General features: G+C 51.8%; 80 protein-coding genes, 2 pseudogenes and 1 riboswitch. Of the genes and pseudogenes, 39 read left to right on the top strand and 43 right to left on the bottom strand.

Annotation, left to right across the window (positions count from 1 at the left end; genetic code table 11):
• Window positions 1-374: 374 nt before the first annotated feature.
• From fdhE to fdnG, 4 genes are read right to left on the bottom strand one after another with little or no spacing between them, the layout of a single operon-like run.
• Entirely contained in the window at window positions 375-1,304 is a 930-nt protein-coding gene (gene fdhE / locus ACJHX7_RS20435; protein WP_000027708.1) for a formate dehydrogenase accessory protein FdhE, read from the bottom strand.
• Window positions 1,301-1,936, bottom strand: coding sequence for a formate dehydrogenase cytochrome b556 subunit (fdoI, locus tag ACJHX7_RS20430; RefSeq protein WP_000829013.1), 636 nt, complete (start codon window positions 1,934-1,936; stop codon window positions 1,301-1,303). The genes fdhE and fdoI overlap by 4 nt, the downstream gene beginning before the upstream one ends.
• The gene (gene fdoH / locus ACJHX7_RS20425) at window positions 1,933-2,835 is read right to left on the bottom strand and encodes a formate dehydrogenase O subunit beta (protein WP_000331377.1); all 903 of its coding nucleotides are present in this window, start codon (window positions 2,833-2,835) and stop codon (window positions 1,933-1,935) included. Before fdoH ends, fdoI begins: the two co-directional genes overlap by 4 nt.
• A 12-nt stretch (window positions 2,836-2,847) precedes the next feature.
• A complete protein-coding gene (gene fdnG / locus ACJHX7_RS20420) occupies window positions 2,848-5,898 on the bottom strand; it encodes a formate dehydrogenase-N subunit alpha (RefSeq protein ID WP_012602895.1) in 3,051 nt (1,016 codons plus the stop codon).
• A gap of 193 nt (window positions 5,899-6,091) precedes the next feature.
• Between fdnG and fdhD the strand changes: the two genes are divergently transcribed.
• On the top strand, window positions 6,092-6,925 hold the full coding sequence (gene fdhD, locus ACJHX7_RS20415; RefSeq protein WP_001540282.1) for a formate dehydrogenase accessory sulfurtransferase FdhD: 834 nt from the start codon (window positions 6,092-6,094) through the stop codon (window positions 6,923-6,925).
• An 88-nt stretch (window positions 6,926-7,013) separates the two neighbouring features.
• A pseudogene (locus ACJHX7_RS20410) lies at window positions 7,014-7,655 on the top strand (YiiG family protein); the annotation flags it as partial.
• A 49-nt stretch (window positions 7,656-7,704) separates the two neighbouring features.
• Here ACJHX7_RS20410 and ACJHX7_RS20405 read toward each other — a convergent pair.
• From ACJHX7_RS20405 to ACJHX7_RS20390, 4 genes are read right to left on the bottom strand one after another with little or no spacing between them, the layout of a single operon-like run.
• On the bottom strand, window positions 7,705-9,453 hold the full coding sequence (locus tag ACJHX7_RS20405) for a putative frv operon regulatory protein (protein WP_094030224.1): 1,749 nt from the start codon (window positions 9,451-9,453) through the stop codon (window positions 7,705-7,707).
• Window positions 9,453-10,523: an aminopeptidase gene (locus ACJHX7_RS20400; protein WP_022646368.1), complete on the bottom strand. Its 1,071-nt coding sequence runs from the start codon at window positions 10,521-10,523 to the stop codon at window positions 9,453-9,455. The genes ACJHX7_RS20405 and ACJHX7_RS20400 overlap by 1 nt, the downstream gene beginning before the upstream one ends.
• Complete coding sequence (locus ACJHX7_RS20395; RefSeq protein ID WP_000446000.1) at window positions 10,513-11,964, bottom strand: PTS fructose-like transporter subunit IIBC; 1,452 nt, start codon at window positions 11,962-11,964, stop codon at window positions 10,513-10,515. Before ACJHX7_RS20395 ends, ACJHX7_RS20400 begins: the two co-directional genes overlap by 11 nt.
• Before the next feature lie 10 nt (window positions 11,965-11,974).
• Complete coding sequence (locus ACJHX7_RS20390; protein ID WP_094030223.1) at window positions 11,975-12,421, bottom strand: PTS fructose transporter subunit IIA; 447 nt, start codon at window positions 12,419-12,421, stop codon at window positions 11,975-11,977.
• A gap of 476 nt (window positions 12,422-12,897) precedes the next feature.
• On the opposite strand from ACJHX7_RS20390, the gene ACJHX7_RS20385 reads away from it, so the two are divergent.
• Entirely contained in the window at window positions 12,898-14,292 is a 1,395-nt protein-coding gene (locus tag ACJHX7_RS20385) for a carbohydrate porin (RefSeq protein ID WP_000749944.1), read from the top strand.
• 40 nt (window positions 14,293-14,332) lie between these two features.
• Here the strand turns inward: ACJHX7_RS20385 and rhaM are convergent, their stop codons facing one another.
• From rhaM to rhaB, 4 genes are all read right to left on the bottom strand, one after another.
• Window positions 14,333-14,647: an L-rhamnose mutarotase gene (gene rhaM, locus ACJHX7_RS20380; protein WP_000619503.1), complete on the bottom strand. Its 315-nt coding sequence runs from the start codon at window positions 14,645-14,647 to the stop codon at window positions 14,333-14,335.
• Between the two features lie 9 nt (window positions 14,648-14,656).
• On the bottom strand, window positions 14,657-15,481 hold the full coding sequence (gene rhaD, locus ACJHX7_RS20375; protein WP_001179733.1) for a rhamnulose-1-phosphate aldolase: 825 nt from the start codon (window positions 15,479-15,481) through the stop codon (window positions 14,657-14,659).
• A gap of 82 nt (window positions 15,482-15,563) precedes the next feature.
• Window positions 15,564-16,823 carry an L-rhamnose isomerase gene (gene rhaA, locus ACJHX7_RS20370; protein WP_000211494.1) on the bottom strand — a complete coding sequence of 420 codons (1,260 nt, stop codon included), beginning with the start codon at window positions 16,821-16,823 and terminating at the stop codon, window positions 15,564-15,566.
• Window positions 16,820-18,289 carry a rhamnulokinase gene (gene rhaB, locus ACJHX7_RS20365; protein ID WP_094030222.1) on the bottom strand — a complete coding sequence of 490 codons (1,470 nt, stop codon included), beginning with the start codon at window positions 18,287-18,289 and terminating at the stop codon, window positions 16,820-16,822. The genes rhaA and rhaB overlap by 4 nt, the downstream gene beginning before the upstream one ends.
• A 287-nt stretch (window positions 18,290-18,576) precedes the next feature.
• Here rhaB and rhaS point away from each other — a divergent pair, with 287 nt between their 5' ends.
• Together rhaS and rhaR are read left to right on the top strand one after the other, a co-directional pair.
• Entirely contained in the window at window positions 18,577-19,413 is an 837-nt protein-coding gene (rhaS, locus tag ACJHX7_RS20360) for an HTH-type transcriptional activator RhaS (RefSeq protein WP_000217156.1), read from the top strand.
• A gap of 73 nt (window positions 19,414-19,486) precedes the next feature.
• Window positions 19,487-20,335, top strand: a complete 849-nt coding sequence (gene rhaR / locus ACJHX7_RS20355) for an HTH-type transcriptional activator RhaR (RefSeq protein WP_024175827.1) — start codon at window positions 19,487-19,489, stop codon at window positions 20,333-20,335.
• Here the strand turns inward: rhaR and rhaT are convergent.
• Window positions 20,332-21,366 (bottom strand): L-rhamnose/proton symporter RhaT, encoded by a 1,035-nt coding sequence (gene rhaT / locus ACJHX7_RS20350; RefSeq protein ID WP_094030221.1) that lies wholly within the window; start codon window positions 21,364-21,366, stop codon window positions 20,332-20,334. The two genes, rhaR and rhaT, sit on opposite strands and share 4 nt — an antisense overlap.
• A 284-nt stretch (window positions 21,367-21,650) precedes the next feature.
• Between rhaT and sodA the strand changes: the two genes are divergently transcribed.
• The 3 genes from sodA to yiiM all read left to right on the top strand — a co-directional run bounded on the left by sodA (window position 21,651) and on the right by yiiM (window position 24,337).
• Window positions 21,651-22,271, top strand: coding sequence for a superoxide dismutase [Mn] (gene sodA / locus ACJHX7_RS20345; RefSeq protein ID WP_094030220.1), 621 nt, complete (start codon window positions 21,651-21,653; stop codon window positions 22,269-22,271).
• Between the two features lie 259 nt (window positions 22,272-22,530).
• Entirely contained in the window at window positions 22,531-23,514 is a 984-nt protein-coding gene (gene kdgT, locus ACJHX7_RS20340) for a 2-keto-3-deoxygluconate transporter (RefSeq protein WP_001166043.1), read from the top strand.
• A gap of 148 nt (window positions 23,515-23,662) precedes the next feature.
• On the top strand, window positions 23,663-24,337 hold the full coding sequence (gene yiiM / locus ACJHX7_RS20335) for a 6-hydroxyaminopurine reductase (RefSeq protein ID WP_001270277.1): 675 nt from the start codon (window positions 23,663-23,665) through the stop codon (window positions 24,335-24,337).
• Between the two features lie 104 nt (window positions 24,338-24,441).
• Here the strand turns inward: yiiM and cpxA are convergent, their stop codons facing one another.
• Both cpxA and cpxR read right to left on the bottom strand, forming a co-directional pair.
• Window positions 24,442-25,815, bottom strand: a complete 1,374-nt coding sequence (gene cpxA, locus ACJHX7_RS20330; protein ID WP_000580427.1) for an envelope stress sensor histidine kinase CpxA — start codon at window positions 25,813-25,815, stop codon at window positions 24,442-24,444.
• Entirely contained in the window at window positions 25,812-26,510 is a 699-nt protein-coding gene (gene cpxR / locus ACJHX7_RS20325) for an envelope stress response regulator transcription factor CpxR (RefSeq protein WP_001033722.1), read from the bottom strand. Before cpxR ends, cpxA begins: the two co-directional genes overlap by 4 nt.
• Before the next feature lie 149 nt (window positions 26,511-26,659).
• Between cpxR and cpxP the strand changes: the two genes are divergently transcribed.
• The 5 genes from cpxP to cdh all read left to right on the top strand — a co-directional run bounded on the left by cpxP (window position 26,660) and on the right by cdh (window position 31,525).
• Window positions 26,660-27,160, top strand: a complete 501-nt coding sequence (gene cpxP / locus ACJHX7_RS20320; RefSeq protein WP_001223800.1) for a cell-envelope stress modulator CpxP — start codon at window positions 26,660-26,662, stop codon at window positions 27,158-27,160.
• Between the two features lie 148 nt (window positions 27,161-27,308).
• Window positions 27,309-28,211 (top strand): CDF family cation-efflux transporter FieF, encoded by a 903-nt coding sequence (fieF, locus tag ACJHX7_RS20315; RefSeq protein WP_001076748.1) that lies wholly within the window; start codon window positions 27,309-27,311, stop codon window positions 28,209-28,211.
• 180 nt (window positions 28,212-28,391) lie between these two features.
• Complete coding sequence (gene pfkA / locus ACJHX7_RS20310) at window positions 28,392-29,354, top strand: 6-phosphofructokinase (protein WP_000591795.1); 963 nt, start codon at window positions 28,392-28,394, stop codon at window positions 29,352-29,354.
• 319 nt (window positions 29,355-29,673) lie between these two features.
• A complete protein-coding gene (gene sbp / locus ACJHX7_RS20305) occupies window positions 29,674-30,663 on the top strand; it encodes a sulfate/thiosulfate ABC transporter substrate-binding protein Sbp (protein ID WP_032172118.1) in 990 nt (329 codons plus the stop codon).
• 106 nt (window positions 30,664-30,769) lie between these two features.
• Window positions 30,770-31,525 carry a CDP-diacylglycerol diphosphatase gene (gene cdh / locus ACJHX7_RS20300; RefSeq protein ID WP_000708998.1) on the top strand — a complete coding sequence of 252 codons (756 nt, stop codon included), beginning with the start codon at window positions 30,770-30,772 and terminating at the stop codon, window positions 31,523-31,525.
• A gap of 54 nt (window positions 31,526-31,579) precedes the next feature.
• Here the strand turns inward: cdh and tpiA are convergent, their stop codons facing one another.
• On the bottom strand, window positions 31,580-32,347 hold the full coding sequence (gene tpiA / locus ACJHX7_RS20295) for a triose-phosphate isomerase (RefSeq protein WP_001216325.1): 768 nt from the start codon (window positions 32,345-32,347) through the stop codon (window positions 31,580-31,582).
• Between the two features lie 107 nt (window positions 32,348-32,454).
• Window positions 32,455-33,054 carry a YiiQ family protein gene (locus ACJHX7_RS20290; RefSeq protein WP_000802226.1) on the bottom strand — a complete coding sequence of 200 codons (600 nt, stop codon included), beginning with the start codon at window positions 33,052-33,054 and terminating at the stop codon, window positions 32,455-32,457.
• 100 nt (window positions 33,055-33,154) lie between these two features.
• Here ACJHX7_RS20290 and ACJHX7_RS20285 point away from each other — a divergent pair, with 100 nt between their 5' ends.
• From ACJHX7_RS20285 to uspD, 3 genes are all read left to right on the top strand, one after another.
• Window positions 33,155-33,595, top strand: a complete 441-nt coding sequence (locus ACJHX7_RS20285; protein WP_000155257.1) for a DUF805 domain-containing protein — start codon at window positions 33,155-33,157, stop codon at window positions 33,593-33,595.
• A 211-nt stretch (window positions 33,596-33,806) separates the two neighbouring features.
• The gene (locus ACJHX7_RS20280; protein WP_000655986.1) at window positions 33,807-34,106 is read left to right on the top strand and encodes a DUF406 domain-containing protein; all 300 of its coding nucleotides are present in this window, start codon (window positions 33,807-33,809) and stop codon (window positions 34,104-34,106) included.
• A 26-nt stretch (window positions 34,107-34,132) separates the two neighbouring features.
• Entirely contained in the window at window positions 34,133-34,561 is a 429-nt protein-coding gene (gene uspD / locus ACJHX7_RS20275; RefSeq protein WP_000323555.1) for a universal stress protein UspD, read from the top strand.
• 4 nt (window positions 34,562-34,565) lie between these two features.
• Here the strand turns inward: uspD and fpr are convergent, their stop codons facing one another.
• The 4 genes from fpr to glpF all read right to left on the bottom strand — a co-directional run bounded on the left by fpr (window position 34,566) and on the right by glpF (window position 38,930).
• The gene (fpr, locus tag ACJHX7_RS20270; RefSeq protein WP_000796322.1) at window positions 34,566-35,312 is read right to left on the bottom strand and encodes a ferredoxin--NADP(+) reductase; all 747 of its coding nucleotides are present in this window, start codon (window positions 35,310-35,312) and stop codon (window positions 34,566-34,568) included.
• Between the two features lie 96 nt (window positions 35,313-35,408).
• Window positions 35,409-36,419 carry a class II fructose-bisphosphatase gene (glpX, locus tag ACJHX7_RS20265; RefSeq protein ID WP_001250644.1) on the bottom strand — a complete coding sequence of 337 codons (1,011 nt, stop codon included), beginning with the start codon at window positions 36,417-36,419 and terminating at the stop codon, window positions 35,409-35,411.
• Window positions 36,420-36,553: 134 nt separating this feature from the next.
• Window positions 36,554-38,062: a glycerol kinase GlpK gene (gene glpK, locus ACJHX7_RS20260; protein WP_000136788.1), complete on the bottom strand. Its 1,509-nt coding sequence runs from the start codon at window positions 38,060-38,062 to the stop codon at window positions 36,554-36,556.
• 22 nt (window positions 38,063-38,084) lie between these two features.
• Window positions 38,085-38,930, bottom strand: a complete 846-nt coding sequence (gene glpF / locus ACJHX7_RS20255; RefSeq protein WP_000084268.1) for a glycerol uptake facilitator protein GlpF — start codon at window positions 38,928-38,930, stop codon at window positions 38,085-38,087.
• Between the two features lie 424 nt (window positions 38,931-39,354).
• Here glpF and zapB point away from each other — a divergent pair, with 424 nt between their 5' ends.
• Window positions 39,355-39,600 carry a septal ring assembly protein ZapB gene (zapB, locus tag ACJHX7_RS20250; protein ID WP_001296623.1) on the top strand — a complete coding sequence of 82 codons (246 nt, stop codon included), beginning with the start codon at window positions 39,355-39,357 and terminating at the stop codon, window positions 39,598-39,600.
• A gap of 38 nt (window positions 39,601-39,638) precedes the next feature.
• On the opposite strand, the gene ACJHX7_RS20245 is transcribed toward zapB, so the two are convergent.
• The 9 genes and pseudogenes from ACJHX7_RS20245 to priA all read right to left on the bottom strand — a co-directional run bounded on the left by ACJHX7_RS20245 (window position 39,639) and on the right by priA (window position 49,083).
• Window positions 39,639-40,265, bottom strand: a complete 627-nt coding sequence (locus ACJHX7_RS20245; RefSeq protein WP_000232684.1) for a hypothetical protein — start codon at window positions 40,263-40,265, stop codon at window positions 39,639-39,641.
• Between the two features lie 122 nt (window positions 40,266-40,387).
• Window positions 40,388-41,058 (bottom strand): annotated as a pseudogene (locus tag ACJHX7_RS20240) (hypothetical protein).
• A 59-nt stretch (window positions 41,059-41,117) separates the two neighbouring features.
• Window positions 41,118-41,603, bottom strand: coding sequence for a ribonuclease E activity regulator RraA (rraA, locus tag ACJHX7_RS20235; protein ID WP_000872908.1), 486 nt, complete (start codon window positions 41,601-41,603; stop codon window positions 41,118-41,120).
• 92 nt (window positions 41,604-41,695) lie between these two features.
• On the bottom strand, window positions 41,696-42,622 hold the full coding sequence (gene menA / locus ACJHX7_RS20230; RefSeq protein WP_000139496.1) for a 1,4-dihydroxy-2-naphthoate polyprenyltransferase: 927 nt from the start codon (window positions 42,620-42,622) through the stop codon (window positions 41,696-41,698).
• A 66-nt stretch (window positions 42,623-42,688) separates the two neighbouring features.
• On the bottom strand, window positions 42,689-44,020 hold the full coding sequence (gene hslU, locus ACJHX7_RS20225) for an HslU--HslV peptidase ATPase subunit (RefSeq protein ID WP_001293344.1): 1,332 nt from the start codon (window positions 44,018-44,020) through the stop codon (window positions 42,689-42,691).
• Between the two features lie 9 nt (window positions 44,021-44,029).
• Window positions 44,030-44,560, bottom strand: coding sequence for an ATP-dependent protease subunit HslV (gene hslV / locus ACJHX7_RS20220; protein WP_000208242.1), 531 nt, complete (start codon window positions 44,558-44,560; stop codon window positions 44,030-44,032).
• A 92-nt stretch (window positions 44,561-44,652) separates the two neighbouring features.
• Window positions 44,653-45,612, bottom strand: a complete 960-nt coding sequence (gene ftsN, locus ACJHX7_RS20215; RefSeq protein ID WP_000068834.1) for a cell division protein FtsN — start codon at window positions 45,610-45,612, stop codon at window positions 44,653-44,655.
• A gap of 91 nt (window positions 45,613-45,703) precedes the next feature.
• The gene (gene cytR / locus ACJHX7_RS20210) at window positions 45,704-46,729 is read right to left on the bottom strand and encodes a DNA-binding transcriptional regulator CytR (protein ID WP_000644904.1); all 1,026 of its coding nucleotides are present in this window, start codon (window positions 46,727-46,729) and stop codon (window positions 45,704-45,706) included.
• Window positions 46,730-46,884: 155 nt separating this feature from the next.
• Entirely contained in the window at window positions 46,885-49,083 is a 2,199-nt protein-coding gene (priA, locus tag ACJHX7_RS20205; RefSeq protein ID WP_087602927.1) for a primosomal protein N', read from the bottom strand.
• Window positions 49,084-49,285: 202 nt separating this feature from the next.
• Between priA and rpmE the strand changes: the two genes are divergently transcribed.
• Window positions 49,286-49,498, top strand: coding sequence for a 50S ribosomal protein L31 (rpmE, locus tag ACJHX7_RS20200; RefSeq protein ID WP_000710769.1), 213 nt, complete (start codon window positions 49,286-49,288; stop codon window positions 49,496-49,498).
• 60 nt (window positions 49,499-49,558) lie between these two features.
• On the opposite strand, the gene ACJHX7_RS20195 is transcribed toward rpmE, so the two are convergent.
• Together ACJHX7_RS20195 and metJ are read right to left on the bottom strand one after the other, a co-directional pair.
• On the bottom strand, window positions 49,559-50,167 hold the full coding sequence (locus ACJHX7_RS20195) for a YiiX family permuted papain-like enzyme (protein ID WP_000702319.1): 609 nt from the start codon (window positions 50,165-50,167) through the stop codon (window positions 49,559-49,561).
• 59 nt (window positions 50,168-50,226) lie between these two features.
• Entirely contained in the window at window positions 50,227-50,544 is a 318-nt protein-coding gene (gene metJ, locus ACJHX7_RS20190; protein ID WP_000852812.1) for a met regulon transcriptional regulator MetJ, read from the bottom strand.
• 276 nt (window positions 50,545-50,820) lie between these two features.
• Here metJ and metB point away from each other — a divergent pair, with 276 nt between their 5' ends.
• Together metB and metL are read left to right on the top strand one after the other, a co-directional pair.
• On the top strand, window positions 50,821-51,981 hold the full coding sequence (gene metB, locus ACJHX7_RS20185) for a cystathionine gamma-synthase (protein WP_000197201.1): 1,161 nt from the start codon (window positions 50,821-50,823) through the stop codon (window positions 51,979-51,981).
• 2 nt (window positions 51,982-51,983) lie between these two features.
• Window positions 51,984-54,416, top strand: coding sequence for a bifunctional aspartate kinase/homoserine dehydrogenase II (gene metL / locus ACJHX7_RS20180; RefSeq protein WP_094030219.1), 2,433 nt, complete (start codon window positions 51,984-51,986; stop codon window positions 54,414-54,416).
• Here the strand turns inward: metL and ACJHX7_RS20175 are convergent.
• Window positions 54,380-55,510, bottom strand: a complete 1,131-nt coding sequence (locus tag ACJHX7_RS20175) for a hypothetical protein (protein ID WP_000105527.1) — start codon at window positions 55,508-55,510, stop codon at window positions 54,380-54,382. The genes metL and ACJHX7_RS20175 overlap by 37 nt on opposite strands.
• Before the next feature lie 132 nt (window positions 55,511-55,642).
• On the opposite strand from ACJHX7_RS20175, the gene ACJHX7_RS20170 reads away from it, so the two are divergent.
• From ACJHX7_RS20170 to yijE, 4 genes are all read left to right on the top strand, one after another.
• On the top strand, window positions 55,643-57,196 hold the full coding sequence (locus tag ACJHX7_RS20170) for a bifunctional metallophosphatase/5'-nucleotidase (RefSeq protein WP_094030218.1): 1,554 nt from the start codon (window positions 55,643-55,645) through the stop codon (window positions 57,194-57,196).
• A 381-nt stretch (window positions 57,197-57,577) separates the two neighbouring features.
• A complete protein-coding gene (gene metF / locus ACJHX7_RS20165; protein ID WP_000007512.1) occupies window positions 57,578-58,468 on the top strand; it encodes a methylenetetrahydrofolate reductase in 891 nt (296 codons plus the stop codon).
• Between the two features lie 328 nt (window positions 58,469-58,796).
• Window positions 58,797-60,977, top strand: coding sequence for a catalase/peroxidase HPI (gene katG / locus ACJHX7_RS20160; protein ID WP_001296626.1), 2,181 nt, complete (start codon window positions 58,797-58,799; stop codon window positions 60,975-60,977).
• Window positions 60,978-61,070: 93 nt separating this feature from the next.
• Complete coding sequence (gene yijE, locus ACJHX7_RS20155; protein ID WP_094030217.1) at window positions 61,071-61,976, top strand: cystine transporter YijE; 906 nt, start codon at window positions 61,071-61,073, stop codon at window positions 61,974-61,976.
• Between the two features lie 26 nt (window positions 61,977-62,002).
• Here yijE and ACJHX7_RS20150 read toward each other — a convergent pair whose 3' ends face one another.
• From ACJHX7_RS20150 to ptsP, 4 genes are all read right to left on the bottom strand, one after another.
• Window positions 62,003-62,620 carry a DUF1287 domain-containing protein gene (locus ACJHX7_RS20150; RefSeq protein ID WP_094030216.1) on the bottom strand — a complete coding sequence of 206 codons (618 nt, stop codon included), beginning with the start codon at window positions 62,618-62,620 and terminating at the stop codon, window positions 62,003-62,005.
• A gap of 274 nt (window positions 62,621-62,894) precedes the next feature.
• Window positions 62,895-63,998 (bottom strand): bifunctional L-1,2-propanediol dehydrogenase/glycerol dehydrogenase, encoded by a 1,104-nt coding sequence (gldA, locus tag ACJHX7_RS20145; RefSeq protein ID WP_000374017.1) that lies wholly within the window; start codon window positions 63,996-63,998, stop codon window positions 62,895-62,897.
• Window positions 63,999-64,008: 10 nt separating this feature from the next.
• Window positions 64,009-64,671 carry a fructose-6-phosphate aldolase gene (gene fsa, locus ACJHX7_RS20140; RefSeq protein WP_000424845.1) on the bottom strand — a complete coding sequence of 221 codons (663 nt, stop codon included), beginning with the start codon at window positions 64,669-64,671 and terminating at the stop codon, window positions 64,009-64,011.
• Window positions 64,672-64,682: 11 nt separating this feature from the next.
• Window positions 64,683-67,184: a phosphoenolpyruvate--protein phosphotransferase gene (ptsP, locus tag ACJHX7_RS20135; protein ID WP_094030215.1), complete on the bottom strand. Its 2,502-nt coding sequence runs from the start codon at window positions 67,182-67,184 to the stop codon at window positions 64,683-64,685.
• A gap of 308 nt (window positions 67,185-67,492) precedes the next feature.
• On the opposite strand from ptsP, the gene ACJHX7_RS20130 reads away from it, so the two are divergent.
• Genes ACJHX7_RS20130 through ACJHX7_RS20110 form a run of 5 tightly spaced genes read left to right on the top strand, consistent with a single transcriptional unit; the run spans window position 67,493 to window position 72,442 of the window.
• Complete coding sequence (locus ACJHX7_RS20130) at window positions 67,493-68,572, top strand: PTS fructose transporter subunit EIIC (protein ID WP_001004467.1); 1,080 nt, start codon at window positions 67,493-67,495, stop codon at window positions 68,570-68,572.
• A gap of 14 nt (window positions 68,573-68,586) precedes the next feature.
• Window positions 68,587-68,907, top strand: coding sequence for a PTS fructose-like transporter subunit IIB (locus tag ACJHX7_RS20125; protein WP_000161265.1), 321 nt, complete (start codon window positions 68,587-68,589; stop codon window positions 68,905-68,907).
• A gap of 50 nt (window positions 68,908-68,957) precedes the next feature.
• On the top strand, window positions 68,958-71,255 hold the full coding sequence (locus tag ACJHX7_RS20120) for a formate C-acetyltransferase (RefSeq protein WP_000184837.1): 2,298 nt from the start codon (window positions 68,958-68,960) through the stop codon (window positions 71,253-71,255).
• A complete protein-coding gene (locus ACJHX7_RS20115; RefSeq protein WP_094030214.1) occupies window positions 71,221-72,099 on the top strand; it encodes a [formate-C-acetyltransferase]-activating enzyme in 879 nt (292 codons plus the stop codon). Before ACJHX7_RS20120 ends, ACJHX7_RS20115 begins: the two co-directional genes overlap by 35 nt.
• 1 nt (window position 72,100) lies before the next feature.
• The gene (locus ACJHX7_RS20110; protein WP_000323846.1) at window positions 72,101-72,442 is read left to right on the top strand and encodes a PTS fructose-like transporter subunit IIB; all 342 of its coding nucleotides are present in this window, start codon (window positions 72,101-72,103) and stop codon (window positions 72,440-72,442) included.
• Here ACJHX7_RS20110 and ACJHX7_RS20105 read toward each other — a convergent pair.
• The 4 genes from ACJHX7_RS20105 to argE form a co-directional block, all read right to left on the bottom strand.
• Window positions 72,429-73,280 carry an AraC family transcriptional regulator gene (locus tag ACJHX7_RS20105; protein ID WP_000274624.1) on the bottom strand — a complete coding sequence of 284 codons (852 nt, stop codon included), beginning with the start codon at window positions 73,278-73,280 and terminating at the stop codon, window positions 72,429-72,431. The two genes, ACJHX7_RS20110 and ACJHX7_RS20105, sit on opposite strands and share 14 nt — an antisense overlap.
• A 148-nt stretch (window positions 73,281-73,428) precedes the next feature.
• On the bottom strand, window positions 73,429-75,162 hold the full coding sequence (locus ACJHX7_RS20100) for a phosphoethanolamine transferase CptA (RefSeq protein ID WP_094030213.1): 1,734 nt from the start codon (window positions 75,160-75,162) through the stop codon (window positions 73,429-73,431).
• 182 nt (window positions 75,163-75,344) lie between these two features.
• Complete coding sequence (ppc, locus tag ACJHX7_RS20095; RefSeq protein ID WP_094030212.1) at window positions 75,345-77,996, bottom strand: phosphoenolpyruvate carboxylase; 2,652 nt, start codon at window positions 77,994-77,996, stop codon at window positions 75,345-75,347.
• Between the two features lie 301 nt (window positions 77,997-78,297).
• Window positions 78,298-79,449, bottom strand: a complete 1,152-nt coding sequence (gene argE, locus ACJHX7_RS20090) for an acetylornithine deacetylase (protein WP_094030210.1) — start codon at window positions 79,447-79,449, stop codon at window positions 78,298-78,300.
• 153 nt (window positions 79,450-79,602) lie between these two features.
• On the opposite strand from argE, the gene argC reads away from it, so the two are divergent.
• The 6 genes from argC (at window position 79,603) to oxyR (ending at window position 87,044) form a co-directional block, all read left to right on the top strand.
• A complete protein-coding gene (gene argC / locus ACJHX7_RS20085) occupies window positions 79,603-80,607 on the top strand; it encodes an N-acetyl-gamma-glutamyl-phosphate reductase (RefSeq protein ID WP_000935362.1) in 1,005 nt (334 codons plus the stop codon).
• A 7-nt stretch (window positions 80,608-80,614) separates the two neighbouring features.
• Complete coding sequence (gene argB, locus ACJHX7_RS20080; RefSeq protein ID WP_077884455.1) at window positions 80,615-81,391, top strand: acetylglutamate kinase; 777 nt, start codon at window positions 80,615-80,617, stop codon at window positions 81,389-81,391.
• Between the two features lie 60 nt (window positions 81,392-81,451).
• Window positions 81,452-82,825: an argininosuccinate lyase gene (gene argH, locus ACJHX7_RS20075; RefSeq protein ID WP_094030209.1), complete on the top strand. Its 1,374-nt coding sequence runs from the start codon at window positions 81,452-81,454 to the stop codon at window positions 82,823-82,825.
• A 485-nt stretch (window positions 82,826-83,310) separates the two neighbouring features.
• Window positions 83,311-84,525, top strand: coding sequence for a D-mannonate dehydratase ManD (manD, locus tag ACJHX7_RS20070; RefSeq protein WP_000690928.1), 1,215 nt, complete (start codon window positions 83,311-83,313; stop codon window positions 84,523-84,525).
• Window positions 84,526-84,591: 66 nt separating this feature from the next.
• A complete protein-coding gene (locus ACJHX7_RS20065) occupies window positions 84,592-85,875 on the top strand; it encodes an MFS transporter (RefSeq protein ID WP_097465955.1) in 1,284 nt (427 codons plus the stop codon).
• Window positions 85,876-86,126: 251 nt separating this feature from the next.
• Entirely contained in the window at window positions 86,127-87,044 is a 918-nt protein-coding gene (gene oxyR, locus ACJHX7_RS20060) for a DNA-binding transcriptional regulator OxyR (protein ID WP_001025939.1), read from the top strand.
• Here oxyR and sthA read toward each other — a convergent pair.
• Window positions 87,027-88,427 (bottom strand): Si-specific NAD(P)(+) transhydrogenase, encoded by a 1,401-nt coding sequence (sthA, locus tag ACJHX7_RS20055; RefSeq protein ID WP_001120806.1) that lies wholly within the window; start codon window positions 88,425-88,427, stop codon window positions 87,027-87,029. The two genes, oxyR and sthA, sit on opposite strands and share 18 nt — an antisense overlap.
• Before the next feature lie 331 nt (window positions 88,428-88,758).
• Here sthA and fabR point away from each other — a divergent pair, with 331 nt between their 5' ends.
• Window positions 88,759-89,409, top strand: coding sequence for an HTH-type transcriptional repressor FabR (fabR, locus tag ACJHX7_RS20050; RefSeq protein WP_001309117.1), 651 nt, complete (start codon window positions 88,759-88,761; stop codon window positions 89,407-89,409).
• Window positions 89,409-89,768: a YijD family membrane protein gene (locus tag ACJHX7_RS20045; RefSeq protein WP_000806411.1), complete on the top strand. Its 360-nt coding sequence runs from the start codon at window positions 89,409-89,411 to the stop codon at window positions 89,766-89,768. Before fabR ends, ACJHX7_RS20045 begins: the two co-directional genes overlap by 1 nt.
• Before the next feature lie 39 nt (window positions 89,769-89,807).
• On the opposite strand, the gene trmA is transcribed toward ACJHX7_RS20045, so the two are convergent.
• Window positions 89,808-90,908 (bottom strand): tRNA (uridine(54)-C5)-methyltransferase TrmA, encoded by a 1,101-nt coding sequence (trmA, locus tag ACJHX7_RS20040; protein WP_000187018.1) that lies wholly within the window; start codon window positions 90,906-90,908, stop codon window positions 89,808-89,810.
• Window positions 90,909-91,021: 113 nt separating this feature from the next.
• A riboswitch (cobalamin riboswitch) is annotated at window positions 91,022-91,212 on the top strand.
• Window positions 91,213-91,276: 64 nt separating this feature from the next.
• Here trmA and btuB point away from each other — a divergent pair.
• Both btuB and murI read left to right on the top strand, forming a co-directional pair.
• On the top strand, window positions 91,277-93,121 hold the full coding sequence (btuB, locus tag ACJHX7_RS20035; RefSeq protein WP_094030207.1) for a TonB-dependent vitamin B12 receptor BtuB: 1,845 nt from the start codon (window positions 91,277-91,279) through the stop codon (window positions 93,119-93,121).
• A complete protein-coding gene (gene murI, locus ACJHX7_RS20030) occupies window positions 93,066-93,923 on the top strand; it encodes a glutamate racemase (protein WP_000201825.1) in 858 nt (285 codons plus the stop codon). The genes btuB and murI overlap by 56 nt, the downstream gene beginning before the upstream one ends.
• Window positions 93,924-94,260 lie beyond the last annotated feature (337 nt).

Genomic DNA, 94,260 nt, shown 5'->3' with positions numbered 1-94,260 from the left:
CATGACCAGCCAGGTAATGATTTACAGCGGCAAGTTTTACTTCAAATGAATGTTTCATAAACTGCACCTTCAGATGTCAGATTATGTCCAACATTTGGGGTGCAGTTCAGAACGCCTTATCCGGCCTACAAAGTCATGCAAATTCAATATATTGAAGTTTATTGGTAGGCCTGATAAGCGCAGCGCATCAGGCAATCATACGCTTGTCATCAGTGACATACCCATAACCTTATCGATGTGTTGGAGGGAAGAACGAGGCAAACAGACAATTGCGGCATGATCTTGAATGGGTAACGCGGAATACGAGAGATAGTGTCGTCACACCCTATGAGCTGTAATCCGGGCGACCTGCGCCACCCGGAAAACGTCAGAGATTACTCCCCTTCACCCGGGAACAGGAACGGGTTGATGGAACTACGGGCATAGCCTTCTTGCTCCATTCGCGCGTCCAGTACCAGAGAGGCGAGGTCATCTGCCACGGCTTCAACTTTCGGTTCTTTTTCCTGATAAAGAATCTTCAGGTAAGTGCCGCAGTCATCGCAGCTTTCGGCTTTAATCGCGGCCTGTTCGTCATCCAGCGACCAGTAATGCAGTTTGCCGCTCTGCTCGCAGTTGCTGCATTTTACGCGCACTACGTGCCATTCGGTTTCACACAGGTTGCAGTGCAGGTAACGCAGCCCCTGAGTGGTGCCAATTTGCACCATGCTGGACACCGGCATAGAGCCACATACCGGGCAATATTGACGTTGTTCGCCGTATTCAGCGCGGGCTTTGCCGGGGATCAGATTAGCCATCTGCGCCCAGTAGAGCGACAGCGCAGCCCAGATAAACGGCGCTTTATCACTGCTGACGGACGAGAAATCAGAGGCAAACAGTGCGCTGGCCATATCTTCCAGCTCCTGGGTCGATGCCTTCTCCAGATTCTCAATCACTGCCAGCGCCGGGCCGCTCATTTCAGGTTTCAGCTCAGCAATCAGCGCCATCAGCAGCTTTTGCCAGTGCTTATCACGCGGCAGAACGTGAATATCCAGCGGGGGCTTGCCCTGTGCGCTGGCTTCTTTAATGCGTGCAGTCAGATCCATCTCCAGCGGATGGTCGTACAGCACCACTTCCTGGGCGTGGGCGATAAGCGCAGCAAAGCGCAGATAATCACCCAGCGGATTATTTTCTGCCAGCTCGCGCAGACGTTCAGCGCGGCGGTTGTATAAATTTTTGAGCCGAGGGAACAATAACGGCGGAATCATATCCGCCGTACGTTTCTCGCTCGAACCCAGCTCATCTTGCGGGATTATGCGAATACTCATTCAGCTTTCTTTTCCGTTGTCTTGCGGACCTCACGGTACCAGCGCGGGTGATGTTTCTTCGCCCAGGCGCTGGTAACCCATCCTTCCACCATGGCGGTAATCGTGCCTTTCACCCAAAGGGCGGCGTAGATATGCACCATGATAACCACAATTAACGCCACTGCGGCAAATGAATGCAGCATTAACGCGAATCGGATCACCGGGATTGAGAAAGCAGGCGCAAAATAAGGACGCCAGATAATCACGCCGCTCACCAGCAACAGAACCAGGAAAATAATCGCCGCCCAGAAAACGCATTTCTGACCGAAGTTATAACGCCCGGTGTCACCTACTTCCTCGTTGACGACGATCTTACGAATATTCTTCGCCCAAAAGATATCATCCCGATTGATTAGGTTGTGATGCCAGTAACGGAAAAACATGATGATGAACGAGGCAAACATAACCACGCCGACAAACGGGTGCAGAATGCGCGCCAGCTGCGGTGTGCCCATGATTTGCATCAACCAGTTGAAGGACGGGAACAAAAAGCCCAGCCCGCTCACCGCCGCCAGGATGAAGCAGAAGGCGGTGATCCAGTGGTTGATACGTTCCGGCGCGGTGTAGCGCACGATGGTGTCACGTCGTTTCATTTGCGCTCCTCGTCTTTCTCTTCGTGCAGATTATTCTCTTCCTCATCCGCACGGTTCGGACCGACACCCACGTAGTGGAAGATACTGGCTGCGAAGGTAGCCGCAAAGCCAACAGCTGCGAGCGGTTTCCAGATGCCTTTCCAGAATTTCACGGTTTCGCTGATTTCCGGGTTCTCCGGCAAGCCATGATACAGATTTGGCTTGTCAGCATGGTGCAGCACGTACATAACATGTGTACCACCGACGCCTGCCGGGTCGTACAAACCCGCATTGTCGTAACCACGGGTTTTCAGCTCCGCCACGCGCTCGCTCGCCAGCGTTTTCATCGACTCTTTCGTACCGAAGTGAATCGCGCCCGTTGGGCAGGTCTTCACGCAGGCCGGTTCTTGCCCAACCACCACGCGGTCAACGCACAACGTACATTTGTAGACGCGGTTGTCTTCCGGGTTGAGGCGCGGAATGTCGAACGGACAGCCCGCAATGCAATAACCGCAGCCGATGCACTGCTCGGACTGGAAGTCGACGATACCGTTGGCATACTGAATAATTGCCCCTTCCGCCGGGCACGCTTTCAGGCAGCCTGGATCGGAACAGTGCATACAGCCGTCTTTGCGGATCAGCCATTCCAGTTTGTCGTTCTGCTCCACTTCCGAGAATCGCATCACCGTCCACGATTTGGCACTTAAATCATTGGGGTTGTCGTACACCCCAATGTTATTGCCGACGGTATCGCGAATGTCGTTCCACTCTGAACACGCCACCTGACAGGCTTTACAGCCGATACAGGTGGTGACGTCGATGAGTTTCGCCACTTCTTCCTGGAAGTCCCGCGCCTGAGGCGCGGGGGTCAGACCGTTAGTCGCGGAACGACGAATGATATCTTGCGATTGATAAGCCATATGTCGTCTCCGTTACACCTTTTCCACATTCACAAGGAAGGACTTAAACTCCGGCGTCTGCGTGTTCGCATCACCGACGAATGGCGTCAACGTATTGGCAATAAAGCCTTTTTTCGCAACACCTTCATAGCCCCAGTGAATCGGAATACCGATGGTATCGATATCTTTGCCGTTTGCTTTCAGCGTGCGAATACGTTTGGTCACTACCGCTTTGGCTTTGATATAGCCACGGTTGGAGGAGACTTTCACAGTATCGCCCTGGGCAATGCCAAGTTTATTCGCCAGCGACTCCCCGATTTCCACAAACTGCTCTGGTTGCAAAATCGCGTTCAACAGCGCGTGTTTGGTCCAGTAGTGGAAGTGCTCGGTCAGACGATAGGTGGTTCCGACATACGGGAACTTATCGGCTTTACCCAATGCTTCGGCGTCGTCTTTAAAGATTCGCGCAGCCGGGTTCGAGATAACGTTTGGATGCAGCGGGTTAGTTCCCAGCGGCGTTTCAAACGGCTCGTAGTGTTCCGGGAACGGACCTTCCGCCATCTTATCGAGGGCAAACAGACGTCCCATGCCTTCCTGCTGCATGATAAACGGCCCTACGCCGCTGCCCGGAGGCGCTGCGCTGTAATCCGGAATATCCCAGCCGGTCCATTTGGTGCCGTCCCATTTCAGCAACTGACGCTTCGGATCCCATGGGTTACCCTGCGGATCTGCGGAGGCGCGGTTATACAGAATGCGGCGGTTAAGCGGCCATGCCCATGCCCAGCCCAGCGTGTTACCGAGGCCAGACGGATCGGCGTTATCACGACGCGCCATCTGGTTGCCTTCCGGCGTCCAGCTACCGGCGAAAATCCAGCAGCCACAGGAGGTTGTACCGTCATCGCGCAGTTGGGCGAACGAGCTAAGTTGTTGGCCTTTCTTGACGATAACCGCACCGGTTGCCGGGTCGGTAATATCGGCCAGCGCTTTGCCGTTGCTCTCCATTGCCACTTCTTCTGAAGATGGCTCATGCGGAATGGCGTAGTTCCAGGTCATGTTCAGCACCTGGTCCGGGTTCGCGCCACCCTGTTCGGCATACATCTTGCGCAAGCGCAGGAAGATACCGGAGAGGATCTCGCCATCAGTCAGCGCAATCCCCGGGGCGTCCGCACCTTTCCAGTGCCACTGCAACCAGCGACCAGAGTTGACGATTGAACCGTTCTCTTCCGCGAAGCAGGTCGATGGCAGACGGAACACTTCGGTCTGGATCTTCGACGAGTCAACTTCGTTCAGTTCACCGTGGTTCTGCCAGAAGTTAGAGGTTTCAGTGTTCAGCGGGTCGATAGTCACGAGGAATTTCAGCTTCGACAGACAGCCGATCACTTTGTTTTTGTTCGGGAATGAGGCAACAGGGTTAAAGCCCTGGCAGATATAGCCATTGACCTTGCCCTCTTTCATCATCTCGAAGTATTGCAGGACGTCGTAGCCTTTATCCCACTTCGGCAACCAGTCAAAGCCCCAGCTATTTTCCGCCGTCGCTTTATCACCAAAGAAGGCCTTCATCATAGAGACGAAGAATTTCGGGTAGTTGCCCCAGTAGTTGACCTGGCCTTCCAGCAGTGGTTTTGGCGTGTTGGCAGCGAGGTAAGTTTGCAGATCGGTCTGCTTCTCGCTTGGCAACGTCATGTAACCTGGCAGACTCTGCGACAGTAGCCCCAGGTCGGTCAGCCCCTGAATATTGGAGTGACCGCGCAGGGCGTTAACGCCGCCGCCTGCCATCCCCATGTTGCCGAGCAGCAGCTGGATCATCGCCATCGTACGAATGTTTTGCGCACCAATGGAGTGTTGCGTCCAGCCGAGCGCGTAAAGGAACGAGGCAGTTTTATCGTGAGCACTGGTTTCGGCGATGTATTCGCAGACTTTCAGGAACGCGTCTTTTGGCGTACCGCAGATGTTTTCAACCACATCTGGCGTATAACGGGAAACGTGCTGTTTCAGCAAGTTCCACACGCAGCGCGGATGTTGCAGCGTGGTATCGCGTTTGGCGAAGCCGTTTTCGTCCAGCTCGTAGGTCCAGCTGGATTTATCGTACTTGCGTTTTTCCGCGTCGTAGCCGGTGAACAGGCCATCTTCAAAGCCGTAATCCTCACGCACGATCAGGCTGGCGTTGGTATAGGCTTCGGTGTATTCGCGGTTGAATTTTTCATTGTTCAGCAGGTACAGCAATACGCCTGACAGGAAAGCAATGTCAGTACCGGAACGAATAGGGGCATAGTAGTCAGCCACCGCCGCCGTACGTGTAAAGCGAGGATCGATCACAATCAGCTTCGCGCCGTTGTGAATTTTGGCTTCCATCGCCCAGCGGAACCCGACCGGGTGAGCTTCAGCGGCGTTACCGCCCATCACCACGACGAGGTTGGCGTTCTTGATGTCGACCCAGTGGTTGGTCATCGCACCGCGACCAAATGTTGGAGCAAGACTTGCTACCGTTGGTCCGTGTCAGACACGCGCCTGGTTGTCGACCGCGAGCATACCCAGCGCGCGGGAGAATTTTTGCGTTAAATAGCCGGTTTCGTTACTCGACGCGGAAGCACACAGCATCCCGGTGGAGAGCCAGCGGTTAACAGTCACGCCTTCGGCGTTTTGCGCAATGTAGTTAGCATCGCGGTCTTCTTTCATCAGTTTGGCAATGCGATCAAACGCCTCTTCCCAACTGATTTGCTGCCATTTATCAGAACCTGGCGCACGGTATTCCGGAAACTTCAGACGGCTTTCGGAGTGGATGAAATCCACCAGGCCAGCGCCTTTCGGACAAAGTGCACCGCGGTTGACCGGGTGATCCGGGTCACCTTCGATATGGAAGATAGATGCTTTGGCGTTTTTTGCTCCGTCACCGAGGCTGTACATCAACAGCCCACAGCCTACGGAACAATAGGTGCAGGTATTACGGGTTTCGCGGGTGCGCAGCAGTTTATACTGCCGGGTTTCCGCGAGTGCTACGCTGGGTGCAAAACCCAGTGCCGCTGCCGTGGTGCCTGCCATACCGCCAGCGCAGATCTTAAAGAACTGCCTTCTGCTGACCTGCATGGATTGCTCCTTGTTTCGACATTGTCACGTCCCATTTACATTCGCTTGCTGCGTGTGCAGGGAGTGGGAGTTATTTTTCTTTGCGGAAGGGGCCGCAAAGGTCCAGAATTGGCTCAATTTCCCTCCATCCAGGAAGGGTTTGTAACAGAATACCATAATGTTGGTGTGTGTGTTCTTATCTGGTTAAGAGAAAGTGAAAAAAACACAGCAAAAAGAAATCGAAAATGTGACAAGTGTCACAGGTGTTCGTCAAATTGAGTTATGGCGGCGTGATGATTTACAACACCCACGGTTAGATGAGGTGGCGGAAGAGGTTCCCGTTGCGCTGGTCTACAACGGCATTTCGCATGTAGTGATGATGGCGTCACCCAAAGACCTTGAGTACTTTGCGCTCGGTTTTTCGCTTTCCGAGGGGATTATCGAAAGTCCGCGCGATATCTTCGGTATGGATGTCGTTCCTTCCTGTAATGGTCTTGAAGTTCAAATTGAGCTTTCCAGCCGCCGCTTTATGGGGTTGAAGGAGCGTCGCCGGGCACTGGCGGGACGTACGGGATGTGGCGTGTGCGGCGTGGAGCAACTTAATGACATCGGAAAACCGGTGCAGCCGCTACCGTTCACCCAGACGTTTGATCTCAACAAACTGGATGATGCATTACGTCATCTCAATGATTTTCAGCCAGTGGGGCAACTGACCGGTTGTACTCACGCCGCCGCCTGGATGTTGCCATCTGGCGAACTGGTCGGCGGGCATGAAGACGTGGGTCGCCATGTGGCGCTGGACAAACTGTTAGGCCGCCGGTCACAAGAAGGGGAAAGCTGGCAGCAAGGTGCGGTGCTGGTTTCCAGCCGTGCCAGTTATGAAATGGTGCAAAAGTCGGCGATGTGTGGCGTAGAGATTTTGTTTGCGGTGTCTGCCGCGACCACGCTTGCTGTAGAAGTGGCTGAGCGCTGTAATCTGACACTGGTAGGTTTTTGTAAACCGGGTCGGGCAACGGTTTATACCCATCCGCAGCGTTTGAGCAATTAATTAAAATAAGTCCTGCGATATATATTAAATTGCAGGACTTATTCATTTCGTGAATTTTATTATTTTATTTATAAACAAAACGCGTGTAGTGGCGTTAACGCCTGCGCTGCAACCTATTGATGGCGTGGCGGTGAGTTATATTGATGCTGCCGTGGCGTTGGGTAATACCATTAACGAAATGGATAAATATTACACCCAGGAAAATTATAAAGACGATGCGTTTGCGAAAGGGAAAACGCTGCACCAGACATTCTTAAAAAATCTTGAAGCCTTTGAACCTGTAGCAGAATCTTATCATGCGGCGATTCAGGAAATTAACGATAAGCGCCAGCTTGCAGAACTGAAAAATATTGAAGAAAGAGAAGGGAAAACATTCCACTACTATTCTCTGGCAGTCATGATTTCAGCGAAACAAATTAATAACCTGATATCGCAAGAGAAGTTTGATGTTGATGCGGCAATGAAGAAAGTGTCTGAACTGGAAACGCTGGTGGCGCAGGCCAAAGAAGCGGATAAAGGCGGCATGAATTTCTCGTTTATTAATTCGGCAGGCCAGTATCAACTCGAGGCTAAAAAATACGTTCGCCGCATCAGAGATAAAGTCCCGTACTCTGACTGGGATAAAGAGCAACTTCAGGACGCAAACTCAAGCTGGATGGTCGAAGACTCTTTCCCGAGAGCATTACGCGAGTACAACGAAATGGTCGATGATTATAATCGCCTGCGTTAAACGTTTTTGATGATAAATGCAGTGTCGGATGCGGCGCATCCGACACAGTTCACCCCTTGTGAAGTAACTCCATAAATGCCTCATATCCTGTTAACCCGGCAATAACCTCTGCCGGATGCTGACACAATACGCTTGCCAGATAGCTAAATATTTTTAGCTCATGACGCGCATCGGCGGCGGCGCAGGCGATCAAAACATGGTTAATGACTTCGTTATTCACCTCAACTGATTGGGCGAGGGTAATAAAAAATCCACGAAAACGTCGCTCCTGTTCGCTCCAGCAATGTGGGATGGCGAGGCGATTAACAATCAGGTTTTCACCTTCGCCTTCGCGGGCGATGATCCGTTGCGCTTCATCGGCGGTAATATGGTGTTGTGCGACTAATTGAGCACAAATTTGCCGGGTAATATGTTGCCAGCTTTCACCGCGTACATTCGAATAATGAAAACTTCCGGGGGCAGAGAAAAAACGCTCCGGTTGCCGGCGAATAAACGCCGTCGCCAGAAAATGTTTTATTTGTTCGATACCGGCGGCAGTAATAATGTTTTTTACGGTGATGCAATTATTGACCGCATCATCCAGTAAATAATGGCTGTTATTAATGATCAATAACGGCTCAATCTCTTCGCGAATGGCAACCAGTTCGCTTACGCTGCGGGCAATAATCACCCGACAATTCAGGACATCGCGCTCAATGACGAGCTGATTAATAGTAGCAATCGCGTTCTGATCAGAGAGCAAAATGATCGGCTGGCGTTCGTTTTGATGCCGTTCCAGCGCACAGGCAAAATACAAACCAATCAGATCGCTGTCGAAAAGGGGAATATCGAGTTGTTCACGCAGTAGCGTAATAAAGTGCAGACTCATATCAAAGGCCGCAGGCCAGGCGGCTTTCAGGTTATTCATGCTGCTTTGGCGGTGCTCTCCAATCCACACCGGCGCGGCAAGGCAACGTAATAAATGCCCGGTAATATTCTCAACCAGTTGCGTATCAATAATATTCAATGACGCAATGCCCGGCACCCTTTGCAGCAATGCCAGCACATTATCGACACAAATAACCTGCGCCTGTTGATGCTGTTTTTCTATCAACCCCGTCAACGTTCTTACAGCGTTATCACCAAGAAACAGGCCGCTATATTCAACGATCTGTTTTATCTCGCTACCGGGATATTCAGGCCATGTGTCAGTAAGCTGATTACGCAACGCGTAAATAGCCAGAATCAGGCTTGAGAGATAGTCGCTTTGCATCAGCGGCCAGCGACGTTGCTTTTCGCAGGCGGTGGTTAATTGTTGAAAATTGTCTCGTGTTACTCCCGACAGCGGAATTAAAAACGGATCTTTGCGTAAAAGATTCGCCAGCAAAATAATGCGTTTCTCTTCTGTCTCATCAATGAAATGGCCCAAACCAGGGCGACTAGCGAGACAAAAACCGCGTTCATAGCGCTGTTTCAGGCGGGGCAGGCGCTCTGCTACCCACGTTTCTGGCAAATTAAGCGTCGAGGCGAGTTGCGCACGAGGCGTAAAGGTATTCAGCAACAAAAGCGCCAGCAGCCGATCGTCGTTATCGTGCTTTTGCAGCAACTGAAAAAAGCTGCGACGCTCAAAAATTTCCAGTTGGTAGCCCGCGCTGCCGCTGGTAGTGATGCGGGCTTTGCCGTTGAGGGTAAAGTTGAGATAGTCAATATCACGCAGGATGGTCCTGCCGGAAACGCCAGTCTGTTGCGCCAGCTCGCCAGGCGTGCGTGGCTGTTGCTCCAGCAGATCGACAATCTTTAACTGGCGTTCGTTTAGCATTAATCCACCTGACGGAACTGGCTAAACGCGTTGACTTTCTCCGCGGTTAAGGTGGTCAGAAAATCCCTTATCAACGTGAGCAGAGCATCGTAATCGGCTTTTGAAATCATACCGCTATTGGCGTGCAGATAACGCGTTGGCAGACACAGCGCGACAACTGGACGCCCGCCGCCCATCACGTTGTAGCGCCCGCCATCCGTCGCTCCGGTTTTCATGGTGGAAAATTGCAGCGGTAAATCGTTATGTGCGGCACAGCTTTTTAACGCCGCCACCAGTTTCTGGTTGGGGAAGTAGCGCTTGTCAAACAGCATCAGCCCCGGCCCCTGGCCCAGTTTCAGCGGGTATTTTATGTTATCAATGCCCGGAACATCGCCCGCTACGGCGGTATCCAACACGATCACGACGTCCGGTTTAATGTGTTCCGCCGAGGTTTGTGCCCCGCGTAGCCCAACTTCTTCTTCCACGCTGCCGACGCCATACAGCGTAATTTCGGGGTTATTTACTGTCTGTAGTAGCTCAGCCATCATCGCGCAGCCGATGCGGTTATCCAGCGCCTTGCCGACCACTTTATCTTCGCCCCAGCAGGCAAAATTGGCTTCCGGGCTAATAAAATCGCCAATTTCCACGCCGCGCTTTTCCACCTCTTCGCGACTGTTCGCGCCAATATCAATGAACATCTCATCAAATGACAGCGGTTGTTGCTTTTGCTTTTCGGTTAACGCATGAGGCGCGACGGAACCAATCACACCAGGGATTTTCACTCCCTTGTGTGTGCGTATGGTTACCCGGTGGTTGAGCATCGACTGATTCCACCAGCCACCAATGGTGGTGAAACGCAAAAAACCGCTCTCGTCGATGTGGGTGACCATAAAGCCGACTTCATCCATATGCCCGACAACGGCAACTTTTGGCCCTTTATTCCCCTTACGGGCAACAAAGCTGCCCAGACCATCAAAGGTGATCTCATTAACGCAAGGTTCCAGCGTGTTTATCAGAATGTCGCGAACTTCCTGTTCATCGCCGCTGACGGCGCTGGCTTCGCACAACTGTTGCAGTAACTCAATGTTCATGGACAAGCTCCTGTTGCGCAGCTTTGGCTTTGCGGCGTAACCATAATCCTTTCAGGACGATAATGAATGAAATGTTCAGCGCGAGGCCAATCGCCAGCACCAGATAAAACGAACCTACCGGCGACATCAGGCCGATCAGCGGGTCAAAGATACCCAAACCAGGTGCCAGTCGTTTGATTCCGAAAGCGATCACCAGCACGCCGGTAATGCCGCCCGCCAGCGTATTGGCGGTGATCATTGGCAGTGGTGCCGCCAGAGCGTAAGGAATAGCCGGTTCGGTCGCGACCGTGGCACCGACCACAATGGCGCTACTGGCGGCTTCTTTTTCCTGTTGAGTAAACAGTTTGGGCGCAATGAACGTCGCAAGACCCGCCGCGACAGGCGGCATCAGCGCGACAACGCCGACGATGGCGTACCAGTCGTAAATGTGTTTTTCCAGCAGAGAGAAGCAGAAGAACCAGGCGGTTTTGTTGATGGGGCCGCCCATATCGAATGCCAGCATCGCACCAACCAGAAACGCCGCCGCAAACTTCATTGACGGAGGAATGGTGTTCAGGAAGTGCAGCAACCCGCCCATGAGGTCGGACATCACCGGTCCGATAACGTAGTAAGTCAGTACGCCAAAAACCAGCAGAGTAACGAACGGGATCAGCATGGAACCGAGCAGCGGTTGTAATGCTTTGCCAAGGCGCACTTTACGGAACCAGAAGACGAAATAGCCAATCGCCAGCCCAAGCACCACCGCACCGAGGAAGCCCGCGCCAGACTGGGTGCCGAGCAGGGCTTTGTCATTCGCCAGATAGCAAACCAGAAACGCCGGAGCGAAAGCGGGTTTATCGGCAATCGACGAGGCAATATAAGCGCCCATGATGGGGATCATAAAGGTGAAGCCGAGATAACCGATGGATTCAACCACCCAGGTAAACGACGGCGCGCCTTTCGACATATCGGTATACGGCAAACCGAACTGCACCAGCATGTTGGCAAGCGCCACCAGGATACCGCCACCGATGACAAACGGCAGCGCCGCAGAGACGCCCGCCATCAGATGGCTCATTACGCTGCCACTTTGCACTTCCTGTTTGCCGAGCTTCACGCCGCTATCTGCGGCAAAAAGTTGTGAGTTTGTCGGTAATTCACTGAAAATCTGGTCGATATTTTTCAGCGCCTGGGAGATGGCAATCTCATAAACCTTTTTCCCGGCAAATCGCGCGCGATCATCACCGCTCAGGCCACGCCCGGTAGCGAGAATCACGTAATCGGCAGCGGCAATCTCTTCGCTGGATAAGCGGTTTTCGATGCCGCTTGATCCTTGAGTTTCAACTTTAATGGTATGACCGAGAGAACGGGCTTTCTGTTCCAGGGCTTCCGCCACCATGTAGGTGTGAGCGATCCCGGCGGGGCAGTTGGTGATCGCGACAATACGTAAGGATGACTCCATCGCCACGTCCTTATGAGCTGAGGGTTTGATTTAACAAAGCAAGCACCTGGTCGGCGTCGCCCTGTCGCAGTTGGTCGATAAAATCCTGGTGGATAATTTTGCGGCATAGCGTGCCGATGATTTTGACCTGATCCTCTTCGCCACTTTGCGGCACACCGAGGCAGATCCAGCAATTGACGTCTTCGCCATCGCTGGCCTGCCAGTCAATGGCCTGCGTTTTGCGGGCGAATAACACGAACGGTTGTTTAACGCAGGCGCTTTTACCGTGCGGCACGGCGACACCGGAACCAAATCCCGTGGAGTGCATTTTTTCGCGCAGCAGCAGGGTTTGCAGGAACTGGTGTGAGTCGGTGATAAAACCGTTTTGTAACGCCATTGTCGCCAACTGCTTCAGAACGGAATAAGCGCCATTGCCCTGAATATTCAGGTCAATACAGCTTGCAGTAAGTGCTGCCATTATTGGATTCCATGAAAAAATATTATAGTTAATTGTAACGGCGGGGCGGTTTTGTGATGAGCGCGGATATGTCGTGAAGTCGTGACAATATAAGGCAGAGTGAAGGATAAATTTTGCGGTGTAAGGCACATATTGATGGGTAAAATAAATGCAGTGAATAAAAAATCATTATTTAATGATGTTGTGAATGTTTAACTGCCGCACATGTTTTGCAGCAAGGTTATTTATATTTGTGGCTTATGAGTCAGCGTGAATTATATCTAATATTTTTTACGATATTTGGTTAAAAACGGCACTATTGTTATATTCCTCACGTTCCAGGAAATCAGCGGATTTACTCATATTATGCAGCGGGATACTATCCATCGGCCTGCTGAAGTTGGATTAAAAATTCGAAAGTGCACACCTTATATTTCTCTATATACGTATTCCTTTTGGAAAGCGTAGGGTCTCTTTTATTTCAGGGAACGTAAATAATGAAAAAATCGACATTATCTTTAGCCATCGGTTTATTATTGGCATGTAGTACCGGAATGGCAAAAACACAGCATTTAACGCTGGAACAACGCATGGCATTGCTGGAAGAACGCCTGGAAGCGGCAGAAATGCGGGCAGCAAAAGCAGAGAGCCAGGTTAAACAGCTGCAGACACAACAAGCCGCTGAGATCCGCGAAATTAAGGCTGCCCAGGGCAATACGCCGGTAAATGGACAGGCAACGGCGGAATCTGCAAAGAAAAATTCCACCTCACCTAATCTTTTGCTCTCAGGTTATGGCGATTTAAAAATCTACGGCGACGTAGAATTTAATATGGATGCGGAAAGTAATCATGGCCTGCTGGCAATGACCAACGCTGATGTGAATAGCGATCCCACTAATGAACAGTGGAATCTCAATGGTCGTATTCTGTTAGGTTTTGATGGTATGCGAAAACTGGATAATGGTTATTTCGCCGGGTTCTCCGCACAACCGCTGGGGGATATGCACGGTTCAGTAAATATCGATGATGCGGTATTCTTCTTTGGCAAAGAAAACGACTGGAAGGTCAAAGTAGGCCGTTTTGAAGCCTACGATATGTTCCCGCTGAATCAGGATACCTTTGTTGAACATTCCGGTAATACTGCGAACGATCTTTATGACGATGGCAGCGGTTATATCTATATGATGAAAGAGGGCCGCGGGCGTTCTAACGCTGGCGGTAATTTCCTCGTCAGCAAACAACTTGATAACTGGTATTTTGAGTTAAACACGTTACTTGAAGACGGAACATCTTTATATAATGACGGTAATTATCATGGACGCGATATGGAGCAGCAGAAAAATGTTGCTTATCTGCGTCCGGTAATTGCCTGGTCGCCGACGGAAGAATTCACCGTTTCCGCAGCGATGGAAGCGAACGTAGTAAATAATGCTTATGGTTATACCGATAGCAAGGGTAATTTTGTCGATCAGTCCGATCGTACCGGCTATGGTATGAGCATGACCTGGAATGGCCTGAAAACGGATCCGGAAAATGGCGTCGTGGTTAATCTTAATACCGCCTATTTAGATGCTAATAATGAAAAAGATTTCACTGCCGGGATTAACGCGCTGTGGAAACGTTTCGAGCTGGGTTATATCTACGCGCACAATAAGATTGATGAATTCAGCGGTGTAGTTTGTGATAACGACTGCTGGATTGATGATGAAGGGACGTACACCATTCACACCATTCATGCGTCTTATCAGTTCGCTAATGTGATGGATATGGAGAACTTTAATATTTACCTCGGGACGTATTACTCCATTCTGGATAGCGACGGTGATAAAAAACACGGTGATGATACTGATGACCGTTACGGCGCACGCGTTCGCTTTAAATACTTCTTCTGATGAAGGCGCGGTGCTGGATATTTTCCGGCACCGCAACTCATTAAGGCAGGTAAAACACTTCTTGCAGCTCGCTACTGACTGGGCTGTTATCCGGGTTAGCTGGCATAACGTCGGTCATATACTTCCACCAACGTTGGCAAACATCAGTACTGGCTACCGCATTCCACCGTTCTTCAGATTCAATCTCTACCGTGGCAAACAGCAGATTACGCGCTTTGTCGAGGTAAATGGCGTAGTTATGCGCACCGTGAGATTTCAACACTGCTTCCAGTTCCGGCCAGATTGGATTATGCCGACGCTGATACTCTTCGTGGGCGTCGGGGTTAACCTGCATGACAAAGGCTTTGCGGATCATATTTGCTCCTTACAGCGCCAGCGCACTGGCAAGTGGTGTAACGCCGAAACGCTGGCCGAGTGCTATCAGCTCTTCACGACTGATGGTCTGTTTCATGCCGCCCATCGAATAAACCTTCACTAATACTTGTGCTGATTTTTCTGCGGTGTCGATTAAACCGAATGTTTCATCCAGTGTCGGACCGCTGCCGAAGACGCCGTGGAAGGGCCACAACACCAGCGAATGTTTTTGCATTTCCTGTGCGGTCGCCTGGCCGATTTCGTCGGTGCCGGGCACCATCCACGGCAAAATGCCGACGCCATCCGGGAACACTACCAGACACTCGGTGCTGCCTTCCCAAAGCTGGCGAGTGAAGACCGCGGTGTCGTTTTCCAATACGTAGGTAAGGGCGATCAGGTTGGTGGCATGGCAGTGCATGATCACCCGATCTTTACCGTTGGTGGCTTTAATGCGTTCGCAATGAGAGAGGAAGTGCGCCGGAAGTTCGGATGTCGGGACGGCTTCGTTGGTTAACCCCCAGAGAATATGGTAGCCCGCGCCGTCGCTGTCGACTTTTACGACGCCTAAGTTAGCCGCAGGATCAAGCTGGACGTTACGGAAGAATTTGCCGGAGCCGGTGACAATAAACGGTGTATTTGCCAGTAAAGGCATGGGCTGGCTGAGCGGGATATAGCGCGGTTGTGCATGAAAGTTGTCGTGATACGGTGCGATATCGGCGTCATCCAGGCGCAGCGTCAGGTTACCACCATTGCGCTCGTCCCAGCCTTTCAGCCAGGCGTCGGTGGTGGCTTTGATCATTCCCTGGACAAACCAGGACTGGGTAATGTTTTGCATGTTCTGTGTTCCTGTAAATTCGGTGTTGTCGGATGCACGACCCGTAGGCCGGATAAGGTGCTCGCGCCGCATCCGGCAGTGTTTACCCACGCTGGCTCAAAATCGCTTTCTCATAAGCCCGCACGCTTTCCAGCCATTCGCTACCCACTGGGGTATCGTGACGTTGGCAATACATTTCCCAGACCGCCTGCCACGGCAATGATTTTTGTTCTTCCAGCAGTGCCAGTCGTGCGGTGTAATCGCCCGCTGCTTCCAGCTTGCGCAGTTCAGTGGTAGGTTCCAGCAACGCACGTAGCAGGGCTTTTTTCATATTGCGCGTACCAATGACCCATGCGGCAATGCGGTTGATAGAGGCATCAAAGAAATCCAGGCCGATATGTACCCGGTCAAACAGATCGTGACGAACAATCTCACTGGCAATCGCCTGGGTTTCATCATCCAGCAGCACTACGTGATCGCTGTCCCAGCGAACCGGACGGCTGACGTGCAGCAGCAACTGCGGCACATACAGCATGGCGGCGGAAATCTTGTCGGAAATCACTTCAGTCGGGTGGAAATGCCCGGCGTCCAGGCACAGCGCCGTCTGGCGGCTGGTGGCATACCCCATGTAAAACTCATTGGAGCCAACCGTGTAGCTCTCCGCGCCAATGCCAAACAATTTGCTCTCAACGGCGTCGATATGGTGCGCCGGATCCAGCTTCTCGCTGATCACCTCATCCAGTGCTGCCAGCAGACGCTGACGTGGGGCGAGACGGTCAACGGTGATATCTTTCATGCCATCCGGGATCCAGATGTTCATCACCGACGGTGTGCCAAGTTGCTCGCCAAAATAGGCTGAAACACGGCGGCTGGCTTTGCAGTGATCAATCCAGAACTGGCGAATACTGTCGTCGGCATGGGAAAGCGTAAAGCCATCGGCGCTTAGCGGATGCGAAAAACAGGAGGGGTTAAAATCCAGACCGAGCTGATTGGCTTTCGCCCATTCAACCCAGTTTTTGAAGTGCTCTGGTTTGATTTGGTCGCGCGAGACTGGCGTGTCTGATTCCAGATAGATGGCATGTAAATTAAGCCGTTTCGGACCCGGAATCAGCCGCATAGCTTGTTCCAGATCGGCACGTAGCTCGCTGGCATTACGCGCTTTGCCCGGATAATTACCAGTAGCCTGAATCCCACCGGTCAGCGAACCTTCCGGGTTTTCAAAACCGGAAACATCATCGCCCTGCCAGCAGTGCATTGAAACGGGTAAACGATCAAGTTGGCGCAGCGCCTCCTCGACATCAATCCCTACTGCCGCGAAACGCTGTTTCGCCAGCTCCCAGGCCTGTTCCAGTTGAGTGGTCATGCGCAAAGCTCCTTTGTCTGTCGTGTAGAGTGAATCTGCGCCACATAGTGGGCAATTTCACTGTCAGGATTAGGGGTAAAGGTGGTCAGATTCGCGGTGGTGCTGACGACCTGACGGAAATCATCCACATTGTTGAGTTCATCCAGCGTCATTAACTGGATGCCGATATTGCCGAGCGTCGAGGCTTCAACAGGCCCGGCGATCACCCGAATACCGCAGGCATCAGCACATAACTGGTTGAGCAGCGCGTTCTGGCAGCCACCGCCGACAATATGCAGTTGTGAGAAATCTTCACCGCGCAGTTGCGCCAGCTCATGCAACACATCGGCATACAGCAGCGCCAGACTGTCGAAAATACAGCGCGCCAGTTCAGCATCACTTTCCGGGATTGGTTGCGCCGTTTCCCGACACGCAGCCTGAATTTCGCTGCACATCTCGTCAGGATTAATAAAGCGATCGTCATTGGGATTGATGGTGAAGCGGCAAGCCGGCAGTGCCTGTGTCGCGGCGATAAGCGCCGGAAGATCGTTGATTTGCCGCTCCTGAAGCACCCGCTGAAGCAGCCATAAGCCCATAATATTTTTCAGCACCCGATAGCGACCTTCCGCCCCGCCTTCATTGGTGATGTTGGCTGCCAGCGCCGTGTCATTGGTAAATGGTGTCTGGCTTTCGAAGCCCATCAATGACCAGGTGCCAGAAGAGAGATAAGCGGCGCGTGAACCGTTTAACGGCGAGGCGATAACCGCGCTGGCGGTGTCATGGCTGGCAACGGCGACGACAGGAATCTCATTACCTTGCGGGCAAATCCAGTGACCAATGACATTACCCGGATGCGTCGGGCGACCAAACCAGGCTTTGTTGGCCCCGCTCCACGCCAGTAGCGACTCGTCCCAGTCGTCGCTATTAATATTGACCAGTTGCGTGGTCGTGGCGTTGGTGTACTCCCAGTTCATCTTGCCGGTCAGGCGATAACTAAAGTAATCCGCCATCAGCAGAGCGTGAGCAATGTGTGGAATAAGCTCAGGTTGTTGCTCCGTCAGCGCACGCAACTGATAGATCGTATTGAAGGGCAGAAACTGGATGCCGCTACGCTGATAAATATCGCGTTTGCCGAGTTGCTGTTGTGCCTGCGTCATCAGGCCATTGGTGCGGCTATCGCGATAAGCAACAGGCAGACCCACACGCTTACCCTGTAGGTCGAGCAGCACAAAGTCCACGCCCCAGGTATCAATCCCAATGCTATCGATACGAATCCCTTCCTCGCACACCTTGTTTAATCCAAGGCGAATGGCACTTTCCAGGCTATCCACATCCCAGGTGACATAACCGTTCTGGCTATGCAGCCCATTTTTAAAACGATGGATTTCGCGCAGCGTCAGGCTGCGGCATTCACGCTCGTAACGCGCCAGCATCACGCGCCCACTGGATGCGCCGAGATCGACGGCGACACAATTGCGAAAGGTCATAATGTGATCCTGCTGAATTTCATTACGACCAGTCTAAAAAGCGCCTGAATTCGCGACCTTCTCGTTACTGACAGGAAAATGGGCCATTGGCAACCAGGGAAAGATGAACGTGATGATGTTCACAATTTGCTGAATTGTGGTGATGTGATGCTTACCGCATTTCCTGAAAATTCACGCTGTATCTTGAAAAATCGACGTTTTTTACGTGGTTTTCCGTCGAAAATTTAAGGTAAGAACCTGACCTCGTGATTACTATTTCGCCGTGTTGACGACATCAGGAGGCCAGTATGACCGTATTACATAGTGTGGATTTTTTTCCGTCTGGTAACGCGTCCGTGGCGATAGAACCCCGGCTCCCGCAGGCGGATTTTCCTGAACATCATCATGATTTTCATGAAATTGTGATTGTCGAACATGGCACGGGTATTCATGTGTTTAATGGGCAGCCCTATACCATCACCGGTGGGACGGTCTGTTTTGTGCGCGACCATGATCGGCATCTGTATGAACATACCGATAATCTGTGTCTGACCAATGTGCTGTATCGCTCGCCGGATCGATTTCAGTTTCTCGCCGGGCTGAATCAGTTGCTGCCACAAGAGCAGGATGGGCAGTATCCGTCTCACTGGCGCGTTAACCACAGCGTATTGCAGCAGGTGCGGCAGCTGGTTGCACAGATGGAACAGCAGGAAGGGGAAAATGATTTACCCTCGACCGCCAGTCGCGAGATCTTATTTATGCAATTACTGCTCTTGCTGCGTAAAAGCAGTTTGCAGGAGAACCTGGAAAACAGCGCATCACGTCTCAACTTGCTTCTGGCCTGGCTGGAGGACCATTTTGCCGATGAGGTGAATTGGGATGCCGTGGCGGATCAATTTTCTCTTTCGCTGCGTACGCTACATCGGCAGCTTAAGCAGCAAACGGGACTGACGCCTCAGCGTTACCTGAACCGCCTGCGACTGATGAAGGCCCGACATCTGCTACGCCACAGTGAGGCCAGCGTTACTGACATCGCCTATCGCTGCGGATTTAGCGACAGTAACCACTTTTCGACGCTTTTTCGCCGAGAGTTTAACTGGTCACCGCGTGATATTCGTCAGGGACGGGATGGCTTTCTGCAATAACGCGAATCTTCTCAACGTATTTGTACGCCATATTGCGAATAATCAACTTCGTTCTCTGACCGAGGTAGCCACGGTGGCGCATCAGTTAAAACTTCTCAAAGATGATTTTTTTGCCAGCGACCAGCAGGCAGTCGCTGTGGCTGACCGTTATCCGCAAGATGTCTTTGCTGAACATACACATGATTTTTGTGAGCTGGTAATTGTCTGGCGCGGTAATGGTCTGCATGTACTCAACGATCGCCCTTATCGCATTACCCGTGGCGATCTCTTTTACATTCATGCTGACGATAAACACTCCTACGCTTCCGTTAACGATCTGGTTTTGCAGAATATTATTTATTGCCCGGAGCGGCTGAAGCTGAATCTTGACTGGCAGGGGGCGATTCCGGGATTTAGCGCCAGCGCAGGGCAACCACACTGGCGCTTAGGTAGCATGGGGATGGCACAGGCGCGGCAGATTATCGGTCAGCTTGAGCATGAAAGTAGTCAGCATGTGCCGTTTGCTAACGAAATGGCAGAGTTGCTGTTCGGGCAGTTGGTGATGTCGCTGAATCGCCATCGTTACACCAGCGATTCGTTGCCGCCAACATCCAGCGAAACGTTGCTGGATAAGCTGATTACCCGGCTGGCGGCCAGCCTGAAAAGTCCCTTTGCGCTGGATGAGTTTTGTGATGAGGCATCGTGCAGTGAGCGCGTTTTGCGTCAGCAATTTCGCCAGCAGACTGGAATGACCATCAATCAATATCTGCGGCAGGTCAGAGTGTGTCATGCGCAATATCTTCTCCAGCATAGCCGCCTGTTAATCAGTGATATTTCAACCGAATGTGGCTTTGAAGATAGTAACTATTTTTCGGTGGTGTTTACCCGGGAAACCGGGATGACGCCCAGCCAGTGGCGTCATCTCAATTCGCAGAAAGATTAATTCGCCATGCCGATGCCGACGATGTTGGCGGCAACAATAATCACCACACAACCGAGGCTCAACACCGTTACCGGACGGCGACCTGCATTGTTCCACTCTTTCAGCACCAGCCCGACGATACCGCCGCACAATACATAGAAGCTCATATGCAGCATCCAGCTGATGTAGTCATACTGCGCCGGAATGCGGGCGTGGCCCCAGGCATAGAAAAAGAATTGCAGATACCACATCAACCCGCCCAGTGCTGAGAGTAACACGTTGTGAATGATCAGCGGTTTTGCCAGCGAGAAGTCGGCTTTTAGCGACAAATCCTTCACTTTTGCCAGACGAATGAAGCAGAAACCGAGGTTGATGATCGCGCCGCCTCCCATGATGACAACATAGCTTGGCAGAGCGACATACAGGGGATCGACGCCCAGTGCGGCAGCGGCTTCATGCATCGGTTTTGCGGCGTTCATCGCAAAGGACATCCCGGCAGAGAAAATGCCGCACATCATCGCCAGCACCAGCCCTTTTTTCAGGTTGAACTCTTCGGCTTTAATGCCCATCTTGCGCTCTTTCAACTGCCCGGCGCGAGTCACAATCCCTACGCCAATCAGCGCCACCAGAACGCCGAGCAACGTCATGCGTCCGCCTTCGGTATTAATCAGAACATCGAAATTGCCGTTGATAATTGGCGTCATCAGCGTACCGACAATCAACGTAATGCCAATGGCGATGCCAATTCCCATCGACATGCCGAGATAACGCATGGTCAGGCCGTAGTTGATATTACCGATCCCCCACATAGCGCCGAACAGAAAAACAGGCAGCAGCGTAGAGAGACTAAACGAGCTGTAATACGCCCAGAAATTCGGCAGTAACAGGGCGCTGATGGCCCACGGCAGAATAATCCACGAAACAATCCCACCAACTGACCACATGGTTTCCCATGACCATTTTTTTACTTTTTTGAACGGAGCGTAAAAACAGGCTGCACTGGCCGCGCCGATCAAATGCCAAAATATCCCCATCGTAATCGCGTTACTCATCTTCTTATCCTCATCATTTTTCGTCGCGTCACATCTCCGACGAGATGAGTGTAAAAATCGTGCTGTCGATTAACCTTTCGCCTGTTGCCGCCGTTGTCGATTTACTGGCAATCATGGCATTAAGTGGGTGATTTGCTTCACATCTCGGGCATTTTCCTGCAAAACCATACCCTTACGAAAAGTACGGCATTGATAATCATTTTCAATATCATTTAATTAACTATAATGAACCAACTGCTTACGCGGCATTAACAATCGGCCGCCCGACAATACTGGAGATGAATATGAGCTATACCCTGCCATCCCTGCCGTATGCTTACGATGCCATGGAACCGCACTTCGATAAGCAGACCATGGAAATCCACCACACCAAACACCATCAGACCTACGTCAACAACGCCAACGCGGCGCTGGAAAGCCTGCCAGAATTCGCTAACCTGCCGGTTGAAGAGCTGATCACCAAACTGGACCAGCTGCCAGCAGACAAGAAAACCGTACTGCGCAACAACGCTGGCGGTCACGCTAACCACAGCCTGTTCTGGAAAGGTCTGAAAAAAGGCACCACCCTGCAGGGTGACCTGAAAGCGGCTATCGAACGTGACTTCGGCTCCGTTGATAACTTCAAAGCAGAATTTGAGAAAGCGGCAGCTTCCCGCTTTGGTTCCGGCTGGGCATGGCTGGTGCTGAAAGGCGATAAACTGGCGGTGGTTTCTACTGCTAACCAGGACTCCCCGCTGATGGGTGAAGCTATTTCTGGCGCTTCCGGCTTCCCGATTGTGGGCCTGGATGTGTGGGAACATGCTTACTACCTGAAATTCCAGAACCGCCGTCCGGACTACATCAAAGAGTTCTGGAACGTGGTGAACTGGGACGAAGCAGCGGCACGTTTCGCGGCGAAAAAATAATCATTTGCCGCCTGCTGCAATGAGGCGTTTACGCCGCATATCAGCTTAAAAAATGAACCATCGCCAACGGCGGTGGTTTTTTTGTGATCAATTTCAAAATAAAAACAATGATCCGATAAAAATAAAACAGCGTTTCAATTGATGTGGTTTTGATCACTTTTATTGATTAAATGAATGTCTATCTTCGTTTCCATCAACACTGATGCTCCATTGAGGAATTACGCATCAGCCCTTAAAAATATGCCGACAGGTGATGGAAATGCAGATAAAACGCTCGATTGAGAAAATCCCGGGGGGGATGATGCTCGTCCCGCTATTCCTTGGCGCACTGTGCCACACCTTCTCGCCGGAGGCGGGGAAATATTTTGGATCATTCACCAACGGGATGATTACCGGTACGGTGCCTATTCTGGCGGTGTGGTTTTTTTGCATGGGGGCGTCAATAAAATTAAGCGCGACGGGAACGGTATTGCGTAAATCCGGTACGCTGGTGGTAACAAAAATTGCCGTCGCGTGGGTGGTTGCGGCAATTGCCTCGCGCATTATTCCGGAACATGGTGTTGAAGTTGGATTCTTTGCCGGACTTTCAACGCTGGCGCTGGTGGCGGCGATGGATATGACCAACGGCGGACTTTACGCTTCCATCATGCAGCAGTACGGCACAAAAGAAGAAGCTGGGGCATTTGTGTTGATGTCATTGGAGTCCGGGCCGCTCATGACGATGATTATTCTGGGCACTGCCGGGATTGCCTCGTTTGAACCGCATGTTTTCGTCGGCGCAGTATTACCGTTCCTGGTGGGCTTTGCCCTTGGGAACCTTGACCCTGAATTACGAGAATTTTTCAGCAAAGCGGTGCAGACGCTGATTCCATTCTTTGCCTTCGCGCTGGGCAATACCATTGATTTGACTGTAATTGCCCAGACAGGTTTGCTGGGGATCCTGTTGGGTGTGGCAGTAATTATCGTGACCGGTATTCCGTTGATTATCGCCGATAAATTGATTGGCGGTGGCGATGGCACTGCCGGAATTGCCGCTTCCAGTTCCGCAGGGGCCGCGGTAGCGACACCTGTGCTGATTGCTGAAATGGTGCCTGCGTTTAAACCGATGGCTCCGGCAGCAACTTCGCTGGTCGCGACGGCGGTCATTGTGACTTCGATTCTGGTGCCAATTCTTACCTCTATCTGGTCACGTAAAGTCAAAGCCAGAGCGGCGAAAATCGAAATTTTAGGTACGGTGAAATAAACCAACTTCCTTAATCCCCACAGCCGGATGAACTAACGTTCGTCCGGTTTTCTATTGAGCTCCTGCCTGGATACTTACCGCGAAAACAGCACGCCTGACATAAAATAAATATGGTCTAATGGGGAAATTTCTCGTGGAGAGGGAACAGATGCGATATCCGGTTGATGTATACACAGGCAAGATTCAGGCTTATCCCGAAGGCAAACCCAGCGCAATTGCCAAAATCCAGGTTGATGGTGAGTTGATGCTGACGGAGCTGGGGCTGGAAGGTGACGAGCAGGCGGAGAAAATGGTTCACGGCGGGCCAGACAGAGCGCTGTGTCATTATCCTCGTGAGCACTATCTCTACTGGGCGCGGGAATTTCCGGAACAGGCGGAGTTGTTTGTTGCGCCTGCGTTTGGTGAAAATCTCTCAACCGACGGTCTGACGGAAAGTAATGTTTATATGGGCGATATTTTCCGCTGGGGAGAGGCATTAATTCAGGTCAGCCAGCCGCGCTCGCCTTGCTATAAACTCAATTACCATTTTGATATCAGCGACATAGCGCAGTTGATGCAAAACACGGGTAAAGTGGGGTGGTTGTATAGCGTAATTGCACCAGGGTTGGTATCTGCTGATGCGCCACTGGAGTTGGTTTCCCGTGTCAGTGATGTGACCGTGCAGGAGGCTGCCGCCATCGCATGGCATATGCCGTTTGATGACGATCAGTATCACCGTTTACTCTCCGCCGCCGGGTTATCGAAAAGCTGGACGCGGACGATGCAAAAGCGCCGACTGAGCGGCAAGATCGAAGATTTTTCCCGCCGGTTGTGGGGAAAATAACCCCCGGAGTGTAGGCCTGATAAGACGCTATCAGTGTTGCATCAGGCATCCTGCTCAAATGCCGGATGCGGCGTAAACGCCTTATCCTGCCTACAATGCGGAGTTTAACTCCGCTTATACAGCGGCAACCAAATCACCAGCCGTAAACCGCCCAGCGGGCTGTCTTCTGCTTTAACCCAGCCACGATGCTGCTGAATGGCGGTTTCAACAATCGCCAGCCCCAAACCTGTACCGCCAGATTCACGATCGCGTGCTTCATCGGTACGATAGAACGGACGGAAAATCTGTTCGCGATCTTCCGGGCTAACGCCAGGACCATCGTCGTCCACCGTAATGGTGATACCGTCTTTATCTACCGCAAAGCCCACTTCAATCTTCGTATGGGAATAACGCAGAGCATTTCGAACAATGTTTTCCAGCGCACTTTCCAGGGCGTTCGGGTTGCCATACAGCGGCCACGGCCCAGGCGGGAAGTTAACCGTCAACGACTTGCCCATTTGCTCGGCTTCGAACGCCGCGTTATCCAGCACTTCGCCCCACAACTGGTTAGCTTTCAATGTCTCGCTTACCAGCGCGTTTTTCTGCTGATTACGTGACATCACCAACAGGTCGTTAATCATGCTGTCCAGACGTTGCGCTTCGGTTTCAATACGCTCCAGTTCCTTGCTTTCACCGCTACGACGGCGCAGTAACGCCGTACCCAGTTGTAGACGCGTCAGCGGGGTGCGCAGCTCGTGAGAGATATCAGAAAGCAGACGCTGCTGAGAGGTCATCATGCGCTCCAGCGCGGTGACCATCTGGTTAAAACTGGCACCTGCGGCAAGGAATTCCTGTGGCCCCGCTTCAAGTTCCGGGTGCTGGCGTAAGTTTCCCTGGGCAACTTCATCGGCAGCGTTTTTCAGCTTACGCGCCGGTTTTGCCAGACTCCAGGCCAACCACAACAGCAGCGGCGTACTGACCAACATGGTGACAATCAGCAGTAATAGCGGGCGGTCAAACAGTAAGTTAATGAAATCGGATTGAGAACTGCTGGCCGGACGAATCAGATAAAGTTGGTAATTATCTTCGCCATCACGCACGGAGAACGGACCGACCAGTTCCACGCGCCCATACTTTTTCTTCTGCGGATGATCGGCGTTATCGGCCTGACCAATAAAGTTACGAATGATCTGCATTTCGCTGCGTTCAGCGCCGATCACGCGGCCTTCGGTGGTCACCAATAACAAACGCTGTCCTGGCGGTGCCCACTTATCAATCGCCCGGAACAGACGCCGCCACCACATTAAATCATTGGGCGGATCGTTCGCCAGCTCCGCTTCGACATGCTGCTCAATCATCAGACCCTGACGCTGTTCGCTATCCAGAAGCTCGGTCATCTGGCGTGAATCGAGCTTGGGTAACATCAAAACCAACATCAACACCAGCGCCAGCGTCAGCCAGAAGATGGCGAAGATGCGCGCGGTTAAGCTGCCTATCATGAAGCAGAAACCATCAGATAGCCGCGACCACGCAAGGTTTTAAACCACGGATGACCATCTTTACGATCCGGCAGTTTACGACGCAGGTTGGAAATGTGCATATCGATAGCGCGGTCGAAGGGCGTCAGGCGTTTGCCCAGCACTTCCTGGCTTAAATGTTCACGGGAAACCACCTGACCCAGATGCTGTGCCAGCAAATAGAGCAGGGTAAACTCAGTGCCGGTTAACTCCAGCGTTTGCCCGTCGAAGCTGGCTTCCTGACGGCCTGGATTCAGCACTAAGGCATCAACTTCAAGCGTCGGTGAACCGTTGTCGTTGTTTTGCTGTTGCTCGCTCCAGTGCGAACGGCGCAGGATCGCGCGAATACGTGCCACCAGCTCACGATCATTAAACGGTTTCGGGAGATAGTCATCTGCGCCCAGCTCAAGGCCGAGAACGCGATCAAGTTCACTGCCGCGCGCCGTCAACATAATGACAGGCGTCTGGTGTGTCTGGCGAAGTGCTTTTAATGTGTCGATACCATTTTTCTTCGGCATCATTACATCAAGCAAAAGTAAATCAATGCTGTCGTCCAGAAGATCAAGCGCCTGTTCCCCATCGTGGGCAACAATCACGTTGAAGCCTTCCATCTCGAGCAGCTCCTTTAATAGGGAAGTCAGCTCTCGGTCATCATCAACTAACAGGATTTTATTCATTGTTTAAATACCTCCGAGGCAGAAATTACGTCATCAGACGTCGCTAATCCATGACTTTACGTTGTTTTACACCCCCTGACGCATGTTTGCAGCCTGAATCGTAAACTCTCTATCGTTGAATCGCGACAGAAAGATTTTGGGAGCAAATGATGCGCATAGTTACCGCTGCCGTCATGGCCTCAACGCTGGCAGTCAGTTCATTAAGCCACGCTGCTGAAGTCGGTTCAGGCGATAACTGGCATCCGGGTGAAGAACTTACGCAGCGCAGTACGCAGAGCCATATGTTCGACGGCATAAGTTTAACCGAACATCAGCGTCAGCAGATGCGAGATCTTATGCAACAGGCCCGGCACGAACAGCCTCCTGTTAATGTTAGCGAACTGGAGACAATGCATCGCCTTGTCACCGCAGAAAATTTTGATGAAAACGCTGTGCGCGCACAGGCAGAAAAAATGGCGAATGAGCAAATTGCTCGTCAGGTTGAGATGGCAAAAGTCCGCAACCAAATGTATCGCCTGTTAACGCCGGAGCAGCAAGCGGTTTTAAATGAGAAACATCAACAACGAATGGAGCAGTTGCGTGACGTGACGCAATGGCAAAAAAGTTCATCGTTGAAGCTATTGAGTAGTAGCAACTCACGTTCCCAGTAGTAAACCCTGTTTTCCTTGCCATAGACACCATCCCTGTCTTCCCCCACATGATGTGGGGGTTTTTTTTATCCTCAATTTGCCTGCTGCTTAATGCATTGCAGATGATTTGCTTCCGTTATACTACCGTCAGTTGATAGCGGGAGTATTTATGAATCAATCTTATGGACGGCTGGTCAGTCGGGCGGCGATTGCTGCGACGGCGATGGCTTCGCTGCTATTGCTGATTAAAATTTTTGCATGGTGGTATACCGGGTCGGTGAGTATTCTCGCCGCGCTGGTGGATTCGCTGGTGGATATCGGCGCGTCGTTGACGAATTTATTGGTGGTGCGATATTCCCTGCAACCTGCCGACGATAATCACTCGTTTGGTCACGGTAAAGCTGAGTCCCTCGCGGCGCTGGCGCAAAGTATGTTTATCTCCGGTTCGGCACTATTCCTGTTTTTGACGGGTATTCAACATCTGGTATCTCCAACACCGATGACAGATCCAGGCGTCGGGGTTATCGTGACAATTGTGGCGCTAATTTGTACGATTATCCTTGTCTCGTTTCAGCGGTGGGTGGTGCGCCGGACGCAAAGCCAGGCGGTGCGGGCTGATATGCTACATTACCAGTCTGATGTTATGATGAACGGCGCAATTCTGCTGGCGCTGGGGTTGTCCTGGTACGGCTGGCATCGCGCCGATGCTCTGTTTGCATTGGGAATCGGCATCTATATTTTATATAGCGCGTTACGCATGGGATATGAGGCGGTACAGTCATTACTGGATCGCGCATTGCCTGATGAAGAACGGCAAGAAATTATTGATATCGTGACTTCCTGGCCGGGTGTTAGCGGCGCTCACGATCTTCGCACGCGGCAGTCAGGGCCGACCCGCTTTATTCAGATTCATTTGGAAATGGAAGACTCTCTGCCTTTGGTTCAGGCACATATGGTGGCGGATCAGGTAGAGCAGGCTATTTTACGGCGTTTTCCGGGATCGGATGTGATTATCCATCAGGATCCCTGTTCCGTCGTACCCAGGGAGGGTAAACGGTCTATGCTTTCATAATCAGTATAAAAGAGAGCCAGACCCGCATTTTGTGTATAAAATACCGCCATTTGGCCTGACCTGAATCAATTCAGCAGGAAGTGATTGTTATACTATTTGCACATTCGTTGGATCACTTCGATGTGCAAGAAGACTTCCGGCAACAGATTTCATTTTGCATTCCAAAGTTCAGAGGTAGTCATGATTAAGAAAATCGGTGTGTTGACAAGCGGCGGTGATGCGCCAGGCATGAACGCCGCAATTCGCGGGGTTGTTCGTTCTGCGCTGACAGAAGGTCTGGAAGTAATGGGCATTTATGACGGCTATCTGGGTCTGTATGAAGACCGTATGGTACAGCTAGACCGTTACAGCGTTTCTGACATGATCAACCGTGGCGGTACGTTCCTCGGTTCTGCGCGTTTCCCGGAATTCCGCGACGAGAACATCCGCGCCGTGGCTATCGAAAACCTGAAAAAACGTGGTATCGACGCGCTGGTGGTTATCGGCGGTGACGGTTCCTACATGGGTGCAATGCGTCTGACCGAAATGGGCTTCCCGTGCATCGGTCTGCCTGGCACTATCGACAACGACATCAAAGGCACTGACTACACTATCGGTTTCTTCACTGCGCTGAGCACCGTTGTAGAAGCGATCGACCGTCTGCGTGACACCTCTTCTTCTCACCAGCGTATTTCCGTGGTGGAAGTGATGGGCCGTTATTGTGGCGATCTGACCCTGGCTGCGGCCATTGCCGGTGGCTGTGAATTCGTTGTAGTTCCGGAAGTTGAATTCAGCCGTGAAGACCTGGTAAACGAAATCAAAGCGGGTATCGCGAAAGGTAAAAAACACGCGATCGTGGCGATTACCGAACATATGTGTGATGTTGACGAACTGGCGCATTTCATCGAGAAAGAAACCGGTCGTGAAACCCGCGCAACTGTGCTGGGCCACATCCAGCGCGGTGGTTCTCCGGTGCCTTACGACCGTATTCTGGCTTCCCGTATGGGCGCTTACGCTATCGATCTGCTGCTGGCAGGTTACGGCGGTCGTTGCGTAGGTATCCAGAACGAACAGCTGGTTCACCACGACATCATCGACGCTATCGAAAACATGAAGCGTCCGTTCAAAGGCGACTGGCTGGACTGCGCGAAAAAACTGTATTAATGATTTCGGAAAAAGGCAGATTCCTTTAGCCTGAAACCGATGACAGAAGCAAAAATGCCTGATGCGCTTCGCTTATCAGGCCTACATGGATTCTGCAATTTATTGAATTTGCAAACTTTTGTAGGCCGGATAAGGCGTTCGCGCCGCATCCGGCATGGACAAAGCGCACTTTGTCAGCAATATGAGGCGGATTTCTTCCGCCTTTTTAATCCCTCAACATATACCCGCAAGTTATAGCCAATCTTTTTTTATTCTTTAATGTTTGGTTAACCTTCTGGCACGCTTTGCTCATCACAACACAACATAAGAGAGTCGGGCGATGAACAAGTGGGGCGTAGGGTTAACATTTTTGCTGGCGGCAACCAGCGTTATGGCAAAGGATATTCAGCTTCTTAACGTTTCATATGATCCAACGCGCGAATTGTACGAACAGTACAACAAGGCATTCAGCGCCCACTGGAAACAGCAAACTGGCGATAACGTGGTGATTCGTCAGTCACACGGTGGTTCAGGCAAACAAGCGACGTCGGTAATCAATGGTATTGAAGCTGATGTTGTCACTCTGGCTCTGGCCTATGACGTGGACGCAATTGCGGAACGCGGGCGGATTAATAAAGAGTGGATCAAACGTCTGCCGGATAACTCCGCACCGTACACTTCCACCATTGTTTTCCTAGTGCGTAAAGGCAATCCGAAGCAGATCCATGACTGGAACGATCTGATTAAACCGGGTGTTTCGGTGATCACGCCTAATCCGAAAAGCTCTGGTGGCGCGCGCTGGAACTACCTGGCTGCCTGGGGCTACGCGCTGCACCACAACAACAACGATCAGGCAAAAGCGCAGGATTTTGTTCGGGCACTGTATAAAAACGTCGAAGTTCTGGATTCTGGCGCGCGCGGCTCCACTAACACTTTTGTCGAGCGCGGAATTGGCGATGTACTGATCGCCTGGGAAAACGAAGCTCTGCTGGCAGCGAATGAACTGGGGAAAGATAAATTCGAAATCGTCACGCCGAGTGAGTCTATCCTCGCAGAGCCAACCGTGTCGGTGGTCGATAAAGTGGTCGAGAAAAAAGGCACCAAAGAGGTGGCGGAAGCCTACCTGAAATATCTCTACTCGCCAGAAGGTCAGGAAATTGCCGCGAAAAACTACTACCGTCCGCGCGATGCTGAGGTGGCGAAAAAGTACGAAAATGCGTTTCCAAAGCTGAAGTTATTCACCATTGATGAAGAGTTCGGCGGCTGGACGAAAGCGCAAAAAGAGCATTTTGCTAACGGCGGTACGTTCGATCAGATCAGCAAACGCTGATTTCTCCAGGATAATTATCAAACCCGGTGGTTTCTCGCGACCGGGTTTTTTATTTGTCACGATTTTGCGTTACCCTTGCATCTCTTTGAGGTACAGGGAAAAAAAGATGAAAAAAGCGGGTCTTCTTTTTTTGGTGATGATAGTTATCGCCGTTGTGGCTGCCGGTATTGGTTACTGGAAATTAACCGGTGAAGAGTCGGATACATTACGTAAGATTGTCCTTGAGGAATGTTTGCCCAATCAGCAGCAAAATCAAAATCCTTCGCCATGTGCGGAAGTCAAACCCAATGCCGGATACGTGGTTTTAAAAGATCTTAATGGCCCACTGCAATATCTGTTGATGCCAACGTATCGTATTAACGGTACTGAAAGTCCTTTGTTGACCGATCCTTCAACGCCGAACTTCTTTTGGTTGGCCTGGCAGGCGCGTGATTTTATGAGCAAAAAATACGGCCAGCCGGTTCCCGATCGCGCGGTTTCTTTGGCGATCAACTCTCGCACCGGGCGTACGCAAAACCATTTTCATATTCATATCTCTTGTATTCGTCCTGATGTGCGCGAACAGCTGGATAACAATCTGGCTAACATCAGCAGCCGCTGGTTGCCACTGCCAGGTGGTTTGCGCGGACATGAATACCTGGCGCGTCGGGTAACGGAAAGCGAACTGGTACAACGCAGCCCATTTATGATGCTTGCAGAAGAAGTGCCTGAGGCGCGGGAACATATGGGAAGCTACGGGCTGGCGATGGTACGGCAGAGTGATAACTCATTTGTATTGCTGGCGACACAACGAAATCTACTGACGCTTAACCGTGCTTCAGCCGAGGAAATTCAGGATCATCAGTGTGAGATTTTGCGTTAAGGCGAAGAGTTAAGGAAAGTAAGTGCCGGATATGAAATCCGGCACCTGTCAGACTTAAGCCTGTTTAGCCGCTTCTGCAGCTTTAACGATCACGGCGAAAGCGTCAGCTTTCAGAGAAGCACCGCCAACCAGCGCGCCGTCGATGTCTGGCTGAGCAAACAGTTCTGCAGCGTTAGACGCGTTTACAGAGCCGCCGTACTGGATGATCACTTGTTCAGCGATGTTAGCGTCAACTTTAGCAATGTGGTCACGGATGAATTTGTGAACAGCCTGTGCCTGAGCCGGAGTTGCAGATTTGCCAGTACCGATTGCCCATACGGGTTCGTAAGCGATAACCGCACCTTCGAATGCCGCAGCACCCTGAGTTTTCAGTACCGCGTCGATCTGACGTGCACAAACTTCTTCAGTTTTGCCCGCTTCGTTTTCCGCTTCGGTTTCACCGATGCACAGAACCGGAGTCAGACCCTGCTCTTTCAGCACCGCGAATTTTTTCGCGATCAGTTCGTCAGACTCTTTGTGGTAAGTACGACGTTCAGAGTGGCCGATGATGATGTACTGTGCGCCGATGTCTTTCAGCATAGCAGCAGAGGTTTCACCGGTGAATGCGCCGGACAGGTTCAGGTCCACGTTTTGCGCACCCAGCATGATGTGGCTGCCTTCAGCTTCGCGCTTCGCCATATCGATGTACATTTCCGGTGGTGCGATTGCAACCGCACAGCCAGCAACACCTGCCAGCTCTTTACGCAGGTTAGAAACCAGCTCGTGAACCATGTGGCGGCTGCCGTTCAGTTTCCAGTTACCCATCACTAAAGGATGTCGCATTTTAATTCTCCACGCTTATAAGCGAATAAAGGAAGATGGCCGCCCCGCAGGGCAGCAGGTCTGTGAAACAGTATAGAGATTCATCGGCACAAAGGCTTTGCTTTTTGTCATTTATTCAAACCTTCAAGCGATTCAGATAGCGCCAGCTTAATCGGTTCAACAGCGAAGGTCAGCCCCTTTTCGCCGTTGTCCGCGACAACATAACGCAGTGCACCTTCTGTCTCGGTGTAATAACGTTTGTTTTTCCCCGCCGTTAGTAGCGACTGCAGTTTTTTCTGGCTTTGTGTTTTGGTCATTAATGGGGTGAGTGTGCGGATCACCGCTGCCATGTATTCCTGAGCTTTCGCTTTCGCGGCTTTTTGCTCTGGCCCCTGGATGGGTAGCCAGGTCATTTGAATGCTTTTGATTTTTAAGGTACCGCGCTCCAGCGCTGTAGAAGCATACAAGTTCTCATTAATTTTACTGGCAGCACGAGTGAGATTGGCTTTGTCGGGACTGCTGTCGATGGCACGAAATTCGTTCAGTGGCAGGCTGGGATTCTGGCTGTTAAAGTCTTCTCTAAACTGGCTGATGGAGAGATCGAAAGTAGGGGCTCCAGCCAGCAGATAAGGCGCGGTCGTTGCCGTATCTGGTGTTTGTGCATGCGCCGTTGTTGTAACGGTTAATGCAGAACATAAGAGAAAAAACAGCGTACACCCTGGCTTCATTGACAGTACCTTTTGTTATGACTGGCTCCGATTAAAACGATATCTGTCGCCCTTGTCAAAAGGGTAGAATCCTGGAAAAGACAACCATCAAGGAACTTACATGACCATACAGCAATGGTTATTCTCATTTAAAGGGCGTATTGGACGCCGTGATTTCTGGATTTGGATAGGCCTGTGGTTCGCAGGCATGCTGGTGCTTTTCTCACTGGCGGGTAAAAATTTACTCGATATTCAGACCGCGGCGTTTTGCCTTGTGTGCTTGCTTTGGCCAACAGCGGCAGTAACCGTTAAGCGCTTGCATGATCGCGGGCGTTCCGGCGCATGGGCATTTCTGATGATTGTGGCGTGGATGCTGCTGGCGGGTAACTGGGCGATTTTACCGGGTGTCTGGCAATGGGCGGTGGGGCGTTTTGTCCCGACATTGATTCTGGTGATGATGCTTATCGATCTTGGTGCGTTTGTTGGCACACAAGGCGAAAATAAATATGGTAAAGATACCCAGGATGTGAAGTATAAAGCCGACAATAAATCAAGTAATTAACCTTTAATATATCTCTTATCGCTATTTTTTTCCGGGATTGTTATTTCCACGATGCAAGTGACAATGCCCGGAAAATCCTTCTGAACTCTTCACCTTAAGCAATATCAAAAAAAATGGTAATCCATAAGATCATTACTTGTTTGTTCTTCCTTTAACGGCGCATTATTCTTAAGTCGTAATCGACAGAGAGGCGAATATACAGAGGTGCCCTATGAAAGATGTCGTAGATAAATGCAGTACTAAAGGATGTGCGATTGATATCGGTACGGTGATTGATAACGACAACTGTACCAGTAAGTTTTCGCGCTTTTTTGCCACCCGCGAAGAAGCAGAGTCCTTTATGACCAAACTGAAAGAGCTTGCCGCCGCTGCATCCTCTGCAGATGAAGGGGCCAGCGTAGCCTATAAGATTAAGGATCTGGAAGGGCAAGTTGAGCTTGATGCGGCCTTCACCTTCTCATGCCAGGCCGAGATGATTATTTTTGAGTTATCACTGCGTTCGTTAGCTTGATGGAGTTGCTTTAGAAGGAGTTAAACATGGCTTATAAACACATTGGCGTGGCAATTTCCGGGAATGAAGAAGATGCCTTACTGGTGAATAAAGCCCTGGAGCTCGCCAGACATAATGACGCTCACCTGACGTTAATTCATATTGATGATGGCTTAAGCGAGTTGTATCCGGGTATCTACTTCCCTGCAACAGAAGATATTCTTCAATTGTTGAAGAATAAGTCGGATAACAAGCTGTATAAACTGACGAAAAATATTCAATGGCCGAAGACAAAACTGCGTATTGAACGCGGAGAAATGCCGGAAACACTGCTGGAAATTATGCAAAAAGAGCAGTGCGACCTCCTTGTCTGTGGTCATCACCACTCATTTATCAACCGTTTGATGCCGGCATATCGCGGGATGATCAATAAGTTGAGTGCGGATTTGCTCATCGTGCCGTTTATCGATAAGTAACCGCTTACCAGTAATGCTCCGCTGTCATATGGCCCGGTCGGCGACGTAAATGTTTCGTCATCTGCCGGGTCTCTTTCAGCAACTGTTGCGTATCGCGCACCATCTGTGGATTGCCGCACAGCATCACATGGCTGGTTTCTTTATTCATCGGCAGGCCAACCGCGCTTTCCAGTTCACCACTTTCAATTAACGCCGGTATCCGCCCAGTGAGCGAACCCGCAGCCGTTTCCCGACTGACCACCGTCTGAATGCGCAGTTTGCCTTCGTAGCGTTTTTCCAGTTCTTGCATCAGTGGCAAATAGCTTAAGTCGGCGGCATAACGTGCGGCGTGAACCAGGACCAGATTTTTGAAGCGATCTAAATCTTTACCCAGTTGCAGAATCGATAGATAAGGGCCAATCGCTGTACCGGTTGCCAGCATCCATAGCGTTTCGCAATCTGGTACTTCATCCAGAACAAAGAAGCCAGCTGCTTCGCTAACCACCTGCACTTCATCGCCCGGTTTCAGTGCCGCCAATCGTGGGCTTAATTTGCCATCGGGGACGGTGACCAGGTAAAACTCCAGATCGGGATTATCGGGCGAGTTAACATAGGAGTAGGCGCGCTGGACGCGTTCACCGTCGATTTCAAGGCCAAGCTTGGTAAATTGCCCGGCGGTAAACGGAAGCACGGGGGCGTGAACGGTGAGACTAAACAGGGCGTCGGTCCAGTTCTGCACTTTAGTGACTTTGCCTGTTACCCAATCAGCCATGTTTTTCTCCTGTTTTGATTGACTTGCCTTATCTTCGTTCTCCGAACAAAAAAATTCCAGTCCCGAAGGACTGGAAGGCTCAATCGATCAAATCACTCAGAGAATGTGCACCTGCATTTCCGGGTCTTTGCGATCCAGATAGTGGATGGACTGAATGCGGCGAATGGTGCGTGACTTGCCGCGGATCAGCAGCGTTTCGGTAGTCGCGATATTGCCTTTGCGGCTAATGCCTTCCAGCAGATCGCCTTTGGTAATACCGGTGGCAGAGAAGATGACGTTATCGCTGCGCGCCATATCGCCCAGACGCAATACTTTACCGGCTTCGATGCCCATTGCTTTGCAGCGTGCCAGCTCCTGCTCGCCAATGCGACGATTCTCTTCGTTGTCGCCTTTGACGTCATGACGCGCCAGCAGACGACCGTTCATGTCACCATCTAATGCGCGGATCACCGCTGCAGAAACCACGCCTTCCGGCGCGCCACCAATACCGTACAGCACGTCAACTTCGCTGTCTGGCATACAGGTGAGAATTGAGGCAGCAACGTCGCCGTCCGGAATAGCAAATACGCGTACGCCGAGTTGCTGCATTTCAGCGATAACGGCATCGTGGCGTGGTTTAGCCAGAATTGTTACCGTCAGTTCGCTCAACGGTTTACCGAGCGCCGCCGCAACATTGCGCAGGTTATCCGCCAGCGGCAGGTTCAGATCAATGGTGCCTTTGGCTCCCGGTCCGACGATCAGCTTCTCCATATACATATCTGGCGCATTGAGGAAGCAGCCTTTATCGCCAACAGCCAGCACCGCCAGCGCGTTAGCCTGGCCCATTGCCGTCATGCGCGTGCCTTCAATCGGATCAACAGCAATATCTACCGCGTCGCCGCGACCAGTACCGACTTTTTCACCAATGTAGAGCATCGGTGCTTCGTCGATTTCACCTTCACCAATAACGATGGTGCCGTCAATGTTGACCTGGTTGAGCATAATACGCATGGCGTTTACCGCTGCGCCGTCCGCGGTGTTTTTATCGCCGCGTCCTAACCATTTGTAGCCAGCCAGCGCCGCAGATTCGGTGACGCGGGAAAATTCGATGGCAAGTTCTCGTCTCATAGCAAACTCTAAGCAGTAAGGAATGGCGCGAAGTGTAGCACAGGGGAAGGGCGGGATTATTGATGTGTGCGGGGTTGCCCCCGCACGATTCAGGACTACCGGATGCGGCATAAACGCTTCATCCGGCATTTACATTACTCGTCGTGTTCTTCCCACGCCATCGCGCGTTTCACCGCTTTTTTCCAGCCTGCGTAACGGTAATTACGCTCAGTGGTTTCGATGCCTGGACGGAACTCGCGCTCAATCACCGCTTTCTCTTGCAGCTCGTCGAGGTTCTGCCAGAAGCCAACCGCCAGACCAGCAAGATAGGCCGCACCCAATGCGGTGACTTCGCGCACTTCCGGGCGTTCAACGCGCGTGCCGAGAATATCGGACTGGAACTGCATCAGGAAATTGTTTGCTACTGCACCGCCATCCACGCGCAGGGCGTGCAGACGAATACCAGAATCGGCCTGCATCGCTTCCAGCACGTCACGTGTCTGATAAGCAATAGACTCCAGCGTCGCGCGTATAATGTGGTTAGCGTTCACCCCACGAGTCAGACCGAAAATCGCCCCGCGCGCATACGGATCCCAGTACGGCGCACCCAGTCCGGTAAATGCCGGCACCACATACACACCGTTGGTGTTTTGCACTTTCGTGGCAAAGTATTCGGAATCGTACGCGTCGTTAATCAACTTCATCTCATCGCGCAGCCACTGAATGGATGCGCCCGCCATAAACACCGCACCTTCCAGCGCATAGTTTACTTCGCCAGTTGGGCCACAGGCGATGGTGGTCAGCAGGCCGTTTTCTGATTTCACCGCTTTCTCGCCGGTGTTCATCAGCATAAAGCAGCCAGTGCCGTAGGTATTCTTCGCCATCCCTTCTTTCACGCACAACTGACCAAACAGCGCCGCCTGCTGGTCACCGGCGATCCCGGAGATTGGAATACGCGTGCCGCCTTTGCCGCCAATGTTAGTCTGACCGTACACTTCGGAAGAACGACGCACTTCTGGCAGCATCTCACGCGGAATATCCAGCACCTCCAGCATTTTGTCGTCCCAGTCCAGAGTATGGATGTTGAACAACATGGTACGAGAGGCGTTGGTGTAATCGGTCACATGGACACGGCCCTGAGTCATTTTCCAGATAAGCCACGTATCAACCGTACCAAACAGCAATTCACCACGACGTGCACGCTCGCGAGAGCCTTCCACATGGTCGAGGATCCACTTCACTTTGGTGCCAGAAAAGTACGGGTCAATCACCAGACCGGTATTGCTGCGGATATAATCTTCTAAACCGTCACGTTTTAAATGCTCGCAGATTTCTGCGGTACGACGGCACTGCCAGACAATGGCGTTATAGATAGGCTTGCCGGTTTCTTTTTCCCAGACAATAGTGGTTTCACGCTGGTTCGTAATACCGATAGCTGCAATTTGATCGGAACTGATATCGGCTTTCGCCAGCACTTCTACCAGCGTGGAGCTTTGGGTGGCCCAGATTTCCATTGGGTCGTGTTCTACCCAGCCTGGTTTTGGGTAGATTTGCTCAAATTCGCGCTGTGACACGCTAATGATATTGGCATCGTGATCCATTACGACCGCGCGGGAGCTGGTGGTGCCCTGGTCGAGCGCAACGATATATTTTTTTTCAGTCATGTTTAATTGTCCCGTAGTCATATTACAGCGAAGCTTTTTGTTCTGAAGGAGTTGTGGTCTCCTTTTCTTCCACAACACAGATATCGCAAGGCAAATGGCGACCAATCAGTTTGCGATAGGCAAATGCACCTACAATCGCGCCAACGATAGGGCCAAAAAGCGGCACCAGGAAGTAAGGAATGTCTCTGCCGCCGGTAAAGGCGACATTGCCCCAGCCCGCCAGCCAGGCAAAGACTTTCGGACCGAAGTCACGCGCTGGGTTCATGGCAAAGCCCGTCAATGGGCCCATAGATGCGCCAATGACCGCAATCAGTAGACCAATCAGCAAGGGAGCCAAAGGGCCGCGTGGTACACCGTTGCCATCGTCCGTTAACGCCAGGATCAGCCCCATCAGAATAGCGGTAATCACCATCTCAACTGCGAAAGCCTGCACAAAATTGATATGAGGATTAGGGTAAGTAGAGAAAGTGCCAGCCAGATCAACACTTTCAACGCTGCCGCGAACAATGTGATGAGTCTGTTCGAAGTCGAAAAATAAATTGTAGTAAAGCCCGTAAACTAAAGCCGCAGCGCAGAAAGCGCCGGCAACTTGTGAAACGATAAAAGGAATAACTTTGCGCTTGTCGAAACAGGCAAACAGCCACAATGCAATGGTAACAGCGGGATTAAGATGCGCGCCGGAAACCCCTGCGGTCAGGTAGATGGCCATTGCCACCCCCAGTCCCCAAATGACACTGATTTCCCACTGACCAAAAGACGCACCAGCGACTTTTAATGCTGCAACGCAACCCACACCGAAAAAAATCAACAACCCGGTACCGAGGAATTCAGCAATGCACTGGCCTTTCAAGGTTGATGTTTGACTCATAATCGGATCCTGAAGAGTTAATGTTTGTTGTATGCGTGAAAGTCACGGACCTCCACGATGCTTGTAGGCATGCTGTAAACTTATCGTTAACGAGCAAAAACGAGAAATATCGAACTTAAAATGTGTGTGCTTCGTCATAAAATGAGCGTTATCGCGCCATTTATTCCATCTGATTGTACATGATGCATGTTTGTTAGATCATTCGCGCAACAAATTTATTAACATTTTCGATTGATGTGGATTATGTCACCAGGAGAAGGATGAAAAGTGTGGCAAACCGTAATCTGCAAGGCGTGCCGCTGGACAGCGATGGCGCGGCTTCATACAATCGGAGCTAACTAAAGTGCGCTCGTATTTATTAAGGCGTCACCGGTAATCGGGACGAGGATTTTTATCCATCAACGCCTTGCAATTCAGGAGAGGTATGACAATGTCATTAGAAGTGTTTGAGAAACTGGAAGCAAAAGTACAGCAGGCGATTGATACCATCACTCTGTTGCAGATGGAAATCGAAGAGCTGAAAGAAAAAAACAACTCACTGTCGCAGGAAGTTCAAAATGCCCAGCATCAGCGCGAAGAGCTGGAGCGTGAGAACAACCATCTGAAAGAACAGCAGAACGGCTGGCAGGAACGTCTGCAGGCCCTGCTGGGTCGCATGGAAGAGGTTTAATCTCTTCCATGCAGAGGCGCCGCAAGGCGCCTTATTTTTTACTTCACTGCATTTTTAGCGGAAAGCATAATCTCCATCGCCTGTTGGCGATATTTATCTGCCGTATCTGGCGCCATTAATGCAATGATCCCCACAGCCCTGGGGGTGTCTTCAAGATAAACACTGATGGTTCTTTTCTGCTGACCATCAAAATTTATCAACACATCCTGATACTTACAGGTGAAATGTTTGGCATTACAATCATGAAACTGGAAGGCTTCCTCATTGTATTGATCCTTGAGATTGTCTCGCTGCTTCTTCTTTAACGCTTCCAGCGGGTCATCGGCGCTACGTCCTGCGGGCAGGCGGAAAGCAGAAATGAAGACGCTATTATCCTCACTTCTTATATCAATGGTTTCATTAGTACTAATGGAAACCGTATTCCAGTGTCGGTTCGGGATAGTCACGGTTATCGCAGCATTCTCAAAGGTATATTGCCACGGGGTAAACATACGAAACGTATTGCCGACTTTGGATAAAAGCAGGATTCCCAATACCCAACAGCACCCGCGAGTAAAACTGGCGAAGTTACGTGTTTTTTTAATAAATGCGCACAGAATACCTGACACAAGCACGGGAAGTAACAACGGCCCCAGAAATACTGAACCGATATACTCGCCAACCATGCCAGGATCTCCAGACAGTAGGTTGCTGTGCTGAAGATGACTAAGAAAAGTAGTTATTATCCATAGTATTAATAAGATAACGTATCTCATATCAATCCCTTATTATTAACATGCACATCAGATTATTGATGGGCAGAAAGTATCATTTTCATTACTTCTTCTTGATATTCGTCCAAATAATCTGGGTCGATAGCTGCGACCAGTCGTATCAAATTAGTGTTATCCAGTAGAGTCATGAAAATAGCATGTCTTATTTTGCCATCACTCATTGTTTGAATTCCTTCCTGATAAGCGCAGGCAAATCCCTTAACATCACAAACATGCATTTGTGCAGTTCCGTTTTGAGTCGCGGTAAGTTCCTCGATTGAATGCACACCGAGTTCATTTTGTGAGAAGGCAACAATAACTAAAATAGCATGGGCATCCCGAGTCACCAGGATTGGTCCTTGTTTTACTATATTGGCAACCCACTGTTTGCTCGGAACTGTGACGGTGATACCTGGCCCCGGGAAAGTATAATCCCATGTGCTGTGTCGTTCCCACACTGTATAGCTGCTATAGATAAGAAATAATCCAACCAACAAGTGCCGCGAATAAAGCTGTGGCTGCTTCTTTTTTTTATCGTTATACAGATGATTGCGGCGATAATAAATGATAAGGCAAGTGGGTTAAAAAATACGTTAGCAAAATATAAAATCATTTCACCCGTGTTGCCAGACAAAAGGAATTTGTAGCGGAAATGGTTAACGACTATAAGTAATAAATATATAAATAAAAGAATAATATTCTGCATGAATACGTCCATGTATAAAAAAGGGGAATTTAATTCCCCTTTTAACGCATGGCAGGTACTTATTCAATATCCAGCGGATCTTCTGAAAGAATAATTCCGGTATTGTCGGCATAAAGATGGTCGCCGGAGAAGAAGGTGACACCGCCAAAATTGACGCGGACATCGCTTTCGCCAATGCCTTCGCCAGCGGCACCAACCGGAATTGCCGCCATCGCCTGGATGCCGATATCCAGCTCTTCCAGGTCATCTACCTGACGCACCGCGCCGTAAATGACCAGACCTTCCCATTCATTTTGTACTGCCAGACGCGCCAGTTCAGCATCGACCAGTGCGCGACGAACAGAACCACCGCCATCGACGACAAGAACACGACCACGGCCATTCTGTTCGAGCAGATCGTACAGCAACCCGTTGTCCTCGAAACATTTTACCGTGATTATTTGTCCGCCAAACGACGCCCGTCCGCCAAAGTTGGAGAACAGCGGTTCCACGACATTAACATCTTCTTGATAGATGTCACAAAGCTCGGAAGTATCGTATTTCATAGGCTTAACATTCAGTTGCTGCGAGAATTTTCAGTATATCGCGCTATGTAGGCTGTTGGCAAAATCATCAATTGTTAATTGATATTTGTCAGTTATGCTGCCCACTGGCTTAGGAATATCCCTAAAACAAACAGCAGGTTAGTCAGTAACGCTCCTTTGACAGTGCGTTCCAGCATTGGTCGCATCGCCACCGGGTCCATTTCGCGCATCACATAACGAGCTTGCTTCACCAGCAACGGTGCCGCCAGCAGGAACAGCCAGCCCCACAGGCTATGCAGCGAAAAGAGATTAAACAGCGCCAGACACACCAGAGAGCCCATCAGCAGGCAGGCATGATAACGACGCGCGTTCACTTCACCTAAGCGCACCACCAGCGTGTTTTTGCCGTTTTCGCGGTCGCTATTGATATCACGCAGGTTATTAATGTTCAGTACTGCCGTTGCCAGCAGGCCGCATGCGGTCGCCGGAAGGATCAGTGCCGGAATCAATGTATGAGCCTGTAAATACCAGCTCCCCATGACGCTTAACCAGCCAAAGAAAACCAGTACGGAAATATCACCCAAACCGATATAACCATAAGGACGATTGCCCACGGTGTAGGTGATAGCGGCAATGATCGACAACCCGCCAAGAATCAGGAAGCCGACAAAATCGGCCAGCGTATGGCACGCCACTGCAACCAGTGCCAGCCCGGAAAGACAGATGAGCACAACGGTAATAATGAGCGCCCGTTTCATCTCTTGCTGGGTAATGACCCCTTTTTGCATGCCGCGTAGCGGCCCAATGCGGTCAGGTTTATCGCTGCCTTTTACCGCATCGCCGTAATCATTGGCGAGGTTAGAAAGGATCTGTAATAGCCCGGCGGTAATCAATGCCAGCAGGGCGACCAGTGGATCGAAGTGACCTTGCCACCATGCCAGCGCCGTCCCGACGATAATTGCAGCAAAGGCGAGGGGGAGGGTTTTAGGTCGTAAACTTTCCAGCCACGCCTGAGTTCGGCTAATTTGTTGTTCAGTCATAATACGCGCCAATAAAAATGGGGCTTTTCAGCCCCATCAAACAATGATGAAAATGATTGAACGCGATTATAGGATAAAACGGCTCAGATCTTCATCTGCCACCAACGCATCCAGATGTTTGCTCACATAATCTGCGTCAATAGTGATAGTTTGACCGCTTAAATCGCTGGCGTCGTAGGAAATCTCTTCCATTAAACGCTCCAGAACGGTATGTAAACGACGAGCACCGATGTTTTCGGTAGATTCGTTCACCTGCCATGCTGCTTCCGCGATGCGTTTAATACCGGAGTCGGTAAACTCGATATTTACGCCCTCAGTCGCCATCAGTGCTTTGTACTGCACGGTGATAGAGGCATTCGGCTCGGTCAGAATACGCTCAAAGTCGCTGGTGGTCAGTGCCTGCAGTTCAACGCGGATTGGCAGGCGACCTTGCAGTTCCGGGATCAGGTCAGACGGTTTCGCAATCTGGAACGCGCCAGAAGCGATAAACAGAATGTGGTCAGTTTTGACCATCCCGTGTTTGGTGGAAACAGTGCAACCTTCTACCAGCGGCAGCAGGTCACGCTGAACGCCTTCACGAGAAACATCCGGACCGGAAGACTCGCCGCGCTTACAGATTTTGTCGATTTCGTCGATAAACACGATCCCGTGCTGCTCAACAGCGTCGATAGCATCTTGCTTCAGCTCTTCCGGGTTCACCAGTTTCGCCGCTTCTTCTTCAATCAGCAGCTTCATGGCGTCTTTGATTTTCAGCTTACGTGCTTTTTGCTTCTGGCCGCCCAGGTTCTGGAACATGGACTGCAGCTGGCTGGTCATCTCTTCCATGCCCGGAGGAGCCATAATTTCAACGCCCATCGGTGCTGCGGCAAGATCGATCTCGATTTCTTTGTCATCAAGCTGGCCTTCACGCAGTTTTTTGCGGAATGCCTGACGAGCAGCGGACGGTTCCTGCTGCTGTTCGGTCTGTCCCCAGTTGTTTTTAGCCGGTGGGATCAGTACGTCGAGAATACGTTCTTCTGCCAGTTCTTCAGCGCGATAACGGTTTTTCTCGATAGCCTGGACGCGTACCATTTTCACGGCGGCATCGGTCAGATCGCGAATAATAGAATCCACTTCCTTACCGACATAGCCCACTTCGGTGAATTTGGTCGCTTCAACTTTGATGAACGGCGCATTCGCCAGCTTAGCCAGACGACGGGCGATTTCAGTTTTACCGACACCGGTCGGGCCGATCATCAGGATATTTTTCGGGGTCACTTCATGGCGCAGCTCTTCGTTGAGCTGCATGCGACGCCAGCGGTTACGCAGAGCAATCGCCACGGAACGCTTGGCGTTGTCCTGGCCGATGATGTGCTTATCCAGTTCGCTGACGATTTCGCGTGGGGTCATTTCAGACATGGGAGATCCTTACGCTTTGTAGCTTAATTCTTCGATGGTGTGGAAATGGTTGGTATAGATGCAAATGTCGCCTGCAATATCCAACGCCTTTTCAGCAATTTCACGGGCGCTAAGTTCAGTGTTTTCTAACAGCGCGCGCGCCGCAGCCTGGGCGTAAGGGCCGCCGGAGCCGATAGCAATAAGATCGTTTTCTGGCTGCACCACGTCACCGTTACCGGTGATGATAAGCGATGCAGTTTCATCCGCGACTGCCAGCAGTGCTTCAAGTTTGCGCAGCATGCGATCGGTACGCCAGTCTTTCGCCAGCTCAACGGCGGCTTTGACCAGATGGCCCTGATGCATTTCCAGTTTACGTTCAAACAGTTCGAACAGCGTAAAAGCATCCGCAGTACCGCCCGCAAAGCCCGCGATGACTTTGTCGTTGTACAGACGGCGGACCTTTTTCACGTTGCCTTTCATTACGGTATTGCCCAACGTGGCCTGACCATCACCAGCGATGACCACATGGCCGTTACGGCGTACGCTTACTATAGTTGTCACGAGCTGACCCCTTGGTTACGAATACAGAGTACAAACCCCGTACAAAAGTACGGGGCATAATGCAATTATAGATGGGGGGGATTTTGAGGGTTTCAACCCCCGGCGGCGAGCCGAATGCAGTTTGTATGACCCGCCATCTTCAAGCGATTGAGGGTGCTGTCTGCGTTCTCTTTGCCTTTCACCGGGCCAATCACCACACGATTCCAGCCATTGTTGGTGGTGATTTTCGAGTCAAAGCCTTCGAACGCCAGCTGAGCACGTACCGTCTCTGCCTGTTCCGCGCCTCTGAACGAACCGCACTGCACCATCCAGCGGCGTTCGTCTTTTTTCTCCGCCGTCGGTTTTGGCGCGTCAGCGGCACGAGCAACTGGCGCAGCTTGCTGCGGCTTCGACTGCGCGGTGGTGTGCGCAGGGGTTTGCAGCAGATCCTGGTAAGGCTGCTGAGTAGAAGCCGGTTTAGACTGGCGCGGTTGCGCCTGTACCGGTGCGGCTTGCGACGTACGCGTCTGCTGCTGCCAGCTTTGTTCAGTCGTACGTGACTGCTGAGCCAGGCGTTGCTGCTCCGCTAATTGCTGCGCCTGACGCTGGCGCTGTAGCGTTTGCTGACGCTGTTCCGGCGTCTGCTCATTCCACGGAACTTCAACCAGCTGCGTTGGCTGCTGGCGCATATCAGCCTGCATTTGTTCAAGAAGCTGGCGTTGTTCTGGTGTCAGTTGCTCCGGCGTTTTCACTTCACCACCAGCAGAAGGTTCTGTGGGCGCACGCACACCCGGCTGGCGACTTTCCAGCTCTTTGATGTAGCGCCAGCGTTCTTCTGGTTTTGGTGGTAGTCCGTTTCCGGTCACTTTCTGGCTTTGCAGCGTCTCGGACTCTTCTTTCTTGTGATGCGTAATGAAGTACAGACCACCGATAAAGGTCACAAGAACGGCGGCAGCAATAGCGACCATAGCGGGAGAAACCGCAGGCAGATTTCGTTGCTTTTTCCGTGAGGTGCTCTTTTTTCGCCGCGAAGGTGCCGGTTGGCTGCGGCGTACATAATCTCGTTGTGCCACTATCGTTTCGCTGTATTTATTCGTTCGTCAGCCCGCCATGTTACTTAAGCGGCGGGCCTTTGACCAGTCACGGCAGTCTTAAAGGTTTACTTTAAGGTAACGCGCGTGTTGATCCCCGGATGATAAGTTCGCAATCCATTAAACGAGAGCCACTGCCAACGTGTTGCCCCTGCATTTGATCAAGCAATAACAGCATAGCTTCCCGACCGATTTCGTAACGCGGCTGCGCGATGGTTGTCAGCGGCGGATCACAAAATTGCGTCAGGTCGATGTTATCAAAACCGATTATGGAAAGGTCTTCCGGGACTTTCAGCCCCTGACGTTTTGCCTGAGAAAGTGCGCCGAGCGCCATCACATCGCTATGGCAGAAGACAGCAGTAGGCGGTTGTGGAAGATCAAGCAGCTGTTGCATTGCTTTGCTTCCGGCTTCGAAGGTGAAGTCGCCACGGGCGATGTATTGCGGATCAACCATAATGCCGCAGCGACGCAGCGCCTGAACGTAACCTTGCAGGCGGTAGTGACACAGCGGCATCTCTTCGGGACCGGCTATACAGCCAATCCGTTTATGCCCTTGCTCATATAAATAATTTACTGCATCAAATGCGGCGGTCAGATTGTCTATATGAACGGTAGGTAGCTCCAGTTCCGGTGCAAATTCGTTCGCCATCACCATCGGCGGCAGATTACGCTGTTCCTCAATGCTGGCATCAAACGGCAGCCTTGAACCCAGCAGCAACATGCCATCAATTTGCTTGGTGATGATCAAATCGATAAAGGTTTTTTCCTGCTGATTTTGATGCGCACAGTCGCCAATCAGCACCAGATATCCGTGATTTGCCGCCGTAACTTCGATACCGCGAATAATTTCGCTAAAGAAAGGGTCGCAGATATCCGGGACAATCACCAGAATGGTGCGGGATTCATTACGCTTGACGTTGCGCCCCATAGGCTGAGGTAAATAACCCACTTCCCGGGCCGCTTTTTCAACCCGATTACGGGTGGCCTGGGAGACTTTATCGGGATTCATTAATGCTCGGGAGACGGTCGCTGTAGAGACTTTTGCCTTGAGGGCAACGTCTTTCATGGTCGCGGCAGTTTCCTGCTTCTTCGCTTTCACACTCACTCCTCGCCTGGCACGGCAGGCGTACTACTTCCATGTTTACTTCACATCGGCAACATTTTTAGCAGATAGCGCGTGAAAACGGTTACAGAATTTTCATGAAAAGTGTGATGAATATTGAATTTTTCGATCCGCCTCGCATCGTTTGCGCATTAGCCCTCGATGGGATCGACATCCAGCACCCATTTCACCTTACGGGAATCCGGTATTGTATTAATAAGCGCCAGCGTACCATTGATGATGTGCTGTAATCGCACGCGGGAAGGGTGCTGCAACAAAATTTGCCAGCGCCAGCGGCCGCCACGTTTAGGTGCCAGTGCCGGAACGGGACCGAGAACCCACAGTTTGTCGTCTGCCAGCGGGCTGGAGAGGATGAGATTACGCAGTTGTTGCAGGAACAGCGGCGCGTGCTGATTGTTATGATCTTCCGCACGCACAATCACATGGCTGGACCACGGCGGCAGCTGCATCATGCGTCGTTCAGCCAGTGCCTGTTCGGCAAAGGCGTCGTAGCCTTTATAGAGCAACGTTTGCAACAGCGGATGTTCAGGATGGTGCGTTTGCAGCACCACTTCGCCCTGTTTACCCGCACGTCCGGCACGGCCAGCCACCTGGGTATAAAGTTGGGCAAAACGCTCTGCCGAGCGAAAATCCGCAGAAAACAGCGCGCCGTCCACATCCAGTAACGCCACCAGCGTCACATCCGGGAAATGGTGACCTTTCGCCAGCATTTGCGTGCCAATCAATATTCGCGCTCCGCCGCGATGCACTTCCGCCAGTTGTTGTTCCAGCGCGCCTTTGCGGCTGGTGGTATCGCGGTCGATACGAGAAATGGGCACACCAGGGAACATTGGCGCGAGCGTCTGTTCAAGCTGTTCGGTGCCCAGCCCCACGGGTACCAGGTGCGTGGAACCGCAGGAAGGGCACTGGCGCGGCACCGGGCGTTGGCTGTCACAGTGGTGACAGCGCAAATGCTGTTGCGCCTGATGCAGCGTGTAGTAGTGATCGCAACGTGGGCATTCGGCAATCCAGCCGCAGTCGTGGCACAGCAAGGCAGGCGCAAAGCCACGGCGGTTAAGAAAGAGGATAACCTGGTTGTCGGCCTGTAAATGCTGGCGCATACGGGTGATTAACGCCGGAGCCAGACCAGCCTGCACCTTCTGACCTTTTAAATCCAGCACATGTTGAATTGCCGGGCGCGCATTGCCCGCCCGACGGGTCAGGCGCAGCAGGCGGTATTTTTTCTGCTGGACGTTGCATAATGTTTCCAGCGCGGGCGTTGCGGAGCCAAGAATAATCGGGATTTGCTCGCTGTGCGCACGATACACCGCCAGGTCGCGGGCATGATAGCGCCAGCCTTCCTGCTGTTTGTAGGAACTGTCGTGCTCTTCATCAATAACAATCACGCCGAGATTTTTAAACGGCGTAAACAGCGCGGAGCGGGTGCCGATGACAATCGCCGCCTCGCCATTTTTCGCTTTCAACCACGCCGAAAGACGCTCGCTGTCGTTCAGGCCGGAATGCAGAACTTCCACCGGGGCATTAAAACGTTCACGAAAACGGGCGATAGTTTGCGGTGTCAGGCCGATTTCCGGCACCATCACCAGCGCCTGTTTGCCCTGAGCGAGCACGTTTTCCAGTACACTGAGATAAACCTCCGTTTTACCGGAACCGGTAACGCCCGCCAGCAGCCAGGCAGAAAAAGTATCTGCCGCGCTATGAATTGCGCCAACGGCGGTGGCCTGTTCGGTATTCAACCGCAACCGCTCACCAGAAACGGCATAGTTCGTTCGCCAGTCGCTAAACTCTGGTGTTTCACTTGCTAAATCACACAGACCTTTTTTGCGCAGTGCCTGCAACGCGGCATCATTAAATTCGAGCGTTGCAACCTGGTCGCGCCAGATTTTGCCTTGCCGTAACGCTGCCAGCGCCTGTTGTTGCTTGGGCGAGCGTTTCAGGCTGTTCAGATCCACCGCCTGGCCTTGTTCAGTGGCAAACCAGTACCACATCGGCGCGTTCGCCGCAGGCCGCCCCTGGCGTAGTAAAATCGGCAAGGCATGAAACAGCACATCGCCAATCGGATGATGATAGTAATCTGCCGCCCAGAGCAGTAATCGCCAGACGGAGTGAGTAAATACCGGCTCAACGTCCAGCACTTCAACTACCGCTTTCAGCTCGTTAAGCGGCAGCTCGCTGACATCGCTAACTGACACCACAACCCCGATGCGCTCCTGCTGTTTGCCAAATGGCACGCGCACGCGACACCCGGCTTTAACCGTCATGCCTTCTGGCAGCAGATAGTCAAAGGTACGAGGAAGCGGAACGGGCAAGGCAACGTGGGCAACGGGCATAGCATCATCCTGACTTGAAATTCGGTGGGTTAGTATACACATTGCCGTAGAAGAGTGCGGATCAGTTTGCATACGCTGGTTAATTTCTGTATGATTTCGCGCCTTCGTACGAAATGATCGTATTGAAGCTATACTTTTAACATCGCGTGGTGTCTGGCGTTAGGGCTGGAAGAGCGACGCGGCCTTAAACCGAGGTTTTCCCATGAAAAAAGATATTCACCCGAAATACGAAGAAATTACTGCTAGCTGCTCTTGCGGTAACGTAATGAAAATCCGCTCCACCGTTGGTCATGACCTGAACCTCGACGTGTGCAGCAAGTGCCACCCGTTCTTCACTGGCAAACAGCGTGATGTTGCTACCGGTGGCCGTGTTGACCGCTTCAACAAGCGTTTCAACATCCCGGGCAGCAAATAAGACCGGATTTCCGAAAAAAGCGCCGCACGGCGCTTTTTTTGTGCCTGAATTTTGGTCGTATTACCACGAAAACAGCGGCCATTCTTTGGCGACTGTGGTGAGTTGTGGCGCGTCGAAAACGGCTTGGGGTGAAACTACCGTTTCCTCAAGCGGAATATTTTTGCCGTAGCGTTCTTTGAGCTTCGCCTGGACCAGCGGGTTGCTGAGATCGAACTCTTTCAACTTCTGCTGTTCGCCTACGCGCATTCCCAGCGCATTCTGATAAACCTTCCACACCACTTCCGAACAGTACTGGCGATCGTCGCTCCACGAGAAGCTGAAATCGTACGGTTTGCCGAGATAACGTTTTGCCGTTTGCGCCAGTTTTTGCTGTTGTTCAACACTCAGTCCGCCTTCAACGCGGCGAACAACGTATTTGCCCTTTTCACCATGGGCAATCCACTGCTTGAGCGGGGTGTATTTCACCGGGCCGACCGCTTCAAAAACGTAGGGCTTTTTGTTGCGTATCACCAGCATACCGGTGTGGCTGTAATCGGAATGGGTCGCCAGTTGGATCGCTTTACTTTGCGATGAGCGAGAGACCTGAAAGATGATGTCGCCGGTTTGTGGTTGCCAGGCAAATGCAGGCACAGAAACCAGCAGGCCGGGGATCAGTAGCCTGATTTTCATCGTTAAACGTCCATGTATGAAAAAAGCGGCTGGTTAACTCCGCGCCGCTCTTTTCCGCTTTAGTATTCCCACGTCTCCGGGTTAATCCCCATCTCACGCATGATCTCTTTTGCCGCTTCCGGGATTTCGTCGCTGCGCTCTTTACGCAGATCGGCATCATCCGGCAGAGGTTGCCCGGTAAAGGCATGCAGAAACGCTTCGCACAGCAGCTCGCTGTTGGTCGCGTGACGCAGGTTGTTCACCTGACGACGCGTGCGTTCATCGGTGAGGATTTTTAACACCTTAAGAGGAATGGAAACCGTAATCTTTTTGACTTGTTCACTCTTCTTGCCGTGCTCAGCGTATGGGCTGATATATTCGCCGCTCCATTCAGCCATGAGATACTTAATCCTCTTCGTCAATAAATTGAGACCAGACCACACAGTTAATATGGGTACTGACCGTAAACCCGCATAGTTTACCGTACAGGCGTTACCGTGACATCGTGTAATGCACCTGTCGGCGTGATAATGCATATAATTTTAACGGCTATTTGGGATTTGCTCAATCTATACGCAAAGAAGTTTAGATGTCCAGATGTATTGACGTCCATTAACACAATGTTTACTCTGGTGCCTGACATTTCACCGACCAAGCCCAGGGAACTTCATCACATGACGCGTAAACAGGCCACCATCGCAGTGCGTAGCGGGTTAAATGACGACGAACAGTATGGTTGCGTTGTCCCTCCCATCCATCTTTCCAGCACCTATAACTTTACCGGATTTAATGAACCGCGCGCGCATGATTACTCGCGTCGTGGCAACCCAACGCGCGATGTGGTTCAGCGTGCGCTGGCAGAACTGGAAGGCGGTGCCGGTGCCGTACTTACTAATACCGGCATGTCCGCGATTCACCTGGTCACTACCGTCTTTTTGAAACCTGGCGATCTGCTGGTTGCGCCACACGACTGCTACGGAGGTAGCTATCGCCTGTTCGACAGTCTGGCAAAACGCGGTTGCTATCGCGTGTTGTTTGTTGATCAAGGCGATGAACAGGCATTACGGGCAGCGCTGGCAGAAAACCCCAAACTGGTACTGGTAGAAAGCCCAAGTAATCCATTGTTACGCGTCGTGGATATTGCGAAAATCTGCCATCTGGCAAGGGAAGTCGGGGCGGTGAGCGTGGTGGATAACACCTTCTTAAGCCCGGCATTACAAAATCCACTGGCATTAGGTGCCGATCTGGTGTTGCATTCATGCACGAAATATCTGAACGGTCACTCAGACGTGGTGGCCGGCGTGGTGATTGCTAAAGATCCGGACGTTGTCACTGAACTTGCCTGGTGGGCAAACAATATTGGCGTGACGGGCGGCGCGTTTGACAGCTATCTGCTGCTACGCGGTTTGCGAACTCTGGTGCCGCGTATGGAGCTGGCCCAGCGCAACGCGCAGGCGATTGTGAAATATCTGCAAACCCAGCCGTTGGTGAAAAAACTGTATCACCCGTCGCTGCCGGAAAATCAGGGGCATGAAATTGCTGCGCGCCAGCAAAAAGGCTTTGGCGCAATGTTGAGTTTTGAACTGGATGGCGATGAGCAGACGCTGCGTCGTTTCCTGGGTGGGCTGTCGTTGTTTACGCTGGCGGAATCATTAGGGGGAGTGGAAAGTTTAATCTCTCACGCCGCAACCATGACACATGCAGGCATGGCACCAGAAGCGCGTGCTGCCGCCGGGATCTCCGAGACGCTGCTGCGTATCTCCACCGGTATTGAAGATGGCGAAGATTTAATTGCCGACCTGGAAAATGGCTTCCGGGCTGCAAACAAGGGGTAAAAATGAGTGTGATTGCGCAGGCAGGGGCGAAAGGTCGTCAACTGCATAAATTTGGTGGCAGTAGTCTGGCTGATGTGAAGTGTTATTTGCGTGTCGCGGGCATTATGGCGGAGTACTCTCAGCCTGACGATATGATGGTGGTTTCCGCCGCCGGTAGCACCACTAACCAGTTGATTAACTGGTTGAAACTAAGCCAGACCGATCGTCTCTCTGCGCATCAGGTTCAACAAACGCTGCGTCGTTATCAGTGCGATCTGATTAGCGGCCTGCTACCCGCTGAAGAAGCCGATAGCCTCATTAGCGCTTTTGTCAGCGATCTGGAACGCCTGGCGGCGCTGCTCGACAGCGGTATTAACGATGCGGTGTATGCGGAAGTGGTGGGCCACGGTGAAGTGTGGTCGGCGCGCCTGATGTCTGCGGTACTTAATCAACAAGGGCTGCCAGCGGCCTGGCTTGATGCCCGCGAGTTTTTACGCGCTGAACGCGCCGCGCAGCCGCAGGTTGATGAAGGGCTTTCTTACCCGTTGCTGCAACAGCTACTGGTACAACATCCGGGCAAACGTCTGGTGGTGACCGGGTTTATCAGCCGTAACAACGCCGGTGAAACGGTGCTGCTGGGGCGTAACGGTTCCGACTATTCCGCGACACAAATCGGTGCGCTGGCGGGTGTTTCCCGCGTAACCATTTGGAGCGATGTCGCCGGGGTATACAGTGCCGACCCGCGTAAAGTGAAAGATGCCTGTCTGCTGCCATTGCTGCGTCTTGATGAAGCCAGTGAACTGGCGCGTCTGGCGGCCCCCGTTCTTCACGCCCGTACTTTACAGCCAGTATCCGGTAGTGAAATCGACCTGCAACTGCGCTGTAGCTACACGCCGGATCAAGGTTCCACGCGCATTGAACGCGTGCTGGCTTCCGGTACTGGCGCGCGTATTGTCACCAGCCACGATGATGTCTGCTTGATTGAGTTTCAGGTGCCCACCAGCCAGGATTTCAAACTGGCGCATAAAGAGATCGACCAGATCCTGAAACGTGCTCAGGTGCGCCCACTGGCGGTTGGCGTACATAACGATCGCCAGTTGCTGCAATTTTGCTACACCTCAGAAGTGGCCGACAGTGCGCTGAAAATCCTCGACGAAGCGGGATTACCTGGCGAACTGCGCCTGCGTCAGGGGCTGGCGCTGGTGGCGATGGTTGGGGCGGGCGTAACCCGTAACCCGCTGCATTGCCACCGCTTCTGGCAGCAACTGAAAGGCCAGCCGGTCGAATTTACCTGGCAGTCGGATGACGGCATCAGCCTGGTGGCAGTACTGCGCACCGGCCCGACCGAAAGCCTGATTCAGGGGCTGCATCAGTCCGTCTTCCGCGCAGAAAAACGCATCGGCCTGGTACTGTTCGGCAAGGGCAATATCGGTTCCCGCTGGCTGGAACTGTTCGCCCGTGAGCAGAGCACGCTTTCGGCGCGTACCGGCTTTGAATTTGTGCTGGCAGGCGTGGTGGACAGCCGCCGCAGCCTGTTGAGCTATGACGGGCTGGACGCCAGCCGCGCGTTAGCCTTCTTCAACGATGAAGCGGTCGAGCAGGATGAAGAGTCGCTGTTCCTGTGGATGCGCGCCCATCCGTATGATGATTTAGTGGTGCTGGACGTTACCGCCAGCCAGCAGCTTGCCGACCAGTATCTTGATTTCGCCAGCCACGGTTTCCACGTCATCAGTGCCAACAAACTGGCAGGAGCGAGCGACAGCAATAAATATCGCCAGATCCACGACGCCTTCGAAAAAACCGGGCGTCACTGGCTGTACAACGCCACCGTCGGCGCAGGCTTGCCGATCAACCACACCGTGCGCGATCTGATCGACAGCGGCGATACTATTTTGTCGATCAGCGGGATCTTCTCCGGCACGCTCTCCTGGCTGTTCCTGCAATTCGACGGTAGCGTGCCGTTTACCGAGCTGGTGGATCAGGCGTGGCAGCAGGGCTTAACTGAACCTGACCCGCGTGATGACCTCTCCGGCAAAGACGTGATGCGCAAGCTGGTGATTCTGGCGCGTGAAGCGGGTTACAACATTGAACCGGACCAGGTGCGTGTTGAATCACTGGTGCCAACCCATTGCGAAGGTGGAAGCATCGACCATTTCTTTGAAAATGGCGATGAACTTAATGAGCAGATGGTACAACGGTTGGAAGCGGCCCGTGAAATGGGGCTGGTGTTGCGCTACGTGGCGCGTTTCGATGCCAACGGCAAAGCGCGAGTAGGCGTGGAAGCGGTGCGAGAAGACCATCCGCTGGCATCACTACTACCGTGCGATAACGTCTTTGCCATCGAAAGCCGCTGGTATCGCGACAACCCGCTGGTGATCCGCGGGCCAGGTGCAGGGCGCGACGTCACCGCCGGGGCGATTCAGTCGGATATTAACCGTCTGGCGCAGTTGTTGTAATCCTGAGCCAGAGAAAGCAGTATTTGCGTAACGCGCCCTGCGGAAAGCGGGGTGCTGTGAGTAAATACTGCTTGTTTATGTAGCCAGTCGATAAAATGTCTGCTGGTTGCGAAAGAGAGCATTACAGCTTTGCTGTTATTTCCGCCCGTTAATGCACATACCATTTTACGATTTTTGCCCTGAACCCAGAGTTGCCACTGATTTTTCCACCAGCCGTGATAAGTTTTTCCCTGAAAACGCCAGGGCGTATTATCGGTATAGTCAGCTATTTCCTCTTCAATAAACCAAATCTCACCTTGCTGTTGGCGAAACAGTTCTGCCCAGGCCGTAATAATCGCACCTCTTAAAAAACACTCGTGTGAAATTACATGTGTTTTTACTGTAGGGAATAAAATATTCAGTACTCTAAAATGCCCGTGCGCTGTGATAACCGGACGCAGAATAACACCTTTAGCATTGCGTTTGAGCGCTGCGCTGCCATACTGAATTTCATCAAACTGACTGCGGCGTAGAAATTGTGCTTCGCGCATATCAACGCGTTGTACAATATTACTCTCGTGTAACTCTGGTTCTGCATTCCCTCTGTATCGATAATGCAGACTTTCTCCAGCCTGATGCTGCGTGTAATTAGTAGAAAGATGAAGAATATTACCGCGAAGAGCATCAAAACTGATTAAAACATACAGTTTCTGCCCGCCGCTGGCTCCCTGAAATGGCACCAGAAGAGCAACCGTTTCGATTATTTCAGGAGGCGTTATTTCTTTCTGATATTGTTTAGGTGTCCAGACTTTTTTGCAGTTACGACATTGAATGCGTTGCGACCCCTGTGGATTGTGGCCATAACAAATCGTCTTTGTGCCATAACATACCGGGCAGAAATGACCTTTCTCAGTTGCAAAAGTAGATAAGTGAACTGACAACCAGTCACGAAATTGCTGTTCGTCAAACAACGGCGGGTAACTTCCACATGCCCGACAGTGCAGTGCCGGATAACCCAGTCGATAGTCTGGCCAGCTGTAATCTGTCGAAGTTGGCTGCCCTAAATTACGGCAACCAAACGACTTGCAGGCATTAATCGTAAACAGAGTCGACATATATCACCAACGATTTCACAAGGTCGTTGATTTTGTCCGGCAACGCTCCCTTGTGGATGTGATTGCTCTCACATAAATAACTCTTTCAGAACGTAATGTAGCAATCCTTTATCTCACTGGAAGGGATTGTTTATGAAAATTAAAATGCTTGCTGCGGGTATCGCATTAACACTGCCGTTTTGGGCTTGCGCCAAAGATGTCACCATCATTTATACCAACGACCTCCATGCACATGTAGAGCCTTATAAAGTGCCGTGGATTGCTGACGGTAAACGAGATATTGGCGGCTGGGCAAATATCACTACGCTTGTTAAACAAGAAAAAGCTAAAAACAAAGCGACCTGGTTTTTTGATGCGGGTGACTATTTTACCGGGCCGTATATCAGCAGCCTGACTAAAGGCAAGGCGATTATCGATATTATGAATACCATGCCATTCGATGCGGTCACTATAGGTAATCATGAATTTGATCACGGCTGGGACAATACGTTATTACAGTTGAGTCAGGCAAAATTCCCGATTGTGCAGGGTAATGTTTTTTATCAGAACAGCAGTAAATCATTCTGGGATAAGCCCTATACCATCATTGAAAAAGACGGCGTGAAAATTGGCGTGATTGGTTTGCACGGTGTATTTGCCTTTAATGATACGGTATCTGCGGCAACGCGAGTGGGTATTGAGGCGCGTGATGAAATTAAATGGCTACAACGTTATATCGATGAACTCAAAGGCAAGGTTGATTTGACCGTTGCGCTGATTCACGAAGGTGTTCCGGCCCGCCAGTCCAGTATGGGGGGCACAGATGTGCGCCGCGCACTGGATAAAGATATTCAGACGGCAAGTCAGGTGAAAGGGCTGGATATTTTGATCACCGGACATGCACATGTGGGTACGCCGGAACCGATTAAAGTCGGCAATACGCTCATCCTCTCCACTGACAGCGGTGGGATTGATGTCGGTAAACTGGTACTGGACTACAAAGAGAAGCCGCATGATTTTACGGTGAAAAACTTCGAGCTTAAAACCATTTACGCCGACGAGTGGAAGCCCGATCCGCAAACAAAACAGGTGATCGACGGCTGGAATAAAAAGCTTGATGAAGTGGTGCAACAAACGGTCGCGCAATCGCCGGTTGAATTAAAACGTGCCTATGGTGAATCGGCTTCCCTCGGGAACCTGGCGGCTGATGCTTTACTGGTAGCGGCGGGTAAAAACACCCAATTGGCGTTAACCAACTCTGGCGGCATTCGCAATGAGATCCCCGCAGGGGCGATTACGATGGGCGGCGTCATCAGTACCTTCCCGTTCCCCAACGAACTGGTGACGATGGAACTCACGGGTAAACAATTACGCAGTTTGATGGAACACGGCGCAAGTTTAAGTAATGGCGTTTTACAGGTATCGAAAGGCCTGGAAATGAAGTACGACAGCAGTAAGCCGGTTGGTCAGCGGGTAATCACGCTGACTCTGAATGGCAAACCCATTGAAGATGCGACGATTTACCACATTGCTACTCAGAGTTTCCTTGCTGATGGTGGAGATGGTTTTACCGCCTTTACCGAAGGGAAAGCGCGTAACACAACGGGCGGTTATTACGTTTATCACGCCGTGGTTGATTACTTCAAAGCGGGTAATACCATTACGGATGAACAGATCAACGGTATGCGCGTGAAAGATATCAAGTAAAAGTACGTATTGAGTTGATTCATTTGTTTGTTACCCGTTGATTTTGCAGATCCAGTATTCGGCCTACGCGAGGGTGCAGGCCGAATCAGATGCCTTAGCATCACCATCCGGTGGCAGGACGTTGTTTTTCGAATAAGCCCAGGTGTCGCTGTGTTGTCAGAATATCAGTCAAAACGTGCGAGGTGGATTGCGCTATAGAGAAATCTTTTATCGCCTCTAATTAAGATGAGTTTTTTTCAACTTCCCTGATTTTTCCTCACCATCATTGGTCATTTTTCGGTTGACGCCCTTCGGCTTTTCCTTCATCTTTACATCTGGACGTCTAAATGGATAGATGTTCACAACACAACATATAACTACAAGCGATTGATGAGGTAAGGTATGAGCTTTTTTCACGCCAGCCAGCGGGATGCCCTGAATCAGAGTCTGGCAGAAGTCCAGGGGCAGATTAACGTTTCGTTCGAGTTTTTCCCGCCGCGTACCAGTGAAATGGAGCAGACCCTGTGGAACTCCATCGATCGCCTTAGCAACCTGAAACCGAAGTTTGTGTCGGTGACCTATGGCGCGAACTCCGGCGAGCGTGACCGTACGCACAGCATTATTAAAGGCATTAAAGATCGCACTGGTCTGGAAGCGGCACCGCATCTTACTTGCATTGATGCGACGCCCGACGAGCTGCGCACCATTGCACGTGACTACTGGAATAACGGTATTCGTCATATCGTGGCGCTGCGTGGCGATCTGCCGCCGGGAAGCGGTAAGCCGGAAATGTATGCTTCTGACCTGGTGACGCTGTTAAAAGAAGTGGCAGATTTCGATATCTCCGTGGCGGCGTATCCGGAGGTTCACCCGGAAGCAAAAAGCGCTCAGGCGGATTTGCTCAACCTGAAACGCAAAGTCGATGCCGGAGCCAACCGCGCGATTACTCAGTTCTTCTTTGATGTCGAAAGCTACCTGCGTTTTCGTGACCGCTGCGTATCGGCAGGCATTGATGTGGAAATCATTCCGGGCATTTTGCCGGTATCTAACTTTAAACAGGCGAAGAAATTTGCCGACATGACCAATGTGCGTATTCCGGCGTGGATGGCACAAATGTTCGACGGGCTTGATGATGATGCCGAAACCCGCAAGCTGGTGGGCGCGAATATCGCCATGGATATGGTGAAGATTTTAAGCCGTGAAGGAGTGAAAGATTTCCACTTCTATACGCTTAACCGTGCTGAAATGAGTTACGCGATTTGCCATACGCTGGGTGTTCGACCTGGTTTATAAATACTGTGACTTTTGTGAAAATCACACTGCGATCACAAATTTTAAACAGAGCACAAAATGCTGCCTCGAAATGAGGGCGGGAAAATAAGGTTGTCAGCCTTGTTTTCTCCCTCATTACTTGACGGATATGAAGCTAAAACCCTTTTTTATAAAGCATTTGTCCGAATTCGGACATAATCAAAAAAGCTTAATTACGATCAATTTGATCTACATCTCTTTAACCAACAATATGTAAGATCTCAACTATCGCATCCGTGGATTAATTCAATTATAACTTCTCTCTAACGCTGTGTATCGTAACGGTAACACTGTAGAGGGGAGCACATTGATGAGCACGTCAGACGATATCCATAACACGACAGCCACTGGCAAATGCCCGTTCCATCAGGGCGGTCACGACCAGAGCGCAGGTGGGGGCACAACCACGCGCGACTGGTGGCCAAATCAACTCCGTGTTGACCTGTTAAACCAACATTCTAATCGTTCTAACCCGCTGGGTGAGGACTTTGACTACCGCAAAGAATTCAGCAAATTAGATTACTACGGCCTGAAAAAAGATCTGAAAGCCCTGCTGACAGAATCTCAGCCGTGGTGGCCTGCCGACTGGGGCAGCTATGCCGGTCTGTTTATTCGTATGGCCTGGCACGGCGCGGGTACTTACCGTTCCATCGACGGACGCGGCGGCGCGGGTCGTGGTCAGCAACGTTTTGCACCGCTGAACTCCTGGCCGGATAACGTAAGCCTCGATAAAGCGCGTCGCCTGCTGTGGCCAATCAAACAGAAATATGGTCAGAAAATCTCCTGGGCCGACCTGTTTATCCTCGCGGGTAACGTGGCGCTGGAAAACTCCGGCTTCCGTACCTTCGGTTTTGGTGCCGGTCGTGAAGATGTCTGGGAACCGGATCTGGATGTTAACTGGGGTGATGAAAAAGCCTGGCTGACCCACCGTCATCCGGAAGCACTGGCGAAAGCACCGCTGGGCGCAACCGAGATGGGCCTGATTTACGTTAACCCGGAAGGCCCGGATCACAGCGGCGAACCGCTTTCTGCGGCAGCAGCTATCCGCGCGACCTTCGGCAACATGGGCATGAACGACGAAGAAACCGTGGCGCTGATTGCGGGTGGTCATACGCTGGGTAAAACTCACGGTGCCGGTCCGACATCAAATGTAGGTCCTGATCCAGAAGCTGCACCGATTGAAGAACAAGGTTTAGGCTGGGCGAGCACTTACGGCAGCGGCGTTGGCGCAGATGCCATCACCTCTGGTCTGGAAGTGGTCTGGACCCAGACACCGACCCAGTGGAGCAACTATTTCTTCGAGAACCTGTTCAAATATGAGTGGGTACAGACCCGCAGCCCGGCTGGCGCAATCCAGTTTGAAGCGGTAGACGCACCGGAAATTATCCCGGATCCGTTCGATCCGTCGAAGAAACGTAAACCGACAATGCTGGTGACCGACCTGACGCTGCGTTTTGATCCTGAGTTCGAGAAGATTTCTCGTCGTTTCCTCAACGATCCGCAGGCGTTCAACGAAGCCTTTGCCCGTGCCTGGTTCAAACTGACGCACAGGGATATGGGGCCGAAATCTCGCTACATCGGGCCGGAAGTACCGAAAGAAGATCTGATCTGGCAAGATCCGCTGCCGCAGCCGATCTACAACCCGACCGAGCAGGACATTATCGATCTGAAATTCGCGATTGCGGATTCTGGTCTGTCTGTCAGCGAGCTGGTATCGGTGGCCTGGGCGTCTGCTTCTACCTTCCGTGGTGGCGACAAACGTGGTGGTGCCAATGGTGCACGTCTGGCATTAATGCCGCAGCGCGACTGGGATGTGAACGCCGCAGCCGTTCGTGCTCTGCCAGTTCTGGAGAAAATTCAGAAAGAGTCTGGTAAAGCTTCGCTGGCGGATATCATCGTGCTGGCTGGTGTGGTTGGTGTTGAGAAAGCCGCAAGCGCCGCAGGTTTGAGCATTCATGTACCGTTTGCGCCGGGTCGCGTTGATGCGCGTCAGGATCAGACTGACATTGAGATGTTCGAACTGCTGGAGCCAATTGCTGACGGTTTCCGTAACTATCGCGCTCGTCTGGACGTTTCCACCACCGAGTCACTGCTGATTGATAAAGCCCAGCAACTGACCCTGACCGCGCCGGAAATGACTGCGCTGGTGGGCGGGATGCGCGTACTGGGTGCCAACTTCGATGGCAGCAAAAACGGCGTCTTCACTGACCGCGTTGGCGTATTGAGCAATGACTTCTTCGTGAACTTGCTGGATATGCGTTACGAGTGGAAAGCGACCGACGAATCGAAAGAGCTGTTCGAAGGCCGTGACCGCGAAACCGGCGAAGTGAAATACACAGCCAGCCGTGCGGATCTGGTCTTTGGTTCTAACTCTGTCCTGCGTGCGGTGGCGGAAGTTTACGCCAGCAGCGATGCCCACGAGAAGTTTGTTAAAGACTTCGTGGCAGCGTGGGTGAAAGTGATGAACCTCGACCGTTTCGACCTGCTGTAATCTGACCTTCTTCAGCGACTGCCTTTCAGGCAGTCGCTGAAGTTTCTTTACCGGCGTATAGTGTCCACAGGAAAACTACACACTGGATCTCTCATGTCTGCCGCAGGAAAGAGCAACCCACTGGCAATCAGTGGCCTGGTTGTGCTCACACTTATCTGGAGTTATAGCTGGATTTTCATGAAGCAAGTCACCAGCTACATCGGTGCCTTCGACTTCACCGCCTTACGCTGCATTTTCGGCGCTCTCGTTTTATTCATCGTCCTTTTATTACGTGGTCGCGGAATGCGCCCGACACCGTTTAAATACACCTTAGCCATTGCCCTGTTACAAACCTGTGGGATGGTTGGCCTGGCGCAGTGGGCGCTGGTCAGCGGAGGAGCGGGGAAGGTGGCGATCCTGAGCTATACCATGCCGTTCTGGGTGGTGATTTTCGCCGCGTTGTTTCTCGGTGAACGCCTGCGACGTGGGCAATATTTCGCGATACTGATTGCCGCTTTCGGCTTATTTTTGGTGTTGCAGCCGTGGCAACTCGATTTCTCTTCGATGAAAAGTGCCATGCTGGCAATCCTCTCCGGTGTTAGTTGGGGGGCGAGCGCGATTGTCGCGAAACGCCTATACGCCCGCCATCCACGCGTGGATTTATTGTCGTTAACATCCTGGCAGATGCTTTATGCGGCGCTGGTGATGAGTGCGGTCGCTTTACTGGTGCCGCAACGTGAAATTGACTGGCAACCCACCGTGTTCTGGGCTCTGGCCTACAGTGCGATTCTGGCGACGGCGCTGGCGTGGAGCTTATGGTTGTTTGTGCTGAAAAACTTGCCTGCCAGTATTGCCAGCTTAAGCACACTGGCCGTTCCCGTTTGCGGCGTACTCTTTTCCTGGTGGCTGCTCGGTGAGAATCCGGGGGCCGTTGAAGGTAGCGGTATTGTGCTGATTGTGCTGGCACTGGCGCTGGTGAGCCGTAAGAAAAAAGAAGCCGTCAGTGTAAAAAGGATCTGAATTTTTTCTTCATGTGGGGCGATCGCTTATTTAACAAAATACCGATAGTGTCCCACCATCCGCCAGCTAAACAGTACATCTTCTTCCTGCGCGCCTGCGCCAATGTTATGTATCACCAGCGGCGTACCGTCGCGGGCGAAGCCATCTGACACCACCCCAATATGTGCCAGCCCGTTATCCAGTCGCCAGGAGACAATATCGCCCGCTTGATAGTCACTGGGGTTCTTGCTGGTGGGGCGTGTTTTATCGTGGCGGGTAAACCAGGTTTCCAGATTAGGCACCCGACGGTGATCGATGTTGCTGTCCGGGCGCTTTAACTGCCATTTTTGCGGGTACGCAGCAAAATTCTTCGCCATATCTTCGTGCACCAGTTTCTGCAAATCGACCTTCTGGCTGCGCAATGCACGGATCACCACATCGGAACATACGCCGCGTTCTTGCGGGACATCACCGCCAGGATAGGTAAGCTGCACATACGCCGGATCGTAAAATAGCGTGCTGCCGATTTGCTGTCTGGCACCGTCTGCGATGGCAAGATTGCTGTTGGCCTGGATTTGTACCACGGTTGGTGGAACGGCGGGAGATTTTAAGGAGTAACTGGTAAATACCGTCAGAAGACTGAATAACGCCAGTGAAGCTTTCATCTGTTTCGTCCGTGAAAATAAGAGTCACAGATTCGACCTTCCGGGCTAACGATTGTTCTGTAGAGAAAATGTCCAGAAGCGGATAAAAAATTCCTGAACAACGTGGGAGTTTCAGATTACTGGCACAGAGTGCCGGATGCGGCGTGAACGCCTTATCCGGCCTACAAAAGCACGCAAATTCAATATATTGCAGAGATTGCGTAGGCCTGATAAGCGTAGCGCATCAGGCAATTTTGCGTTCAAACTCCCGGACAAGCCGGGAGTTTGGAGTAGGTTATTCCCACTCTTGCAGGAAACGCTGACCGTACTGGTCGGCTACCAGCAGTGCGGCGTAAACCTGATCTGGCGTTGCACCGCCTGGCATGTTGTGAATGGTTTCACCTTCTGCACATGCCGCTTCTGCCACAATTCGCATTTTCGCCGGGACATCTTCTTTAATATCCAGTTGAGCGAGAGTTATTGGCAAACCTACCGCATGGCTAAGCGCAGCTACGGTTTCGATTTCCTCCACCGGCGCGTTTTCCAGAACCAGCTGCGTCAGCGTACCGAATGCCACTTTTTCACCATGATAATAGTGATGCGCGTCCGGGATAGCGGTCAGGCCGTTATGTACCGCGTGTGCCGCCGCCAGCCCGCCGCTTTCAAAACCAACACCGCTCAAATAGGTGTTCGCTTCAATCACGCGCTCCAGCGCCGGAGTCACTACATGCTGTTCGGCGGCAAGCATCGCTTTTTCGCCTTCTTCCAGCAGGGTGTTGTAGCACAGTTCAGCCAGTGCCAGCGCTGCCTGAGTGCACTTGCCGCCCGCCATGGTGGTAGCGCCGCTACGGGAACAGGCGCGTGCTTCAAACCAGGTTGCCAGCGCATCGCCGATACCCGCCGCTAACAGACGTGCAGGTGCGCCAGCGACGATTTTGGTGTCGACAATGACCATATTCGGGTTATTTGGCAACATCAGATAGCGGTCAAACTCACCCTCATCGGTGTAGATAACAGACAACGCACTGCACGGTGCGTCGGTAGAGGCGATAGTCGGTGCGATCGCTACCGGAACACCCATGAAATGTGCCAGTGCTTTGGCAGTATCGAGGGTTTTTCCGCCACCGATACCGAGAATTGCGCCACACTGCGCAGTCTCCGCGATGCCACGCAGACGGTCGATCTCATTTTGCGAACATTCACCGCCAAACGGCGCAATTTCTACTACCAGTCCAGCATCTTTAAAGCTTTTCTCGACAGTGGATTGAGCAAAACCTAAAACAAATTTGTCACCCACCACTAACCAGCGTTCCGCCAGTGGCTTCAGGTACTCGCCCAGACGATTAATTACATCTGCGCCCTGGATGTATTTACCTGGTGATTGAATAATGCGGTCCATAATTACTCCTTTAGAGATGAGTAGTGCCAAATGCGGCATTCCAGTCGTGCTCGAACTTCTCTATAGCTGACTCTACCGCAGGGGTGTTAAGCATTTGTTGCGCTACATCTAAGGGCAGTGTGATGGATTCACATCCAGCCAGCAAACAATCCAGCGCCTGACGTGGTGTTTTAAAGCTGGCAGCCAGCACCATGCTTTCTGGCGCATGCATTTCCAGTAACGCTTGCAACTCCTGTACAGTACGAATGCCGTCACCGCCCTGGGCATCTACGCGGTTAACGTATGGAGCAACGTATTTGGCTCCAGCCAGCGCCGCCAGTAATCCTTGCGCGGCGCTGTACACTGCGGTTCCCAGCGTAGTAATGCCTTCTTTCTTCAGCATTTTAATTGCTGCCAGACCTTCAGAGGTTACCGGGATTTTCACCACAATGCCCGGAATGGCGTCGCGCAGGCGCTTCGCTTCTTCCACCATCCCCTGCGCGTCGCGGCTCATGGTCTGAGCAAACAGAATGCCCTCATCACCAATCGCTTTTTGCAGACGCGGCAGCACTTCCCATATGGACTCCTTGCTGGCAGCGATAATGCTCGGGTTAGTTGTCACCCCGGCAATCGGGAATATGCGTGCCAGACGTTCGACTTCTGCGACGTTAGCGGTGTCCAGATACAGTTCCATGATGTTTCCTTTTACAGTTCCAGTTCATGTTGCAGCAGGCTGGCGATAGCGTCGGCAGAGGCGGCGTTAACCAGCGCGTTACGGAATTCTTCGTGCATGATGCGACGAGCGAGGCGCGAGAAAATGCGCATATGTTGATCGCCCGCAGCATGTTTGTTCAGGGTTAACATAATGATGAATTGTGCTTCATCATCGCCCCAGCGCACTGGCGCTTGCAGACGCGCCACGCTGATGGTGGATTGCTCAATGTGTTCTGATTTGCTGTGGGGAATGGCAAAACTAAAGCCCAGACCGGTAGAGAAAACGGCCTCGCGCGCCCACAAGTCGGCTTCCAGTTTACGCGGATAGCGACAGCGGCCCGCCAGCAGCAGGTTATCGGTCATGCCTTTGAGCACTTCTTCTTTGCTGCGCCAGTCGTTTTCCAGTGTGATGCACTCGGCGGTGACCAGCGGTGCGTCTTGTTGGGTCATGCGGAATTGCGCCAGCAGGTGTTCCACTTCCAGCGACGTACGGCAGGCCATTGCCTGGTTGAGCAACTTGCGGCACTCACGGCTATCAAGTTGCGCCATTCGCGCTTTCGCCGCCGGAATTGACGGTGCGCTCATGCTCAGCTCATCCAGCCCTAAACCGACCAGCAATGGCAGCACGGAACCTTTCGCTCCCAGTTCACCGCACAGACCAATCCATTTGCCCTGGCGATGCACCGCCTGCACGGCGTAATCGAGCGCCCGCAAGAATGCTGGATTCAGGCTGTTATAGTGACGAGTAACCTTAGCGTTATCGCGATCCACTGCCAGCAGATATTGCGTCAGGTCATTACTACCGATACTAAAGAAATCAATCTCTTCGCAGCATTGATCGATGATGAACATCACCGACGGCACTTCCAGCATAATGCCGAGCTGGATCTTCTCATCAAACGGAATGTGTTCGTTACGTAGTTGCTGTTTGGCTTCCGCCAGTTTTTCTTTCACCCATAAGATCTCTTCCATTGAGGAGATCATCGGGATCATGATTTTCAGGCTGCCGTGAGCGGAGGCACGGAGAATCGACCGTAGTTGTGTGGTAAATAACGACGCGTACTCTTCATAAATACGCACGGCGCGATAACCGAGGAACGGGTTTGCCTCTGCGGGAATGTTCAGATAATCAACGGGTTTGTCACCGCCAATATCCATAGTGCGCACAATAATGCTGCGTCCGTTGGCGGACTCCAGCGCCTGACAAAAAATGTTGTACAGCTCGCTTTCGCCCGGTGCACTGGTGCGATCCATATAGAGCATTTCAGTGCGGAATAAACCAACGCCTTCCGCACCATTGCCGAATGCGGCCTGCGCTTCCACGGAGTGAGCGATGTTAGCAGCAATTTCAATGCGGATACCGTCAGCAGTACGGGCTTGTTGGGTCAGCCAGACACGCTGTTGCTCACGCAGAGCGTCCTGTACGCGGGCTTCTTGCTGATAATAACGGGCCACGGATTCCCCTGGCTCAACCACAATCGCCCCTGCGTTGCCGTCGATATAAATCGTCTGATGCTGCCACGGAGTAAGGGCATCAATATCCACACCAACCAGCGTCGGAATGTTGAACGAACGGGCAAGGATCACCGTATGTGAGGTGGTGCCGCCGCTTTTGAGCAACAATCCTTTGAGGTGATTTTTATCCAGTTCGAGGAACTGGCTGGGGGTCAGTTCATCAGCCATACAAATGGCGGGCTGCGTCAGTTTGCCCGGTGCCGGGAAGCGTTGCTCACCGTAGATTTGCTGGAGTAACTGGAAGCAGACGTCGCGTACGTCCAGGGCACGTTCTTGCAGGTAGCTGCTGCTGGAACGGGCGAACTCTTCGCAAAAGTGATTCGCACTGGCAACAATCGCTTCGGCGCAGCTTAATCCGGCGCTGACACCTGCCAGTAAATGTTCGCGCAGGGAAGTATCGCCAGCCAGGGATCGGTGCGCTTCCAGAATCGCGCTGGTAGCACCGTCGCTATCCAGCAGACGAAACTCTATGTTTTTCAGTACCAGCGTCAGACCGTTTTCCAGTGCGGATTGTTCGGCGTCAACGCCTTTGGCTGCGGGAAGATTACCCAGCGCATTGAGATCTAAAGAAGAGATCGGCGTCAGAATGCCGCCTGCGCTACCGCTGCACACGGTGCGGGCACGGATAATTTGCGGATTCAGATTGGTCAGTGAAACCGGCAGTGGTTCCAGTTCGTCAGATTTTACTTCCGCCAGCGGTGCGTCGCAGTGGGGGAATTCATCGCGCAGCCATTGGCTTAAACGCTGGTGCGCTTCCTGTTCGTCGGCCCCGGAAATCAGTAACTGGCAGTTATCGCCCACCAGCGTATCGGTGCCAATCAGCGCAAGGGCGCTTTTGGCGTTGCCCTTGCGGTCAGTGCGCAGGTTATGCCACTCAATTTGTGATGAAAAAGTATTACACAGCGTTTCAACGTGGCTTGCCGGACGCGCATGGACGCCGTTAGGTAGCTCACAAATAAATTCCACAATCAGGGCCATTGCCTTTCTCCCGGTACGGTTTTCTGTTTACAGGATAAGAGCGCACGGTAACGGCCTGCCATGTGACAAATCTGCCAAAAGCTGGACAAATGTAATGTAACCGTCAATTTGCGACGCGTCTCACAAGACGCCGTTTTGCGGCATGCTTCCGGATTATCGCAAGTTATGAGGCGGATCGCATTTTTGTACTGATATTACAAAAGTCCAGTAAATGGCCTTTTTATCCACTGTTTGCTCCGCCTGCGATTGCCTATTGTTTCTTCCATCAAAAATATGGACATGGGCTTTCGCAAGCCCGGGAGCAGCTTATGAATGAGTTGGTGCAGATCCTGAAAAATACCCGTCAGCATTTAATGACGGGCGTTTCACACATGATTCCCTTCGTGGTATCGGGCGGTATTTTGCTGGCGGTTTCCGTCATGTTGTATGGCAAAGGCGCAGTGCCGGATGCCGTAGCCGATCCGAATCTGAAAAAACTGTTTGATATCGGCGTTGCAGGTTTGACGCTGATGGTGCCTTTCCTCGCCGCTTACATCGGTTATTCCATTGCAGAACGTTCTGCATTGGCTCCATGCGCTATCGGTGCCTGGGTTGGTAACAGCTTTGGCGCGGGCTTCTTTGGTGCACTGATCGCCGGGATTATCGGCGGCATTGTGGTGCATTACCTGAAGAAAATTCCGGTGCATAAAGTTCTGCGCTCGGTGATGCCAATCTTCATCATTCCAATCGTCGGCACACTGATTACCGCTGGCGTCATGATGTGGGGGCTGGGCGAGCCGGTGGGGGCGTTGACCAACAGCCTGACCCAGTGGCTTCAGGGGATGCAGCAGGGCAGCATTGTTATGCTGGCGGTGATCATGGGTCTGATGCTGGCGTTCGATATGGGCGGCCCGGTTAACAAAGTGGCCTATGCCTTCATGCTGATTTGCGTTGCTCAGGGTGTTTATACCGTGGTGGCCATTGCTGCCGTGGGGATTTGTGTTCCGCCGCTGGGGATGGGGCTGGCGACGCTGATTGGTCGTAAAAATTTCTCCGCAGAAGAGCGCGAAACCGGTAAAGCGGCGCTGGTGATGGGGTGCGTTGGGGTTACTGAAGGGGCGATTCCTTTCGCCGCTGCCGATCCGCTGCGTGTTATTCCTTCCATCATGATCGGTTCAGTTTGTGGTGCAGTAACTGCGGCGCTGGTCGGTGCGCAGTGCTATGCAGGCTGGGGTGGTCTGATTGTGCTGCCGGTGGTTGAAGGCAAGCTGGGTTATATCGCAGCAGTGGCTGTCGGAGCAGTGGTGACGGCTGTTTGTGTGAACGTGCTGAAAAGTCTGGCGCGTAAAAATGGGTCTTCGACTGATGAAAAAGAAGACGACCTGGATTTGGATTTTGAAATTAATTAATTGAGGAACGAGCCATGACGAAAATTATTGCAGTAACCGCGTGTCCATCTGGTGTTGCCCATACCTATATGGCGGCAGAGGCGCTGGAAAGTGCCGCGAAAGCGAAAGGCTGGGAAGTGAAAGTAGAAACCCAGGGCTCGATTGGTCTGGAAAATGAACTGACTGCGGAAGACGTGGCGAGCGCCGATATGGTGATTCTGACCAAAGATATCGGCATCAAGTTTGAAGAGCGTTTTGCTGGCAAGACCATCGTGCGCGTCAACATCAGCGACGCGGTAAAACGCGCTGATGCCATTATGAGCAAAATTGAAGCTCACCTGGCACAAACCGCTTAAGTTCTTATCCCGCCCGTAAGGGCGGGTTCGCTTTCCCACAGGAGTTCCTCATGACGAATCGTATCTCTCGCCTCAAAACTGCACTGTTTGCCAATACCCGTGAAATCTCGCTGGAGCGGGCGCTGCTTTATACCGCCAGCCATCGGCAAACCGAAGGCGAACCGGTGATATTGCGCCGGGCGAAAGCAACAGCGTATATCCTTGAACACGTTGAAATTTCGATTCGTGATGAAGAACTGATTGCCGGTAACCGCACCGTAAAACCACGCGCCGGGATTATGTCGCCGGAAATGGACCCTTACTGGCTGCTGAAAGAGCTGGATCAATTCCCGACGCGTCCGCAGGACCGCTTTGCTATCAGCGAAGAAGATAAACGTATCTACCGCGAAGAGTTGTTCCCGTACTGGGAAAAACGTTCGATGAAAGATTTCATCAACGGGCAGATGACGGATGAAGTAAAAGCCGCGACCAGCACGCAGATTTTCAGCATCAACCAGACGGATAAAGGCCAGGGGCACATTATTATTGATTACCCACGCCTGCTGAATCACGGGCTGGGGGAGCTGGTGGCACAGATGCAGCAACATTGTCAGCAACAGCCGGAGAATCACTTTTATCAGGCAGCGCTGTTACTGCTGGAAGCCTCGCAGAAACATATTTTGCGTTACGCCGAACTGGCGGAAACGATGGCGGCAAGCTGCACTGATGGCCAGCGTCGCGAAGAACTGCTGACTATTGCGGAGATCTCCCGCCATAACGCCGAACATAAGCCGCAGACGTTCTGGCAGGCGTGCCAGTTATTCTGGTACATGAACATCATTCTGCAATACGAATCCAACGCCAGTTCGCTGTCTTTAGGGCGCTTCGACCAGTATATGTTGCCGTTCTATCAGGCATCATTAACCCAGGGCGAAGATCCGGCGTTCCTGAAAGAACTGCTCGAATCTTTATGGGTGAAATGCAACGACATCGTGCTGTTGCGCTCCACCAGCAGCGCGCGCTATTTCGCCGGTTTCCCGACCGGCTATACCGCGCTGCTCGGCGGGTTAACCGAAAACGGACGTAGCGCGGTGAACGTGCTTTCGTTCCTTTGCCTCGATGCCTATCAAAGCGTGCAATTACCGCAACCGAACCTGGGGGTGCGCACTAACGCCTTGATCGACACGCCGTTCCTGATGAAAACCGCCGAAACCATTCGCCTCGGCACCGGTATTCCGCAAATCTTTAACGATGAAGTAGTGGTGCCAGCGTTCCTCAACCGTGGCGTTTCGCTGGAAGATGCACGCGACTATTCCGTAGTGGGCTGTGTGGAATTATCTATTCCCGGCAGAACCTACGGCTTGCATGACATCGCGATGTTTAATCTGCTGAAAGTGATGGAAATCTGCCTGCATGAAAATGAAGGCAATGCTGCGCTGACTTATGAAGGTTTACTGGAGCAGATCCGCGCCAAGATCAGCCACTACATCACCCTGATGGTTGAGGGCAGCAATATTTGCGATATCGGTCACCGTGACTGGGCACCTGTACCGCTGCTCTCATCGTTTATCAGCGATTGTCTGGAAAAAGGCCGCGATATTACCGATGGCGGTGCGCGTTATAACTTCTCCGGCGTACAGGGGATCGGTATCGCCAACCTGAGCGATTCTCTCCATGCGTTGAAAGGTATGGTTTTTGAGCAACAGCGTTTAAGTTTTGACGAATTGCTGTCGGTATTAAAAGCCAACTTCGCAACGCCAGAAGGCGAAAAAGTCCGTGCTCGCTTAATTAACCGCTTCGAGAAATACGGTAACGATATCGACGAGGTGGATAACATCAGCGCCGAACTGTTACGCCACTACTGCAAAGAAGTGGAAAAATACCAGAACCCGCGCGGCGGCTACTTCACGCCGGGATCGTATACCGTTTCTGCTCACGTCCCGTTGGGATCGGTGGTTGGCGCGACGCCAGACGGTCGTTTTGCCGGAGAACAGCTGGCAGACGGCGGCTTGTCACCCATGCTGGGCCAGGACGCACAAGGGCCAACGGCGGTACTGAAGTCAGTCAGTAAGCTCGATAATACGCTGCTGTCTAACGGTACGTTGCTGAACGTGAAATTCACTCCGGCGACCTTGGAAGGTGAAGCGGGATTACGCAAACTGGCCGACTTCTTACGGGCGTTTACCCAGCTTAAGTTGCAGCATATTCAGTTTAACGTGGTGAACGCCGACACGTTGCGGGAAGCGCAACAGCGCCCACAAGATTATGCCGGGCTGGTGGTGCGCGTTGCCGGATACAGCGCCTTCTTTGTCGAACTGTCGAAGGAGATCCAGGATGACATCATCCGCCGGACAGCGCATCAGCTGTAACGTTGTGGAAACGCGCCGCGATGATGTGGCGCGCATTTTCAACATTCAGCGTTATTCACTGAATGACGGCGAGGGCATTCGTACGGTGGTCTTTTTTAAAGGCTGTCCGCATCTTTGCCCGTGGTGTGCTAATCCGGAGTCGATCTCCGGCAAAATCCAGACTGTACGCAGAGAGGCGAAATGTCTGCACTGTGCGAAATGTTTGCGTGATGCGGATGAATGCCCCTCCGGTGCGTTTGAACGGATTGGTCGCGATATCAGCCTTGACGCTCTGGAACGGGAAGTGATGAAAGATGACATTTTCTTTCGCACGTCCGGCGGCGGCGTCACGCTTTCTGGCGGCGAAGTGTTAATGCAGGCGGAGTTTGCTACTCTTTTTTTACAGCGGCTTCGGTTGTGGGGTGTGTCATGCGCCATCGAAACTGCCGGAGACGCGCCAGCCAGCAAGCTGTTACCGCTGGCGAAATTGTGCGATGAAGTGTTGTTCGATTTAAAAATTATGGACGCGACTCAGGCGCGGGATGTGGTGAAGATGAACCTGCCACGCGTGCTGGAGAATCTGCGTTTGCTGGTGAGTGAGGGCGTCAACGTGATCCCGCGTTTACCGCTGATCCCTGGTTTCACGCTCAGCCGGGAGAATATGCAGCAGGCGCTGGACGTGCTGATCCCGCTGAATATCAGGCAGATCCATCTGTTACCGTTTCATCAGTACGGCGAACCGAAATACCGCCTGCTGGGGAAAACATGGTCGATGAAAGAGGTGTCTGCGCCGTCGTCAGCCGATGTGGCAACGATGCGTGAAATGGCAGAACGGGCCGGATTTCAGGTTACCGTGGGAGGTTAAAATGGCATACCTGGTGGCAGTAACCGCCTGCGTAAGCGGCGTGGCGCATACTTATATGGCGGCGGAACGGCTGGAAAAGTTGTGCCTGTTAGAGAAGTGGGGCGTCAGCATTGAAACTCAGGGCGCGCTGGGAACGGAGAATCGTTTAGCGGACGAGGATATCCGTCGGGCGGATGTTGCGCTGTTAATTACGGATATCGAGCTTGCCGGTGCTGAGCGATTTGAACATTGCCGCTATGTGCAATGCAGCATCTACGCTTTCCTGCGTGAGCCGCAGCGGGTGATGAGCGCGGTACGCAAAGTGCTTTCTGCGCCGCAGCAAACCCATCTTATTCTGGAGTAGTCGGTTTTTCTGTCAGTTGGCTGTGGTACTGCCGACGATATTCCGACGGTGAGCGTTCGGTATTTTTACGAAACAGACGGCAGAAGTAGTTGCTGTCGACAAAGCCGCAGGCGTGCGCCACTTCTTTTACCTTCAGGTCATAGCCTTTCAATAACGTCTTAGCGTGCTCCAGTCGCGTGTGATTCAGGTATTCGTTAAAACCAATGGCCCCCGTTTTTTGAAACAGGTGCGAGAGGTAATTTGGCGAAATATAGAATGCCTGTGCGACAGATTCGCGGGTAAGCGCGGAGGCATAGCGTTCGTCGATATAATCGCGAATAGCTTCGAATAGAGCCTGGCTACGTGAGGCGGTCTGGATTTGGCTGCCGAGCAAATCGCGGCAGTGGCTAAGCAGGCTGGCGACGATAAGCCTTGCCGTTTGCTGCTCCTGCGGCTGCATTTGCATTTCATTGAGCGTTTGTAGCAGAAAAGAACCAATGCGCGGGCCGCGTCGGGCGACGTGTTGCTTCGCCAGATTTTGATATTGTTTGCCATCCCATTGCACGACGCTGAAGCCGAGTTGCTGTTTGCCAAACAGCACGCTAAAGGTGGTAGCGGGTGTTTTCCATTGTGGGAAATTCCAGCCACCAGCGGCAACGTACAGCACATCGCCGGGAACTAACGTTGCTCCAGCGCCGGTATCAACAAACTCACCTTCCAGCACAATTTCCAGACGTGGAAAATCGACCTGATACGCAAGATCGGGCACCGGGCCGTTACTGCTGGCAAAGTAAATCTGGCGCAGGGACAGCGGGCCGTTGATCAGGCGGGAGAGCAGATAGCTGACGTCGTGATACATGTTATTCCCTTAGGTATGTAGACGGGAAAACAGTAACTGGCATTATGAAAAAAGGCCACCTGAAAAGTGTGGCCTGAGGGGAGTGAGATGTAAACATTGCGGCAGTATCGCATCCGGCAAATAGCGCCAGACGCGATACAAAGGTCATTTACTGATTACCTACCTGATCGCCATACGGCAGAGTGTCGTAATCGATCAGCGCATTTTTCTTGTACGGATTACCAATCCAGCGGGTGGTTTCTTTGAACTGCGGGTTCACCACTGAACGGGTTGGATCGTAACCGTCGTAAGATAAGCCCGCCAAATCTGACCAGGTGTGGATCAGTTCCGCCAGGCTGTATTTACGATCGACATCCTGTGAGAAATCACGCGGATGAGTCGCTTGCCATTTTTCCGACGTCCACAGCAGGAACGGAATGGTGTACATGTGGCGCGTCGGGTTGTCCTCATTACGCCCCTGGGTTTTATGCGGCGGCGTGTCGTAAACCTCTTCACCGTGGTCAGAGAAGTAAACCAGGAATCCGTTCGGGTCTGCCGCTTTAAAGTCTTTAATCAGGCTGGCAACCACATGATCGTTATACAGGTTAGCGTTGTCATAATCGTTATATGACTCCAGCTCTTCCGCGTTTAACCCCGGCGGGACATGATCGGTATTGCCATCAAACTTGCCCTGATTTTCCGGGTAGCGGTATTTGTATTTGATATGCGTACCCAGCAGATGAACGATGATCAGTTTCTTCGGCGCAGGGTCCTTCAGCACTTCCTGGAACGGCTTCAGCACGTTAGTGTCGTATTCACGCGCACTCTGTGTACGTTGCTGGTTCATGTAGTACTGCTTGTCGGTCTGGCGCGAAAATACCGTCAGCATGGTATTGCGGGCGGTCATCGTCTGCTGGTTGGTGATCCAGAAGGTTTTATAACCCGCCTGTTTCATCATGTTCATCAGCGACGGCTGCGTCAGATACAGATCCGGGTTCTTTTCATTGGCAAAGGTCAGCGCCTGTTGCAGGATTTCAATGGTGTACGGACGAGACGTCACCACGTTATTAAACACGGTCAGATTCGGATCGGTTTTATGCAGCGCATCCAGCTCCGGCGTGGTTTCACGCGGATAACCGTACAGACTCATGCGTCCACGCTGGGTCGACTCGCCAATCACCAGCACTAAGGTGCGCGGTTCGTTACCCGATTCATCTTTGAAATTAGCCAGCGGCGGCAGCGCATTGTTTTCGTTGAGTAATTTGGTCAGCGAGTTAAGTTGCTGGCGGTACTGGTAGTAGCCGGAAATAAATTGCCATGGTGCTGCGGGTTCCATTCGCGATGCCAGACTATCCAGCGTTTTTTCAATCGGTTTGCCTTTGATGATGGTGTTCATGGCGATCGGATGCAGAATCAAGCCATAAAGTAGGGCAAAAGAGACAACATAACGCCACGGCTTTGGAATATAGACCGGGCGCAGGCGTGTCCACAGCAGAACTGCCACCGCCGTATAGGCCAGCGCGATAAGCACAATTTTCAGGCTGAAATACTGGCTTAAATACTCGCTAGCTTCGTTGGTGTTGGTTTCGAACATCACAAACAGAACGCTCTGCGAGAACTCCTGACCGTAGATGACGTAGTAGCACAGCGCCGCCAGAGAGGCCGCCCATAGCACCACGCCGATCACTGCGGCTATAATTTTAATCCGCTTCGGAAAGAGGAATGCCGGGATCAACCACAGCGAACTGAATAACAGCGAGTCGCGAATGCCGTTAGTGCCACTATAACCACTGATGTAAATAATGGCCTGTAGCAGAGTAGAGAAAAACCAAAAGTAGAGCAGTGCCCAACCCAGGGCTTTCCAGCTAAAAAGGGGTTTAGCCTGGACTTCTGTGGAATGCATAGTAAGAACCTGTCTTGAAAAAAATATCGCCGAATGTAACGACAATTCCTTAAGGATATCTGAAGGTGTATTCAGAATTTGAATAAAATGCAGACAGAAATATATTGAAAACGAAGGTGTTAGAACAGAAGTATTTCAGAAAACCCTCGCGCAAAAGCACGAGGGTTTGCAGGAGAGGAAGATTAGCCGGTATTACGCATACCTGCCGCAATCCCGGCAATAGTGACCATTAACGCTTGTTCGACGCGAGGATCCGGCTCATGGCCTTCTTTTTCTGCCTGGCGGGAGCGGTGCAGTAACTCGGCTTGCAATACGTTCAGCGGGTCGGTGTAAATATTCCGTAGCTGAATAGACTCTGCAATCCACGGCAGATCGGCCATCAGATGGGAATCGTTGGCAATCGCCAGCACCACTTTGATGTCTTCTTCTTGCAGATTGCGTAACTCTTTACCTAACGGCCACAGTGCTTTGTCTACCAAACGTTGATCATAGTATTCCGCCAGCCACAGGTCTGCTTTGGCGAAGACCATCTCCAGCATACCGAGACGCGTCGAGAAGAATGGCCAGTCGCGGCACATAGCCTCCAGCTCGCTCTGTTTGCCATCTTCGACCACTTTTTGCAGCGCTGTTCCTGCACCCAGCCAGGCGGGGAGCATCAGGCGGTTTTGCGTCCAGGCGAAAATCCACGGAATGGCGCGTAGTGACTCGACGCCGCCGGTTGGGCGACGTTTCGCCGGACGTGAACCCAACGGCAGTTTGCCCAGTTCCTGTTCCGGCGTAGCGGAGCGGAAGTAAGGCACAAAATCTTTGTTTTCACGTACGTAGCCACGGTAGAGATCGCAGGAGATGACTGACAGTTCATCCATAATGCGACGCCAGCTCTCTTTCGGCTCAGGTGGTGGCAGCAGGTTGGCTTCCAGAATCGCCCCGGTGTACAGCGACAGGCTGCTGACGGTGATTTCTGGCAGACCATATTTAAAGCGGATCATCTCGCCCTGTTCAGTCACGCGCAGGCCACCTTTCAGGCTTCCTGGCGGTTGTGACAGCAGCGCCGCATGAGCAGGTGCGCCGCCGCGACCAATGGAACCGCCGCGACCGTGGAACAGCGTCAGCTCAATACCCGCTTTTTCGCAGGTTTTGATTAATGCATCCTGTGCCTGATATTGCGCCCAGGAAGCTGCCATCACGCCCGCATCTTTTGCTGAGTCGGAATAGCCAATCATCACCATCTGTTTGCACTGAATCAGGCCGCGATACCAGTCGATATTCAGCAGCTGGGTCATGACATCGTTGGCGTTGTTCAGGTCATCGAGGGTTTCAAACAGCGGAGCAACCGGCATCGCAAACCCGATACCCGCTTCTTTCAGCAGCAGGTGGACAGCCAGCACGTCGGACGGCGTTTTCGCCATCGAGATCACGTAGGCGGCAATGGAGCCTTGCGGCGCTTCGGCAATCACCTGGCAGGTATCGAGCACTTCGCGCGTTTCGGCGCTTGGTTGCCAGTTGCGCGGTAGAAGCGGACGTTTGGAGTTCAGTTCGCGGATCAGGAACGCCTGTTTGTCGGCTTCTGACCAGCTCTCGTAGTCGCCGATACCGAGGTAGCGGGTCAGCTCGCCCAGCGCTTCGGTATGGCGGGTGCTCTCCTGACGGATATCAATACGGACCAGCGGTACGCCGAAACATTTCACGCGGCGCAGGGTGTCGAGCAGATCGCCGTTGGCGATAATACCCATGCCACACGCCTGAAGTGACTGGTAGCAAGCGTAGAGCGGTTCCCACAGTTCTTCGTTTTGTGTCAGCAGGCCTTCTGGTTTTGGCAGTTCTTCGCCTTTCAGGCGCGCTTCCAGCCATGCCTGTGTCGCCATCAGGCGAGAACGCAGGTTTTTCATCAGATAGCGATACGGTTCTGCGGCACCCTCTTCGCCAACCAGCGCCAGCAGTTCAGGGGTGGCTTCAACCATCGACAGTTCAGAAACCAGAACCTGAATATCTTTCAGGAACAAATCGGTGGCTTTCCAGCGGCTGAGTAGCAGGACGTGACGGGTGATATCGGCAGTGACGTTCGGGTTGCCGTCGCGGTCACCGCCCATCCACGAGGTAAAACGGACCGGAACAAATTCGACGGGCAGTTTGTAGCCGAGATTCTCTTCCAGTTGTTCGTTCAGTTCGCGCAGGTAATTCGGTACGCCTTGCCACAGGCTGTTTTCTACTACGGCAAAGCCCCATTTGGCTTCATCTACCGGGCTTGGACGCAGCTTACGGATTTCATCGGTATGCCATGACTGGGCGATCAACTGGCGCAGGCGGCGCATCAGCTGGTTGTGTTCGTAGTCGGCGATATCTTTGTTATCGAGCTGTTTTAAACAGGCGTTCACTTCCACCATTTTGTGGATCAGTGTCCGACGGGTAATTTCGGTTGGGTGAGCCGTGAGGACCAGTTCCAGCGACAGCGATTCCACTGCTTTTTTTATGGTGTCTTCGCTCAGTTCCGGCTGGTTTTTCAGTTTGCGCAGGGTGCGGGCGATCACTTCCGGGTTGCTGGCAGCTTCGCCTTTCGGCGAAATGCTGTGGTATTGCTCGGCGGTGTTGGCCAGGTTCAGAAACTGACTAAACGCACGCGCAACGGGCAGCAGCTCGTCGTTCGACAAATTTTGTAAGGTGGTGAGCAACTCCTGGCGGTTAGCATCATTGCCAGCGCGTGAAGATTTGGACAACTTACGGATAGTTTCTACGCGTTCAAGAATGTGTTCTCCTAACGCATCCTTGATGGTTTCTCCCAGCACTTTGCCGAGCATACTGACATTACTACGCAATGCGGAATATTGTTCGTTCATATTACCCCAGACACCCCATCTTATCGTTTGATAGCCCTGTATCCTTCACGTCGCATTGGCGCGAATATGCTCGGGCTTTGCTTTTCGTCGTCTTTTATAAAGCCACGTAAAAGCGGTGACGTCAAATGCTGCGAAATCGCTTCAGCAAACGAATAAATAGCAGGAATTTACGCCATTAAATTCACGACGCTTTAAATAAGCGTAACTTATGGGAATGTTAAAAAATCGCCTCGAGTAACACCAAAGGTGTAGGTCGGATAAGATGCGCAAGCATCGCATCCGACATTGTTTGGCCTACGTTTTAATGCCAGCAAAAATGGTGAATTACCTGGGTTATCAGTTCGCGGGTGGGCTTGATAAACCGTGTTTCCAGATATTCATCAGGTTGATGAGCCTGATTAATTGAGCCAGGCCCCAGAACCAGCGTCGGGCATAACGTTTGAATAAACGGCGCTTCGGTACAGTAATTCACCACTTCGGTTTTTGCTCCGAGCAATTTCTCAACCACTTCAACCAGTTGATGATTCGGTGGGCATTCATAGCCAGGGATCGGCGGATGCAGCTCGTCGACCGTCAGACGACCCGGCCAATGTTCGCTCACCGGAGCCAATGCATCGTTAAGCAAACCATTAAGTTCATTGAGTGTCATGCCCGGCAGCGGACGAATATCCATATGCAACTCACAGCAAGCGCAAATACGGTTAGAAGCGTCGCCACCGTGAATATGCCCGAGGTTGAGCGTGGGGTATGGCACGGTAAACGCTTCGTAGTGATAACGTTCTTTCAGCTTATCGCGCAATTGCAAAATATGCCCGATGGCGTCGTGCATCAGTTCGATAGCGTTAACTCCGCGTGCTGGATCGCTGGAGTGGCCCGACTGGCCCTGAATACGGATGGCGTTAGAGATATGACCTTTATGTGCGCGTACCGGTTGTAGTGACGTCGGTTCGCCAATGATGGCGCAATCCGGGCGCAGGGCGGTAGTTTCGGCAAAATAACGCGCTCCGGCCATACTGGTTTCTTCATCGGCAGTCGCCAGAATGTAGAGCGGTTTTGCAAGCTTCGTGACGTCGACATCGCGTAGCGCATCAAGGATAAACGCAAAAAAGCCTTTCATGTCGGCGGTGCCTAAGCCGTAAAGCTTGCCGTCATGCTCCGTCAGTGTAAACGGATCGCGCGTCCAGCGTCCGTCATCAAATGGCACCGTATCGGTATGCCCCGCCAGCAACAAACCGCCAGCCCCCTGTCCGGTACTTGCCAGCATATTAAATTTGTTGCGAGTTCCTGGCACAGGCTGCACTTCCACATTGAAGCCTAAATCTTTAAACCAGTCCGCCAGCAGAGTGATTAAATCTGCATTGCTTTGATCGAGTGCCTCTTCCGTGGCGCTTATTGAAGGTGTGGCAATCAGAGCACGGTAAATCTCGATAAATGGCGGTAATTTGTTTTTCATTGTTGACACACCTCTGGTCATGATAGTATCAATATTCATGCAGTATTTATGAATAAAAATACACTAACGTTGAGCGTAATAAAACCCACCAGCCGTAAGGTGAATGTTTTACGTTTAACCTGGCAACCAGACATAAGAAGGTGAATAGCCCCGATGTTGAATACGCTGATTGTGGGTGCCAGCGGCTACGCTGGCGCAGAGCTAGTGACCTATGTAAATCGCCATCCGCATATGAACATAACCGCTTTGACTGTTTCAGCGCAAAGCAATGATGCGGGAAAGTTAATCTCCGATTTGCATCCGCAGCTAAAAGGCATCGTTGATCTGCCGTTGCAGCCGATGTCGGATATCAGCGAGTTTAGCCCAGGGGTGGACGTGGTGTTTCTCGCCACCGCCCATGAAGTTAGCCACGATTTAGCGCCGCAATTTCTTGAAGCCGGCTGCGTGGTGTTCGACCTTTCCGGCGCGTTTCGTGTTAACGACGCCACCTTCTATGAAAAATATTACGGCTTTACCCATCAGTATCCGGAACTGCTGGAACAGGCAGCCTACGGTCTGGCCGAGTGGTGCGGTAATAAATTAAAAGAAGCGAACTTGATTGCCGTGCCAGGCTGTTATCCGACGGCGGCACAGCTGGCGCTGAAACCGTTGATTGATGCCGATATTCTTGACCTCAATCAGTGGCCGGTAATCAACGCTACCAGCGGCGTGAGCGGTGCAGGACGTAAGGCAGCGATTTCAAATAGTTTTTGTGAAGTTAGCCTGCAACCGTATGGCGTCTTTACCCATCGCCATCAACCAGAGATCGCCACACACCTCGGTGCTGACGTTATCTTCACCCCACATCTGGGCAATTTCCCGCGCGGCATTCTCGAAACTATTACCTGCCGCCTGAAATCGGGTGTGACCCAGGCGCAAGTCGCGCAAGTGTTACAGCAGGCGTATGCCCATAAACCGCTGGTGCGGCTGTATGACAAAGGCGTTCCGGCGCTGAAAAATGTCGTTGGGCTGCCATTTTGCGATATCGGGTTTGCCGTTCAGGGCGAGCATCTGATTATTGTGGCGACCGAAGACAACTTACTGAAAGGCGCGGCGGCACAAGCGGTACAGTGCGCCAATATACGTTTCGGCTATGCGGAAACGCAGTCTCTTATTTAAGGGTGCAATGATGAATCCATTAATTATCAAACTGGGCGGCGTACTGCTGGATAGTGAAGAGGCGCTGGAACGTCTGTTTAGCGCCCTGGTGAATTATCGTGAGTCACATCAGCGTCCGCTGGTGATTGTCCACGGTGGCGGCTGCGTGGTGGATGAGTTGATGAAAGGGCTGAATCTGCCGGTGAAAAAGAAAAACGGCCTGCGGGTGACGCCAGCGGATCAGATAAACATTATCACCGGAGCACTGGCGGGAACGGCAAATAAAACCCTGCTGGCATGGGCGAAGAAACATCAGATTGCGGCCGTAGGTTTGTTTCTCGGTGACGGCGACAGCGTCAAAGTGATCCAGCTTGATGAAGAGTTAGGCCATGTTGGACTGGCGCAGCCAGGTTCGCCTAAGCTTATCAATACATTGCTGGAAAACGGTTATCTGCCGGTGGTCAGCTCCATTGGCGTAACAGACGAAGGGCAACTGATGAACGTCAATGCCGACCAGGCGGCGACGGCGCTGGCGGCAACGCTGGGCGCGGATCTGATTTTGCTCTCCGACGTCAGTGGCATTCTCGACGGCAAAGGGCAACGCATTGCCGAAATGACCGCCGCGAAAGCAGAACAACTGATTGAGCAGGGCATTATTACTGACGGCATGATAGTGAAAGTGAACGCGGCGCTGGATGCTGCGCGCACGCTGGGCCGCCCGGTGGATATCGCCTCCTGGCGTCATGCGGAACAGCTTCCGGCACTGTTTAACGGTATGCCGATGGGTACGCGGATTTTAGCTTAAGTTTTGTTGGCCGGAGGCGCAGCTTTCCGGCATTGAATTTCAAAATAAGGAAACAGAGTTATGGCACTTTGGGGCGGGCGTTTTACCCAGGCAGCAGATCAACGGTTCAAACAATTCAACGACTCACTGCGCTTTGATTACCGTCTGGCGGAGCAGGATATTGTTGGCTCTGTGGCCTGGTCCAAAGCCCTGGTAACGGTCGGCGTGTTAACCGCAGAAGAGCAGGCGCAACTGGAAGAGGCGCTGAACGTGCTGCTGGAAGATGTTCGCGCCAGGCCACAACAAATCCTTGAAAGCGACGCCGAAGATATCCATAGCTGGGTGGAAGGCAAACTGATCGACAAAGTGGGTCAGTTAGGCAAAAAACTGCACACCGGGCGTAGCCGTAATGATCAGGTAGCGACTGACCTGAAACTGTGGTGCAAAGATACCGTTAGCGAGTTGATGACGGCTAACCGGCAGCTGCAATCGGCGCTGGTGGAAACCGCACAAGGCAATCAGGACGCGGTAATGCCAGGTTACACCCACCTGCAACGTGCTCAACCGGTGACGTTCGCGCACTGGTGCCTGGCTTACGTGGAGATGCTGGCGCGTGATGAAAGCCGCTTGCAGGATGCGCTTAAGCGTCTGGATGTCAGTCCGTTAGGCTGTGGCGCGCTGGCGGGAACGGCTTATGAAATCGACCGTGAACAGTTAGCTGGCTGGCTGGGCTTTGCTTCAGCGACCCGTAACAGTCTCGACAGCGTTTCTGACCGTGACCACGTGCTGGAACTGCTTTCTGCTGCCGCTATCGGCATGGTGCATCTGTCGCGTTTTGCTGAAGATCTGATTTTCTTTAACACCGGCGAAGCGGGGTTTGTCGAGCTTTCTGACCGTGTGACTTCCGGTTCATCATTAATGCCGCAGAAGAAAAACCCGGATGCGCTGGAGCTGATTCGCGGTAAATGCGGTCGTGTGCAGGGCGCGTTAACCGGCATGATGATGACGCTGAAAGGTTTGCCGCTGGCTTACAACAAAGATATGCAGGAAGACAAAGAAGGTCTGTTCGACGCGCTCGATACCTGGCTGGACTGCCTGCATATGGCGGCGCTGGTGCTGGATGGCATTCAGGTGAAACGTCCGCGTTGCCAGGAAGCGGCTCAGCAGGGTTACGCCAACGCCACTGAACTGGCGGATTACCTGGTGGCGAAAGGCGTACCGTTCCGCGAGGCGCACCATATTGTTGGTGAAGCGGTGGTGGAAGCCATTCGTCAGGGCAAACCGCTGGAAGAACTACCGCTCAGTGAGTTGCAGAAATTCAGTCAGGTGATTGGCGAAGATGTCTATCCGATTCTGTCGCTACAATCGTGCCTCGACAAGCGTGCGGCAAAAGGCGGCGTCTCACCGCAGCAGGTGGCGCAGGCGATTGCTTTTGCGCAGGCTCGGTTAGAGTAATTGGTTTATATTGCTCCCCTGAAAATGGGGAGCTTACCACGCCTATAAAGTAGCGACACTACGTAGGCGGACTGCCTCAGGCAGAAATTTGTCAGCATTCTGGTGACCTTAAATTTAACGCCCAACCAGAACTATTATTTGTCATATTCCTTTTTATTCTTGCGTCTTCTTTACCTTCACTCTCCCCATGAAAATCATATTTTCAATACATCTATCAATACATATTTTAATTAATTGAATATAATTAATTTCTATTGCTGTGCTCATTTTTAATGATTAATGGAGTTTGTTATGTGATTATTTAACGTGTTGTTTTAACGATGATGGTTAATTATTCAGGTGGTTTTTGAGGGTGTTTTTTCTCCTCGGCGGAAATTTTTATTTTTAATGTGATCACGGTTGAATAATCGCTCTTTCTTTCTTGTATGGTAGTAGGCATAAAATTAAGTTTGAAGCGTCTATTTACAACACAGGAGATTGCAATAATGAAAATTATTGCTGCAGATGTTTTTGTTACTTGCCCAGGACGTAATTTCGTTACGCTTAAAATAACCACTGCAAGCGGACTTTGTGGATTGGGAGATGCCACATTAAATGGTCGCGAATTGTCGGTCGCTTCTTATCTGAAAGATCATCTTTGTCCACAATTAATTGGCCGCGATGCCAGCCGTATCGAAGATATCTGGCAATTCTTTTATAAAGGTGCTTACTGGCGACGTGGCCCCGTCACGATGTCGGCCATTTCTGCCATTGATATGGCGTTGTGGGATATCAAAGCCAAAGCGGCAAATATGCCATTGTATCAACTGCTTGGTGGTGCTTCTCGTGAAGGCGTGATGGTTTATTGCCACACCACCGGGCGCACGATTGATGAAGTCCTTGAAGACTATGCAAAGCACCAGCAGATGGGCTTTAAGGCGATTCGTGTGCAGTGCGGTGTACCGGGTATGCAAACCACTTATGGCCTGGCGAAGGGCAAAGGACTGGCGTATGAACCGGCAACCAAAGGCCTGTGGCCGGAAGAGCAGTTGTGGTCTTCAGAAAAGTATCTCGATTTTACACCGAAGTTATTTGAAGCGGTGCGTAATAAGTTCGGTTTTAACGAACATCTGTTGCATGACATGCACCATCGCCTGACTCCTATCGAAGCGGCGCGCTTTGGGAAGAGCATTGAGGATTACCGCCTGTTCTGGATGGAAGATCCGACGCCTGCTGAGAACCAGGAATGTTTTCGTCTGATTCGCCAGCATACTGTGACGCCGATTGCGGTCGGTGAAGTGTTTAACAGTATCTGGGACTGCAAGCAGTTAATCGAAGAGCAGCTGATTGACTATATTCGCACGACGATTACCCATGCAGGCGGCATTACCGGGATGCGACGGATTGCCGATTTTGCATCGCTTTATCAGGTACGTACCGGTTCGCATGGCCCTTCAGATTTATCGCCTGTTTGTCATGCGGCGGCGCTGCATTTTGACCTCTGGGTGCCAAACTTTGGCGTTCAGGAGTACATGGGCTATTCCGAACAAATGCTTGAAGTCTTCCCGCATAGCTGGCGCTTCGATGAAGGTTATATGCACCCAGGCGATGAACCGGGGCTGGGTATTTCTTTCGATGAGAAACTGGCGGCGAAATATCCGTATGACCCGGCGTATCTCCCCGTCGCACGACTGGAAGATGGCACATTGTGGAACTGGTAATAACAGTTCGCTTAATTATTTTCTGAATAGTCATCAAATCGATTAATTCCGCTCAAGGAGCTAAAAATGGACGTTGATGTGTCAACCAGTGTTGCGGGTAATAAACCGCAACGGATTCGTCGTATTCAGACAGTAACGCTGGTTTTATTATTTATGGCGGGGATCGTTAATTTCCTCGACCGTTCGTCATTGAGCGTGGCAGGCGAAGCGATTCGTGGCGAGTTAGGATTATCGGCGACAGAATTTGGCGTTTTGCTTTCTGCATTTTCTCTGTCTTATGGTTTTTCACAACTCCCTTCCGGTATTTTGCTAGACCGCTTTGGCCCACGAATAGTTTTAGGCGCAGGCTTAATATTCTGGTCATTAATGCAGGCATTAACAGGAATGGTTAATTCTTTTAGCCACTTTATTTTAATGCGTATCGGTCTGGGTATTGGCGAAGCGCCATTTATGCCTGCGGGAGTAAAGTCGATCACCGACTGGTATGCGCAAAAAGAACGCGGCACGGCGCTGGGGATTTTTAACTCATCTACCGTTATCGGTCAGGCTATTGCGCCTCCTGCTCTTGTATTGATGCAGCTGGCATGGGGCTGGCGGGTAATGTTCGTCATCATCGGCGTGGCGGGGATTCTGGTTGGGATCTGTTGGTACGCGTGGTATCGCAACCGGGCGCAGTTTGTCCTGACCGACGAAGAACGGACCTATCTCTCCGCGCCGGTTAAACCGCGTCCACAATTACAATTTAGCGAGTGGCTGGCGCTGTTTAAGCATCGGACAACCTGGGGGATGATTTTAGGTTTCTCTGGCGTCAATTATACCGGTTGGCTCTACATCGCGTGGTTACCCGGTTATTTACAAGCCGAGCAAGGCTTCAGTCTGGCGAAAACCGGTTGGGTGGCGGCGATTCCTTTCCTCGCGGCGGCGGTCGGGATGTGGGTTAACGGTATTGTTGTCGATCGGCTGGCGAAAAAAGGCTACGACCTGGCGAAGACGCGTAAAACGGCTATTGTCTGCGGTTTGATGATGTCGGCATTAGGCACGTTGCTGGTCGTGCAATCCTCCTCGCCAGCCCAGGCTGTAGCGTTTATCTCAATGGCGCTGTTCTGCGTGCATTTCGCGGGAACATCTGCATGGGGACTGGTGCAGGTGATGGTGTCAGAAACAAAAGTGGCTTCCATCGCCGGGATTCAAAACTTTGGCAGTTTTGTTTTTGCTTCCTTTGCTCCGATCGTAACCGGTTGGGTAGTGGATACCACGCACTCGTTTAATCTGGCGCTGGTTATCGCGGCCTGTGTGACGTTCACCGGGGCGCTGTGTTACTTCTTTATTGTCAAAGATCGGATTGAGTAACTGTTACTATCAGGCTCTCTTGCTGTGGGTCTGTAGAATAAAAAAAAGCGGATCCTGGAGATCCGCAAAAGTTCACGTTGGCTTTAGTTATTCGAGTTGAGAAACTCTCGAAACGGGCAGTGACTTCAAGGGTTAAAAGAGGTGCCGCTCCGTTTCTGTGAGCAATTATCAGTCAGAATGCTTGATAGGGATAATCGTTCATTGCTATTCTACCTATCGCCATGAACTATCGTGGCGATGGAGGATGGATAATGAATATTCGTGATCTTGAGTACCTGGTGGCATTGGCTGAACACCGCCATTTTCGGCGTGCGGCAGATTCCTGCCACGTTAGCCAGCCGACGCTTAGCGGGCAAATTCGTAAGCTGGAAGATGAGCTGGGCGTGATGTTGCTGGAGCGGACCAGCCGTAAAGTGTTATTCACCCAGGCGGGAATGCTGCTGGTGGATCAGGCGCGTACCGTGCTGCGTGAGGTGAAAGTCCTTAAAGAGATGGCAAGCCAGCAGGGCGAGACGATGTCCGGACCGCTGCATATTGGTTTGATTCCCACGGTTGGACCGTACCTGCTACCGCATATTATCCCGATGCTGCACCAGACCTTTCCAAAGCTGGAAATGTATCTGCATGAAGCACAGACCCACCAGTTACTGGCGCAACTGGACAGCGGCAAGCTCGATTGCGTGATCCTCGCGCTGGTGAAAGAGAGCGAAGCATTCATTGAAGTGCCGTTGTTTGATGAGCCAATGTTGCTGGCTATCTATGAAGATCACCCGTGGGCGAACCGCGAATGCGTACCGATGGCCGATCTGGCAGGAGAAAAACTGCTGATGCTGGAAGATGGTCACTGTTTGCGCGATCAGGCAATGGGGTTCTGTTTTGAAGCCGGGGCGGATGAAGATACACACTTCCGCGCGACCAGCCTGGAGACGCTGCGCAACATGGTGGCGGCAGGTAGCGGGATCACTTTATTGCCAGCGCTGGCTGTGCCGCCGGAGCGCAAACGCGATGGGGTTGTTTATCTGCCGTGCATTAAGCCGGAACCACGCCGCACTATTGGCCTGGTTTATCGTCCTGGCTCACCACTGCGCAGCCGCTATGAGCAGCTGGCAGAGGCCATCCGCGCAAGAATGGATGGCCATTTCGATAAAGTGTTAAAACAGGCGGTTTAAGCCATTTAGCGCAGCTACCCGATAGGCTTCCGCCATCGTCGGGTAGTTAAAGGTGGTGTTGACGAAGTACTCAATAGTGTTGCCGCCACCTTTCTGTTCCATAATCGCCTGACCGATATGAATAATTTCGGCAGCGCGCTCGCCAAAGCAGTGAATACCCAGAATCTCTTTTGTTTCCCGATGGAACAAAATTTTCAGCGTGCCCACGTTCATGCCGACGATTTGTGCACGTGCCAGATGTTTAAACTGGGCGCGGCCCACTTCATATGGCACTTTCATCGCGGTTAGCTGCTGTTCGGTTTTGCCCACAGAGCTGATTTCCGGGATGGTGTAAATGCCGGTAGGGATATCTTCAATCAGATGTGCGTTGGCTTCACCTTTCACCAGCGCCTGCGCGGCAATGCGCCCCTGGTCATAGGCTGCCGACGCCAGGCTCGGATAACCAATCACGTCGCCCACCGCGTAAACGTGCGGCTGTGCGGTCTGATACATGCTGTTGACCTTCAGCTGTCCGCGACTGTCAGTTTCCAGCCCAATGTTCTGTAACGCCAGCGAATCAGTATTACCGGTGCGACCGTTGGCATAGAGCAGGCAGTCAGCTTTCAGTTTTTTACCCGACTTCAGATGCATGATCACACCGTCGTCACAGCCTTCGATCTTCTCGTACTCTTCGTTGTGACGAATCACTACGCCACTGTTCCAGAAGTGATAGGAGAGAGAATCTGACATCTCTTGATCGAGAAACGCCAACAGCCGATCGCGGGTGTTGATCAGATCCACTTTTACATCCATACCGCGGAAGATCGACGCATATTCACAGCCGATCACTCCAGCACCATAGATAAGTACATGGCGCGGTTCGTGGTGCATGCTAAGAATTGAGTCGCTGTCGTAAATGCGTGGATGGGTGAAATCAACATCTGTTGGATGATATGGACGAGAGCCGCAGGCAATAACAAATTTTTCAGCGGTTAGTGTTTCAACGCTGCCGTCCGGGCAATCCAGCGCCAACGTATGCTCGTCAACAAAGCGAGCGTTTCCCTGCAATATTTCACAGTGATTACGTTCGTAAAATCCCTGACGCATGCGCGTTTGTTGATTAATCACGTTATCGGCATGGTTAAGGATATCGGCAAAAGAAGAGCGGAGCAGTCGCGAATGGTCGCTGTAAAGTGGGTTTTGATTAAATTCTATAATGCGGCTGACGGCGTGACGGAGAGCTTTCGACGGGATGGTGCCCCAGTGGGTGCAACCGCCGCCAACATTTTGATAACGCTCGATAACTGCGACGCGCGCACCTTGCTTAACCAGGCCCATTGCAGCGCCTTCGCCGCCGGGGCCGGAACCTATTACTATGGCATCGTAATCGTAGGAATGTGGCATGGTAGGGCTTACCTGTTCTTATACATAAAAGCAACAGAATGGTAACATTTTATCGCGGGTAAGCCAATTGATCCCCGTCATTTATCTGGCTATATCGTGAGCGGCCTTTGCTTTGTCTGTTTCTTACTTTTGACCTGAACGTTTTATTGGATTTTTATCGACGATACTCTCCGTTTAAGCGGCAGGTTTCCGTTGTACGTAAAAGAACCGGCCAAAGAATTGCAGTAAATATGTTTTATTGCGTTACCGTTCATTCACAACACTGGAGCAATCCAGTATGTTCATTCTCTGGTATAGTGCCAGCAGTACTTTTGGCAAGGATTCAGACATCGTGATGGGCGTAAGAGCGCAACAAAAAGAAAAAACCCGCCGTTCGCTGGTGGAAGCCGCATTTAGCCAATTAAGTGCTGAACGCAGCTTCGCCAGCCTGAGTTTGCGTGAAGTGGCGCGTGAAGCGGGCATTGCTCCCACCTCTTTTTATCGGCATTTCCGCGACGTAGACGAACTGGGTCTGACCATGGTTGATGAGAGCGGTTTAATGCTACGCCAACTCATGCGCCAGGCGCGTCAGCGTATCGCCAAAGGCGGGAGTGTGATCCGCACCTCGGTCTCCACATTTATGGAGTTCATCGGTAATAATCCTAACGCCTTCCGGTTATTATTGCGGGAACGCTCCGGCACCTCCGCTGCGTTTCGTGCCGCCGTTGCGCGTGAAATTCAGCACTTCATTGCGGAACTTGCGGACTATCTGGAACTCGAAAACCATATGCCGCGTGCGTTTACTGAAGCGCAAGCCGAAGCCATGGTGACGATTGTCTTCAGTGCGGGTGCCGAGGCGTTGGACGTCGGCGTCGAACAACGTCGGCAATTAGAAGAGCGACTGGTACTGCAACTGCGAATGATTTCGAAAGGGGCTTATTACTGGTATCGCCGTGAACAAGAGAAAACCGCAATTATTCCGGGAAATGTGAAGGACGAGTAATGAAACAAGCAAATCAAGATAGAGGTACGCTGCTGCTGGCGCTGGTGGCTGGCTTATCGATTAATGGTACTTTCGCAGCGCTGTTTAGCTCCATTGTGCCATTTTCTGTATTCCCGATTATTTCCCTGGTGCTGACAGTTTACTGCCTGCATCAACGTTATCTTAATCGCACTATGCCGGTAGGCTTGCCGGGTCTGGCTGCTGCTTGTTTTATTCTTGGCGTACTGCTGTACAGCACGGTAGTTCGTGCGGAGTATCCGGATATCGGCTCTAACTTCTTCCCGGCAGTACTGTCCGTCATTATGGTGTTCTGGATTGGCGCGAAGATGCGTAACCGTAAGCAGGAAGTTGCTGAGTAATCGAAATCATGCCGGATGCTGATGCATCCGGCATGGGTTTTACTTCGCGGTCAGTAATACGCCGCACTCCATATGGTGCGTGTAGGGGAACTGATCAAACAGAGCCAGACGTTCGACCTTGTGCGTCTGACTTAATGTTTCCAGATTCTTGCATAACGTTTCCGGATTGCAGGAGATATACAGAATACGTGGATACGCCTGCACCATTTTCTCGGTTTCACCGTCCAGACCGCTGCGTGGTGGGTCGACAAAAATGGTTTCGCACTGATAACTCTTTAAATCGATCCCTTGCAGGCGGTTAAACTCGCGTACGCCATTCATCGCCTGAGTAAATTCTTCTGCCGCCATACGAATAATTTGTACGTTATCAATATGGTTAGCGGCAATGTTGTATTGCGCGGCAGCGACCGACGGCTTAGCGATTTCGGTGGCTAATACCCGATCAAAATTGCGCGCCAGTGCTAATGAAAAGTTACCGTTGCCGCAGTACAGCTCCAGTAAATCGCCTTTTGAGCCTTTGGTTACGTCCAGCGCCCATTCCAGCATCTGAATATTCATCGCCGCGTTCGGCTGGGTAAAGCTGTTTTCTACCTGACGGTAGATCATCTCTTTCCCTGCGACCGGCAGACGTTCATCGATGTAATCTTGATCCAGCTCGATTTTGGTTTTCGTTGCCCGACCAATCAGATGCACATTCAGATTCTGCGCTCGCAGTGCATCGCGCAGGGCTTCCGCTTCCTGACGCCACTCATCATCCAGCTTCTTATGGTACAGCAGGGAAACCACCGCCTGATTACTCAGCGTGGTGAGGTAATCAATCTGGAACAACTTGTGGCGCAGAACGGGATTATTACGCACACCCGCAATCATCGCCGTCATCAACTGGTTGATAAGTTCACTGGCGGCGGGGAAGCTATCCACGCGGATGCGGCTTTTGGTTTGTTGATCGAAAATGATGTGGTACAGGTCATCGCCATCGTGCCAGATGCGGAACTCCGCGCGCATCCGGTAATGACTGACCGGCGAGCGAAACACTTCCGGAACCAGGTCAGAAAACGGTGCCATCATACTTTGCAAACGTACCACTTTTTCGGCTAACTGCGCTTCATACTGTTCTGTTGGAAGGTGTTCGGGGGTCATGATGTATCCTGAAAAATTAAAGTACGCGGCGATTGTAGGGATTGCTCATCAGATGTCCAGATCTTGATGAATTCCTATTTGTGAGCTACGTCTGGACAGTAACTTGTTACAACCTGTAGCATCCACTTGCCGGTCCTGTGAGTTAATAGGGAATCCAGTGCGAATCTGGAGCTGACGCGCAGCGGTAAGGAAAGGTGCGATGATTGCGTTATGCGGACACTGCCATCCGGTGGGAAGTCATCATCTCTTAGTATCTTAGATACCCCTCCAAGCCCGAAGACCTGCCGGCTAACGTCGCATCTGGTTCTCATCATCGCGTAATATTGATGAAACCTGCGGCATCCTTCTTCTATTGTGGATGCTTTACAATGATTAAAAAAGCTTCGCTGCTGACGGCGTGTTCTGTCACAGCCTTTTCTGCTTGGGCACAGGATACCAGCCCGGATACTCTCGTCGTTACTGCTAACCGTTTTGAACAGCCGCGCAGCACTGTGCTTGCACCAACCACCGTTGTGACCCGTCAGGATATCGACCGCTGGCAGTCGACCTCGGTCAATGATGTGCTGCGCCGTCTTCCGGGCGTCGATATCACCCAAAACGGCGGTTCAGGTCAGCTCTCATCTATTTTTATTCGCGGTACAAATGCCAGTCATGTGCTGGTGTTAATTGATGGCGTCCGCCTGAATCTGGCGGGAGTGAGTGGTTCTGCCGACCTTAGCCAGTTCCCTATTGCGCTTGTCCAGCGTATTGAATATATCCGTGGACCGCGCTCCGCTGTTTATGGTTCCGATGCAATAGGCGGGGTGGTGAATATCATCACGACGCGCGATGAACCCGGAACGGAAATTTCAGCAGGGTGGGGAAGCAATAGTTATCAGAACTATGATGTCTCCACGCAGCAACAACTGGGGGATAAGACACGGGTAACGCTGTTGGGCGATTATGCCCATACTCATGGTTATGATGTTGTTGCCTATGGTAATACCGGAACGCAAGCGCAGACAGATAACGATGGTTTTTTAAGTAAAACGCTTTATGGCGCGCTGGAGCATAACTTTACTGATGCCTGGAGCGGCTTTGTGCGCGGCTATGGCTATGATAACCGTACCAATTATGACGCGTATTATTCTCCCGGCTCACCGTTGCTCGATACCCGTAAACTCTATAGCCAAAGTTGGGACGCCGGGCTGCGCTATAACGGCGAACTGATTAAATCACAACTCATTACCAGCTATAGCCATAGCAAAGATTACAACTACGATCCCCATTATGGTCGTTATGATTCGTCCGCGACGCTGGATGAGATGAAGCAATACACCGTCCAGTGGGCAAACAATGTCATCGTTGGTCACGGTAGTATTGGTGCGGGTGTCGACTGGCAGAAACAGACTACGACGCCGGGTACTGGTTATGTTGAGGATGGATATGATCAACGTAATACCGGCATCTATCTGACCGGGCTGCAACAAGTCGGCGATTTTACCTTTGAAGGCGCAGCACGCAGCGACGATAACTCACAGTTTGGTCGTCATGGAACCTGGCAAACGAGTGCCGGTTGGGAATTCATCGAAGGCTATCGTTTTATCGCTTCTTATGGCACGTCGTACAAGGCACCTAATCTTGGGCAACTGTATGGTTTCTACGGAAATCCGAATCTGGACCCGGAGAAAAGCAAACAGTGGGAAGGCGCGTTTGAAGGCTTAACCGCTGGGGTGAACTGGCGTATTTCCGGATATCGTAACGATGTCAGTGATTTGATCGATTATGATGATCACACCCTGAAATATTACAACGAAGGGAAAGCGCGGATTAAGGGGGTCGAGGCGACCGCCAATTTTGATACCGGACCACTGACGCATACTGTGAGTTATGATTATGTCGATGCGCGTAATGCGATTACCGACGTGCCGTTGTTACGCCGTGCTAAACAGCAGGTGAAATACCAGCTCGACTGGCAATTGTATGACTTCGACTGGGGTATTACTTATCAGTATTTAGGCACTCGCTATGATAAGGATTACTCATCTTATCCTTATCAAACCGTTAAAATGGGCGGTGTGAGCTTGTGGGATCTTGCGGTTGCGTATCCGGTCACCTCTCATCTGACAGTTCGTGGTAAAATAGCCAACCTGTTCGACAAAGATTATGAGACAGTCTATGGCTACCAAACTGCAGGACGGGAATACACCTTGTCTGGCAGCTACACCTTCTGAACCACGTCCCACCGTGCTGGTGTTTGACTCCGGCGTCGGTGGGTTGTCGGTCTATGACGAGATCCGGCATCTCTTACCGGATCTCCATTACATTTATGCTTTCGATAACGTCGCTTTCCCGTATGGCGAAAAAAGCGAAGCGTTTATTGTTGAGCGAGTGGTGGCAATTGTCACCGCAGTGCAAAAACGTTATCCCCTTGCGCTGGCTGTGGTCGCTTGCAACACCGCCAGCACCGTTTCACTTCCTGCATTACGCGAAAAGTTCGACTTCCCGGTTGTTGGTGTCGTGCCAGCGATTAAACCTGCTGCACGTCTGACGGCAAATGGCATTGTCGGATTACTGGCAACCCGCGGAACTGTTAAACGTTCTTATACTCATGAGCTGATCGCGCGTTTCGCTAATGAATGCCAGATAGAAATGCTGGGCTCGGCAGAGATGGTTGAGTTGGCTGAAGCGAAGCTGCATGGCGAAGATGTTTCTCTGGATGCACTAAAACGTATCCTACGCCCGTGGTTAAGAATGAAAGAGCCGCCAGATACCGTTGTATTGGGGTGTACCCATTTCCCTCTACTACAAGAAGAACTCTTACAGGTGCTGCCAGAGGGAACCCGGCTGGTGGATTCTGGCGCAGCGATTGCTCGCCGAACGGCCTGGCTGTTAGAACATGAAGCCCCGGATGCAAAATCTGCCGATGCGAATATTGCCTTTTGTATGGCAATGACGCCAGAAGCTGAACAATTATTGCCCGTTTTACAGCGTTACGGCTTCGAAACGCTCGAAAAACTGGCAGTTTTAGGCTGATTTGGTTGAATGTTGCGCGGTCGGAAAATTATTTTAAATTTCCTCTTGTCAGGCCGGAATAACTCCCTATAATGCGCCACCACTGACACGGAACAACGGCAAACACGCCGCCGGGTCAGCGGGGTTCTCCTGAGAATCTCAACAGAGAAAAGCAAAAAAATGCTTGACTCTGTAGCGGGAAAGCGTATTATGCACACCCCGCGCCGCTGAGAAAAAGCGAAGCGGCACTGCTCTTTAACAATTTATCAGACAATCTGTGTGGGCACTCGAAGATACGGATTCTTAACGTCGCAAGACGAAAAATGAATACCAAGTCTCAAGAGTGAACACGTAATTC

This window comes from Escherichia sp. WS1451 (assembly GCF_046487365.1).
In the GTDB taxonomy this organism is placed as follows: domain Bacteria; phylum Pseudomonadota; class Gammaproteobacteria; order Enterobacterales; family Enterobacteriaceae; genus Escherichia; species Escherichia coli.
This window is presented reverse-complemented; position numbering and strand designations above follow the sequence as displayed.

Bases quoted from the DNA above. Each gene is read 5' to 3' on its own strand.
- argH (WP_094030209.1), top strand. From the start codon at position 81,452: ATGGCACTTTGGGGCGGGCGTTTTACCCAGGCAGCAGATCAACGGTTC.
- uspD (WP_000323555.1), top strand. From the start codon at position 34,133: ATGGCTTATAAACACATTGGCGTGGCAATTTCCGGGAATGAAGAAGAT.
- metB (WP_000197201.1), top strand. From the start codon at position 50,821: ATGACGCGTAAACAGGCCACCATCGCAGTGCGTAGCGGGTTAAATGAC.
- ACJHX7_RS20285 (WP_000155257.1), top strand. From the start codon at position 33,155: ATGACCATACAGCAATGGTTATTCTCATTTAAAGGGCGTATTGGACGC.
- manD (WP_000690928.1), top strand. From the start codon at position 83,311: ATGAAAATTATTGCTGCAGATGTTTTTGTTACTTGCCCAGGACGTAAT.
- metJ (WP_000852812.1), bottom strand. From the start codon at position 50,544: ATGGCTGAATGGAGCGGCGAATATATCAGCCCATACGCTGAGCACGGC.
- ptsP (WP_094030215.1), bottom strand. From the start codon at position 67,184: ATGGCCCTGATTGTGGAATTTATTTGTGAGCTACCTAACGGCGTCCAT.
- ACJHX7_RS20390 (WP_094030223.1), bottom strand. From the start codon at position 12,421: ATGGCAGCACTTACTGCAAGCTGTATTGACCTGAATATTCAGGGCAAT.
- fdoI (WP_000829013.1), bottom strand. From the start codon at position 1,936: ATGAAACGACGTGACACCATCGTGCGCTACACCGCGCCGGAACGTATC.
- hslU (WP_001293344.1), bottom strand. From the start codon at position 44,020: ATGTCTGAAATGACCCCACGCGAAATCGTCAGCGAACTGGATAAGCAC.
- fdhE (WP_000027708.1), bottom strand. From the start codon at position 1,304: ATGAGTATTCGCATAATCCCGCAAGATGAGCTGGGTTCGAGCGAGAAA.
- oxyR (WP_001025939.1), top strand. From the start codon at position 86,127: ATGAATATTCGTGATCTTGAGTACCTGGTGGCATTGGCTGAACACCGC.
- gldA (WP_000374017.1), bottom strand. From the start codon at position 63,998: ATGGACCGCATTATTCAATCACCAGGTAAATACATCCAGGGCGCAGAT.
- cpxA (WP_000580427.1), bottom strand. From the start codon at position 25,815: ATGATAGGCAGCTTAACCGCGCGCATCTTCGCCATCTTCTGGCTGACG.
- ACJHX7_RS20170 (WP_094030218.1), top strand. From the start codon at position 55,643: ATGAAAATTAAAATGCTTGCTGCGGGTATCGCATTAACACTGCCGTTT.
- ACJHX7_RS20405 (WP_094030224.1), bottom strand. From the start codon at position 9,453: ATGCTAAACGAACGCCAGTTAAAGATTGTCGATCTGCTGGAGCAACAG.
- rhaA (WP_000211494.1), bottom strand. From the start codon at position 16,823: ATGACCACTCAACTGGAACAGGCCTGGGAGCTGGCGAAACAGCGTTTC.
- sthA (WP_001120806.1), bottom strand. From the start codon at position 88,427: ATGCCACATTCCTACGATTACGATGCCATAGTAATAGGTTCCGGCCCC.
- fpr (WP_000796322.1), bottom strand. From the start codon at position 35,312: ATGGCTGATTGGGTAACAGGCAAAGTCACTAAAGTGCAGAACTGGACC.
- ACJHX7_RS20150 (WP_094030216.1), bottom strand. From the start codon at position 62,620: ATGAAAGCTTCACTGGCGTTATTCAGTCTTCTGACGGTATTTACCAGT.
- ACJHX7_RS20105 (WP_000274624.1), bottom strand. From the start codon at position 73,280: ATGTATCACGACGTCAGCTATCTGCTCTCCCGCCTGATCAACGGCCCG.
- rhaS (WP_000217156.1), top strand. From the start codon at position 18,577: ATGACCGTATTACATAGTGTGGATTTTTTTCCGTCTGGTAACGCGTCC.
- glpF (WP_000084268.1), bottom strand. From the start codon at position 38,930: ATGAGTCAAACATCAACCTTGAAAGGCCAGTGCATTGCTGAATTCCTC.
- yiiM (WP_001270277.1), top strand. From the start codon at position 23,663: ATGCGATATCCGGTTGATGTATACACAGGCAAGATTCAGGCTTATCCC.
- ACJHX7_RS20385 (WP_000749944.1), top strand. From the start codon at position 12,898: ATGAAAAAATCGACATTATCTTTAGCCATCGGTTTATTATTGGCATGT.
- cdh (WP_000708998.1), top strand. From the start codon at position 30,770: ATGAAAAAAGCGGGTCTTCTTTTTTTGGTGATGATAGTTATCGCCGTT.
- kdgT (WP_001166043.1), top strand. From the start codon at position 22,531: ATGCAGATAAAACGCTCGATTGAGAAAATCCCGGGGGGGATGATGCTC.
- trmA (WP_000187018.1), bottom strand. From the start codon at position 90,908: ATGACCCCCGAACACCTTCCAACAGAACAGTATGAAGCGCAGTTAGCC.
- rhaB (WP_094030222.1), bottom strand. From the start codon at position 18,289: ATGACCTTTCGCAATTGTGTCGCCGTCGATCTCGGCGCATCCAGTGGG.
- tpiA (WP_001216325.1), bottom strand. From the start codon at position 32,347: ATGCGACATCCTTTAGTGATGGGTAACTGGAAACTGAACGGCAGCCGC.
- katG (WP_001296626.1), top strand. From the start codon at position 58,797: ATGAGCACGTCAGACGATATCCATAACACGACAGCCACTGGCAAATGC.
- ACJHX7_RS20245 (WP_000232684.1), bottom strand. From the start codon at position 40,265: ATGGTTGGCGAGTATATCGGTTCAGTATTTCTGGGGCCGTTGTTACTT.
- argB (WP_077884455.1), top strand. From the start codon at position 80,615: ATGATGAATCCATTAATTATCAAACTGGGCGGCGTACTGCTGGATAGT.
- ACJHX7_RS20280 (WP_000655986.1), top strand. From the start codon at position 33,807: ATGAAAGATGTCGTAGATAAATGCAGTACTAAAGGATGTGCGATTGAT.
- rhaM (WP_000619503.1), bottom strand. From the start codon at position 14,647: ATGATCCGCAAAGCCTTTGTCATGCAGGTTAACCCCGACGCCCACGAA.
- cpxP (WP_001223800.1), top strand. From the start codon at position 26,660: ATGCGCATAGTTACCGCTGCCGTCATGGCCTCAACGCTGGCAGTCAGT.
- zapB (WP_001296623.1), top strand. From the start codon at position 39,355: ATGACAATGTCATTAGAAGTGTTTGAGAAACTGGAAGCAAAAGTACAG.
- ACJHX7_RS20175 (WP_000105527.1), bottom strand. From the start codon at position 55,510: ATGTCGACTCTGTTTACGATTAATGCCTGCAAGTCGTTTGGTTGCCGT.
- ACJHX7_RS20045 (WP_000806411.1), top strand. From the start codon at position 89,409: ATGAAACAAGCAAATCAAGATAGAGGTACGCTGCTGCTGGCGCTGGTG.
- sodA (WP_094030220.1), top strand. From the start codon at position 21,651: ATGAGCTATACCCTGCCATCCCTGCCGTATGCTTACGATGCCATGGAA.
- rhaD (WP_001179733.1), bottom strand. From the start codon at position 15,481: ATGCAAAACATTACCCAGTCCTGGTTTGTCCAGGGAATGATCAAAGCC.
- menA (WP_000139496.1), bottom strand. From the start codon at position 42,622: ATGACTGAACAACAAATTAGCCGAACTCAGGCGTGGCTGGAAAGTTTA.
- cpxR (WP_001033722.1), bottom strand. From the start codon at position 26,510: ATGAATAAAATCCTGTTAGTTGATGATGACCGAGAGCTGACTTCCCTA.
- btuB (WP_094030207.1), top strand. From the start codon at position 91,277: ATGATTAAAAAAGCTTCGCTGCTGACGGCGTGTTCTGTCACAGCCTTT.
- glpK (WP_000136788.1), bottom strand. From the start codon at position 38,062: ATGACTGAAAAAAAATATATCGTTGCGCTCGACCAGGGCACCACCAGC.
- yijE (WP_094030217.1), top strand. From the start codon at position 61,071: ATGTCTGCCGCAGGAAAGAGCAACCCACTGGCAATCAGTGGCCTGGTT.
- rpmE (WP_000710769.1), top strand. From the start codon at position 49,286: ATGAAAAAAGATATTCACCCGAAATACGAAGAAATTACTGCTAGCTGC.
- metL (WP_094030219.1), top strand. From the start codon at position 51,984: ATGAGTGTGATTGCGCAGGCAGGGGCGAAAGGTCGTCAACTGCATAAA.
- ACJHX7_RS20195 (WP_000702319.1), bottom strand. From the start codon at position 50,167: ATGAAAATCAGGCTACTGATCCCCGGCCTGCTGGTTTCTGTGCCTGCA.
- argE (WP_094030210.1), bottom strand. From the start codon at position 79,449: ATGAAAAACAAATTACCGCCATTTATCGAGATTTACCGTGCTCTGATT.
- priA (WP_087602927.1), bottom strand. From the start codon at position 49,083: ATGCCCGTTGCCCACGTTGCCTTGCCCGTTCCGCTTCCTCGTACCTTT.
- ACJHX7_RS20100 (WP_094030213.1), bottom strand. From the start codon at position 75,162: ATGCATTCCACAGAAGTCCAGGCTAAACCCCTTTTTAGCTGGAAAGCC.
- argC (WP_000935362.1), top strand. From the start codon at position 79,603: ATGTTGAATACGCTGATTGTGGGTGCCAGCGGCTACGCTGGCGCAGAG.
- murI (WP_000201825.1), top strand. From the start codon at position 93,066: ATGGCTACCAAACTGCAGGACGGGAATACACCTTGTCTGGCAGCTACA.
- ACJHX7_RS20115 (WP_094030214.1), top strand. From the start codon at position 71,221: ATGACATCATCCGCCGGACAGCGCATCAGCTGTAACGTTGTGGAAACG.
- rhaT (WP_094030221.1), bottom strand. From the start codon at position 21,366: ATGAGTAACGCGATTACGATGGGGATATTTTGGCATTTGATCGGCGCG.
- ACJHX7_RS20400 (WP_022646368.1), bottom strand. From the start codon at position 10,523: ATGAACATTGAGTTACTGCAACAGTTGTGCGAAGCCAGCGCCGTCAGC.
- fsa (WP_000424845.1), bottom strand. From the start codon at position 64,671: ATGGAACTGTATCTGGACACCGCTAACGTCGCAGAAGTCGAACGTCTG.
- pfkA (WP_000591795.1), top strand. From the start codon at position 28,392: ATGATTAAGAAAATCGGTGTGTTGACAAGCGGCGGTGATGCGCCAGGC.
- metF (WP_000007512.1), top strand. From the start codon at position 57,578: ATGAGCTTTTTTCACGCCAGCCAGCGGGATGCCCTGAATCAGAGTCTG.
- rraA (WP_000872908.1), bottom strand. From the start codon at position 41,603: ATGAAATACGATACTTCCGAGCTTTGTGACATCTATCAAGAAGATGTT.
- ppc (WP_094030212.1), bottom strand. From the start codon at position 77,996: ATGAACGAACAATATTCCGCATTGCGTAGTAATGTCAGTATGCTCGGC.
- ACJHX7_RS20395 (WP_000446000.1), bottom strand. From the start codon at position 11,964: ATGGAGTCATCCTTACGTATTGTCGCGATCACCAACTGCCCCGCCGGG.
- ACJHX7_RS20110 (WP_000323846.1), top strand. From the start codon at position 72,101: ATGGCATACCTGGTGGCAGTAACCGCCTGCGTAAGCGGCGTGGCGCAT.
- fieF (WP_001076748.1), top strand. From the start codon at position 27,309: ATGAATCAATCTTATGGACGGCTGGTCAGTCGGGCGGCGATTGCTGCG.
- ACJHX7_RS20125 (WP_000161265.1), top strand. From the start codon at position 68,587: ATGACGAAAATTATTGCAGTAACCGCGTGTCCATCTGGTGTTGCCCAT.
- sbp (WP_032172118.1), top strand. From the start codon at position 29,674: ATGAACAAGTGGGGCGTAGGGTTAACATTTTTGCTGGCGGCAACCAGC.
- ACJHX7_RS20130 (WP_001004467.1), top strand. From the start codon at position 67,493: ATGAATGAGTTGGTGCAGATCCTGAAAAATACCCGTCAGCATTTAATG.
- ACJHX7_RS20120 (WP_000184837.1), top strand. From the start codon at position 68,958: ATGACGAATCGTATCTCTCGCCTCAAAACTGCACTGTTTGCCAATACC.
- ACJHX7_RS20290 (WP_000802226.1), bottom strand. From the start codon at position 33,054: ATGAAGCCAGGGTGTACGCTGTTTTTTCTCTTATGTTCTGCATTAACC.
- glpX (WP_001250644.1), bottom strand. From the start codon at position 36,419: ATGAGACGAGAACTTGCCATCGAATTTTCCCGCGTCACCGAATCTGCG.
- fdoH (WP_000331377.1), bottom strand. From the start codon at position 2,835: ATGGCTTATCAATCGCAAGATATCATTCGTCGTTCCGCGACTAACGGT.
- ACJHX7_RS20065 (WP_097465955.1), top strand. From the start codon at position 84,592: ATGGACGTTGATGTGTCAACCAGTGTTGCGGGTAATAAACCGCAACGG.